Genomic DNA, 112,363 nt, shown 5'->3' with positions numbered 1-112,363 from the left:
CGTACCTCTCCGAGCTGGCGCACACGACCTCGTACTTCCTGCGGCCCAACCTGTTCGTCAACACGCCGGACATCCTGCACGAGTACCTGCAGCACGGCGGGGTTCCCGCGTTCAGGATCCGCGCGGTGCTGGCGGCTCTCGCCTCGCCGACATGGGGGGTGTATTCAGGCTACGAACTAGCGGAAAACGTCCCAGTACGTCCTGGAAGCGAGGAATACCTAGATAGCGAGAAATATGAGTACAGACCTCGCGATTGGGCAGCCTCGGAACGGGAGGGGCGCAGTCTGGCGCCCTTCATCACCCACCTGAATTTGTTCCGAAGAGCCCATCCAGCGCTGCAGGAATTGCGTAATCTACGGTTCCACCGAATCGACCATCCGGATATGGTCTGCTTCTCCAAGCGGCTCCCGGGCGCCTATGACACGGCCACACGACGGCACGGCATGGGCGACGTCGTTCTGGCGGTCGTCAATCTCGACCCGCACCACACCCACGAGGCGACGGTCGACCTCGACCTGCCCGCCCTCGGCCTCGACTGGAACGCCGAGTTCGTCGTGGACGACGAACTGAGCGGCGAGTCGTATCGATGGCGGCAGCGCAACTACGTCCGCCTCGACCCCCACATCCAGCCTGCCCACATCCTCACCGTAAGAGCCGCGCCACGATAGACCAGAATTCAGCGGGGAGTCTTCAACGTGTGTGAAAGCGCCTCCCTCATGAGCCACCCAAGGGAGGGCTCATGAGCTCCACACCCATTCCCAACCCGTTCGACGAGGAGAAGCCGCGCGATCCGTACTGGTACAAACGCGCCGTCTTCTACGAGGTCCTGATCAGGGGCTTCTCCGACTCCAACGGCGACGGCACCGGCGACATCCGTGGCCTGATCAGCAAGCTCGACTACCTCCAGTGGCTCGGTGTCGACTGCCTCTGGCTGCTTCCGTTGTACGAGTCGCCGCTGCGTGACGGCGGTTACGACATCGCGGACTTCATGAAGATCCTGCCCGAGTTCGGCGACCTGGGCGACTTCGTGAAGCTCGTCGACGAGGCTCACAAACGCGGCATGCGGGTCATCGCCGACCTCGTCATGAACCACACCAGCGACACGCACCCGTGGTTCCAGGCCTCCCGGCACGACCCTGAGGGGCCGTTCGGCGACTTCTACGTCTGGGCCGACAGCGACGAGGGCTACCCCGACGCCCGGATCATCTTCATCGACACCGAGACGTCCAACTGGACCTACGACCCGGTGCGCGGCCAGTACTACTGGCACCGCTTCTTCCACCACCAGCCGGACCTCAACTACGAGAACCCGGACGTCCAGGACGCCATGCTGGAAGTGCTGCGCTTCTGGCTCGACCTGGGCATCGACGGGTTCCGGCTGGACGCGGTGCCGTACCTGTTCGAGGAGGAGGGCACCAACTGCGAGAACCTGCCCCGCACGCACGAGTACCTGAAGCGGGTCAGGGCCGAGGTCGACCGGATCTACCCCGACAGGGTGCTGCTGGCCGAGGCCAACCAGTGGCCCTCGGACGTCGTGGAGTACTTCGGCGACCCGGTGGGCGGCGGCGACGAGTGCCACATGGCGTTCCACTTCCCGCTCATGCCGCGCATCTTCATGGCCGTACGCAGGGAGTCGCGCTACCCCATCTCCGAAATCCTGGCGCAGACCCCCAAGATTCCGGAGCACTGCCAGTGGGGCATCTTCCTCCGTAACCACGACGAGCTGACGCTCGAGATGGTCACGGACGAGGAACGCGACTACATGTACACCGAGTACGCCAAGGACCCCCGGATGCGGGCCAACGTCGGCATCCGGCGGCGGCTGGCCCCCCTGCTGGAGAACGACCGCAACCAGATCGAGCTGTTCACCGCGCTGCTCCTGTCGCTGCCCGGCTCCCCGGTGCTCTACTACGGCGACGAGATCGGCATGGGCGACAACATCTGGCTCGGCGACCGCGACGGAGTCCGCACCCCCATGCAGTGGGACCCCGACCGCAACGCGGGCTTCTCCGACTGCGACCCGGGGCGGCTCTACCTGCCGGTCATCATGGACCCGATCTACGGCTACCAGGGCCTCAACGTGGAGGCGCACCAGAAGAACGCCGGATCGCTGCTCCACTGGACCAAGCGCATGATCGAGATCCGCAAGCGCCACCCCGTGTTCGGGACGGGCGAGTTCGCCGAGCTGAACTCGTCGAACCCGAGCGTGCTCGCGTTCGTCCGCGAGCTGGGAGACGACCGGATGCTCTGCGTCAACAACCTGTCCCGCTTCCCGCAGCCGGTGGAGCTGGACCTGCGGAGATTCGTCGGCGTCTCACCTGTCGAGACGATGGGTGGGGTTCCATTCCCGGCAATTGGCGAACTTCCGTATCTTTTGACGCTTCCCGGGCATGGTTTCTACTGGTTCACTCTCCCGCCCGCCTTCACCCAGGAGGAGTAGGACGTGTTTCACGAGCTCCTTGCCGCATGGATCAATCGTCAACGATGGTTCGGCGGCAAGGGGCGCCCGATCGACAACGTGTCGATCGAGTCCGACGTGGAACTGTCGCCGGACCTCAGACATCTCGTCCTCACCGTGTCGCAGGAAGGCTCCGGCGACCGCTACCAGCTGCTGCTCGGCCAGCGCGACGAACTGCCCGACCGGCTCGCCCACGCCCTCATCGGCCGCGACCGCGACAAGTACGTCTACGACGCCGTCCACGACGCCGACCTCACCGGCTGGCTGCTCGACGGCATGGCTCACGGCGACACCCGCAACGGGCTGCGGATGCGCCACGCCCCCGACGTCACCATCGACACCACGCTGCGCAGCCTCGTACTGGGCGCCGAACAGTCGAACACCTCCCTCGTCTACGGCGACGCCTACATCTGCAAGCTGTTCCGCCGCCTCATCCCCGGCGTCAACCCCGAGCTGGAGATCATCACCGCCCTGGCCGAACGGGACGCCCCGCACATCGCGCGCCCGTACGGCTGGATCGAGAAGGACCTGGACGGCACCCCCACCACGCTCGCGATCATGCAGGAGTACCTCGCGACCGCCAACGACGGCTGGGACCTGGCGCTGGCGAGCGTCCGCGACCTCTACTGCTCGATGCCGCCCGTCACGGCCGCCGAGGCGGGCGGCGACTTCGAGGGCGAGTCCGCGCGGCTCGGCCTCGCCACCGCCCGCGTCCACAGCGAGCTGGCCGCCGCCTTCCCCACGGACGTCCTGGAGGCGCACGACATCAAACGGATGTCCGAGGAGTTCACCCGCAAGCTCGACCAGGCCGTCACCGAGGTGCCCGAACTACGCCCGCACGTCCCCGCGCTGGAGGCCGCGTACTTCCGCGTCCAGAAGCTGACCACCCAGGTCCCCTTGCAGCGGGTGCACGGCGACTACCACCTGGGGCAGGTCATGCGCACGCCCACCGACTGGATCGTGCTCGACTTCGAGGGCGAGCCCGGCCAGCCGCTGGCCGAGCGCAGGGCGCTGTCGTCGCCGCTGCGCGACGTGGCGGGGATGCTGCGCTCGTTCGACTACGCGGCCAGGCACCTGCTCGCCGACCGTCCCGACGCCGAAAGCCTGGCGCCGCTGGCGGACGAGTGGGCCGACCGGAACCGGGCGGCGTTCCTCACGGGGTACCGCGAGGGAGGCGGTGTGATCAACACCGGCGACGCGGCCCTGCTGCGCGCGTTCGAGCTGTCGAAGGCGGTGTACGAGGTGGTCTACGAGGTTCGCAACCGGCCGTCGTGGATCTCGATCCCGATGGCGGCGTTCCGCGAACGAGACACCTGACCACCCACTCCCACGCAGCCCTTACCCTCGACAGCCGGGGAGGGTCAAAGCTCCTCGATCAGCCCGGACAGTCCTTCCGCGCCGTGGCCGCGCGCCACCCGGTCGTCGATGATCTTCTTCATCGGCAGGAGCAGGTCGAGGCCGGCCCCCTGCTCGGCGAAGGCGCGGACCAGGTTGGCCATGCCGACCCTGTTGACCTCCAGGTTGGACACCTCGGTCGCGTGCTCCCCAGCCTCGATCGCCGCAGCCCAGGCAGGCTGCAACCCGGCCATCGCGGTCAACCACGGCACCAGCAGGGACGCGGTGAAGTCCGTCAGCGGCCGATTCTCCGAGCGGAGCAGGGCCATCGCGCTCAGCGCCCCGGCGATCTGGCCGTACATGCCGGTGAGCAGGGCCAGGTCGTACAGCGGGGCGAGCCCGGCGTCCGTGCCCAGGTAGTGCGGCCTGGCCAGCGGGCGCAGCGTCTCCTCGTACCGGTCGAAGGCGGTCTGGGAGCCGCTGTAGAGGATCAGCGCGCCCGGCCCGCCGACCATCTGGGGGACGGCCATGATCCCGCCGTCCACGTAGTCGCCGCCACGCTCGGCCACCCACCGAGCGGTCTCGCGGGCCTCGGCGGGGCGTCCGTTGGTGAGGTTCAGCACGACCTTGCCGGTCAGCGGGACGGGGTCGAGGATCTCGTGGACGGCCGCGTAGTCCAGCACGCAGACGATCACCAGCGGGCTCGCCTCCACGGCCTCGGCGGCGGTCGCCGCCCTGGTGGCGCCCTTGGCGACGAGATCGTCGGCCTTGGCGGCCGAGCGGTTCCACACGGTGACGCGGTGACCGGCGGCCAGCAGGGTCTCGGCCAGAGCGCGCCCCATGAGCCCAAGCCCAATGATCGACACAGATTCCGACATTTCGCTATTTCCTTCTGCTCAGTGGTTGATCTCTTCATCAGGCGGGCCGGGGTTGTGGGGATCCCCTTGTGCCCGGGATCCCATCGGCCTCCCAACTCGTGCCCGCCTGCCTTCACCTTGGCGGGGCGGGGTTATGGTCTGATGCGGAAAGGGTTATGGGGGGTAGATGCGATTCGGGGTGCTGGGCCCTCTCGTGGCTTGGACGGCCGGTGGCGAGCCCGTCCAGGTGCCCGAGGTCAAGGTCCGCGCGCTCCTCGCCAACCTGCTGGCGCACCGTGGCGCGCCTGTCTCCGCCGACCGGCTGATCGACGACCTGTGGGGCGACCGCCCGCCCGCCGACGCGCTGGCCGCGCTCCGGGTCAAGGTCTCGCAGCTGCGCCGCGTGCTCGGCGACCGTGACGCGATCGTCCATCGCGCACCCGGCTACCTACTGCGCGCCACCGACGACGACGTGGACGCCGACCTGTTCCAGTCCCTCCTGTCCCGCGCCCAGCGGACCGGCGACCTCCAGGCCCGGCGAGCCCTGCTCACCGAGGCGCTGGGCCTGTGGCGCGGCCCCGCCTACGCGGAGTTCGCCGACCACGACTTCGCCAGGCCCGTGACCGCCCGGCTGGAGGAACAGCGGCTGGTGGCGCTGGAGGAACTCGCCGAAACCCGGCTCGCGCTGGGCGAGCACGGGCTGATGGCGGCCGAGCTGACGGACCTGGTGGCCGCGCATCCCCTGCGGGAGCGGCTGCGTGCCGTGCACATCCGGGCCCTGTACCGGGCGGGCAGGCAGAGCGAGGCCCTGACCGGCTACGCGGACCTGCGCGAACGCCTGTCGTCCGAGCTGGGCCTGGACCCCGCGCCCGCGCTGACGGCACTGCACCAGGCGATCCTCGAACAGGACCCCGCCCTCGACGCCCCCGCCCAGCGCCGCACCAACCTGCCCGCGCCGCTCACTCCCCTGATCGGCAGGCGGGAGGCGGTCGCCGAGGTCCGCTCGCTGCTGCTCGAGCACCGGCTCGTCACCCTCACGGGGCCGGGCGGCGTGGGCAAGACCCGCCTGGCGCTGGAGAGCGCCGCCGACCCCGACCGCCCCTTCCCCGGCGGCACCTGGTTGATCGAACTCGCCTCAACCCCACCACCAGGAGAACCACAACACCCCACCGCGCAGCCACGGCACCCGGCCTCGGACGGCCTCGGAGGTGTGTCCACGCGCACCGACCCACCTGGCCGACCAGGGCACCCGGTCTCGGGCGGCTTCGGAGGCGTGTCTCCGTCGACCTCCGCGCAGGTGGCGGAGGTGGTGGCCGAGGTGCTGGGGGTGCGCGACGACGTCCCGGGAGACAGGGGGGAGCGGCTGGCGGCGGTGTTGCGCGCCGGTGAGACGCTGCTCGTCCTCGACAACTGCGAGCATGTGGTGGAGCAGGTCGCCGAGCTGGCCGGACGGCTGCTGCGGGCGGCCCCCGATCTGCGGATCCTGGCCACCAGCCAGGAGCCGCTGCGGGTGGCGGGCGAGGCCCTGTGGAGCGTGCCGCCGCTCGGGCGCGAGGCGGCCGTGGAGCTGTTCACCGCACGCGCGGGCGTCCCGCCGGACGACGCCGTCGAGGAGATCTGCGCGCGGCTCGACGGCATCCCGCTGGCCCTGGAGCTGGCCGCCACCAGGACGCGCCTGCTCACCCCGCGCCAGCTGGCCGACCGTCTCGACGACCGCTTCCGCCTGCTCGCCACCGGCCTGCGCGGCGTCCCGGCGAGGCAGCAGACGCTCCGCGCGATGATCGACTGGAGCTGGGAGCTGCTGACCGGGGCCGAGCGGGTCGTGCTGCGGCGGCTGGCCGTGCACGCCGACGGGTGCGCGCTGGAGGCCGCCGAGTCCGTCTGCGCGGAGCCGGGGCTGGACGTGCTGGACCTGCTGGGACGCCTGGTCGACCGCTCGCTGGTGGTGCGGGTGGCTGGCGGCAGGTACCGGCTGCTGGAGTCGGTCGCCGCGTACTGCCTGGAGCGCCTCGCGGAGGCGGGCGAGCTGGCCGCCGTCCGGATGCGGCACGTCCGCTACTACGCCGACCTCGCCGAGCGCGCGGAACCGCACCTGCGCGGCCCCGGCCAGCGCGCCTGGCTCGCCCTGCTCGACGCGGAGAGCGCCAACCTCCGCACCGCCACCGAAACGGCGGTGCGCCTGAGCACGGCCGGCGGCACGCTGAAGGAGGCGGGCACCGAGCCTGGCGAAGGGGCAGGTGCGCGGGACGCAGCGGGCACCGGGAGCGGCGCGGCGGACGAGGCGGTGCGGCTGGTCAACGCGCTGGGCTGGTACTGGGTGTTGCGCGGACGGCTGGGTGAGGGGCAGCGGGCGCTGGAGGCGGTCCTGTCGGTGTCCGGCGACGTGCGGGCCCAGGTCTGGCTGGCCGGGTTGCGGATGCTGGCCGGGCAGGGTCGGGCGCCCGACGTGCGGCTGTTCGAGGCGATCGGCGATCCGGCAGCCAGGGCCAGGGCGCAGTGGTTCCTGGGGTTCGCCCTGTTCGGCTACGACGACCTGGCCACCTGCGACGAGCTCGTCAACGGCGCCCTGGACGCGTTCACGGCCCTGGGCGACCGCTGGGGCACGGCCGCCGCGCTGAGCGTACGCGCCAGACTGGCGATGCTGCGCGGCGACCTCAAGGCGCTCCAGCGGGACGGCGAGCACGGGCTGGAGCTGTTCCGGGAGACCGGCGACCGCTGGGGGGAGATGCGGGCGGCGGAGAACCTCGGCACGCTGGCGGAGATCACCGGCGACTACGAGCGGGCCGCCGAGCTACGCCGTGACGGGCTGCGGATGGCCGAGGAGCTGGAGCTGTGGAGCTCCGTCCCGGACGCGCTGTCGAGGCTGGGCAGGATCGCGCTGCTGACCGGCGACCACGCCGGGGCTGAGGAGTTCCACGAGCGGGCCAGGCGGCTGGCGGTGGCGCAGTCGAACCGTCCCGCCGAGGAGTTCGCGGAGATCGGCCTGGCGCTCGGCGCCAGGCGGCAGGGCAGGCTGGACGAGGCCGAGCGGCGCCTGCGCGACTGGCTCGGCTGGGTGCGGGACGTGGCCGGCGAGCCGGGCGCCGCCCTCATCCTGGCGGAGCTGGGCTTCGTCGCCGAGCAACGCGGCGACGCCGTCGCGGCGCAGGACCTCCACCTGGAGAGCCTGGCGACGGCCCGCAGGGTCGGCGACCCGCGCGCGATCGCCCTCGCCCTGGAGGGGCTCGCCGGAGTGCGGGCGCTCCAGGACCGCCACGAGGAGGCCGCCCTCCTGCTCGGCAGGGCCGCCGCTCTGAGGGAGTCGGTGGGGGTCCCGCTCCCCCAGGCCGAACGCGGGGACGTCGACCGCGTCACCGTCGCCGTGCGATCGTCCCTCGGCGAAGCAGCCCTCGCCGCCGCGATCGAGGCGGGCGGCACCATCCCCCTGGACGACCTCGCGGGCGCCCCCTGAAAGCCACACGTATTCGCGTTCGGACGTCGGCGAGGCGGTTCGCCGCTACTCTACGTAAGCGATCGCCCACGATGAGTCCACCGGCCAAGGAGTGGTGCCGTGTTCCTCCGACTCGCCCTCGCGCTCTTCATCATCGTCGCCGGCCACGCGGGCCCGCCCACCGACGGCGACGCGTACCGGATCCGCCCCGCCGTCGCGCAGCAGGCCGACGCCCCCGCCCTGACCCCGTAAAGATTCGGCGAGGGCGAGCAGCCCGTCAGCATGGCCGCTCCGAGGACAGGGAAAAGTTCAGGTCTCTGACCTCGCACCCTGCCGTGATAAACCCGCGATTTCGCACTTTTGGTGATTGTCGCGGTGAAAGCGGGCAGTGCCTGGGTTGGACGGTCGTCGTAGGGCAATGTTGGGATATGCCGATGAGGACAGAGCTCGACCGCCTCGCGGGCGGGGCGCACCACGATCCGCACTCGATTCTCGGAGCGCACTCCGTCTCCGGCGGTGTGACGTTCCGAGCGCTGCGCCCGATGGCCGAACGGGTCCAGGTGGTGCTGGACGACGGCACCGCGCACGACATGAAACACGTGGCGCACGGGGTCTTCGAGGTGACGGCCCAGGGGCTCGACAAGGTCCCCGGCTACACGCTGAGCGTCCAGTACGCGGGCGCCGAGCCGTACACGACGGGCGACCCGTACCGCCACTGGCCCACGCTGGGCGAGATCGACCTGCACCTCATCGGCGAGGGCCGCCACGAGCGGCTGTGGGAGGCCCTCGGGGCGCGCGTGATGGAGCACCAGGATGTCCAGGGCACGGCGTTCGCCGTCTGGGCGCCCAACGCGCGCGGCATCAGGGTCGTCGGCGACTTCAACCACTGGGACGGCACCGCCTACCCGATGCGCTCGCTGGGCCGTTCGGGCGTCTGGGAGCTGTTCATCCCGGGTCTGGGCGCCGGGGAGCGGTACAAGTTCCAGGTCCTGGGTGCCGACGGGGTGTGGCGCGACAAGGCCGACCCGATGGCCAGGCGGACCGAGGTGCCGCCGCAGACCGCGTCCGTGATCGAGGACTCGTCCTACGCCTGGGGCGACGAGCCGTGGCTGGCCGCTCGCGGCGAGCGCGACCAGCAGCAGGGCCCGATGAGCGTCTACGAGGTCCACCTGGGCTCGTGGCGTCCCGGCCTGTCGTATCTGGAGCTGGCGGAGCAGCTCACCGAGTACGTCCTCGACATGGGGTTCACGCACGTGGAGCTGCTGCCGGTGGCCGAGCACCCGTTCGGCGGCTCGTGGGGGTACCAGGTGACCTCCTACTACGCCCCGACGGCCCGTTTCGGCTCGCCCGACGAGTTCCGTCACCTCGTCGACCGGCTGCACCAGAGCGGCGTGGGCGTCCTGCTCGACTGGGTGCCCGCGCACTTCCCGATGGACGACTGGGCGCTGGCGCGCTTCGACGGCACCCCGCTGTACGAGCACGCCGACCCTGCGCGGGGCGAGCACCCCGACTGGGGCACGTACGTGTTCGACTACGGCCGCAGGGAGGTGCGGAACTTCCTGGTCGCGAACGCGCTGTACTGGCTGAAGGAGTTCCACGTCGACGGCCTGCGGGTGGACGCGGTCGCCTCGATGCTCTACCTCGACTACTCGCGGCGCGAGGGCGAGTGGACGCCGAACGTGTACGGGGGCAGGGAGAACCTCGACGCGGTGGAGTTCCTCAAGGAGATGAACACGGTCAGCTACCGGGAGGCTCCCGGCATCTCGACCGTGGCCGAGGAGTCGACGGCGTGGCCGGGGGTGTCGCGTCCGGTGCACCTGGGCGGGCTGGGCTTCGGCTTCAAGTGGAACATGGGCTGGATGCACGACACGCTCGCCTACCTGCGGCACGAGCCGATCTTCCGCCAGTACCACCACCATCAGATGACGTTCTCGCTGCTGTACGCCTACTCGGAGAACTACGTCCTGCCGCTGTCGCACGACGAGGTGGTGCACGGCAAGGGCTCGCTGCTGGGCAAGATGCCGGGCGACGAGTGGCAGCGGTTCGCGCAGCTCAGGGCGTTGCTCGCGTTCATGTGGGCGCATCCGGGCAAGCAGTTGCTGTTCATGGGCGGCGAGTTCGGCCAGGGCTCGGAGTGGTCGGAGGAGCGCGGGCTCGACTGGTGGGTGCTGGAGTTCGACGGGCACAAGGGGGTCCAGCGGCTGGTCCGCGACCTGAACGCGCTCTACCGCGACACCCCGGCGCTGTGGGAGCAGGACGCCCGGCCCGAGGGTTTCCGCTGGATCGACGCCGACGACGCGCCGGGCAACACGTTCTCGTTCGTCCGGTACGCGACTGACGGGTCGGCGCTGGCGTGCGTGGTGAACTTCAGCGGCGCGCCGCACGAGGAGTACCGGCTCGGCCTCCCGTACGGCGGCCAGTGGACGGAAGTGATCAACACGGACGCCTACGACTACTGGGGCAGCGGCGTGGGCAACAGCGGCGCGGTCGAGGCGGTCGAGGAGCCCTGGCACGGGCTGCCGCACTCGACGACCATGCGGGTGCCGCCACTCGGCGCGGTGTGGCTCTACCAGCGCGGCTGAATATTCGGTGAGAAACCGGTCTGGGGCTCTGTGCGTGTCCGATAAATGACCATAAACTCCGAGATCATCACCTCGGAGGACGTGCGTGCGACTTCGCCCCCTGATCGTGTGCTCGATCGTGCTCGCTCTGCTGCCCGCGGCTCCGGCGTTCGCCGCCGAGCCGACCCCCTCGCCCAGCGCGTCCGCGACGGCCAAGCTGGAGGAGGGCCTGGCCGTCGACGACGGCGCCGTGCGGGCCATCGTCGAGCTGACCGGCCCCGCGCCGGACGCCCCCGCGGCCACCGGCGTGGACGTCCTGCTCCACCCGGAGAACCAGCCGTTCATGGTCGTGGAGGGCACGGCCGAGGAACTGGCCTCACTGGCGGAGAACCCCGCGGTCGCCTCGATCCACCGTGACCGCGCCTATCCCCCGACGCAGGTGTCCAACCTCCAGCTGATCGGCGCCGACCAGGCGCACGCGCAGGGGTTCACCGGCAGCGGCCAGGCGGTGGCCGTGCTCGACACCGGGATCGACCGCGACCACCCGTTCCTCGGCAACCGGATCGTGGCCGAGGCCTGCTTCTCCGCCGTGGACCAGGGCGTGCAGTCGCTCTGCCCGAACGGCCAGGCCACGCAGGTCGGCGCGGGCGCGGCCGACGCCACCACGCCCAAGTGCACGGCGGGCGGGGTCAACATGTGCGAGCACGGCACCCACGTCGCGGGCATCGCCGCGGGCACCGGCGGTGTCGCGCCGGGCGCCGGGATCATCGCGGTGCAGGTGTTCAGCCGGGTCGACGACGAGGACGTCTGCGGCGAGCCGTCCTGCGTGCTCGCGTTCGAGTCGTCGCTGCGGCTGGCCATGGATCACATCGCCGGGCTGGCCGGGACGCAGCCCATCGCCGCGGTGAACCTGAGCCTGGGCGGCATGCCGTCCGAGGGGTACTGCGACGACACCGAGGAGGGCCTGGCGTTCAAGCCGAAGATCGACGACTTACTGAGCAAGGGCGTCGCGACGGTGGTGGCCGCCGGCAACGAGTACGTCGACGGCGCCTCGTTCCCCGCGTGCGTCTCGTCGGCGGTGGCGGTGGGCGCGAACGACGGCGACGACCGCATCGCCGACTTCTCCAACCGCGGCGCGGTGCTGGACCTGTTCGCGCCGGGCGTGGACATCGACTCGTCGGTGCCCGACAACCAGATGGCCGTGCACAGCGGCACCTCGATGGCCGCGCCGCACGTGGCGGGCGCGCTGGCGCTGCTGAAGGCGCAGTCGCCGCAGACCCCGATGACCGAGCTGGTCGAGAAGCTGAAGACGTCCGGCAGGCCGTACGTCTACCAGGCCAACGGCGCCGCGGTGACGACCCCGCGGCTGGACGTGCTGGCCGCGCTGACGGGCGCCTCGCCGCAGCCGTCGATCTCCCAGAGCCCCTCCGGGCCCCCGGCGCCCGACCCGACCGGCAGCAGCGGCCCCTCGCCGTCGCCCGGCCCTTCTTCCGACGACGACGGCGACGACGACGGTGTCCAGGAGCCGGGCCCGACGCCGGTGCCGCTGCCGACGGTCACCGTGACGGTGACCGTCACCGCGAAGCCGGCCGCCCAGGTCTGCACGCGCGGCTCGGCGGGCAAGCGCCTGACGGCCAAGCAGTGGGCGGTGGAGATCCACCGCAGCAGCGGGACGATCCCGGACGCCACGCTGGTCTGCTACCTCCAGCTGGCGCAGAAGGGCAGCGGGGTCTTCCCCGAGCTGACCAAGGCGTCCAGCCTGGGCAGGGCGTACCGGGTGCTCAGGGCGTCCGGGACGGGCCGGGAGCAGCTCGACGGCGCGCTGCTCGTGGGGTGGCTGAACTGGGCGAACGGGGTGAACGGCACGTCCGCCCTGAAGGCCGCCGAGAAGGTGCGGCTCAGCTCCGCCTCGAAGAGCGCGGCGCTGAAGAAGGCGGCCCAAACCCTCGCTGCCAAGCGCTGACCCCTTTCGGTATGAGTTGCGAGCCCATGACCTACTTCCGCCGCTTAGGGTGACTTCTATGGACGCAGGCAAGGCGATCTTCGAAACCGTCGACAGGCTTCGCCAGCGGCGCACCGCCCCGCTGGTGCTGGAACTCGATCTGACCGAGGGGCTCACGGAGGGTCCGCCGGCCGACCCGCTCGCCGCCGTGCTGTCCATGCGCAGGACCCGCCTGTCGGACGTGCTGTCCGGGCTCAGGCGGGCGTGTCAGGACTCCAGGGTCAAGGCGCTGATCGTGAAGATCGGCGGCAACCCGCTCGGCCTGGCCATGGTGCAGGAGCTGCGCGAGGCCGTGAGCCGCTTCCGCGCCTCGGGCAAGCTGACGGTCGCCTTCGGCGAGACGTTCGGCGAGTTCGGCAGCGGCACCGTCCCGTACTACCTGGCCAGCGCGTTCGAGCGGGTCTACCTGCAGCCGAGCGGCGACGTGGGGCTGACGGGCGTGGCAGTGGAGCAGCGCTTCGTCAAGAACGCGCTGACCAAGCTGGGCGTCGGGTACGAGCTGGGCCAGCGGCACGAGTACAAGACCGCGGCCAACACCTTCACCCAGGACCACATGACCGAGGCGCACCGCGAGTCGACGGCCCGCATCGTCGAGTCGGTCACCGAGCAGCTCGTCGCGGGCATCGCCGAGGGGCGCAGGCTCGACCCCGCCAAGGTCCGCGAGCTGATCGACCGCGGGCCGTTCATCGGCGCGGAGGCGCTGGAGGCCGGGCTGGTCGACGGGCTCGCCTACCGCGACGAGGTGTACGACGAGGTCAAGCAGGCGGCGGGTGGCGAGGCGCAGCTGCTCTTCGTGTCGAAGTACGCCAGGGCGGCCGCGGTGCGCAAGCTGCCCAACCCGACGGCCGACGGCGTCGCGCTGATCCACGGCACGGGCCAGATCAGGACCGGCCGCAGCGGGCGCAGCCCTCTCGGCGGTGGCGGCGCGATGGGCTCCGACACGGTCAGCGCCGCCCTGCGCGCGGCCAGGCGCGACGAGCACGTCAAGGCGGTCGTCTTCCGGGTCGACAGCCCCGGCGGCTCGTACGTGGCCTCCGACACGGTCTGGCGCGAGGTCGTCCTGACGCGCAGGGTCAAGCCGGTGATCGTGTCGATGGGGGACGTGGCCGCGTCGGGCGGCTACTTCGTCTCGATGGCGGCGGACGTGATCGTCGCCCAGCCGGGCACGCTGACGGGCTCGATCGGCGTCTTCGGCGGCAAGCCGGTGCTGTCGGAGCTGCTGGAGCGGATCGGCATCACCTCCGAGCAGGTGGCCGAGGGCGCCAACGCGGGCATGTTCTCCACCACCCGTGCCTTCTCACCCGAGCAGTGGGAGCGGGTGAACGCCTGGCTCGACCGCATCTACGACGACTTCGTGGGCAAGGTGGCGCAGTGCCGCGAACTCACCCGCGACCGCGCCCACGAGCTGGCCCGAGGCCGGGTCTGGACCGGCGCCGACGCGCTGTCGGGCGGCCTGGTGGACGAGCTGGGCGGCCTGGACGACGCCCTGCGCCTGGCCAGGAAGCGAGCGGGCCTGACCGACGACGCGCCCGTCCGCTCCTACCCGCGGCTCAACCCGCTGGAGCGGCTGCGCGGCCCGGAGTCGAGCGAGGACAAGGCAGCGGCGCTGGCGAGGGTCAGGCTGGACGCCTGGGGCCCGCTGGCCCGCCTGTCGGCCGAACTCGGCCTGCCCGCCGGAGGTCCACTCTCCCTGCCCGGCTGGTACACCATCCGCTGAGGCTCAGGAGCCCATCGGCCGGTAGCGCCCGCGCAGCCGCACCAGGGGGTGCAGCGACGCGTTGACGTAGCAGACGTCCAGGACACGGGCGAGGAACAGGGTGTGGTCGCCCGCCGGGACGACCCGGGTGGTCTCCGCTTCGAGCGCGGCCACCCCGCCCTCGACCACCAGGGCGCCGGTGTGCGGGCCGCGCCGGTGCTCGACGCCCGCCACCAGATGACGGGCGCTGGGACGGCCCGCCGCGGCGAACCGGCTCGCGATGGCCGCCTGCCCGGACGACAGCAGCGAGGCCGCCCACCGGTCCTGCCTGAGGAGCACCTCGCAGAGGTAGCCGCTGCTGGTCAGGCTGACCAGCACCAGGGGCGGCTCCAGCGAGACGGACATCAGGGCCGACACCGTGGCCCCGAGGTCGTCGCGGCCGTCCTGCACGGTCACCACCGCCACGCCGGCGGCGAGCTGGGCCATCGCCTCGGTGAACTCGCTCACCGCGAGGGCTCCCAGGGGAGGGGAGCCCTCGCGGGGCGGGTCAGCCGAGGCCGTTCGAGGTCAGCCATTCCTTGGCCACCGTGGCGGGCTCGTCCTTGTTGACGGAGATCTTCTGCATCATGTCGAGCAGCGACTGCGTCGAGAGCTTGGCCGAGACCGCGTTCAGCGTCGTCCTGACCGTGTCGTTGGCGCCGGCCTTGTTGACCAGCGGCGTCACGTTCTGGGCGGGGAAGATGTTCTTCGGGTCCTGCAGGGCCACCAGGTTGTTGGCCGTCATCTTGGGGTCGGTGGTGAACACGTTGCCGACCTGGATCGTGCCGTCCTTGATGGCGTCGGCGGTGGTGGGCCCGGTGGGCTTCCACTGCTTGAACTCCAGGCCGTAGACCTCCTTGAAGCGGGCCTCCCAGCGCTTCTTGAACTCGGGGGGGCCGCCGACGGTCATCGTCTTCGACACCTTGGCCAGGTCTTCCATGGAGTTGAGCGAGCCCTTGGCCTGGGCGTCCTTGGTGATCGACAGGGAGTCCTTGTCCTCGGCGGGCGAGGAGTCGAGGACCTCCAGCTCGGCCGGCAGCTTCTCCTTCAGCGCGGTGTTGACCTCGTCGGTGGTCGCGGCCTTGTTCTGCAGGTCGACGAAGGCGAGCAGGTTGCCGTTGTACTCGGGCACCACCGTCAGGCCGCCGCTCTTGACCTGGTCGTAGACGACCTCGCGGCTGCCGATGCGGGGCTTCTCCTCGACCTGGACGCCCTTGGCCTCCAGCGCCTGCGCGTAGATCGAGCCGAGCAGCACGCTCTCGTCGAAGTCGAACGAGCCGATGAGGACCTTCCCCCCGCCCGCGGCGGAGGCCGAGCCGCTGGGCGCCGCGCTCGTGGTGTCGAGTGGGTTGCCGCCGCTGCTGCTTCCGCCACCGCATGCGGTCAAGGCCAGCGTCGCGGACAGGAGGACCGCCGCGGTGCCGAAGATGCGTTTCATCAAATTTCCCTTCTAAGCGGGGGGTAATACCGGAGATTATCGGACCTTGACTCGCCGACTCACCCCCGGAGAGATCGTCACCCGCTGGACCAGCGTGAACACGATCTGTACAACCAGCGCAAACAGCACAATCAATACCGAACCACCAACGACGCTCGCGTAATCCTTCGTCGCGAAACCGTCGATGACGTAGCGTCCGAGACCGCCCAGCCCGGTGTAGGCCGCGACGGTCGTGGTCGCGACCACCTGGATGGCCGACAGCCGCAGCCCGAGCAGGATCAGCGGCAGCGCCACGGGCACCAGCACCCGGCCGAGCACCTGCCCGCCGGTCAGGCCCATCCCGTACGCGGCGTCACGCAGTTCGGGATCGACGCCCCTGATCCCCTCGAACGTGTTCACCAGGATCGGCGGCACGGCCAGCAGCACCAGCGGGATGATCACCGGCAGGATCGAGGCGGTGCCGAGCAGCAGCACGAACAGCACCAGCAGGCCCAGCGTCGGCAGCGCCCTGGCCAGGTTGGCCGTGACGACCACGCCCAGCCCGCCCCTGCCGGTATGCCCGATCAGCAGCCCGAGCGGAACCGCGATCACCATGGCCACGGCCAGCGCCAGCGCCGAGAACTGCAGGTGCTCCAGCAGCCGGGCCGGGATGCCGTCGGGGCCCGACCAGTGCTCCGCGGTCCCGAAGAAGTCGATCAGCCAGGTCACGTCGCCCTCCTCGCCCGCACCCACGGCGTGAGCAGCCGCTGCGCCAGCACCAGCAGACCGTCGGCGAGCAACGCGAGCGCCACGATCAGCACGATGCCGACGACCACCGGCGGCAGGAACGGGTTCTGGTACGCCCTGGTGAACAGCATGCCGAGCCCGCCCTGGCCGATCAGCGCGCCGACGCTGACCAGGCTGATGCTCGACACCGCGACCACCCGCAGCCCGGCGAGCACGACCGGCGTCGCGATCGGCAGCTCGACCTGGACCAGGCGGCGCAGCGGCGTGAAGCCCATCGCGACCGCCGACTGGCGCACGTGGTCGGGCACCGAGCCGAGCCCGTCGACGACCGCGGGGATCAGCACGGCGATCGCGTAGAACGTCAGCGGGATGATCACGGTGATCTTCGACAGGCCGGTGACCGAGATCAGCAACATGAAGACGGGCAGCGAGGGCAGCGCGTAGATGATGTTGAACACGCCGGCCGTCGGCTGGTAGAGCCATCGCCAGCGGACGCTGGCCAGCCCCAGCGGCAGCGCCAGCACCAGCCCGACCGCGATCGGCACCAACGACATCACCAGGTGGTCGCCGAGCAGGTTCTTGATGCTGTCGACCCGCCCGGTGTCCCAGTTGCGCGCGATCCACTCCCAGAGTGTGGGAGGTCCGTCAGCCATCGGCCGCCTCCGCCAGCGCCTCGTCCAACGCCTCCCGGGTGGCGACCCCCACGACCTTGCCGTCGCCGTCGACCGCCACCGCGCACCCCGACGGCGACAGCAGCGCCGAGTCGAGCGCCGAACGCATGGAGTCCCGGCCGAGGACGAACGTCCCGTACGGCTCCCGCTCGTCGGGACGCTCCCTGGAGATCCAGCCGACCGGCCGGTCGTCGGGGGTGACGACCAGCAGCCACGGCTCGTCCGGGCTGCCCGTGGAGCCCTCGGGGACGGTCAGGTCGGTGCGCAGGCGCAGGCCGTCGGTGGAGACGAACTGCAGGCGGCGGATGCCCCTGTCGTGGCCGAGGAACTCGCGGACGAAGTCGTCGGCGGGCTCCGACAGCAGCGTCTTGGGGTCGGCCAGCTGCGCCAGCTTGCCGCCCACCCGCAGGACCGCCACGCGGTCGCCGAGCTTGATCGCCTCGTCGATGTCGTGGGTGACGAAGACGATGGTCTTGTTCAGCTCCGACTGGAGCCTGAGCAGCTCGTCCTGAAGGCTGGTGCGGACGATCGGGTCGACCGCGCTGAACGGCTCGTCCATGAGCAGCACCGGCGGGTCGGCCGCCAGCGCCCTGGCCACGCCGACGCGCTGCTGCTGGCCGCCGGAGAGCTGGAAGGGGTACCGCTCGGCGAACGCCGTGTCGAGCCCGACGCGTTCGAGCAGCTCCATGGCCCGGTCGCGGGCCTTCTTCTTGTCCCAGCCGAGCAGGTGGGGCACGGTGGCGACATTGTCGATGATCTTCCGGTGGGGGAACAGACCCGCCTGCTGGATGACGTACCCGATGCCGCGCCGCAGCGTCGGCGGATCGATGCCCTGGACGGGCTCGCCGTCGAGCAGGATTCGCCCCTCCGTGGCGTCGATCATCCGATTGATCATTCGCAGGGACGTCGTCTTCCCGCAGCCAGAAGGGCCGACGAACACGGTGATCTCACCCGTGGGCGCCTCGAGGCTGAGGTGGTCCACGGCGACCGTTCCGTCTGGATAGCGTTTGGTGACTGCGTCAAATGTGATCACGCGCGACCTCTCGCATCGTGGCAGGGCCGCAGCCCCCCTGCCACGACCGCCGCATGATCTATTTGGCCCACAAGACTACGGCGGTTCTGAGCTGCGTGTTCCCCCGCCCTGTCCTTAAGCGCTTCACCTGACCTGGATCATTCTCGGGAATTGCCCCGCAAATAGTGCGCCGGACCTGGGTGAGTTGGCATGATTGCTCCACGACCTTCCGTTGTCTTCCCCTTACCCCCCGCACCCGTTTTGACAGTCAGAGGAACCGGCCCGTGACCCATCCGCTCACCGGTCAGCGTCCGCGCGCCGAGCTGATCGCAGAGCTCTACGACCGTCACGCCGCCGGGCTGTTCGCGTACTGCGCCGACCAGCTCGGCGACCCAGGCTCCGCGGCCGACGTGCTGGTGGCCGTCCTCGCCGCCGTCCCCGCCGCGCCGCCGCCGCGCGCCGGGCTGTACGCGTACGCCCGCCGTGAGATCCTCCGCCGGGACGTCGTCTACGCGCCTCCCCGCGTCGATCCGCTCGTCGACCCCGCCTCCGCGCTGGTGGAACGGGCGCTGCGCGAGCTGCGCCCGCACCATCGCGAGGTGCTGCTGCTCGGCGAGGTGTGCGGGCTGGACAGGGCCGAGCTGGCCTGGGTGCTCGGCGTCGCGTCCGACACGGCCGAGGAGCTGGCGACCGGCGCCACGCGCCGCTACCGGCAGGTGCTCGACTCGTCGCTGGCGGCCGTCATCGGCGTCCGCATGGCCAAGCCGGTGGCCGACGTCTACGGCGCGCTGGGGGTGGCGCCGCTGCGGGACGTGCTCGGCCGCCTGTCGTGGCCCACGCCGCCCGCCACGCTGCGCGCCCGGTTCGCCGACCCGCGCCCCACCCAGGGACGCGTGGCGCCGATGTTCGTCAAGCCGCTGTGGCCGGGGCCGCCGACGTGGCCGCTGCCGCCGGTGGGCACCGACCCGGCGACCGCCACGGGCATCTTCCCGACGGACCTGCTGGCCCCGCCGGCACCGTCGCGGACCCCCGCGCACGAGGCGACCACCGCCCCGATGCCGAAACTCCCCAGCGCCCCCACCCCCAGCCTCTTCCGCCCCGCGACCCGCTCGGCGACGGACTCCGCGCCGTTCGGAGCCCCGGCCTCCCCGCCACAGACGCACTTCGCACCGTTCGGAGCCCCGGCCTCCCCTCCGGCGACGGACTTCGCACCGTTCGGAGCCCCGGCTTCACCTCCGCAGACGGACTTCGCACCGTGGGGAGCGCTGGCTGCCCCGGCCGGTGGCCCGACGCTGGCGGCCCCCCTCCCGGCGGACGTCCTCGACGACGAGCCCGTCACCCAGCCCCAGCCCGCGATCGGGGACGTGCTCGCGCCCCAGGCATCGCCGGGTGAGGCGAGCCTGTTCACGCCCCGGCCACGGCAGAGCGAGCCGGTCTACCGGATGCCGCTACCGGCCGAGGAACCCGAGCCCGAGCCCGAACTTGAGCCCGAGCCCGTCCTCGGCGCCGAGCTGCGGCCCGGCCCCAATCGGGCGCGCGTCGTCAGGAAGGGGCCGGCGAAGCGCTGGCGCGAGGAGCGGCACCACGACTGGGCGTGGGAGGTGGCCGGGTTCCTGGTGTGCGTGGCGATCGCGATGATCGTGTTCTTCACGGTCCCCATCCACTGATCGCCCGGAACCGTCAGCCCGCCGACAGGATCAGCCCGCTGGTCGGCACCCCCGTCCCCGCGGTGACCAGCACGTTGCGCACGCCCGCCACCTGGTTCGCGGACGTGCCCCTGATCTGCCGCACCGCCTCCGCGATGCCGTTCATGCCGTGGATGTACGCCTCGCCGAGCTGCCCGCCGTGCGGGTTCACGGGCAGCCTCCCGCCCAGCTCGATGCCGCCGTCACGGATGTAGCCGGCGGCCTCTCCCCGGCCGCAGAAGCCGAGCTCCTCCAGCTGGACCAGCACGAACGGGGTGAAGTGGTCGTAGAGGATCGCGGTCTGGACGTCCTCCGGAGCCAGCCCCGACATCTCCCACAACCGCCTGCCCACCACCGACATCTCCGGCAGGCCGGTCATGTCGTCGCGGTAGTAGCTGGTCATCATCATCTGCCCCGCCCCCGCCCCCTGCGCCGCGGCCGTGACGACCGCGGGCGACCGCCGCAGGTCGCGCGCCCGCTCCACGGAGGTCACGACCAGGGCCACGGCCCCGTCGCTCTCCTGGCAGCAGTCGAGCAGGTGCAGCGGCTCCACGATCCACCTGGACTCCTGGTGCTCCTCCAGCGTGATCGGCCGCTGGTAGAACCAGGCGGCCGGGTTCGTGGCCGCGTGCCGCCGCATCGCCACCGCGACCCGTCCGAAGTCCTCGGACGTCGCCCCGAAGGCGTGCAGGTACCGCTGGGCGAACATGGCCACCCACGCGGCCGGCGTCATCAGCCCGTACGGCACGTGCCAGCTCATCTCCAGCCCCTGGGACGTCGGCTCGCCCCCGAGCCGGGCGTTCGGCTGCCCGAACCTGCGCCCGGACCGCTCGTTGAACGCCCGGTAGCAGACCACGGTGGAAGCCATCCCGGTGGCGACGGCCATCGCGGCGTGCGCCACCGTGCCGCACGCCGCGCCGCCTCCGTACTCCACGCGGGAGAAGAAGGTGAGGTCGCCCGCGCCCACCTCCCTGGCGACGGCGATCTCCTGGTTGCTGTCCTGGGTGTAGGTGACCATCCCGTCGACGTCCGACGGTGACAGCCCGGCGTCGTCGAGCGCCGCGAACACCGCCTCGGCGGCCAGCCGCAGCTCCGACCGTCCGGACTGCTTGCTGAACTCGGTGGCCCCGATGCCCGCGATGGCGGCCTCGTTCTTCAACGCACAACTCCTTCAGGCGGTGGGGAGGGTGAAGACGACCTTGCCGGTGGCGTGGTCGCCGAGGCTGACCTTGCCGCGGACCTCGGCCGTGAACACGCCCGAGTCGTGCGAGACGATCGTGCCGTCGAAGCTCAGCCGGTCGCCCGCGTACGCCGGGACGCCCAGCTTGAGGTCGATCCGCTTGACGACCGCCTCGGGGCCGGTCCAGTCGGTGACGTAGCGCTGCACGAGGCCCATGGTGGTCAGGATGTTCAGGAAGATGTCCTTGGAGCCCTGCGCCCGGGCGCCTTCGACGTCGTGGTGCACCGGGGTGAAGTCCATCGTGGCGAGCGCGGTGGCGACCACCACGGTGGGCGTCAGCTCGATCGACAGCCCGGGCAGTGCCAGGCCGACCTCGACCTGGTCTTCTGTCAGCGTCCGCATCACGGCTCCCGTGGGGCCCACATGGGCAGGGTCAGTTCGTCGTCCATCGCGCGGTACGTCACGCGCAACGGCATTCCGATGGTGATCTCGTCCGTCGGGCAGTCCACGACGTTGCCCACGATCCGTACTCCTTCCGGCAGTTCCACCACGGCCACCGCGAACGGCGTCTCGCGTCCCGGCACCGGCGGGTGGTGGTGGACGACGTAGCTGTAGAGCGTCCCCTCCCCTGCCGCCACGACGTGGCTCCTGTTGGTCGAGCGGCACGCCGGGCAGACCGGGCCCGGCGGATGGCGCAGCTCGCCGCAGTCGGCGCAGCTCTGGATGCGCAGCTCACCCTGGCGGACGCCGTCCCAGAAGAACGCGGTGTCGGCGTTGACGGCGGGATGCAGCGGGTACGGCCGCCTCTTCTCCGGGGGCTGGAACTTCAGGACGCGGAACAGCATCTCGGCGACCGGCTCGTCCGCCTCGTCGTACCAGGTGACGTTCCAGGTGGCGAAGTAGCCGACGCCCAGCGCGGTCCGCTTGGGGCCCGCCAGGTCGGTGAACCTGGTGGCGGGGGTGAGCCGCTCGCCCAGCCGCACCTCGCGGTGGTAGGTCTGCTCGCAGTTGGTCGCCACCACGCCCGTGTAGCCGTGGCCGTTGAGCGCCGCCAGCAGGTCGTCCACCGGGGAGCCGTCCTTGGCGCCCGGGTGGAGCCCCTGCATCGTCCACACCTGGATCATCGCGGGCGGGGCGACGCCCCGGTCCAGGTAGGACGGGTTGGCGTCGCCCATCGCGTCCAGCCAATGCCTGATCATGGGCGCGTTCACCGGATCGACGGCCGCGGACCCGCGCACCTCGCCGAGCGCGGCCTGCTTCGCCGCCAGCTCGCGCAGCTCCCTCTCGCTCATCGGGGCGGCCTCGGCAGGCTCAGGCCGAGCATCGCGATCAGCTCGCGCTGCACCTCGTTGACGCCGCCGCCGAACGTCAGCACCACCGCGCCCTTGGCGGCGTGGTCGGTGCGCTCGATGAGCTCGGCCGTGGCCGGGTCGGACGGGTCGCCGTAGCGGGCCAGGACGTCCCCGACGATCCTGCCGATCTCCTGCATGCGCTCGGAACCGTAGATCTTGGTGGCGGACGCGTCGGGCGCGCCCAGCCAGCCGAGGTCCATGTTCGCGGCGACCTGCCAGTTCAGCAGCTCGTTCGTACGGAAGAAGGCCCGCACCCTGCCCAGCGCGCGCCGCACGTCCGGCTCGTCCGCCAGCCCGGCGCGGCGGGCCCAGGCCAGGAAGCGGTCGTAGGTCTGGCCCAGGTTGCCGGCAGGGCCGAGCGTGACGCGCTCGTGGTTGAGCTGGTTGACGATCAGGTCCCAGCCCCTGTCCACCTCGCCGACCACCATGTTCACCGGCACCCTGACGTCGGTGTAGTAGGTGGCGTTGGTGTGGTGCCGGCCGTCCATGGTGACGATCGGCGTCCAGGAGAAGCCGGGATCGTCCGTGGAGGCGATCATCATGGTGATGCCCTTGTGCTTCTTCGCCGCCGGGTTGGTGCGCGCGGCCAGCCAGATGTACTGGGCGTAGTGCGCGCCGCTGGTGAAGATCTTCTGGCCGTTGACGACGTAGTGGTCGCCGTCGAGCACCGCGGACGTCCTGAGCGAGGCCAGGTCGGTGCCGGCCTCCGGCTCGCTGTAGCCGATCGCGAAGTGGCACTCGCCCGCCAGGATGCGGGGCAGGAACAGGTCCTTCTGCTCCTGCGTGCCGTACTGCATCAGGGTGGGGCCGACGGTCTGCACCGTGATGATCGGGTACGGCACCCCGGCCCTGGCGATCTCGTTGGCGAAGATCTGCTGCTCCAGCGGGCCGTAACCGCTGCCGCCGTACTCCTCGGGCCAGCCGAGCCCGAGCTTGCCGTCGCGGCCGAGCCTGCGGCAGTGCTCCATGTACGCCTCGCCGAACGGGTCCTCGGCGATCTTCGCGCGGTCCTCGTCCGTGAGGCACAGCTTGAAGTACTCGCGCAGCTCGTCGCGGAGCCTGCGCTGGTCGGGGGTGAGGTCGATGAGCATCAGACGAGCGCTCCGATCAGGTCGAGCTGGGCGTCGGCGCCGCCGAGCAGGTGGTTCAGGTGCTTGGCGTGGGCGAAGTAGCGGTGCAGGGGGTAGCTCACGTCCAGGCCGAGCCCGCCGTGCAGGTGCTGGCAGGTGTACAGCGCCTTGACGGCCTCTCCGACGTGGAAGGCGGCCACGGCGAGGTCCTCCTCGGCGGGGAGGCCGGCGGCCAGCCGCCAGGCGCCGGACCACATGGCCACGTCCAGTGCCCGGCCCGCGATGTAGACGTCGGCGATCTGCATGGTCACCGCCTGGAACTCGGCGAGCGCCCGGTCGAACTGCCTCCTGGTCCTGATGTACTCGGTGGTCAGCTTGAGCGCTCCGGCCAGCACGCCGCTCGCCTGCGCCGCCACACCCGCCGTGTACAACTGCCGGAGCCGGTCCACCCCCTCCGGGCCCGCCACCCGCTCGGCCGGGGTCGCCTCGAACACCAGCGTGGCGGCGGGCTCGCCGGTCGAGGTGAACTCCGCCACTTCCTGGGGGGCGGTGACCGCGAACACGCCCTGGTCGGCCGTCACCAGCACCTCGGCCTCCCGCGCGTAGGCGACGCCGCTCTTGCGGCCGGTCAGCGTCCAGCCGCCGCCGGCCCGCTCGGCCGTGGTGGCGGGCGGATCGGCCGAACCCCTGCCCGGCTCCCTGATCGCCACCGCCCCGATGTCCGCCTGCCGTGGCGTGGCGAGCGTGCTCACCAGGGTGCCCAGGGCCGGGACGGGCGCGGCGTGCGCGCCGACCTCGCGCAGCACGACCGCCATCTCCACCGGCCCCAGGCCCGCCCCGCCCGACTCCTCGGGCAGGCACACGCTCATCAGGCCCGCCTGCCTGAGCGCCTGCCACAGCTTCGGGTCGAACGGCAGGCCGCTCCTCTCGTGCGCCTCCAGCCGTTCGGGAGCCGCCTCCTTGGCGAGCAGGTCCGCGGCCAGGGTTCGCAGATCTTGCTGGGTTTCGTCCAGGTTGAAGTCCATTCAGCTCTCCAAGAGGTGTTGCCTGCCGTGCTTGACGAACTCGTCCTCGATGGCTTCGACGGCCGCGCGGTCCAGCCGCTGGAACTCCGCCGCCGCTGGACGCCACCAGGTGGGGTCGGGGCTGCGCCAGGCTTCCCTGGCGAGGAGGCGCTTGATGACCTTGTGGGAGGGGGTCTGCGGAAGGTCCGACGAGATACGGATAAATCGGGGTATGGCCTTGGGGCCGAGGTCCGTGCGGGATGTCAGGAAGGCGGCGAAGGACGCGGGGTCGAAGGGGGTGTCCAGGACGAGGGCGGCCATGACCTGGTCGCCCGCGGCGGCGTCCGGGACGGGGTAGACGGCGGCCTCCACCACGCCGGGGAACTCGCGCAGCGCCGACTCGATGGGAGCCACCGCGAGGTTCTCGCCGTCCACGCGGAGGCGTTCCGTGCCCCTGCCTGCGAAGAAGACGTAGCCGTCCGCGTCCGCGTAGGCCAGGTCGCCCGACCAGAAGGCGCCGTACCTGATCCGCTCGGCGTCCGCGTCCGGGTCGTTGTAGTAGCCGTCGAACAGGCCCAGCCCGGCCACGTTGACCAGCTCGCCGATCGCCTCGTCCGGGTTGACCAGGCGGCCCTGCTCGACGACCGCCGGAGGGCACCGGCCGCCCGTGACCGGGTCGCGGATCTCGACGCCGTCCGGAAGCCTGCCCAGCGAGCCCGGCGGGGCCGCCGGGTCCGGGGTGATCGAGACGGCCGTCTCGGTGGAGCCGAACGCGTCGACCACGCGGCAGCCGAACCGCTCGCCGAAGCGCCTGATCGCCGTGCTGCTGCCCTCGTTGCCGAAGGCGATCCTGAGCGGGTTGCGCGCGTCGTCCGGGCGTTGGGGGGTGGCCAGGACGTACGACAGGGCCTTGCCGACGTAGTGCAGGTACGTGCAGCCGTACCGCCTGAGGTCGGGCAGCAGGCCGGACGCCGAGAACCTCCTGCGCAGCACCAGCGCGGCCCCGGAAGCGACGGCTGGGGCGTAGGCCGCCATGATCGCGCCCGAGTGGAAGAGCGGCATCGTGCAGTAGACGACGTCCTCGTGCGTGAGCAGCGCCGACAGGCTCTGGCCGGGGAGCGCGATCTTGCGTTGCGTGACGCGTACCGCCCGTGGGCGTCCCGAGGTGCCGGACGTGAAGATCAGCATGACCAGCTCACCCGGGTCTCGACCGTCGCCCGGAACGCCTCTCGGCGGCCCTGGCGACGGTGCGGCGTGTCCGGTGCCAGACGCTCCCGACCCGCTGCCGCGCGCGCCCCCTTCAGCCCCGGACACGCCCGGTTCGAGGGCGGGAAGCGGCCCGGCGTCGACCTCCAGCGCCGCCGCGATCCGGCGGGCCGTCGCGCCGTAGGGGTCGGCCCAGAGGAGCAGGTCCACGTCCGTGGCGCGCGCGTCGCGGGTCAGCTCGTCGGGCGACCGGGTGGGGTTCAGGGCCACCAGCACGTGCCCGCTCAGCGCGGCGCCGCCGAGCAGAAACACCATCTCCGGGACGTTGTCGCACAACACCCCCACATGCAGCCGCCCTCCACCCTCATCCGCGCGAGCCTCTGCGCCCGCTCCCTCCGCCTCGAAGCGCGCCACGCCGGGTGCGGCGAGGACGCGCTCGCGCTCCAGCGCACGGGCGCGCGCGTCGAGCCAGGTGGCGGCGGTGCGGCAGGTCGCGACGTACTCGCGCCAGGACCACGTGAGGTCCTCGAAGAGCAGCCCGGGACGGTCGTCGTCGGCCCGGGCCGCCAGCAGGGCGGCGAGTGTGTCCACGGTCATCGCGCCTCCAGCAAGCGCTCGGTCAACCGATCCGCAAACTAGAACAGATTCTAATATGTGTCCAGCACCCACACACGGCAACAAGTCTCGATATACGGCGTTAACGCATCAGACATGGGTCTATGCAGCTCCTTTGTGACCCGCGAGTAACAAGCCGAGTTTTCGAGAAATCAGATAACGTGTTCTCATGCGCACCCCGCAGGCGACGATCGCCGCGCCCCCCAGCGACACCGAGGGGACCATGGAGAACCACCCAACGTCCGGCGGTCACAGCGTCCGCACGCGCAGCCAGCACCAGCGGCGCAAGCGCATCGTCCAGGCCGCGGCGGCCCTCGCCTCGCGAGGCGGCGTCGAGGCGATGCAGATGCGCACGGTGGCCGAGCGGGCAGGCGTCGCGCTCGGCACCCTCTACCGGTACTTCCCGTCGAAGATGGACCTCGTCGTGGCCGTCGTCGGCGAAGAGATCGACCTCCTCGAAAGCAGCATCGAACGCCGCCCGCCCGGCGCGTCCACCCCGGCGGGGCGCGCGGTGGACGTCCTGATGCGCGCCACCCGCGGCCTGATGCGCGAACCCGAACTGGCCGACGCACTCATCCGCTCGCTCATCATGGCCGAGGTCGACACCCCGTTCGGCGACCGCATGACCGGCCTGCTGCTCCGCGTCGCCGCCGACGGCCTGACCAGCGACCAGGCGACCGACGAACAACTGGCCCTGGCGGGCTCCTTGTCGAGCGTGTGGGTCCAGGAGCTCCTGGAGATGCTCCGCGGCCGCCGCACCTACGACCAGATCCAACGCCGCATCGAAATAGCCGCCGACCGCCTCATCGCCGACCTCTAGTAGCCCTGATCGGCGCGCTCCAGGAGCCTCCGGGTCTCGCCGTTCAGCACGGTCGATCGTGGACGGAGTCTTCGGCCCGCGCTCAGAGCCGTTCGGGCAACAGGGTGAACGTGTCTGTATGCCGAGGTCGTACAACGGTGAAATGGCGGCGATCGAGTGTGGCCACCTCGGTCAGTCCAAGCCTCTCAGCCACTGCGATCACAGAGGCATCGACAGCGCCCAGCGGAAGATCGGCTTACGCCTCCACGAGCTGGCTCATCCGGTCCAGATCGTCGTTGGTGACGTCGACCAGAACGAGTCCGGTCCGGAAGGAGCTGAGAAACGCCGCTTCCGCTTTGCTTCCCTGGCGCTTTTCGATGAGCTGGCAGACCTCCGTGACGACCGTCGCGGGGACGAGAAGCGGACCCGGATGGCCCCGCAGAAGCCTGGCGCAGGATTCGTGGTGCCGATCTCGGATGTTGACCGCTGCGACCAAGGGCCCTGAATCGATGACGATCACGAAGAGTGATTGTCCTCCGAGCGCAAGATCTCTTCAGAGCGTTCCGCGAAATCCGGTTCAGCATCCAACATCCCGATGAACGGCAGATCACGAACGACAGGCTGCTCATCGAGCTGGTCACGCACGAGGCGAAGCAGGGGTGCCACCTTCTCCTCAGGGAGGCGATCCACCAGGTGGTGAAGTTCCTCGCGCATCACGCTCATGCATCGAGTGTAACCGGGCATCGCTCAGCGCACACGGCGGCGCCGCAATGCGGTGGCACCCGTGGGACGGTCCGCAAGACAGGTCGCGGTCGTCGCCGCTTCAGCGTGCGCGCATGCGCCTCACACCGCCGGTAGCCCACGCCACTGCTCGAAGGAGCTGTCCGCCTCATATGCCGAGCTGGGCACTTCCAGTTAGCTCGTGAGCAGAGCTAATACTTCAGGTATGGGCACAGTGGACCTCCCTGACGCCCTTGTGGGCGTCCTGACCGGCATCCAGCGGCTCGTGCGGCGCAGGCTGCGGCAGGGGCCGACCGGGCCGCGGTTGCGCGGCGCCCAGGTCGAGTTGCTGCGGCTGGTCGCCGCCAACCCCGGCATCGGCGTCTCGGCGGCGGCCAAGGAGCTCTTCCTGGCGGGGAACTCGGTGTCCACGCTGGTCAACCAGCTCACCGCCGCGGGGCTGCTGCGCCGCGAGACCTGCCATGACGACCGCCGCTCCGCCCGGCTGCTGGCCACCCCGGAGGCCGAGGCGCGGCTGCGGGCGTGGGAGGAGCGGCGCGCCGCGCTCGTCCGCGAGCAGGTGGAGCGGCTCAGCGAGGACGACCGGGCCGCGCTGACCGCCGCGCTCCCGGCGCTGCGCAGGCTGGCCGAGGGCCTGCACGAGGAGGTGGGGACGGCATGAGGGACGACACGCCGACGACGGGTGCCGCGGTCACCTGCACCGGCCTGCGCTACTCCTTCGGCCAGACCAGGGCCGTCGACGGGCTCGATCTGACGGTCGCCTCCGGCGAGGTGTTCGGCCTGCTCGGCCCCAACGGGGCGGGCAAGACCACGGCTATCCGCTGCGTGACCACGCTGCTGCCCGTCCCGTCTGGGATGGTGCGGGTTTTCGGGCACGACGCGGCCACCGAGCGGATGGCGGTGCGCCGCCTGCTCGGCTACGTGCCCCAGCAGCTCTCGGCGGACGCGAGCCTGACGGGACGCGAGAACGTCTCCCTGTTCGCCCGCGTCTTCGACGTCCCCAGGCGGGAGCGCGCGGCCCGGGTCGGCCAGGCGCTGGAGGCGGTCGGGCTCGCCGACGCCGCCGACCGGATGGCCGGCACCTACTCCGGCGGCATGGTCCGCCGCCTCGAACTCGCCCAGGCGCTGGTCAGCGCGCCGCGCCTGCTCATGCTGGACGAGCCGACGATCGGCCTCGACCCCATCGCCCGCACCAGCGTGTGGCAGCACATCATGGCGGTGCGCGCCACCACCGGGATGACCGTCCTGGTCACCACGCACTACATGGACGAGGCCGACCAGTACTGCGACCGGGTCGCGCTCATGCACCAGGGACGCGTCCGGGCGCTCGGCACCCCGGAGCGGCTCACCGCGGACCTGCGCGACCGCCGCGCCGACGGCTCGTCCCCGACGCTGGAGGAGGTCTTCCGCGACGTCGCCGGCAGCGGCCTCGACGAAGGAGGAGGGGAGTTCCGCGATGTCCGCCGTACCCGCGACACCGCCTCACGCGTCGGCTGACGGGACCGGCGCCGGCAACCTCGGCCTGCTGCTCGTTCCGCCGCGTGCCCGCACGGGGTGGCGCGTGCTGCCCGCCAGGGTCACCGCGATGTGCGTCGTGGAGCTGCAGAAGCTGCGCCACGACCGCACCGAGCTGTACACCCGCGCGGTCCAGCCGGCCCTGTGGCTGCTGATCTTCGGCGAGACGTTCACCCGCATCAAGGTGATCCCGTCCGGCGGCATCCCGTACCTGGACTATCTGGCCCCCGGGATCATCGCCCAGTCCACCATGTTCATCGCCATCTTCTACGGCATCCAGATCATCTGGGAGCGCGACTCGGGGGTCCTGACCAAGCTCCTGGTCACGCCGACCCCGCGAGCCGCGCTGGTCACCGGCAAGGCGTTCGCCGCCGGGGTGAAGGCGATGATCCAGGCGGTGGTCGTGGTGCTCATCGCCGCGCCGTCGCGGCCACGGCGATCGGCATCACGGCGGCGTCCGGGCTGCTGGGACGGCTGGCGCGGTGACCCGCCCGGGTCGGGCGGGTTCGCGTTTCCGGAGCCCTGCGGCTCAGGTGAAGAAGGCGCGCAGTTCCCGGGCCACCCGCTCCGGATCTCCGCCTCTGGCGGCGTTCCACGGGCCCGCGTGGCCGAGCCCCGGTAACTCCACGCGGCGGGCGTGCGGCAGGACCTTCTCCAGCGCGTCCACCGCGGCCTTCTGGAAGGCCGGGCTCTTCGCGCCGTTGAGCAGGAGCACCTCGGTTTCCAGGTCGCGGAAGCTGTCCAGCCTGCCGTTCATCTCCTTCAGCAGCTCGCCGTCGTAGTGCAAGGTGGGCGCGAGCTCACGCAGCGGGACGTAGCCGCCCGCGCCCTTGCGCTCCTCGCTGCGCATCAACCGGTCGGTGAGGCGTTCGAGGAGGCGGCGGGGCATGTACCTGAGCAACCGCGGGCCCATCTCGTTCTCCAGCATGGCGGTGACGAGCGCCGCCGACGTCCTGCCCTGGGCAAGCTCGCGGTCGAGGCGCGCCACCCAGGCGGTCGGCGCGGTCGACAGGGCCGGCTCGTAGATGGCCGCCTTGCGGATCCCCGGCCGGGTGCGCGTGGCTTCGAGCGCGATGAGGCCGCCGGTGCTCAGGCCGAACAGGTAGGGGGCGCCGGTCGCCGAGATGACGGCGGCCAGGTCCTCGACGTCGTCGCGGATGGAGTGGCCGTCGCGGTACGGGCCGCTCAGGCCGCGTCCGCGGCGGTCGGGCAGGTACACGGTGAAGGCGTCGGCCAGCGCCCTGGCCTGCTCGACGTGGTTGTAGCCGGACCCCATGCCGCCGTGGGCGATCACCAGGCCGGGGCCCTGGCCCAGGCGGAGGTAGCCGATGGTCGTGCCGTCGGCTGAGGTCACCGAGGTCGTCGTGGTCATGGATCTCCCCAAGAGTTCATGCCGAGCCGGGGGTGGCTCGGCAGGTGGACGCGGCCCGTGGGGGGATGCCCGGCTATTCTTCGGTTGCCGCCTTGCGGCCGGGTCCCCTCGCGGTTCGCGGTTGGAAGGTGAAGGCTCCGGCAGGGTGTTCCCGCACCCGGCCGGAGCCCGTTCTCAGTCGGTGTCGCCGCCCCTTTCCGCTATCTCGGAGATCTCCGGCGGCACGTGGCCCGTCTCGTGGTAGTCCCGCCACAGCCCGAGGCCCGGGAACGTCCCCGACGTCAGCTCCTCCAGGAGCGAGCGGACCCAGGCCGCCTCCGCCTCGCGCATGGCCACCTCGTACTCGTCCTCGATCAGGAACAGGCGCGGAACCTCCCGCAGATAGCCCGCCAGCGCCTCGCGCTGGTCGGCGAGCCGGGCCTCCATCACTTCCAGCCGCCGCTGGAGCAGCGTGACGACCTCGTCGGGCGCCAGCACGCTGATCACCGACAGCGCGGCCTTGAACCTCGGCAGCTCCTGCTCGGGGGTGACGATGAGCTCCCGCTCCCAGTCGGCCAGCTCCTGCCGCCCGGCCTCGGTGAGCCGGTAGATCGTCCGCTCGGGACGGCCGCCCTGCCGGCTGCTCTCGGCGACCTCCACGAGGCCGTGCTTGGCCAGGCTGTGCACGACCGAGTAGAGCGAGCCCCACTTGATCTTCATGTCCGTGCCCTTGCCGTGGGCGCGGAGCAGCGAGGCCATCTCGTACGGGTGCATCGGCCGCTGGACGAGCGCGGCCAGCACCGCGAGCGCCATCAGGTTGCCCACTCTCCGCCGCTTCGCCACACCCGCTCCTCGAATCCGAATACTCGATTTCGAATATACGCCAGATCCGTCGGGTGCGCGCGCTCAGGCACCGCAGAGGTTGAGAGCGGCGCGGACGAGCGCCTCCATCGCCCGCACGCCCGCGCAGGACGTGGCGAGCATGCGGTAAAGCAACCAGATCAGCAGCCTCGGCCGGTCACCGACCACGAGCCGGGGCTGTGGTGTATCGCGGGCAGCGTGGCTCGGTCAGCGCCCGGCACCAGGAGGGCGTGGCCGCCTCCGGGCGCGCGAACCAGACGTCGGCACGACGGCGAGCCCTGCCCTCCCACGAGACGGCCTGCCACCGCCCGACTCAGAACTGCAGTTCAGACCAGTCGATCACGATGGGGATCGGGTTGGCGACGTTGGGAGCGTCGCCGGATTCGTCCTTCATGAAGGTGCCTGTGTGCTTGTAGAGCATTGATGCCCGATCCAACCGGTAGCGTTCGACGATCGACACGCCGGTACGGTCGAGGCGGACGATCCAGTAGTGCGGAACACCGGCCTTGGCGTACTCACCGAGCTTGTCGGTCGTGTCCTGGGTCTCCGATCTGGGACACGATCTCCACGACAAGCAGGGCGTGTTCGGCTCTGAGCCGTTCGTCCCGCTCGCGGTTCAGGCACCGGTAGAGCACGACGTCCGGACGCCGGTTGAGCAGCGGCACGTCTCTCAGCCGGAGGTCCACGTCGCTGTTCACGGTGAGGCACTCGTGGCCCTGGCCCATCGCGGTACGGGCATGGCGCTCCAGCATGTTGGCCAGCCGTCGCCCTGCCGTCTGATGGTCGGGGGTGGGAGTCGCGCAGTACGCCACATAGCCATCGACGATCTCGATGGCTTTCGCGATCTCCTCAGGAAGGGCGTCGTACTCCTCCGCGGTGACACGCGCAGGCTGTGGACGGATGCTGAGGAGCCAACTGTCGTCGGGCAAGCCTGTCATGCGGCTTCTCCTCGGCATCGTCACTCAATGAGCCAAGACTACGGTCTGCCGTGGCGTCGTCATGAGTATCGCTGAGCTGAGGTGTGAGGCCCGCGCGCGGCTGAAACCACCCGGCGTCCAAGCGTGCGGAGGGCGTGGGGTGAGACGCCCAGGGCGGTGTGGAGGTGCTGGCGCAGGGACGCGGCCGCGCCGAAGCCGGAGTGCTCCAGAGGCGTTCGCCTCCGCCGGCCCGGCGGCGAGGATGTTCCGGGCCGCGTTGACGTCCCGCTCGACCAACTGCGCCACGCACACGAGCTACTACACTCAGTAAAGCTGAAGGAGTTTCGATGAAGATGCGCGCGATCAGCCAGGACGCCCTGGGCGGCCCTGAGGTGCTGAAGCTGGTGGAGGTGGACAGGCCGCAGCCGGGCCCCACCGAGGTGCTGGTGCGGGTGCTCGCGGCGGGGGTGAACCCGACCGACTGGAAGACCCGGGCGAGCGGCGGGCTGCTCCGCACTCCCCCGCCGTTCACGCTCGGCTGGGACGTCTCGGGCGTCGTGGAGGCCGTCGGTCTCGGGACGACCCTGTACAAGCCGGGCGACGAGGTCTTCGGCATGCTCCGCTACCCGCAGGGCAACGGCGCCTACGCCGAGTACGTGTCGGCTCCGGCCAGGCACTTCGCCCGCAAGCCCGCCGGCCTCGACCACGTCCACGCGGGCGCCGTACCGCTCGCCGCCCTCACCGCCTGGCAGGCGCTGGTGGACACGGCGGGGGTGCGCGCGGGCAGCCGGGTGCTGGTCCACGCCGCGGCGGGCGGGGTCGGCCACTTCGCCGTCCAGATCGCCAAGGCCCGCGGCGCGCACGTCATCGGCACGGCCAGCGCCGCCAAGCACGACCTCCTCCGTGACCTGGGCGCGGACGAGCTCATCGACTACCGGACCGAGGACTTCACCGAGCGCGTCCGGGACGTGGACGCGGTGCTCGACACGATCGGCGGCGACTACGGCCCGCGCTCGCTGCGCACGCTGCGCGAGGGCGGCACGCTCGTCTCGCTCGCCCTCTCGCTGCTGGCGCCGGAGCTGGACCGGCAGGCGGCCGAGCAGGGTGTCCGGTCGGAGTCGATGCTGGTCGAGCCGGACCACGCCGCGATGCGCGCCCTCGCCGCCCTGACCGAGGCGGACAGGCTCCGCGTCGAGGTGGCCGCCGTCATGCCGCTGTCGGACGCGGCGAAGGCGCACGAGCTGGGCGAGTCGGGCCACACCACCGGCAAGATCGTCCTCACGGTTCCGGAGTGAGGCGCGCTCACCGCTGAAGCCTCCCGTGACCCGTCTCCTGGAACGGCCCGAACAGGATTGTCGGAGGCAGCGGCTATACAGGGGGCATGAGCGACAGGCCGTCGAACGAGGAGTTCCTGCAGCTCGCCGACCCACTGAGGCGCGAGCTGCTGGCGCACTGCTACCGCATGCTGGGCTCGGCGCACGACGCCGAGGATCTCGTCCAGGAGACCTACCTGCGCGCGTGGCGCTCGTACGAGGGGTTCGAGGGGCGTTCGTCCCTGCGTACCTGGCTCTACAGCATCGCCACCCGCGCCTGCCTGACCGCGCTCGACAGCCGGAGCAGGCGTCCGCTGCCGACGGGCCTCGGCGCGCCGGAGGCGGAGGCCACCGCGCCCGTCGTCGAGCAGCCCGAGGTGTCGTGGCTGGAGCCGGTCCCCGACGGGCTGGTGGGCGCGGGCCCGGGCGATCCGGCGTCGATCGTGACCTCGCGTGAGAGCATCAGGCTGGCGCTGGTCGCCGCCCTGCAGCACCTGCCGCCCAGGCAGCGCGCGGTCCTGATCCTGCGTGAGGTGCTGAGCTGGCGGGCCGCCGAGGTGGCCGCCGCGCTCGACATCACGACCCCCGCCGTCAACAGCATGCTGCAACGGGCCCGCGCCCGCCTGAACGAGGTGTCACCGACGCTCGACGACCGGGTCGAGCCCCTGACTCCCGACCGGCAGGCCCTGCTCGACCGCTACATGACGGCGTTCGAGAACTACGACGTCGACGCGATCGTCGAGCTGTTCACCAAGGACGCGATCTGGGAGATGCCGCCCTACCCCGGCTGGTATCAGGGTCCGGTGAACATCGGCCGGCTCATCACGACGAACTGCCCCGCCGAGAAGCCCGGCGATATGCGCCTGGTGCCTGTCGCGGCCAACGGGCAGCCGGCGTTCGCGGTGTACCTGCGCGCGGGCGCGGAGTATCACGCGTTCGCGTTGCAGGTGCTGACGCTGACGGGCGCGCGGGTCGGCCATGTCGTGATGTTCTTCGACGTCTCCCTGTTCGACGTGTTCGGCCTGCCGCGCGGCTTGCCCGCCGGGGAGGGTTCCCCAGCAAAGTAGAACGCGTTACAGTTTGCTCCGGAGCATCATTCTGGAGGCGACTGTGGGCACACCGGTGATCGTCGAAGCCGTCCGCACCCCCATCGGCAAGCGGAACGGCTGGCTGGCCGGGCTCAAGCCCCAGCAGGTGCTGGCCACCGCGCTGAACGGCCTCGTCGAGCGCGCCGGCATCGACCCGGCCATCGTCGGCCAGGTCTTCACCGGCTGCGTCACCCAGGCCGGCGAGCAGGGCGGGCACATCGGCCGGTACGCGTGGCTGTACGCGGGCCTGCCCTACCAGACGGGGGTCACCACGGTCGACGCGCAGTGCGGCTCGTCCCAGCAGGCCGTGCATCTGGCGGCGGCGATGATCAGGGCGGGCGTGATCGAGGTGGGCATCGGGTGCGGGATCGAGGTGATGAGCAGGGCGCAGCTCGGCAGCAACGTGCTGCCCGCCAGCCCGCGTCCCGATGACTGGAGCATCGACCTGCCCAGCCAGTTCACCGCCGCCGAGCGCATCGCGCAGCGGCGCGGGCTGACCCGCGAGCGGCTCGACTGGTTCGGCGCGCGCTCCCAGCGGCTCGCCGCCAAGGCGTGGGCCGACGGCCGGTTCGAGCGCGAGATCGTCCCCGTCGGCGAGGTCACCCGCGACCAGGGGCTGCGCGAGACCACCGCCGAAGGGCTGGCCGGGCTCAAACCGGTGCTCGACGACGGCCTGCACACCGCGGGCACGTCCTCGCAGATCTCGGACGGCGCCGCCGCGGTCCTGCTGATGAGCGAGGAGGCCGCCGCCCGGTACGGCCTGCGCCCCCGAGCCAGGATCGTGGCCCAGGCCCTGGTGGGCGCGGAGCCGTACTACCACCTCGACGGCCCGGTCGACGCGACGGCCAAGGTGCTCGGCTCGTCCGGGATGACCGTCGGCGACCTCGACCGGTTCGAGGTGAACGAGGCGTTCGCGTCGGTCGTGCTGTCGTGGGCGAGCGTGCACGAGCCGGACTTCGACCGGGTCAACGTCAACGGCGGCGCGATCGCGCTCGGCCACCCGGTGGGGGCCACCGGCGCGCGGCTGATCACGTCCGCGCTGCACGAGCTGGAACGCTCGGACTCGACGACCGCGCTGGTCACGATGTGCGCGGGCGGCGCGCTGGCCACGGCGACGATCCTCGAGCGGGCCGCGTGAAGCGGCCATGACGAAGACCCGGCGCAGGCCGTACGCGCAACAGCGCCCGCAGGACCTCGGCGGGGGCGTGTGGAGCGTGCCCGTGCCGATTCCGGGAAACCCCCTGGGCTACACGCTCGTCTACGCCGTCGACTCTCCCAGGGGGCCCGTCCTGGTCGACGCAGGGTGGAACCATCCCGACGCCTGGCAGGCCCTGGAGACCGGCCTGGCCGCCCTCGGCCTGGACGTGAGCGCGGTCAGCGGCGTGGTCGTCACCCACTTCCATCCCGACCACGCGGGGCTGGCGGGCCGGGTCAGGGAGGTGTCCGGCGCCTGGATCGCCATGCACGAGGCCGACGCCGCTCTGGTCAGGCTCATGCACGGGCTGGCCGAGGGCGAGCACCGGAGCTTCCAGGAGGACATGCTCAGGCGCGCGGGCGCCGATGAGGGCGACGTGGAGGCCGTCGGCGCGGGGCGTCCGCACGCGCCGGCGCCGCCCGACCGGGAACTGCGCGACGGCGACCTGGTGGACCTGCCCGGACGCAAGCTGCGCGCCGTCCACACGCCCGGGCACACGCCCGGCCACATCTGCCTGCACCTGGAGGACGCCGACCGGCTGTTCACCGGCGACCACGTCCTGCCCGACATCACCCCGCACATCGGCATCTACCCCTACGACAGGGACGATGTGGATCCCCTGGGTGACTTCCTGGACTCCCTGGACCGGGTGACCGAGCTGGGCCCCCTCGACGCACTCCCCGCCCATGAGTGGATATTTCCAGATGTGGCCGCACGGGCGGCCGAGATCCGCCACCATCACGAGGAGAAGCTCACCCGGCTCGCGGCCCTGCTGACGCGACCGCTGACCATCTGGGAGACCGCCTCGATGATGACCTGGAACAGGCCCTGGGACGAGCTGGCCCCGGTGCTGCGCGGCATGGCCGCCGGCGAGGCCGCCGCGCACCTGCGCACCCTGGAGGCGCGCGGCGAGATCGACCGCGTCCCCGGAGTCCACCCGGTGCGCTTCAAGGCCATAGACTCCTAGACATCCGATGTCTAGGGAGAAGAGCGTGGCGGTCACCGACGCGGCCATCGACAAGATCAAGCAGATGATCCTCTCGGGCGAGCTGACCCCGGGTGACAGGCTGCCCAAGGAGGCCGACCTGGCCGAACGGCTCGGCCTGTCACGCAACTCGCTGCGCGAGGCCGTACGGGCGCTGGCGCTGATCAACGTCCTCGACGTGCGGCAGGGCGACGGCACCTACGTCACCAGCCTGGAGCCGCACCTGCTGCTCGACACCATGTCGTTCGTGCTGGACCTGCACCGCGACGACACCGTCCTGCAGTTCTTCGAGGTGCGCCGCATCCTCGAACCCGCGGCCACCGCGATGGCCACCAAGCTGATGACCGACGAGGAGATCGAGGAACTTCGGGCCATCCTGGAGTCGCTGCCCGAGGAGCCCACGGTCGAGGAACTGGTCGCCAACGACCTGGACTTCCACCAGCGCATCGCCCAGGGGTCCGGCAACAGCGTGCTCTGCTCGTTCATCGAGAGCCTGTCGGGGCCCACCACCAGGGCCCGCATCTGGCGCGGCCTCACCCAGGAGGGCGCGATGGACAAGACCCGCGAGCAGCACACCGCGATCTACGAGGCCATCGCCGCCCGGCAGGCGGACGTGGCGCGCTCGTGGGCCACGGTGCACGTGGCAGGCGTGGAGTCCTGGCTGCGCAAGGCCCTCGAGTAGGGGTAGGAACCCCGGCGTGGCCGACAGACTCGAGCAGTATCGGAGCAAACGCGACGCCAGCCGCACCCCTGAGCCCGTCCCCGCCGAACCGCCCGCACCCGGCGACGGCACCGCGTTCGTGATCCAGGAGCACCACGCCCGGTCCCTGCACTGGGACCTGCGCCTGGAACGCGACGGCGTGCTGGTGTCGTGGGCGGTCCCCAAGGGCCTCCCCCAGGATCCCCGCACCAACCACCTCGCCGTCCGCACCGAGGACCACCCGATGGAGTACCTGGACTTCCACGGCGAGATCCCCAAGGGCGAGTACGGCGGCGGCACCATGACGATCTGGGACCGCGGCACGTACGAGACCGAGAAGTGGTCGGAGCGCGAGGTCAAGGTCGTCCTGCGCGGCGAGCGGGCGGCGGGCCGGTTCGTGCTCTTCCAGACGAACGGCAAGAACTGGATGATCCACCGGATGGACCCGCCGGTCGCCGACCCCTTCCCGCCTCTGGAGCCCATGCTCCCGGTCGAACGCCGGTCCCTCCCCCGCGACGTGCGCGCGCACGCCTTCGAGTTCGCCTGGGGCGGGCGCCGCCTGATGGTCCCCATCGAGGGCGGGCGCACGGACGCGGCCACGGAGCACCCCTGGCTGCGCGCGCTGGCCACGTCCTTCGGCAGCCGCACGGCGCTGCTGGACGGCGAGGTGGTCACCCTGGCGGGCGCCGAGGTACTGGTCTGCTACGACCTCCTGTACGACGACGGCCGCTCCCTGGTGGACCAGCCGTACACCGTCCGCCGGGAGGCGCTGGAGTCGCTCGGCCTGTCGTCCGCCCGCTGGCAGACCGCCCCGTCCTGGCCGGGTGAGGCCGCGCCGGTCCGGCAGGCGGCCCGCGAACAGTCACTCCCGGGCGTCATCGCCAAACGCCTCGACTCCCGCTACGAACCGGGCAGCTCGAAGGCCTGGCAGTTCATCCCCGCCTGACACGACAGCGACCAGTTCACCAGGATGTGGGTCATGCCTCCATGCCGCGTAGCAGGTTGGTGAGGCCGCCGTGGAACTCCTCGTCGGCGTCGACCAGGTGCGCGTACGCGGCGGTGGCGGCCATGTGGGGGAACTCGGTGCGCGAAAGGTCGGCGATGGCCTGCGTGCCGGCCCCCACCAGCGGCCCGAGGTGTTCGAGCTGGATCGCCCCGATGACGTAGGCGAGCAGGCAGCGCAGGGCGATGACGCGCTTGCGGCCGTCGAGGCCGGCTTCGGCGAGGATGCCGGCCACCGTCTCCGACCAGCGCAGCACGCTGATGGACCGATGCCGGTGCGCGATGACCAACGGCACGACCCACGGGTGGGCGCCCACGATGCCGCGGAGGCGGTCCACCATGATCTCGATCCGGTCGGGCCAGGAGCCGCCGGTGGCGGGGGGCGTCGTGTCGACCGTGCCGAGGACCTGCTCGACGACGAGCCGTTCGAGCTCTCCCCGATCGTCGATGTACCGGTAGAGCGCCATGGTGCTCATGCCGACCTGCTGGGCGACCGCGCGCATCGACAGCCCGGCGAGCCCGTCGCGGTCGATGACGGTGAGGGCGGCGGACGCCAACTGGTCGGGAGTGAGCGAGCGCGGACGTGGCATGACGGTTGACAGTGTACGCCATACGCCTATCATCGTAAGCGTATGCCGTACGCCTACGAGAGAGGTGTCCGATGGGTGTGTCCCGATCGGCGATCGAACCCGGGTTCCTGCTCACCCCCCGCGAGCTGACCCAGCTCTCCGGCCCTCCGGTCGCCATCCCCGACGGCGACCGGCTGATCCACCTGCAGTTCCGGCGGTTCGCCGGATGCCCGGTCTGCAACCTGCACCTGCGCTCCGTGGTGCGGCGGCACGCGGAGATCGAGGCGGCGGGCGTCCGAGAGGTCGTGGTCTTCCACTCGCACGCGGAAGAGCTGGCCGAGCACACCGCCGACCTGCCGTTCGCGGTGATCGCCGACCCGCGCAAGCGGTTGTACGCCGAGTTCGGCGTCGAGTCGGCGGCCCGCTCGCTGCTCAGCCCGCGCGCGTGGGGGCCGCTCGTCCGCGCGGTCGCGGTCAGCATGTGGAGGCTCCTGCGCGGCCAGGGGCGCGCGCCGGCGGCCGTCCCGCACGGCGGCCGGCTGGGTCTGCCCGCCGACTTCCTGATCGGGCGCGACGGCCGCGTGCTCGCCGTCAAGCACGGCGAGCACGTCTACGACCAGTGGTCGGTGGACGAGCTGCTCGACCTGGTGTCACGCGCGCCGGAACCCACGCCGGCGACCGACGACCGCGGATCCGACGCACGCTGACCCGCACGGTGTGGGCGATACTCGTCAGATGCGCATCGCCGAAATCTCCCCTGAAGATGGTGCCCTCGGGCAGGAACTGCTCGGCCTGCAGCACGCCGCGTACGCCGTCGAAGCCGAGATCATCGGCGACGACCGGATCCCGCCGCTGCACGAGACGCTGACCGAGTTGCTGGCCGAGCCCCTGCTCTGGCTGGGCGCGGTCGACGACGACAACCGGTTGGTAGGAGCCGTGGCCTGGGAGGAGACCCCGGGCGAGGTGGACGTCAACCGCCTCGTGGTGCACCCGGGCGCGCACCGGCGCGGCATCGGCCGGGCCCTGGTCAAGGAGGTCATGGCCCGGGCGGGCGGGCGCGGGGTCGTGGTGTCCACGGGTCGCGCCAACGGTCCCGCCCGGACGCTGTACGAGCGGCTGGGGTTCACGCTGCGAGGCGAGGTCGAGGTGATCCCCGGATTGTGGATCGTGAACTACGCGTTCCCCGGCTGAGGCAGCAGCCCCTCCGACTCCAGCTCGGCCCAGAGCGCGTCGGGCACCGGACGTCCCCAGAGTTCGGCGTTGGCCCTGACCTCCTCAGGTGACCGGGCGCCCAGGACGATCGAGGCGACCGCCGGGTGCCGCAACGGGAAGGCCATCGCCGCCTGCGGCAGGACGACGCCGTGCGCCTCGCAGATCTTCGCCATCCGCCTGGCCCGGTCGAGGACGGCCTCGGGCGCGGGCAGGTAGTCGTACGTCCCCGACGGCTGGGGCGTGGCCAGCAGGCCACTGTTGAAGACACCCGCCGCGAGGACCTGCACCCCCCGCGCCTCGCAGGCGTCCAGCAGCGGCAGCCCCGACTGGTCGAGCAGGGTGTACCGCCCGGCGAGCATGACCACGTCGAGGTCGGTCTCCTGGACGAACCGCAGCGGCGCCTGCCACTGGTTCATCCCGACGCCGACGGCCTTGACCACGCCCTGCGAGCGCAGCTCCGCCAGCGCCGGGTACGCCTCGGTCAGCGCCTGGTCGAGGTGGTCGTCGGGGTCGTGGATGAGGACGATGTCCACGTGCGGCAGACCGAGCCGCGTCAGGGACTCCTCCAGGGACCTCAGGACTCCGTCGCGGGAGAAGTCCCACACCCGCTCCAGCGAGGCGGGCACGTCGAAGCCCTGGTCGTCGCGGCCTGACCGGGCCGAGGGGACGAGCAGGCGGCCGACCTTGGTCGACAGGACGTAACCCGAGCGCCCGGCGAGCGCCGCGCCCAGGCGGCGCTCCGACAGCCCGACGCCGTAGTGCGGCGCGGTGTCGAACAGCCGGATGCCGCTCGACCAGGCGGCGTCGACCGTCGCGCGGGCCTGCTCGTCGCTGACCTCCTGGTACAGCCCGGCGATCGGCGCGGCGCCGAAACCGTGTTGGGGAAGCGCGAGCCGTGCCATCAGTCCTGTGCCTTTCCGCCGGCGATGCGGCTGATCATGAGGGCGATCAGGATGATTCCGCCGTAGACGACCGGCTGCCAGAAGCCCGACACGCCCTTGAGCGTGAGCAGGTTCTGCACCAGGCCGATCACCAGCACACCGGTGAGCGCGCCGAGGATCGTGCCCTTGCCGCCGTCCATGCTGACGCCGCCGATGACGGCGGCGGCGAACACCATGAAGATCCAGCCCACGCCCTGGTTCGAGCCGATCGCGCCGAGACGTCCGGTCTCCAGGATGCCGGCGAGCGCCGCCAGCGTGCCGCCCAGGATGAACACGCCCCACAGCACCCGGTCCACCCGGATGCCGGCGGCGCGGGCCGCGTCGGCGTTGCCGCCGATCGCGTAGAGCGAGCGGCCGACCCTGAAGTAGGCCAGGCCGACGATGCCCGCCATGAACAGCAGGCCCGCGATCCAGATGGCCGCGGGCAGGCCCAGCCAGGTGGCGCTGCCGAGGTAGAGGATCGAGTCGGGGAGCTGGAAGAGCGTCTTGCCCTCGGTCGGGCCGAGCTGGAGGCCGTGCACGATGATCAGCATCGCCAGCGTGACGATGAACGCCGAGAGCTGGAACTTGATGATCAGGAATCCGTTGAAGGCCCCGATCGCCGCCCCGACGAGCAGGCAGAGCGGGATCACCAGGGCGCCGGGCAGGCCCAGGCCGAAGCCGCCCGCCGAGGCCGGGATCACCAGCATCACGGCGATCGCCGGGGCCATGCCGACCGTCGACTCCAGCGACAGGTCGAACTTGCCGGAGATCAGGATCAGCGACTCGGCCAGCACCAGCAGCGAGATCGACGCCTGCTGTTGCAGCACGTTCGTCAGGTTGCCGGGGGTCAGGAAGACGGGGTCCAGGAACGCGCCCACGATGAGCAGGAGCACGATGACCGGGACCAGCGTGAGGTCCCGGAACCTGGCGAGCCGCACCCGATGGGTGGGTGGCGCAGTCAGAGTGGTCAATCTTCTATGCCTTCCATCACGGCCACGAGCTCGTGGTCGGTCCAGCCACGGGGCACGTCCCTGACGACCCGGCCGTGGAACATCACCAGCACCCGGTCGCAGATGCGCAGGTCGTCCAGCTCGTCGGAGACCAGGACGGCGCCCGCGCCCCGCTCGACGGCGTCCTCGACGGCGCCGAGGAGCGCCTGCTTGGCCTTGACGTCCACACCCGCGGTCGGGTTGATCACCACCAGCGCGGACGGGTCGTCGACCAGCGCCCGCGCGAACACCACCTTCTGGGCGTTGCCGCCCGACAGGTCGGCGACGGGCTGGTCGGGCCCTTCCGTCTTGATGTCCAGGCTGCCGATCATCTGGACGGCCTTCGCCCGCCGCCGGGCCGGTGAGACCACGCCGAAGCGGCCGAGCTTGCCCGCGATCGGCAGCGTGGCGTTCTCGCCGACCGACAGCAGGGGGACGAAGCCCTCGTGGTGCCGGTCCTCCGGGACGAACCCGAGGCCGGCCTTGAGCGCGGCGGGCACACTGCCCGGCTTCACCTGGACGCCGTCGACGGTGACCGTGCCCGAGTCGGCCCTGCGGAGGCCGACCAGGGTTTCGGCGAGGCCGACCTTGCCGCTGCTGCCGGATCCGGCCAGGCCCACGATCTCGCCGGATCTGACGGCGAGGTCCACGTCCTGGTAGCGGCCGGCCAGGGAGAGCCCGGCCGACGACAGCACGACCCTGTCGGCCGCCGTCCTGAGCCTGGCCTGGTAGGCCACGGTGGCCTCGCCCGTCATCGCCGCGACCAGCTGGTCGTGCGGCAGCTCGGCCACCGGCCTGGTCACCACGTGCCGCGCGTCGCGGTAGACCGTGACGCTCTGGCAGATCTCGTACACCTCGTCCAGGTGGTGCGAGATGTAGAGCATCGTCACGCCCTGCTCGCGCAGCGCCCGCATGCGGGTGAAGAGCCGCTCGATGGCCTGGCCGTCGAGGCGGGCGGTCGGCTCGTCCAGGATGATGAAGCGGGCGCCGAACGACAGCGCGCGGGCGATCTCCACCAGCTGGCGCTGCTCGACGCCCAGGTCGCCGGCGAGCGCGGCGGCGTCGACGTCCACCTCGTAGGTGTCGAGCAGCTCGCGGGCGCGCGCCCGGAGCGCCCGCCAGTTGATCGGCCCGCCGGTCGTCTGGCGGTTCAGGAACAGGTTCTCGGCGACCGTCAGCGCCGGGATGATCGTCGACTTCTGGTAGACGCAGGCGACGCGCTGCCGCCACGCGTCGCGGTCCGCGAGGGCGGGCGCCGCCTCTCCGGAGAACAGCACCTCGCCCTCGTCCGGACGCTGGAGCCCGGTGAGGATCGACACCAGGGTGGACTTGCCCGCGCCGTTCCTGCCGACGAGCGCGTGGGTCTCCCCTTCGGCGATCCCGATGCCCGCGCGGTTCAGCGCCGTGGTCGGGCCAAAGCGCTTCACCACATCGCGGGCTTCAACGTGAAATTTCATTATTTGACCTGGTTGCCCCAGAGATTCTTGTCATCCACGTTGTCTTTGGTGATGAGCGGGGCGGGCAGCTGGTCCTCCAGACCGTTCGGGAGCTGGATGATGGTGCTGTCGTGGTCCGTCGGGCCGGGTTTGAAGGTCTTGCCGTCGACCGCCGCCTTGGCGTAGAAGAGCGCGTACTTCGCGTACAGGTCGGCGGGCTGCGAGACCGTCGCGTCGATGTCGCCCTTGCGGATCGCCTCGAACTCCTGCGGGATGCCGTCGTTCGAGACCACGAAGATGTGCTTGGGGTCCGCCGGCGGGACGAGCAGCCCCTTCTGCTTCAGCACCTGCAACGTCGGCGCCAGGTGCACGCCACCCGCGTGCATGTAGATCCCCTTGATGTCGGGGTTCTGCTCCAGGCGGGTCTGCAGCATGGACGCCGCCTTGCTGCCCTCCCACTCCGTCGGCTCCTCGAAGACCGTGATGCCGGGGAACTTGGTCTTCATGCAGTCGCGGAACGCCTCGGCCCTGTCGCGGCCGTTGATCGAGCTGAGCGAGCCCATCAGCTGGACGACCTTGCCCTTGCCGCCGAGCTTCGCGCCGAGGAACTCGCACGCCTTGGTCCCGTAGGCCCGGTTGTCGGCACGCACCACCATGTAGACCTTGCCCTTGTCGGGCCGGGTGTCGACGGTGACGACGGGGATCTTCTTGTTCTCCAGCATCTGCAGGGTCGAGGCGATCGCCCCGGTGTCCTGCGGCGCCATCACGATCGCCTTCGCGCCCTGGCCGACCAGCGCCTGGACGTTGTTGACCAGTTTGGTGACGTCGTTCTGCGAGTTGGTCGCGGGCATCAGGTCGACCTTCAGCTCGCTCGCCATCTGCGGGACGTACTTGATATAGGAGTTCCAGAAGTCGGAGTCGTTGCGCGGGTGGTCGATGCCGACCTTCCCGCCGACGCCTCCTGTGGTGGGGGTGCTGGAGCCGCAGGCGGTGATGACCGCCAGCAGGGCCGCGCCTGCGACAACCGGGCCGAACTTCATCGTGGGTCGTTACCCTTCCTCAGTTGGTTGGCCGGAGCCGTAGCCCCTGCATACCACCGTCGACCGCGAGCGCGGTTCCGGTGGTCGCCCCGGCCTCGGGGCCTGCGAGGTAGGCGATCGCCGCGGCGACCTCCTCAGCGCTGACCAGGCGGCCCATGGGCTGCCTGGCGTTCAGCGCCTGTCTCTCCGCCTCAGGGTCGTCGGCCTGGTCAAGCAGCCTGCCGACCCAGGGGGTGTCTGCGGTGCCGGGATTGACGCAGTTGACCCGGATTCCTTCGCGGACGTGGTCGGCGGCCATCGCCAGCGTCAGCGACAGCACCGCGCCCTTGGTCGCGCTGTAGAGCGCCCGGCTCGGCAGCCCCGCGGTGGCCGCGATCGAGCAGGTGTTGACGATCGACGCGTGCTCCGACCTGCGCAGGTACGGCAGCGCTGCCCGCGACACCCGGACCATGCCGAACACGTTGACGTCGAACACCCTCTGCCACTCGCTGTCGGGATTGTCCTCGATCGTGCCCTGAGCGCCGATGCCCGCGTTGTTGACCAGGATGTCGATGCCTCCGAGCCGCTCGGCCGCCTCGGCGACGGCCGCCCGCACCCCGGCGTCGTCGGTGACGTCCACCTTGATCCCGACGAACGGGTCGCCCGGGGGGGTCACGTCGAGGCAGGCGACCTTCATGCCGCGCTCAAGCAGCAGGCTCGCGGTCGCGAGCCCGATGCCGGAGCCACCGCCCGTCACGATCGCTCTGAGGCTCATGCGTCTCTCCAGACTTCGCCGTTGGGGTAGCTGTGGGCGGCGATCGACTCCGCGTGCATCTCCGCGCTGTATCCCGGCACGCTCGGGGCGACGTAGCGGCCGTTGTCGATGACGACGGGGTCGACGAAGTGCTCGTGCAGGTGGTCCACGTACTCGATCACGCGGTCGTCCATGGTGCCGGTGACCGCCACGAAGTCGAACATCGACAGGTGCTGCACCAGCTCGCACAGCCCGACGCCGCCGGCGTGCGGGCAGACGGGGATGCCGAACCTGGCCGCGAGCAGCAGGATCGCGATGTTTTCGTTAACACCGCCGACGCGCGCCGAGTCGATCTGCAGGTAGGAGATCGCGCCGGCCTGCAGGAGCTGCTTGAACACGATCCGGTTCTGGACGTGCTCGCCGGTCGCCACCGAGATGGGCTTGATGCCCTCGGCGATGGCGGCGTGGCCGAGGATGTCGTCGGGGCTGGTGGGCTCCTCGACCCAGTGCGGGTGGAAGGGCTGGAGCTCGTTGACCCAGGCGATGGCGGAGGCGACGTCCCAGCGCTGGTTGGCGTCGATCGCGATCGGGTAGTCGGGGCCGCAGACCTCGCGGGCCACCCTGAAGCGCCGGATGTCGTCGTCCAGGTCGGCGCCGACCTTGAGCTTGATCTGCCGGAAGCCCTGGTCGAGAGCCTCCTTGCAGAGCCGGCGCAGCTTGTCGTCGTCGTAGCCGAGCCAGCCGGGGGAGGTCGTGTAGGCGGGGTACCCCTCGGCCTTGAGGAGGTCGATCCGCTGCTTCCTGGTCGGTTCGGCCTCCTTGAGGATCTGGAGTGCCTGCTCCGGAGTGAGGGCGTCGCTCAGGTAGCGGAAGTCGATCAGGTCGACGATCTGCTCCGGCGTCATCTCCGACAGCAGCAGCCAGAGCGGCTTGCCCGCCCGCTTGGCCTTCAGGTCCCACAGGGCGTTGACCACGGCGGAGATCGCCATGTGCATGACGCCCTTCTCCGGCCCCAGCCAGCGCAGCTGCGAGTCGTTGACCATCTCCTTGTAGAGCGCGCCGAGGTCCTCGACGTCCCTGCCGACCACGTACGGCTCCAGCGCGCTGATCGCCGCGGTCTGGACGTCGTTGCCGCGTCCGATCGTGAACGCGAAGCCGTGCCCGGAAAACCCGTCGTCGGTCGTGAGGACGACGTAGGCGGCGGAGTAGTCGGGGTCGGGGTTCATCGCGTCGGAACCGTCGAGCTCGCGTGACGTGGGGAAGCGGATGTCGTGCGTCTCCATCCCCACGATCCGGTACGTCATGCCTGCCCCACCGTCTGGCGCTGGCGGCCCAGTCCGTCGATCTCCAGCTCCATGACGTCGCCCGCGCGCAGGTAGGGCTGGCCCGGGATGCCCATCGCCACCCCGGCCGGGGTGCCGGTGTTGATCAGGTCACCGGGTTCGAGCACCATGAACTGGCTCAGGTAGCGGACGATCTCGGCCACGTCGAAGATCATGTTCTTGGTGTCACCGTCCTGGCGCTGCTCGCCGTTGACCCACAGCCGCATCGCGAGGTTCTGCGGGTCGCCGATCTCGTCGGCGGTCACCAGCCACGGGCCCAGCGGGTTGAACGTCTCGCAGGACTTCCCCTTGTCCCACTGGCCACCGCGTTCGAGCTGGAACTCGCGCTCGGAGACGTCGTTGGCCACCGCGTATCCGGCGATGACGTCGAGCGCCTCCTCCTTGGAGGCCAGGTAGCGCGCCCGCTTGCCGATGACGACGGCGAGCTCCACTTCCCAGTCGGTTTTCACGCTACCCCGCGGCACCAGCACCTCGTCGTACGGACCGACGAGGGTGTTGGACGCCTTCATGAACACGACGGGCTCGGACGGCACCTCGGCTCCGGACTCGGCGGCGTGGTCGCTGTAGTTCAGGCCGATACACACGATCTTGCCCGGACGCGCGATGGGGGCGCCGACACGCAACCCCTCCGCGGCGACGACGGGCAACGCGTCACGCTCGAGCGCGTCCCGGACGCGCGCCACTCCCCCGGAAGCGAGGAAAGCCCCGTCGATCTCGGGCTCTCCGATGTCGCGCAGGTTACCGGCGCCGTCCATCACCACCGGTCGCTCCTGGCCGACAGGTCCTACTCGCAGCAGCTTCACACCGCATCCCTCGGTTATTCATCGGATGTCTCTCGTTCCGATGCTGGTAGGCACACCCTCAGGCTGTCAAGCCTTCGGAGGCCGATACCTCCGATCCATGGCGGGTGAGGACGCCGAGGTCGCGTCGCAATCGGTTGCATACATCAGGGAGAACTCCGATCGGGGCCCGCGAAGCGCTCGGACCCGCCGCCCCAAAGAGCCGATCTTTCATAGTCGCACCTCAGAGACGCCACGGGCGGTCCCATCGGATGTCTGTCGAGATCGAGCCGCATCCGGCGCTCGGCACTCCCGCCGTCAAGGCCGCCACCCCTCCCCATCGGGACGCCGGGACGCACTCCGGTGATCCAATACCCCAGAAAGACCCGATGAATCAGGCAATAACGCGTTTTAATCGGCTGGGCGCAGGCGCGCGCCGACCGGCGGCCATGGACAACGGATCAACGCGAAGCCCTGCCCGACAGGGCTTTCACCGACACGTCAGGGCGGGCGACGGGTTGACGGAGACGCCAGGGCGTAATAGAACACGTTTCAATAAGGTGCGCAACCAAGCGCTTGATCAACAGCCGCTGGGGTGAGGGCCGTGCAGATCGATCTCATTGACCAGGACCGGTACGCCACCTCAGGACCACCGCACGAGCAGCTCCGCTGGCTGCGGTCCAACGCGCCAGTCTACCGGCACCCCGGCGAGCCCGCCTTCTGGGCCGTCACCCGCTACGAGGACGTCGTGCACATCTCCCGGCACTCCGAGCTGTTCTCCTCGTCCCGGCGGCTCGCCCTGTTCGAGGAGATGCCCGAGGAGCAGCGCGCCCTCCAACGGATGATGATGCTCAACCAGGACCCGCCCGAGCACTCCCGCCGCCGCTCGCTCGTCAACCGCGGCTTCACCCCCCGCACCATCGGCGCCCTCGAACAGCACATCCGCGACATCTGCGACGACCTGCTCGACAAGTGCTCCGACGACGCGGACTTCGTCACCGAGGTCGCCGCACCCCTGCCGCTCTACGTCATCTGCGAGCTGCTCGGCGCCCCCGTCTCCGACCGCGACAAGCTGTTCACCTGGTCGAACCGGATGATCGGCGCGCAGGACCCCGACTACGCCGACTCCCCCGAGCAGGGCAGCGCGGCGGCCGGCGAGGTCTACGCCTACGCCAACCAGCTCGCCGCGCAGCGCCGGGCGGCCCCGCGCGACGACATCGTCACCAGGCTCCTCCAACCGGACCCCGACGGCGAGACCCTGGACGAGAACGAGTTCGATCTGTTCGTCCTCCTGCTCGTCGTCGCGGGCAACGAGACGACCAGGAACGCGGCCTCCGGCGGCATGCTCGCCCTCTTCGAACACCCCGAGCAGTGGGAGCGGCTGGTCGCCGATCCCACGCTCGCCGGCACCGCCGCCGACGAAATCGTCCGATGGGTCTCGCCCGTGAACCTGTTCCGCCGCACCGCGACGGCGGACCTGGAGTTGGGCGGCCAGCAGGTGAAGGCGGACGACAAGGTCGTCGTCTTCTACGCGTCCGCCAACCGGGACACCTCGGTCTTCCCTGACGCCGACACCTTCGACATCGGCCGCAGCCCCAACCCGCACATCGGCTTCGGTGGCGGCGGCGCGCACTTCTGCCTCGGCAACCACCTGGCCAAGCTGGAGCTCCGCATCCTGTTCGAGCAGCTCGCCCGCCGCTACCCCGGCATCCGCCAGACGGGACCCGCCCGGCGGCTGCGCTCCCTCTTCATCAACGGGATCAAGGAGCTTCCCGTCAGGATGGGATGACGCCGGAACCCGCCGCGTCGCGGTAGGCGCCGGGTGTCAGGCCGAAGTAGCGGTTGAACCAGCGGGTGAGATGGCTCTGGTCGGCGAAGCCCGTACGGGCCGCGACCTCGCCGAGCGGCAGGCCGCTCGCGATCAGCCGCCTGGCCGAGCCGAGCCGCAGCTGGCGCTGGTAGTCGCTGGGAGACAGGCCGTACGTGGCGCGGAAGGCACGGTAGACGCCGAAGCGGCTGGCGCCGGTGGCCTCCGCCAGGTCGGCGCTCGTCACGTCCTCCAGGTGGCGCTCCCGTAGGAGCTGCCTGGCCTGGTGGGCGACGCGCGCGGCGCCGGTCGGCGGCTCGGGCGGCGCCACCCGCCTGGTGGCCGCGCGGCCCACCGCCGTGGCGATCGCGCGCGCCAGCAGCTCGTCGCGGCGCAGGGACGTGCCGTCCGACAGCAGCGCCTGATGCAGGGCGTGCAGCGCGGACGCGAGCGCCGAGTCGTCGACCACCGGCGCGGCGAACAGCGGCAGGCCCGATCGGCGGCCCGTCACGTCCGCCAGGGTGTCGGCCACCAGTTCCTGGCCGATGTGCACGATCCGGTAGGTGAAGCCCAGGGCGTCGGTCGCGTGGCCGTCGTGCGGGTCGTCCGGGTTGAAGGCCATCACCATGCCCGCCGCGCTGGTGTGGGCGGAGCCCCGGCAGGTGAACGACTGGGCGCCGGTCTCGGTGATGCCGAAGGAGTAGGTGTCGTGGCTGTGCCGGTGGTAGACGTGCCGTTCGAAGTGGGCGTGCATGGCTTCGATCGGGCGGTCGGGCGAACGCCAGTACCGGGACCAGTCCTGCACGTCTCCCATTGTGCGTGCTCCTGGTGCGTGCTCCGCACCAGCGTTCAAGACAGGACGGCGGCCGGGGCGGCAGGCTGCCGTCCATGCGTTTCGACACGAAGATCGGCATCGTGGTCCGCGCGGACCTGGCCGTCTGGCAGAAGCTGAACGTCACCGCCTTCATGGCCAGCGCCGTGGCCGGGGACGCGACGGAGACGCTCGGCGAGCGGTACGAGGACGGGTCGGGCAACGGGTACCTGGCGATGTTCCGCCAGCCGGTGCTCGTCTACGCCGGCGAGGCCGCGGACCTGTCGCGCGTCAGGGAGAAGGCGACGTCGCGCGGCATGGACGTGGCCGTCTACATCGACGAGATGTTCAAGACCGGCCACGACGCCGACAACCGGGCCGCGGTGCGCGCCGTGGAAGCAGACGACATGACGCTCGCCGGGGTGGCGGTGTACGGGCCGAAGAACGCCGTGGACAAGGTCCTCAAGGGCCTCGCCCTGCACCCCTGAGCCTTCACACCTCCGAGCTTTCACACCTCCGAGCCTTCACTCTTCCGAGACCTCACTCTTCCGGGACCTCACTCTTCCGGGACCTCACTCTTCGCCGAGGTGGGCCAGGACGGTCTCCGCGACCGCGCCCAGGACCTCGAGCTGCTCCTTCGACAGCAGGTCGATGAAGTGCCTGCGCACCGACTCGACGTGATCGGGCGCGGCCTCCTGGATCGCCCGCAGGCCGCCCTCGGTCAGCACGACCACGGCGCCGCGGGCGTCGGACTCGCACTCCTCGCGCGTGACCAGGCCGCGCTGCTCCATCCGGGAGATGTGCCGTGACAACCGGCTCTTGGACCACAGCATCCGCTCGGCCAGCTTGGTGAGCCGCCAGCGATGGCCCTCGGTCTCGGACAGCGTCGACAGCACGTCGTAGTCGGGAGCCGACAGCCCCGAGTCGCGTAGGAGGTCGCGGGTCACCTGGGCGTCGAGCAGCAGCCGCATCCGGCGGTAGCCGATCCAGGCCCGGAACTCGTCGTCGTCCAGCCAGCGCGCGTCCATGCCCCGAGCATAGTTGACGTGTAACCAACCTCGGTCTTAGGTTACATGTAAACATCGCGGGAAGGGCGGCATCATGGCACTGTTCGGGCTCGGTATCAGCACCTCGGCCGCTCCAGGGGCCGACCCGGTGGGCGACGCCAGGGCCGCGGAGGAGCTCGGGTTCGACTTCGTGTCGGCGTCCGACCACCCGTGCGGCACCGAGCCGACGTACGAGCTGTGGACGATGCTGACCTGGGTCGCCGCCGCCACGTCCCACATCCGCGTTGCCAGCCGCGTCCTCGGCGTCCCGTACCGGCCGCCGGCGATGGTCGCCAAGATGGCCGAGACCCTGCACAGGCTCTCCGGCGGGCGGCTGATCCTCGGCCTCGGAGGCGGCTACTCCGACGAGGAGTTCCGCGCCTTCGGCCTCGGCGTCCCGACACCGCGGGAGAAGGTCGACGGCATGATCGAGGCCATCGGCGTCATCCGCGGCCTCTGGTCCCAGCGGAACTTCACCTACCAGGGCACGCGCTACACCACGGACGCCGCCAACCTGGAGCCCAAGCCCGACACCCCGATCCCCATCTGGCTGGGCACGTACGGCAACCGCGCCCTGAAGGCGACGGGTGAACTGGCCGACGGCTGGATTCCCTCGCTCGGCTTCGCCCCGCCGGACCAGGCCGTCCAGCTGCGCCAGCGCGTCCTGACCGCGGCGGCGCGAACGGGCAGGCGGGTCACCTGCGTCTACAACGTCCCCGTCGACATCGGCGGGCGGGCGGGCGACCCCTCGGTGGTGGCGGGGTCCCCGGCGGAGGTGACCGACCGCCTGATCGGCTTCACCCGCCTGGGCTTCACGTCCTTCAACTTCATCCCCGCGGGCCCGAACGCCCCCGACCAGCCCCACCGCCTGGCAGCAGAGATCCTCCCGACCCTGCGCACCCTCCCCTGATAACCACCCACAAAGGCACTAGAACCCTCAACGCCCAGCCCCACCCCTGCGCCTGGCACGGCGAACTGCTGCCTGTGGATGGCGGGAGAGTCATCCACAGAACCCGATTCGGCCCGGACCGTCGCTCGGCGTCCGCCCATCCTGGACGACGTGAACGAGCCCCTCCCCCTGATCGAACGCGCCCGGCGCGTCACCCGGTCGGTCCCCAGAGCCGTGGTCTGCCGTCAGACGGCGGCGCACGTCTGGGGTCTGAACGCCCTGGGCTTCGGCGCGTCCGAGGACGACTGGCCGGTCGAACTGATCGCCCCCGGCCACGTCACGCTCCCCGGCTGCGTGACCAACGTGACGCCCCTGCCCGCCGACGACATCACGCACCACAGGGGCGTCCGCCTGACCACCCCGGAACGCACGGCACTCGACTGCGCCCGCTGGCTCCCCCGCGTGGAAGCGGTGGCGGCGCTCGACCAGTTCGCCCGCCGCGGCGTCGACCTCGACGCCCTGTGGCGGCTCCCCACGATCCCCTGGCCGGTCCGCGACACCCTCGGCATGGCCGACCGCGGCGCCGCCTCCCCCAGGGAGAGCTGGCTACGCGTCGTCCTGGTCGACGGCGGCCTGCCCAGGCCCACCACGCAGATCCGCGTCCCCCTGGCACCCGCCGGAACCGCCTACCTCGACCTGGGCTGGGAGCTCTACAAGCTGGCGGTCGAGTACGACGGCCAGGGCCACCACTCCTCCCCCACGGCCCAGCGCCACGACGACCTCCGCCGCCGACAGCTACGTGACCAGGGCTGGCGCGTAATGGCCGTCCGCAAGGACGTCATCCCAGGCCAGACCGCCAACCTCCTGGAGCACGTCGCCAACTCCCTCATCGAACGCGGCTGGCAACCGAGCCCCGGCACCACGACCCGCATCCTCTCCCGCATCCGCGCCGCCCGCCGCAAACCCCGGTGACCGGCCCCACGCCGCCACAGCCGATCACGCGGCCGGCCCGCCACGGAGCTCTGGGCCGCGCCCAGCGAACCTCAAGACTGCCAGCGGCAGTGTGGGGCTCTGGGTGGCGGTGTAGGGCACGGACGGCAACCCTGAGCAGCGCGCCGGGTAGCCGGGCCGTGGACGTCGGGCGCGGTGACGGGAAGGGGCTAGGGCCAGGAGCTGTCCTGGTCGGGGTCGCCGCCGTCCGACAGGAGGCGGATGTCCGCGTCGACCATCATCGAGACCAGGTCGTCGAACGACACCGTGGGCTCCCAGCCGAGCTGGACCCTGGCCTTCTTGGGGTCGGCGCAGAGCAGGTCCACTTCCGCCGGGCGGTGGAGGGACTGGTCGCAGACGACGTACTGCTCCCAGTCCAGCCCGGCGGCCGTGAAGGCCGCCGCGACGAGTTCGCGGACCGACTTCATATGGCCGGTGCCGATCACGTAGTCCTCAGGTGTGGACGACTGGAGCATCAGATGCATGGCCCGGACGTAGTCGCCCGCGAAGCCCCAGTCGCGCCTGGCCTCCAGGTTCCCCAGGCGGAGCTCGGTGGCCAGGCCGAGCTTGATGCGGGCCACCCCGAGCGAGACCTTGCGGGTGACGAACTCGGCGCCCCTGCGCGGCGACTCGTGGTTGAACAGGATGCCCGACACCGCGAACATGCCGTACGACTCGCGGTAGTTCTGGGTGAGGAAGTGCCCGTACGCCTTGGCCACGCCGTACGGCGAGCGGGGGTGGAAGGAGGTGCTCTCCGTCTGCGGGGTCTCGCTGACCTGGCCGAACATCTCGGACGAGGACGCCTGGTAGAAGCGGATCCCTCCGGAGCCGCCGCTCGTCCCGCCTCGCGACAGCCCGGAGCACACCCGGATCGCCTCCAGCATGCGCAGCACGCCCATCCCGGTGACCTCGGCGGTGAGTTCCGCCTGCTCCCACGACATGGGGACGAACGAGATCGCGCCCAGGTTGTAGACCTCGTCAGGCTGAACGCGTTCCACGGCCGAGATCAGCGACCCCTGGTCGAGCAGGTCGCCCCTGACCACCTGGACGTCCGAGAGCAGTTTGCGCATGCGCGAGACGCGCGGGTTGGCCTGGCCGCGTGCCAGCCCCCAGACCTCGTATCCCTGGCCGAGCAGGTGCTCCGCCAGGTAGGAACCGTCCTGGCCGGTGATGCCGGTAATCAGAGCGCGCCTGGCCAACGGGTCCTCCAACTATCGCTACGGCGTCCGCTGGGACGGGAATGTACAGCCAGGCGCCCAGGCTGAGCACCCAGGGCCCTAGAACACGTTCCACCGAACCACGCTCGGTCACGCCAACGTCGCAGTTCGCATGGCATATGCCTGTTATTAGGAACAATTCTCATGGAGCTACCGAATGGTAGCCTTTTCGGACTAAGGTCATCTTTCACGGTACACGCCCGCATCTGGGGGCCTACCGGCGGAGAAAGGGGTGTCCGTGAGCGACTCGCTGCGGATCGCGCTGCTGTCCTACCGCAGCAAGCCGACCTGTGGTGGACAGGGCGTCTACCTCCGCCACCTGAGCCGCGAGCTGATCGCACTGGGCCACCACGTCGAGGTGTTCTCCGGCCAGCCGTACCCCGAACTGGACGAGGGCGTCGTCCTGCGGGAGGTGCCCAGCCTCGACCTGTACCGCGACGAGGACCCGTTCCGCACGCCGAAGCTGGACGAGTACCGCGACTGGATCGACTGGCTGGAGGTCGGCACCATGTGGACGGCCGGCTTCCCCGAGCCGCTGACGTTCACCCTGCGCGCCCACCGCGAGCTGAAGAAGCGGCGCGGCGACTTCGACGTGGTCCAGGACAACCAGACCCTCGGGTACGGCCTGCTCGGCATCCAGCGGATGTTCCCCGTGGTCGGCACCATCCACCACCCGATCAGCGTCGACCGGCGCATCGAGCTGGAGGCCGCCACGGGCGCCAAGAGGCTCACCATGCGCAGGTGGTACGCGTTCGTGAAGATGCAGGCGCGGGTCGCGCCCCGGTTGAGCCCGATCCTGACGGTCAGCGAGTCGTCGCTGGCGGACATCCACCGCGACTTCAACGTCCCGCAGGCGAACATGCGGCTGATCCCGCTCGGCGTCGACACCCGCTACTTCCACCCGCGCCCGCACCTCGAGAAGCGCAAGGGCTCGATCGTCGCGGTCGCCAGCGCCGACTCGCCGATGAAGGGCGTCGCCACCCTGCTCAGGGCGGTGGCCAAGCTGGCCACCGAGCGCGACGTGAACCTCACCGTGGTCAGCAGGCCGACCCCGGGCGGGCCGACCGAGCAGCTCGTGCAGGAGCTGTCGTTGCAGGACCGGGTCAGGTTCGTGCACGGCATCTCCGACGACGAGCTGGGCGACCTCATCGCCACCTCGGAGATCTCGGTCGTGCCGTCGCTGTACGAGGGGTTCTCGCTGCCCGCGGTCGAGCACATGGCCTGCGCCACCCCGCTGATCGCCAGCCGCACCGGGGCTCTGCCGGAGGTCGTGGGCGACGCGGCGGTCCAGGTGGCGCCCGGCGACCCCGAGGAGCTGGCGGCGGCGCTGCTCAGGCTGCACGACTCGCCGGAGGAGCGCGAACGGGTGGGGAAGGCCGGATACGACCGGGTCATGGAGCGCTACACCTGGCACGTCGTCGCCAAGAGGACCGTCGAGGCGTACCGCGAGGCCATGGCCGCCCACCGGAAGAGGTGACCGTTCCCGGGACCCCGCCGACCTACTGCCCCCCGCCGTACTGACTGATCACAAGGAGACCGGTAAGTGCTGACCGTGGACTTCGCCCGGCTGCCCGTCGGGCCTGGCGTGCGCGTGCTCGATCTCGGCTGCGGCGGCGGCCGGCACGCCTTCGAGGTGCTGCGCCGAGGGGCGGACGTGGTCGCGTTCGACATGGACCAGTCGGAGCTCGACAACGTGGCGGCCATGTTCGTGGCGATGGACAAGGCGGGCGAGGTCCCGCTGGGCGCCACGGGCGAGACCGTCCAGGGCACGGCGCTGGACATGCCGTTCGACGACGACAGCTTCGACCGGGTGATCGCGGCCGAGGTCCTGGAGCACATCCCCGACGACATGGCGGCGATGCGGGAGCTCTTCCGGGTGCTGAAGCCGGGTGGCACCGCGGCGATCACCGTCCCGAGCTTCCTGCCCGAGCGGATCTGCTGGGCGCTGGACGAGGACTACCACACCGCGCCCGGCGGCCACGTCCGCATCTACACGCTGGCCGAGCTGTCGGCCAAGCTGAAGGCGACCGGCTTCGACATCGGCCCGCACCACCACGCGCACGGCCTGCACGCGCCGTACTGGTGGATCAAGTGCGCGGTCGGCGTCAACAACGACGACCACCCGCTGGCCAAGGCGTACCACGAGCTGCTGGTCTGGGACATCATGAAGCGCCCGCCGCTCACCCGGCTGGCGGAGACGGTGCTGAACCCGATCATCGGCAAGAGCGTGGTGCTCTACGTCAGGAAGCCCGTCGCGTGATCTCCCGCGACGAGGTGGCCCGGACGGCCCTGAGCATCGCGGCGATCCAGCAGGACGACGGCGGCGTGCCGTGGCCGGAGGGGCACGTCGACGCGTGGAACCACGTGGAGTGCCTGATGGCGATGGCCGTCGCCGGGTTATCCGAACCGGTCGCGAAGGGGTACGACTGGCTGGCCGGGCACCAGCGTGACGACGGGTCCTGGCCGATGAAGCTGGTCGGCGGCGCGGCCACCGAGCTGGGCGGCGAGTCCAACCACGCGGCCTACGTCGCGGCGGGCGTCTGGCACCACCAGCTCGTCACCGGCGACGAGGGGTTCACCGAGCGCAGGTGGCCGATGGTCAAGGCGGCCCTCGACTACGTGGTGGGCCTGCAGGCCGAGCGCGGCGAGGTCGTCTGGGAGCGCGACGCGCACGGCGTGGCCTCGTCGGTCGCGCTGCTCACCGGCTGCTCGTCGATCCACCAGGGGCTGCGCTGCGGGGTGCTGCTCGCCGATCACCTGGGCGACCCGCAGCCGCACTGGGAGCTGGCCGCCGACCGTCTCGCGCACGCGCTGGCGGCCCATCCCGAGGCGTTCGCCGACAAGAGCCGCTTCTCGATGGACTGGTACTACCCGGTGCTGGGCGGGGCCGTGCGTGGGCCACGGGCGTTCGAGCTGCTGGATCGCGAGTGGTCCACGTTCGTGGTGCCGGGGCTGGGCATCCGGTGCGTCTCGGACCAGCCGTGGGTGACGGGCGCGGAGACGTGCGAGCTGGTGCTGACGCTGGACGCGCTGGGCGACCGCGAGCGCGCGGCACGGCTCTTCACCGACGTGCAGCACCTGCGCCACGACGACGGCTCGTACTGGACGGGCTGGCAGTTCGCCAACGGCAAGCACTTCCCACACGAGCGCTCCGCGTACACGGCGGCGGCCGTGGTGCTCGCCGCCGACGCGCTGCTGGGGCTCTCCGCCGGCTCCTCCCTCTTCCGGGACGTCGCCGCGGACTCCATCTCCCCTGCCGACCCTCACCCCTGCGGCTGCGCCCCCGCCGTCTTCTGATCTCGTACGACGCAAGCGCTTTTGCGGGTTCTTTGCCGGGAAATCCGGAGCGGCGTCGCCGAAGGCCGCAATGGGGTTACTAGCTTCGGGAGTGGCCGTACGAGGCGTCTTCGGGGGAAGCGTGGGCGACACGGGCACAACCTTGCTCTTTGACCAGGTCGGGACCCAGGCGACACCGCCCCCGGTCCGTGGCCTGCGGCGGTTTCTGGTGATGGACGAGCACGCGTCCGATCTGGGCAGGCGGCGGTTCAGGCAGGGCGCTTCACGCCACGTCCTGGAAGAGGCCGAAAAGACCTACGTCTTCGGCTTCAACGCCGTTCTCTCCAGGGACGTCCCGAAGATCGATGACATCTCTCTGGAGCGGCGAGGCTTCGCCTACGAAGGCGCGGCGGCCGCGTGCGCCGCCCTCGACCTGCTCACCCTGGCCCGGGGCCGACGCCTTCGCGCGCTCCTGGACGGCCCCGCCCTGCATTTCCAGCAGGCCGCCCACCTCGGCGCGGGCCGCGGCTACGCGCTGCTGCGCGTGCGTCCGCTGCGGGGCGTGAGGGGCGGGCACCCGCTGTTGCGCTGGCTGGCCATGGACGGGTTCGGGTTCCAGCTCGGGCTGACGCAGACCGACCGGCTGGTGGGCGAGAGGTCCCTGCCCGACCTGCCCACCAGGGCCCACTGCGCGCTGTTCGACCAGGGTCTGGGACGTCTGCTCTGGTACCACGACTGCGCCTCACCCGACGACCTGGCGATCACGGTCGCCGGCTACCCGGCGAGCAGGCGGGGCGACCTGTGGATCGGCCTCGGGTTCGCGGCGACGTACGTCGGCGGCGCGGGGGCGGACTGGCTGTGGCGGCTCGCCGAGCATGCGGGGGCCGACGGGTTCCGGCCGCACCTGGCGCAGGGGTGCGCGTTCGCGGCCGCGTCCATGACGCTGGGCGAGAGGCTGCCGGAACACGTGGAGCTGGCCGTCCCGATCCTGGCGGGGACGGCGGCGGAGGACGCGGGCGCGTGGGTGGCCGGAGCGCTGAGCGTCCTCGACAGCGACCCGTACACCCATGACGAGTTCCTGGCCTGGCAGGCGCACACCCGCCGGGCCTGGAAGCGCCGCCACCCGGACTGACCGTCTCTCAGATGCCCGGAGCCACCCGCTCCAGCACGCGCAGCGAGCCCTCGGCCGAGACCTCGGCGAACGCGCCCGACTCCAGGGCGCGCAGGTAGACGCGGTAGGGCGCCTGGCCGCCGTCGGCCGGGTCGGGGTAGATGTCGTGGAAGACCAGCGCGCCGCCCGGCATGACGTGCGGCGCCCAGCCCTCGTAGTCGCGGGTCACCGGCTCCTGGGAGTGGCCGCCGTCGATGAACAGCATGGCCAGCGGGCTGCGCCAGAGCCTGGCCACCTGCTCGGACCTGCCGACGACGGCGATCACCTCGTCCTCCAGCCCGGCGGCGGCGATCGTGCAGCGGAACGTCGGCAGCGAGTCCATCTTGCCGAAGCGGGGATCGACCAGCGTCGGATCGTGGTGGGCCCAGCCCGGCTGGATCTCCTCGGAGCCGCGGTGGTGGTCGACGGTGACGACCACGGATCCGGCCTGCCTCGCCGCCGCGCCGAGATAGACGGCGGACTTGCCGCAGTAGGTGCCGATCTCGCAGATCGGGCCGAGCTTGCCGTACTGGCAGGCGGCCTCGAACAGGGCCAGCCCCTCCTTCGTCGGCATGAATCCCTTGGCGTGCTCCGCTGCGTACAGCAGCTCGGGCGGCATCGTCATAGCGCAGCACCCTAGTCGAACCGAACAACATTCCGGCGACCTCTTGCCGGGCATTCTGTAACCTGTTCTACTTGGCAGCGTGAATCAGCGCGCTCGCATCGCGATGTCCGACGACGACGTCACCGCCTTCCTCGAGGCGGCGCGCAAACTCCAGCTCGCCACCATCAACCCCGACGGCACACCGCACCTGGTGACCATGTTCTACGGGCTCGACGAGGGGCGTATCGCCTTCTGGACCTACGGCAAGGCGCAGAAGACGCGAAACCTGGAGCGCGATCCACGGGTGAGCTGCCTGGTCGAGGCCGGAGAGGAGTACGCCGAGCTGCGCGGCGTCCTGCTGTACGGCAAGGCCGAGCGGGTCGACGACCCCGAGCACGTCCTGGCCATCGGCATGGAGGTCGCCCGCAGGACCACCCCCGGCGTGGCCGACGAGCTGCTGCGTCCCTACGTCGAACACACCGGGCGGAAGCGGGTCGCGTACGTCGTCGAGCGCACCAAAGTGGTCTCATGGGATCACAGGAGGCTCACATGAGGATCAAAGTCGATGAAATGGTGTGCGAGGCCAACGCCGTGTGCATGGGGCTCGCACCCGAGGTGTTCGATGTGGACGACGACGACCAGCTCCACATCCTGCTGCCGGAACCGCCGCCGGAGCTGATGGACCGCGTGCGCCACGCCGTCAGGTCCTGCCCCAAAGCCGCCCTCTCCCTCGAAGAACCGTCGTAGGAGGAACCCCCCATGCGCGCCGCGCTTCTGCACGCCGTAGGCGATGACAAGCTCGACATCCGCGACGACGTCACCCTGGCCCCCGTCGGGCCCACCGACGTCCGGGTGCGGATCAGGGCCACGGGCGTCTGCCACTCGGACCTGTCGGCCATGTCCGGTGTGCTGCCGCAACCCGTGCCGCTCGTCCCGGGCCACGAGGGCGCGGGCGAGGTGGTCGAGGTGGGCGAGCACGTCACCTCGGTCAAGCCGGGCGACCATGTGGTGATCAGCTGGCGTCCGTCCTGCCAGGAGTGCGACCTGTGCCTCGGCGGGCAGCCGTTCCTGTGCATGAAGTACGTCATCGAGGCGTTCACCAAGGGGAACTTCCGCTACGGCGGCGACAACACGGCGTTCGGCATGGCCGGCTGCGGCACCTGGGCCGAGGAGATCATCGTCCCCTGGCAGGGCGCGATCAGGATCGACCCGGACGTGCCGTGGGAGGCCGCCGCGCTGATCGGCTGCGGCATCACGACCGGCGTCGGCGCGGCGATCAACACCGCCCGCGTCCGTCCCGGGTCGACGGTCGCGGTGATCGGCTGCGGCGGCGTGGGGCTCTCCGTCATCCAGGGCGCGCGCGTCTCCGGCGCCAGGACGATCCTCGCGATCGACCCGCTGGAGTCCAAGCACGACCTGGCCAGGAAGGTCGGCGCGACCCACGCCGTCACCCCCGAGCAGGTCCCGGACGCGCTCAACGAGCTCACCGGCGGCCAGGGCTTCGACTACGGCTTCGAAGTGGTCGGCAAGGCCGCCACCATCCAGAGCGCCTGGCAGATCACCCGCGCGGGCGGCGACGTGGTCGTGGTGGGCGCGGGCGCCGTGGACGACATGGTCTCGATCTCGGCGTTCAATCTGCTGTTCGAGGGCAAGAACCTGCTCTCCAGCCTGTACGGGGAAGCGGACGTGCGGCACGACTTCCCGTACTTCGCCAACCTCTACAAGGCGGGCAAGCTGGACCTGGAGTCGTTGATCAGCGCCAGAATCAGGCTGGCCGACCTCAACGACGCGGTGGCGGCTCTCAAGGGCGGCGAGGTCCTCCGCCAGATCGTCCTCATGGACTAGGACCTCACCTGCTCGGACGCCGTGGCGACGTGCCGGGCGGCCAGGGGCGTCGCGGCGGCCGCGAGCGCGAAGAGCGCGGCGAGCACCGCCCAGGCCAGCCCGCCCGCGCTCTGCAGCAGCGCGGTGACCAGGACCGGGCCGAGCACGTAACGTCCGAACGAGCGGCCCATGCCGAACGCGGCGAGGTACTCGGCGCGGCGGTCGTCCGGAGCGATGGCGTACGACAACGTCCAGGCCGCCGGCACGGTGAGAAGCTCGCCGAGCGCCAGCAGGACGACGGCGAGCGTGAACAGGGCCACGGCCGCTTGCGCGGCGTACGGCGCGGCCCAGAACACCAGGCAGGACACTGACAGCAGGACGCCGCCCGCCACCTGGCCGCGGCGGGCGGCGGCCACCGTGCCGACGAGCCTGGCGGCGGGCAGTTGCAGGAGCACGCAGAGGACGGTGTCCACCGCGTACAGCGGCCCGATCCAGGCTCGGGGGATGTGCCCGCCGCCGGCGAGCCAGAGCGGGAAGCCCAGATTCAGCACCGGCAGCCACAGTTGTAAGACGGTGTCGAGCGAGGCCAGCGCCAGCAGTCGGCGGTCCCGGACCGCCGCGGTGCCGCGTGCCGCGCGCTCCCGTCTCACCGGTGGCTGGGGGATGGTCGCGAGCACGAGCGCGACCAGGACGTACGCACCCGCGTTGGCCAGCAGCACGAGCTGGAACGCGCCGTCCTGCGCCGTGATCAGCCCACCCAGCGGGCCGCCGACGCTGATCCCCAGGTTGGCGATCGTCCGGTAGGCGGCCAGCACTTTGCCGCGCCGCTCGCCGTCGGCCAGCTCCGCGACGAACGCCTGGGTGAGCGCGGCGATCGCCTGGTCGGCCACGGTGACGGCTGTCACGGCGGCCAGGAACCCCCACCACTCCCCCACCATCACGTAGGACGCGGTGCCGACCGCCCTGACCAGGTGCAGCACGACCAGCGTCCGGCGGACGCCGACCCTGTCGGCCACCCTGCCCAGCGGCGTGGCGAGCACCAGAGCCAGGCATCCGGCCACGCCGAGCCCGAGGCCGACCTGCCCCGCCGTCAGCCCCACGGACTGGGTGAAGTAGACGGCCGAGAACGCCAGGAACAGCCCCGCCCCCAGATAGTCGACGAATCCGGCGGCGAGCAGCCTGAGTACACTATATTGCGTCACAAACCTAATATTCTGCCTCCAAGGGAGGACGTGGGCAATGACCGATCCAGCCGAGGCCGTGGGCGAGACGCTCGCCGCCAACCTGCGTGCCGCCCGCCAGGAGAGGGGCTGGCGACTGGAGGACCTGGCGTCCAGGTCGGGCGTCAGCAGGGGGATGCTCCAGCAGATCGAGACGGGCCGGACCAACCCGAGCATCGCGACCCTGGCCAGGATCTGCGCCACCCTCGGCATCCCGATCGGCCGGCTCGTCGAACCCCCGGAGGAGCTCGGACGGGTCGCGCGCGCCGCCCAGTCGCCGATCCGCCGTGCGGGTCAGGCCGGCCAGGCGCGACTTCTGATCAACGACGGCCAGGCGCCCTTCGTCGAGCTGTGGGACTTCCTGGTCGCCCCAGGCGACGAGATCCGCTCCGCGGGCCACCCGCAGGGCACCCGCGAACTGCTGCACCTGAGGGAGGGGGTCCTCACGGTCACGGTCGGCGGTGCCGCCTTCGACCTGGGGCCCGGCGACGCGCTCAGGATGCGTGGCGACCGTCCCCACGCCTACCGCAACCCCGGCGACACACCCGCCCTCCTCACCATGACCGTCGTCTACTCCGGGAACCAGGACCCGCGCTTCTCCCCCCAGCCGGAGTAGCAGTGTAGTGTTCCTTCATTATGAAGGACGTACATAAATTCGACTCCGACCCCGACGGCCACCTCTTCGACCCCCACGTGCGGAGCGCCATGACGGCGTTCCTCGGCGACGGCGACACCCTCGCCCTGGAGGTGGCGGCGGCCGTCCGGACCGCCTTCCACGCCGTCGAGCGGATGCGCTCGCACGGCAGCGAGGGGCGCGGCCTCAGTTCGGGCGCGCTCGACATCCTGATCCGTCTCAGCGCCGCCCCCGAGGACGGCGTCAGCATCGGCGACCTGGCCCAAGCGGCCGGGGTCAGCTCGCGGAACGTGACCGGCCTGGTCGACACGCTCGAACGCGACGGGCTGGTGCGCCGCGTCCCCGACCGGCACGACCGCCGCTCCGTGCTCGCCCAGATCACCCCCGACGGACGGACCTGGCTGGAGTCCTTCCGGCGGCCGACGCAGCTGGCCATGGCCGCGATGTTCCGCGGGTTCACGCCGTCCGAGCTGACGCGGTTCAGGCACCTGTGCCTGCGCCTCGCCGACAACCAGCAGCAGCTTGCCCAGCACCTCCAAGGAGAAGGCCGATGACCACCCGAGAGACCGTCCGCGCGTACCACGAGGCGCGCTTCCGCGGAGACGTGGCCGCCGCCGCCCAGCAGTTGGCGGAGCCGTTCAGCTTCCGGAGCCCGTTCATCACCTCGACCGATCCCGCCGGACACCTCGCGGGCCTGCCGGGGTTCGTCCAGGTGGTCACCGGGGTGGACCTGATCAGCGAGCTGTACGGCGACTCCGAGGCCACCCTCGTCTACGACGTCCACACCGCCACGCCCGCGGGCACCCAGCGCACCGCCGAGCACTTCCGCCTGGAGGGCGGCAAGATCACCTCGATCCTGCTCATCTTCGACGCCGCCCCCTGGCTGCCCATGTCCGGCGAGATCCGCTGACCCGCACCTGCGTGAGTGACCATGGAGCTGGCTAGGCTCGAACGGTGCGCGAAACGATCATCACCGTCCATGACCTCTCGGTCGAGCTGGGCGGCAATCCCGTACTGAGGGGGCTGGAGCTCAGCGTGGCTCCGTCCGAGCTGGTGGCTGTGGTGGGGCCCAACGGGTCCGGCAAGTCGACGTTGCTCCGCTGCCTGGCGGGGTTGCAGCCGCCCACGAGCGGCACCGTCAGTGTGTTCGGCGCCGCCCCAGCCGACGACGCCGCGTTCTGGCGGCGCGTCGCGCTGCTCGGCGACGAGCCCGCCTGGTATCCCGGGCTGACCGCCGGCGAGCACCTGGAGCTGATGCGGGCCGTGCACGGCGAGCCGCGCATGACCGTCGAGGCGGCGCTCGACCTGTTCGCGCTGCGGGAACGCGCCGACGCGCCTCCGCTGAACCTGTCCACGGGGCAGCGCCAGCGGTTGTCGCTCGCCGCCGCGCTCCTCAGGCCCAGCCGCCTGCTGCTTCTGGACGAGCCCGAGCGCGGCCTGGACGCCGGGTTCCGCGAGCGCCTGGGAACGCTGCTCACCGCGTACACGGACGAGGGCGGCACCGTGGTCATGGCCACCCACGACCCGGACCTGGCCGGCCGCGCACGCCAGGTATCACCGACGGACGGGCGGGTCGCCGCGTGATTCCGCAAGGAGTGGGGTCGGTGCGGGCGTTCGTGCGGGCTCGTGGGCGTGCGCCCGTGAGCCTGCTCGACCGGTACGTCGTCCTGTTCGCGCTGGCGATGGCCGCGGTGGTCGCGGGGCATCCGATCTCGTCGGCGCTGGCGGGGCTGGCCGGGCGGGTCGAGATCGCGCAGGTGGGGCCGGGGGTGGCGTTGGTGGTGCTGGCGTACGCGGGGTTCGTCGCCGCCGCCCGCGCCGCCGGGCCGGTCGTGGTGACGGCCGCCGACGCCGCCTGGCTGGTCCTGTCGCCGCTGGACCGGCGGGGCGTCCTGGGGCGTACGGGACGGGTCCTGCTGCTGGTCTCCGTCGTGGCGGGTGTGGGCCTCGGGCTCGGCCTGCTGGCGGTGCTGGGCGCTCCCGACCAGCTGGTCTGGCGGCTGGTGGCGGCGCTGGTGCTCGGCGTGTCGGCGTCCGCCGGCGGGATGGCGCTGGCGGTGCTCGGGCAGGCGTCGCAGTCCTGGCACGCCTGGGTGACCGCCGGGCTGGTCGCGCTGCTTGTGGTGGCCGTGGTCGCCGCCAGCGGCCAGGCGCGCGGCGTGCTCGCCGCCGTCGCCGCCGCGCCCCTTCCCGCCGTGGCGGCCGCCGCTTCGGCCGCCGCGCTGACGTCCACCCTGCTGATCCGGCGGGCGTGGACGGCGCTCGCCCGCATCCCGTCCCGGACGATCCTGGCGGCCTCGACCCGCGCCGGGCACGTCGCGACCGCCACCGTCACCCTGGACCCCGGCGCCCTCACCTGGATCGCCGAGGACAACCACTGGCGAGCCAGGAGCCTGCGCTCCAGGCCGTGGCCGGCACTGCTCCGCGTCCACCACACCCACCTGACCGCCCCGCCCGCACCGGCCTGGCAGCGCGTCACGCGGCTGGCCACGCCGTTCGCGCCGGCCTGGCAGGACTGGCTGCGTGCCGGCCGGCGGCCCGGGCGGCTGGCTGCGATGCTCGCCACCGCCGCGTTGCCCGCCGTGCTGGCCGGGGCGGGTGGGTCGCCGGTGGCGGTGGGAGCGTCCGTGCTGGCAGGCGCGCTGGCGATCGCGGCGGGTGCCACGTCCGGCGCCAGGCGGGACTCCGACAACCCGAGCCTGGCGCGGCTCACCGGTGTCGGCCACCGTCAGGCGCTGGCGGCTCGCGCCCTCCTGCCCGCGCTGCTCAGCGGCGTCTGGACGACGACCGCGCTGGCCGGGCTGTCACTGGCGGGCTGGCTCCCCGCCGGGACGTGGTGGCTGTTCGGCCCGCTGACGGCCCCGGCCATCGCCGCGGCGGCGCTGCGGATGGCTCGGCGCGGGCCTGTCGACCATTCGATGCCCGTCATCGACACGCCAGGCGGCGCCGTCCCGACGGGCCCGCTCATCTGGGCTCTCATCGGCGTGGATCTCGCCGTCCTGGGGTGCGTTCCGGTGATCGCGGCGCTGGTGGGCAGTCCGGGCTCGCTCGGCGGCTTCCTCGCGGCCCAGGCCGCCCTGGGGATGGCCGTCCTCGCGGGCTACGTTCTCCGCAGCCGAGCGGGCCGGTCAGCCTAGCCCGCGGTCTCCTCCTCACAACGGAGTGAGCACGCGGCCGGTTTCAGTAACGTCATGGTCATGCGATGGCGAGGAGCGTGGCTGGACATCCTGCTCGGCGCGTGCGGGATCGGGCTCGACCTGCTCCTGTCCGGCAAATCCGGCGGCCCTTCCTCACCCGTCTGGGTGGTGATGACGTTCTCGGTGCTGGTCGGCGCGCCCATGGCGTTCGTCAGGCGCTTCCCCGTGCCCGTCACGCTGTACCTGGCCGCCTTCCTCGTCTACACCGACCAGATCAGCGCCTTCACCTCCAACACCGCCCAGATGCTCCTGTGCGTGGGGATCGGCCTGGTGGCCTACCTGTCACGCTGGCAGTTCACCCCCCTGGCGGTGCTGGTGGGCGTCGCGGCGACGGCGATCAACCTGGCCGACCCGGGCGTCACGATGACCCGGAACGCCTGGTTCTACTCGGTGCTCGTATCGGTGTTGCCCGCCGTCCTGGGCGCCTACCTGCGAGGCCCCGCCGGACGCCTCCAGGAACGCGACGTCACCCCCGACGTGCTGCTGGGCGGCGTGGGCGTGGCGCTGTCCGTGCTCGGCACCTGGACGTCCTGGCACACGGGCACCCAGCCGGTCTGGGCCAACGGCCTGGTGGTGGTCGTGGCGGGCCTGGCGCTGGGCGTGGCGCGCCGTCTGCCCGGCATGGTCTTCCTGTTCGAGGGCGTCATCCTGCTGGCGGCCGACCAGTACCTGCCGAGGGCCACCAACACGGCGATGGTGCTGGCGTTGATCAGCGTGGCGGTCTTCGCGATGCGGGTCGCGTCCTGGACCTGGAATCTGGTGGTCTACCTGGCCGCGTGCGGGCTGGCCGCGATCGCGATCGTCACGAGCACAGCCGACATCACCCCGTTCAGGGCCTTCATCCTGATGCTCCTCGTGATCACGCCGGTCGCCATCGGCCGCTACCTGGGCGCACGCCAGGCCGCCACCGAGTCGGAGCGGCTGCGTGTCCGCCAGTCGGAACGGCTGGTGATCGCCCAGATCCGCGCCGACCGGCTGGCCGAGCGGGAGCGCATCGCCCGCGAGGTGCACGACATCGTCGCCCACCACGTCGGCGCGATGGTGCTGCGCGCGAGCGCCGCCCGTTACGCCACCTCCGAGGGCCCGGCGGCCGAGGCGCTCACCGACATCCGCGACACCGGGCACCAGGTGCTGGAGGACCTGCGCAGCCTCCTCGACGTCCTGCGGGACCCGGAGAAGGAGCCCGACCTGCTGGCCGACCCCGGGGACGTGGTCCGGGAGGCCGCGGAGCGGATGACCGGCGCCGGGCTCCTGGTGGACCTCGACCTCGATCCGGCGGTGGACCACGCCCCGCTGGTGGCCCGCGCCTCGGCGGCGCGGATCGTCCAGGAGGGGCTCACCAACGTGCTGAAACACGCGGGGCCGGGCACCCGGGTGCGGGTCAGGGTGTCGGAGAGCGGCGACGGAATGGCCGTCGAGATCACCAACGCCTGCCCGCCCACCGTGCGGGAGCGGCTGCCGTCCTCGGGGCACGGGCTGGCGGGCATGCGCGAGCGCGCCAAGGCTCTGGGGGGCGCCCTCTCGGCGGGTCCTGACGGCGAAGGGGGTTGGCGGCTCGCCGCGACGCTGCCCTATCCGGCTACGAGAAGCACCGCCTGACCGGGATGCGGCTGGACGACGCCGTCCGGGAGGATTTCTCCACTCTGGGAGGTCAAGCCGCGTCCAAGAGTTGGGCCAGGCTGAGTGGTTCGGGGTGAACGCCGTCGCCAGGGTCAGTAGACCCGAGGGCATGAACAAGGGAACTCTCATGCTCGCTCGGGTCATCGGCGCGGCCGTCGTCGCCTCCGGCGCCGTCCCGGCGCTCGGGCTCGCCGACGCCGCCTTCGCCCAGGCTCAGACCCAGACCGCCGCCTGCCCGTTCGCGGCGGCCGCCCACTCCGCCCCCCAGGTGGAGTCGGACCCCGACCCGAAGAAGGTGGCCCGCTGGAAGGCCGCCGAGGACTCCTGCGTGGAGGCCTTCCAGAACGACACGACCGCGAGGGGCGAGGAGTGCCGCGCCCGGTACGACAAGTACTTCGCGCCTCCCGCCCCGAAGGTCGTGAAGGAGAACGCCTCGGCCTGGCGGAAGATGTCGGACGAGAAGAAGGACGAGGCAAGGCGCCAGATGAAGCGGGCTGCCACGCAGTTCCACTCGAAGTGCTGCCCGAAGGTGAAGTTCCAGGGCATGTGACCGTCTGACACGTCCACTGGACGCCCCCGGCTCCGAAACCGAGCCGGGGGCGTTCGCGTCAGGTGGTGGAGAAGGCCGCGTCGAAGGAGGCGGTGGGCGGGGTGATGGCGTTCAGGCGGCGGATGTAGGTGAGGGCCTCCTCCGCGCCGTCCAGCCGGTCCATGCCCGCGTCCTCCCACTCGATCGAGATCGGGCCCGTGTAGCCGATCGAGTTCAGCGCCCTGAAGCAGTCCTCCCAGGGGACGTCGCCGCGGCCCGTGGAGACGAAGTCCCAGCCTCTGCGCAGGTCCGCCCACGGCAGGTGCGAGGACAGGCGGCCTCTGCGGCCGTCGCCCACGCGGACACGGGTGTCCTTGCAGTCGACGTGGTAGATCCGGTCGGCGAAGTCCAGGATGAAGGCCACCGGGTCCAGGTCCTGCCAGACCATGTGCGACGGGTCCCAGTTCAGGCCGAACGCGGGCCGGTGACCGATCGCCTCGAGGGTCCTGACCGTGGTGTGGTAGTCGTAGGCGATCTCACTGGGGTGGATCTCCAGCGCGAAGCGGACGCCCACCTCGTCGAAGACGTCCAGGATGGGGTTCCACCGGTCGGCGAAGTCCTGGTAGCCCGCCTCGACCATGGACGCGGGCACCGGCGGGAACATGGCGACGGTGTGCCAGATCGACGAGCCGGTGAAGCCGACCACGGTGTCGACGCCGAGCAGCGCCGCCGCCCTGGCGGTGTTCTTGAGCTCTTCCGCCGCCGCCTGCCGCACCGACTCCGGGTCGCCGGAGCCCCAGATGCGGGCGGGCAGGATGGCCTTGTGCCGCTCGTCGATGGGGTGGTCGCAGACGGCCTGGCCGACGAGGTGGTTGGAGATGGTCCAGACCTTCAGGCCGTGCTTGTCGAGCTGTGCGTGCTTCTGTTCCACGTACGACGGGTCGGCCATGGCCTGCGCCACGTCGAAGTGGTCACCCGAGCAGGCGATCTCGAGGCCGTCGTAGCCCCATCCGGCCGCGAGCTCGCACACCTCCTCGAACGGCAGGTCGGCCCACTGCCCTGTGAACAACGTGACGGGTCTCATGCGTCCTCCACGTTCGTGTAGCGGCTGCCGTCAGCCGCGCTGCGCTCGACCGCCGCCAGCACCCGCTGCACCCGCAGGCCGTCGGCGAACGACGGCACGGGGTCGGTGTCCTGGGCGATCGCCTCCAGGAAGTCCTTGATCTCGTGGGTGAAGGTGTGCTCGTAACCGAGCCCGTGACCCGGCGGCCACCAGGCGCCGACGTACGGGTGGTCGGGCTCGGTGACGAGGATGCGTTCGAAGCCGCCGCCACCCTCGGAGAACCAGAGCTCGTTCATGGCCTCGAAGTCGAAGGCCAGGCTGCCGAGCGAGCCGTTGATCTCGATGCGCATCGCGTTCTTGCGTCCGGTGGCGAAGCGGGTGGCCTCGAAGGACGCGAGCGCGCCGCCGGACAGGCGGCCGATGAACAGCGCGGCGTCGTCCACGGTGACGGGGCCGGTGGAGCCGGCGCTGCTCGCGCCCAGCCCCGCCGACTCCGCGGCCAGGGGGCGTTCCTTGACGAACGTCTCCGTCAGCGCGGAGACGCCGACGACGTGCTGGCCGGTGACGTACTGGGCGGCGTCGACGATGTGCGCGCCGATGTCGCCGAGCGCGCCCGAGCCCGCCTTGTCCTTCTGCAGCCGCCAGACCAGCGGGAACTCGGGGTCGACGATCCAGTCCTGCAGGTAGGCGGCGCGGACGTGCCTGATCTCGCCGACCCTGCCCTCCTCCACGAACCGGCGGGCCAGCGCGAGCGCGGGCACCCGCCGGTAGTTGAAGGCGACCATGCTCTTGCCGGGCGCGCCGGCCGCCGCCCTGGCCATCGCCTCGGCTTCGGCGACGGTGTTGGCCAGCGGTTTCTCGCAGAGCACGTGCTTGCCGGCTTCGAGGGCCGCGATGGCGATCTCGGCGTGCGAGTCGCCGGGCGTGCAGATGTCGACGATCTGCACGTCCTCCCGCCGTACCAGCTCTCTCCAGTCGGTCTCGACGTCCGCCCAGCCGAGCTGGGCGGCCGCGGCGGCGGTACGGTCCTTCGACCTGCCCGCCAGGACCGCCATCCGCGGTGCCAGCGGCAGGTCGAAGAAGGCCCCCACGCTCCGCCACGCCTGGGAGTGGACGCGGCCCATGAACGCGTAACCGACCATGCCCACGCCGACCGTGGTCTTGTCTGACATGCAACCCCCGATCAGGATTCGAAGCCGAGTGGCAGGTATTTCTCGACGTTCTCCTTGGTAATGGTCTCCGACGCCAGCGTGATGGACTGTGGAACTTGGTTCTCCACGAGGTCACTCATGCCCTTTCCCTGGGCGATCAGCCTCGCGAGCTTGACGGCCGAGGACGCCATCGTCGGGCTGTACGTGACGGTGGCCTCCAGCACGGAGCCGCCCGACTGGATCTCCTTCATGGCGTTGAGCGAGCCGGCGCCGCCGACCATGAAGAACTCGGTGCGGTTGGCCTCCTTGATGGCGGCGAGCACGCCGACACCCTGGTCGTCGTCGTGGTTCCAGAGCGCGTCGATCTTCTTGTGGGCCTGGAGGAGGCTGGCGGCGACCTGGTTGCCCGTCTCGACGGTGAACTTGGCGTCCTGCTTGGCCGTGACGCTGAACCCGTACGTCTTCAGCGCGTCGGCGAAGCCCTTGCTGCGGTCCTGGGTGAGGGGGAGCGTGGCGATGCCCTGGATCTCCACGATGACCGGGTTGGAGACGCCCTTGTCCTTGAGCTTCTTGCCGATGTACTGGCCCGCCGCGACGCCCATGCCGTAGTTGTCGCCGCCGATCCAGGTGCGGTAGGCGAGCTTGTCGGGGAAGACCCGGTCGAGGTTGATGACGGGGATGCCGGCCTGCGTCGCCTGTAGCGCGACCTGGTTCAGCTGCTGGCCGTCGTTGGGGAGGATGACCAGCGCGTTCACCTTGGCCGCGATCAGCGACTCGACGGCGGAGATCTGCTGGTTGATGTCGTTGGTGGGCTCGACGGGCTTGAAGTCGATGTCGCTGTACTGCTTGGCGGCGCTCTCGGCGTTCTTGGCGATGGCGGCGATCCAGCCGTGGTCGGCCGCGGGCGCGGAGAAGCCGATGACCACCTTGGTGCCCGGCTGGTCGTTGCCGCTGGCCGCCGGGGCGGGCGCGGGCGCCGCGCTGGAGGGCGCCGCCGCGGGCTCGTTGCTGGTGCAGCCGGCCGCTAACAGTACGGCTCCGCCGACGAGGAATCCCCTGCGCGCGACGTTCTGGCTCATGGTGCTCTCTCCTTCAGGTTCCGCCGCTGGAGAAGGACGGCGACGACGATGATCAGGCCCTTCGCGATCAGCTGGTCGCTGGTGTTGAGCCCGTTGAGGATGAACAGGTTGGTGATGAGCGTGAAGATCAGCAGGCCGAGGATCGAGCCCGTGATCGTGCCGCGGCCGCCGGTGAGGAGGGTGCCGCCGATGATGACGGCGGCGATGGCGTCGAGTTCGTACAGGTCGCCGTGGGTGGACGAGCCGGTCGTGGTGCGGGCCATGATGAGGATCGCGGCGACGCCGCAGCACAGCCCCGACAGGGCGTACAGCAGCATGGTGTGCCTGCGCACGTTGATGCCGGCGAGCCTGGCCGCCTCGGGGTTGCCGCCGACGGCGTAGGTGCGGCGGCCGAACGTGGTGCGGTAGAGCAGGATCGCGCCGAGCACCACCACCAGCGCGAAGATGTAGACGAGGAGCGGGATTCCGGCCACCCGTGTGGTCGACAGGTCCACGATGGCGGTGTTGCCCGGCTGGATGAGCTGGGTCTTGCGGTCGGACATGCGCTGCGCCAGCCCGCGCGCCGCCACCAGCATGGCCAGCGTGGCGATGAACGGCACCAGCCGCCCGTACGCGATGAGCAGCCCGTTCACCAGCCCGGCCCCGGTGCCGACGAGGATCGCGCACAGCGCCATCACGAACGGCCCGTACGACTGCGTCGCCAGGGTCGTCGCCCAGACCGAGGCCAGCGCCATGACGGCGCCCACCGACAGGTCGATGCCGCCGCCGATGATGACGAACGTCGCGCCCACGGTGATGACGCCGATCGTGGCCGCCAGCGACAGGATGCTGACCAGGTTCGCGGTGGTGGCGAAGTTGTCGGGCCTGGTCACCAGGCCGACGATCACGAGCAGCCCGAGCGCCGCGAACAGGCCCAGGTGCGGCACGTCGCCGAGCCGGGCCAGCGCTCCGCCGCCCGGTCTTCTGGCGTCGCCTGTCATCAGGCCGCCCTCCCATCCATGATCATGTCGAGCACGCGGTGCTCGTCGAGCTCCCCGGCGTCCGCCTCGTGGATGACCGTCCCCTCGCGCAGCACGAGGACGCGGTCGGCCAGGCCGAGCACCTCCGGCACCTCGCTGGACACGAGCAGCACGCCGATGCCCTGGTCGGCCAGCCCCCGGATGACCGCGTACAGCTCGGCCCTGGCCCCGACGTCCACCCCTCGGGTCGGCTCGTCGAGCAGGAGCAGCCTGCGCCCGCCGAGCAGCCAGCGGGCCAGCACGGCCTTCTGCTGGTTGCCGCCCGACAGCGTCTTGATCGGACGTTCCGGGTCGGGTGGCCGGATGTCGAGCGCCTCCACCAGCCGCCGGGCCTCGGCCCGTTCGCGCCCCCGGTCCATCCAGCCGAACCTGGCGAAACCGGGCAGGCTGCCGAGGGTGATGTTGGCGGTGACGCTCTGGTCGAGCAGCAGGGCCTGGGCCTTGCGCTCCTCGGGGGCCAGCCCCATGCCGCGCCGCACCATCTGGACGACGTCGCCGCGGCGCACCGGCTCGCCGCCGAGCAGGAGCCGCCCGGTGGCCGGGCGCGCCCCGTACACCGCCTCCAGGATCTCCGACCGGCCGGAGCCGACGAGCCCGGCCAGCCCGACGATCTCGCCCGCGCGCACCGAGAACGACACGTCCGCGAACGCGCCCCGCGCGGTCAGGTGCTCGACCCGCAGCACCTCGTCGCCCGGCGGGCCCGCGGCGCGCGGCGGGAAGACGTACTCGACGTTCCTGCCGGTCATCAGCGAGACGACCTGGGACGTCGGGGTGTCGCGGGCGGGCAGGCCGACGGCGACCGTGCGGCCGTCCTTCAGCACGGTGACCCGGTCGCCGATCTCGCGGATCTCCTCCAGCCGGTGCGAGATGTAGACGACGGCGACGCCCTGCGCGGTCAGCTCGCGGATGATCCGGAACAGGTTCGCCACCTCGTCGTGGGCGAGCGCGGCGGACGGCTCGTCCATGATGATCAGGCGGGCGTCGTGGGAGAGGGCCCGTGCCATCGACACGACCTGCTTGGCGGCCGGTGAGAGCCGTCCGACCTCGGTGGACGGGCGGATCTCCGGATGCCCGAGCCTGGACAGCACGTCGCGGGCGGCCCGGTTGGCGGCGCCCCTGTTGACGAAGCCGAGCCGGGCGTGTTCGTGGCCGAGGAAGATGTTCTCGGCCACGCTGAGCCCGTCGACCAGGTCCAGTTCCTGGTAGATGGTGGCGAAACCGAGCTTGATCGCGTCGATCGGGCTCGACGGGCGGACGTCCCGGCCGTTGAACCTGATCGTGCCCTCGTCGGGCTGGTGGACGCCGGCCAGCACCTTGATCAGCGTCGACTTGCCCGCGCCGTTCTGGCCGAGCAGGCAGTGCACCTCGCCTGCCTCGACGTCCAGGTCGACCCCGTCGAGCGCGCGCACGCCGGGGAACTGCTTGACGATGCCCCTCATGACCAGCATCGGGGGCTCCCTTTCAGGCGTTGACGATGCGGTTGATGTTGTCGGGTGACAGGTAGTGCTCGATCGCCAGGGAGCCGGCGCCCAGCGCGGCGGCGTTGATCCCGGTGCGGCTCGGCACGATCGACAGGTGATGGGTGGCCAGCGGCAGCGACCTGCGGTAGACGGTCTCCCTGACGCCCGCGAGCAGGTGCTCGTGGACTCGCGACAGGACGCCGCCGATGACGATGACCTCGGGGTTGAAGAAGTTGACCAGGCCGGCCAGCACCTCGCCGATGAGCCTGCCCGCCTCCCTGACCAATCGCAGCGCCTGCGTGTTGCCGCCCTGGACGAGCGCGACCACGTCCGCGCCCGTCTCGGCGGGCACGCCCAGCTCGGTCAGCCGGCGCGCGAGCGCCGCGCCTCCCGCCACGGCCTCCAGGCAGGCGCTGTTGCCGCAGCGGCAGCCCGCGTCCTCGTGGCCGGAGACCCGGATGTGGCCGATGTCGCCCGCCGACCCCTGCGCGCCCCTGTGCAGCCTGCCCTCGGCCACGATGCCGCAGCCGATGCCGGTGCCGACCTTGACGAACAGCAGGTGGCGGATGCCGGGGAAGGCGTTGCGGTGCTCGCCGAGCGCCATCGCGTTGACGTCGTTGTCGACCAGGACCTCGCAGCCCGCGAAGAACTCGGGGATCGGGTACTCGTTCCAGCCCGGCATGATCGGCGGGTTGTTCGGCCTGCCCGTGGCGAACTCCACGGGGCCGGGCACGCCGATGCCGATCGCCCTGAGCGCGGACCTCGGCCGGCCCGCCTGGCCGAGCAGCAGGTCGAGCCGCTGGTCCACGTGGGCCAGGACGGTCTCGGGACCATCCACGACCTGGACGGGGTCCTCACACTCGGCCAGCACCTCGCCGGACATGTCCATCAGCGCGACACGGCAGTGGGTCGCGCCCAGGTCCACACCCGCGAAGGCGTGCACCTCGGTGCGCAGGCGGAGTTGGCGTGGCGGGCGCCCGCCCGTGGACTCGCCGCTCTCGGTCTCCTCGACGAGGCCGCTCTCGATCAGCGCGTCGACCCGCTGGGAGATCGTGGACCTGGCCAGGCCGGTGAGCCGGGCGAGGTCGGATCGGGTGGTCGCGGAGCCGGCGCTGATGAGCGAGAGGACGTCACCGGGCGAACCCGGTTGGGGGGTCATGCGGCGACAATAAGATCACACATCTGGCAAATCAAGAGTATGAACCGACCAAACTCTGGCGACTTCCGCCGATAGACGAACAAAGTCGCCTTGTGCGTAGATTTTGCCGATACAGCAGGACATCTCTCACAGGAACGCGCGGCGACCGGCCGCGTCCACCGCTTCACCGCCGCGCGCACCAGTTGGCCGAATCCGGGTTGGACTTTGTCCATAAATGGGCGGTTTGCTGCGATTGTTCGGGCATGGGGCTTCGGAGAGGGTGACGTCTGCCCAAGCCGGGTGAGCTCCTCCCCGCCGGACCGGCGCGCCCGCCAGATCGAGCACCTGGCCCGGTCTGCCGCCAATCGGGAGGCGATCATGCAAGCAGTCGTCTACAACGGCACGCGCGACGTGGTGGTGCAGGACGTGCCCGACGCCCGCATCGAACGGCCGACAGACGTCCTCGTCCACGTCACCACCACCAACATCTGCGGTTCGGACCTGCACATGTACGAAGGCCGGACCGACCTGGAACCGGGCCGGGTCCTCGGCCACGAGAACCTCGGCGAAGTCGTCGACATCGGTTCCGCCGTCGACCGGGTCAAGGTGGGCGACATGGTCTGCATGCCGTTCAACATCTCCTGCGGGCACTGCAAGAACTGCGAGGACGGGCTGACGGCCTTCTGCCTCACCCTCAACCCCGGAACCGCCGGCGCCGCCTACGGCTTCGCCGGGATGGGCCCCTTCGGGGGCGGCCAGGCCGAGTTCCTGCGCGTGCCGTACGGCGACTTCAACTGCCTCAGGCTGCCACCGGACGCCAAGGAGAAGGAGAAGGACTACGTGATGCTGTCGGACATCTTCCCGACCGGCTGGCACTGCACCGAACTGGCGGGCCTGCGGCCGGGCGAGTCCGTCGTCGTCTACGGCGCGGGGCCGGTCGGCCTGATGGCCGCCTACTCCGCGATGATCAGGGGCGCGAGCAGGGTCATGGTCGTCGACCGGCACCTCGACCGGCTTCGGCTGGCCGAGCAGATCGGCGCGATCGCGATCAACGACGCCGTCGCCTCGCCGGTCGAGCAGGTGCTGGATCTGACCGGCGGCGAAGGCGCCGACCGGGGATGCGAGTGCGTCGGCTACCAGGCCCACGACCCGCAGGGCGTCGAACACCCCAACATGACGCTGAACAACCTGGTCAAGTCGGTACGGCCGACCGGCGGCATCGGCGTGGTCGGGCTCTTCCTGCCCCATGATCCCGGCGCGCCCGACGAGCTGGCCAAGCAGGGTGAGATCCCCTTCGACATGGGGATGTTCTGGTTCAAGGGCCAGAAGATGGGCACCGGCCAGGCCAACGTCAAGGCCTACAACCGGCAGCTGCGCAACCTCATCCACACCAACAGGGCCAAGCCGTCGTTCGTCGTCTCCCACGAACTGCCGCTGGAGCAGGCCCCCGAGGCCTACCGGCACTTCGACACGCGGGACGACGGCTGGACCAAGGTGGTCCTGCACCCCAACGGCCGCCGGCGCTGAAACGGTGGGGAGCACGCCGAACGGCGTGCTCCCCACCTCCTGCTGCTAGAGCATCGCCTTCATCGAGTCCGTCGCCGTCAGGACGTACGGCTGCTCGGCCATGACCGACTCCCAGTTGTCGGCGAGCGCCTCCGGCGTGATGTCGCCGGACTTCCAGCCCGGCCCCTCGGCCACGAAGACCCGCGCCACCCGGCCGCCGCCGACGCTGAACACCTCGCCGCTGACCTCGCACGAGTCGTGGACGAGGTAGGCGACGAGCGCGCTGACCCGTTCGGGCGTGAACGTGGCCTCGAACTCGGCGGGGAGCAGCGACTCGGTCATCCTGGTCCAGGCGACGGGCGCGATCGCGTTGGCCCTGATGCCGTTGCGCGCCCCCTCGATCGCGATGGTCTTGGTCAGGCCGACCAGGCCCATCTTCGCGGTGGAGTAGTTGGCCTGCCCGAAGTTGCCGAACAGGCCCGCCGGGCTGGACGTGTTGACGACGCGCCCGTAGCCGGCCTCCTTCATGTACGGGTAGGCGGCCTGGCTGACCAGGTAGGAGCCGCGGACGTGGACGGCCAGCACCGCGTCGAACTCCTCGACCGTCATCTTCCCGAACGACCTGTCGCGCAGGATGCCCGCGTTGTTGACGACGATGTCGATCTTCCCGAACGTGTCGACGGCCGTCTGGACGATCGCCCTGGCACCCTCCTGCGTGGCGACGTTGTCGGCGCTGGCGACGGCCTGCCCGCCGTTCTTCGTGATCAGCTCGACCACCTCGGCGGCCGGTCCCGTGGAGGCGCCGGTGCCGTCGAGCGCGCCACCGAGGTCGTTGACGACGACCTTGGCGCCCCGCTCGGCCAGCAGGAGCGCGTGGGACCTGCCGAGGCCGTGTCCGGCCCCCGTGACGATCGCGACCCTGTCATCGAACCGCAGCATCGAACCCTCCAGCGCAGGAGAACAAACTTCTAGTAGAAGCACCATAACCCGCGCCGCCGTGCCTGTTCGAGAGCGTTCAGCGCCCGCTGTCCGGTGTCGTGGTCAGTGCGCCCACGGCGTCGGCGTAGTAGGTCGATCCGTCCAGGTGGGCGGCGAGCTGGCGGAAGGTCCAGCCGTTGCCGGGCGAGCGGTCGAGCTGGTCGGGCGAGAGCGCGTTCAGCCGGTCCGCCCAGATCCGGGCGAGCCGGGTCAGGCGGCTGCGGGCCTCGTCCAGGTCCTGCTCGGTGAAGGGGGCGAGGTCGGCGGGGGTGGTGCTCGCCGAGGCGTGCCAGTGATCGGGGACGGGCTCGTGCCCGGCCAGCCGCGCCTCCATCTCGGCCAGGTGGTCCACGAGGTGGTCGGCCACCCGCCGGATCGCCTTGTGCGGGGCGTAGACCCGCCCGTCGACCGCCAGCGGACGGCCGTCCCAAGCGGTCCACGTGGCCGCCAGACGCAGGACGTGCTCGGTCATCGCGGTCACCACCTGCGCCGGCTCGCGACCGTCGGGGATCGGGGATTCATCGCTCATCATCGGCCTCCAGCACGCTGCATCTCGGCCGAAGGACGGGAGGACCCCGTGGCCGACGTCCCGAACCTAGGTTCCGAACACTTCACCGACGAACGAAACGTGAGCGACCTGCCGTCCCCTTCGGCGGCTTGATGACGAAGGGCCTCGACCGGGGACTCCGACTACGGAGGCTACGGAAGCCACGATAGCCAGACAAAGATATGAGCCAGAGGTTATATTTTCGAGGTGGCGCGGGAAATTGTCCTGCTGGAACCGGTGGAGTCCTGGTTCCTCAAACTCTGCGAGTCTGATTCGCACTCAGCAAGCCTTGTCGAGAAGGCGATCGACCGACTCGCCGAGGTCGGCCCTGCCCTTGGCCGTCCTTTGGTGGACACGTTGGAGGACGACGACCTGAACAACCTCAAGGAACTCCGCCCAGGCTCGCGAGGCCGGTCTGAGATTAGAATCATCTTCATCTTCGATCCCGACAGAGAAGCGGTCTTCCTCGTCGCCGGAGACAAGGCAGGCAAGTGGTCACGCTGGTATGACGAGGCGATCTCGCTGGCCAAGTCCCGGTACGCCGAGTACCGCGCAGAGAAGGCCGAAAGGATCAGGGAGGACAGGCGATGAGCCCTGCACGCCGCTGGCAGGAGGTCAAGGCTGAGGCCCACCGGCTCCATCCTGAGATGGCCAGCCCGGAGCGGCAGGCCGCCGCCGAAGCCGATCTGGATGCCTACGTGGCCGGCTACCACCTGAAGGAGTTGCGAAAGTCGCTGGGCAAAACCCAGGCCGAGATCGCCGCCACCCTGGGCGTCTCCCAGTCGCGGATCTCCCAGATCGAGAACGGCGACCTTGACGCCATGGAGTTGGAGACTCTCCGGGCCTACGCGGCCGCGTTGGGCGGACACGTCGACGTGACGATCAGCGTCGGCCCGCACTCCGTCAAGGTCGCCTGAGACGGGCACGGCGGCGGCCCTCCCGGTGGGCCGGGAGGGCCTGGGGCCGCCCCTCGGGCTCCTGCGTGACGAGCGCCTTTGCGCGTCCGGCAGGAGGTCCGGCGGGCCGGTCAGTGGGGGAGGAAGCGGCCGTACCGGCCCCGGTGGTAGAGCAGGGGGCGGGCGGGAGAGGTGGCGGCGGCGGTGACGAGGCCGACCACCAGGGTGTGGTCGCCGATCGCGATCGTGCTGTGCGGGACGCAGATCAGGTGGGCCGAGACGTCCTCCAGCAAGGGGGTCCCGTGGGGGCCCGGGTGCCAGCGGGTGGGGGCGGCGAAGCGGTCCAGGCCCCTGCGGGCGAACCGGGTGGCCAGGTCGTGCTGGTCTCCGGCCAGGACGTTCACCGCGAAGTGGTCCGCCAGGCGGAGCCAGGGCCAGGTGGTGGAGGCCTGGTCGACGTAGAACGACACCAGCGGCGGGTCGAGGCTGACCGAGGAGAAGGAGGTCGCGGTCAGCCCGACCGGGGTGCCCTCCGCGTGCGCCGTCACGATCACGACCCCGGTGGCGTGCTGGGCCAGTGCGGTGCGGAAGGGGCCCGCGTCCACCGGTACGTCGGTCACTGTCATCGCACCTCTCCTTCCGCCACGCCCGTCTTGCCGGCCGCCGACGTCATCGCAACGCGCCTTCCGTGGCCAGGATCTGGGGGGCGATCTGGTCGGCCCAGCGGGCCAGCGGCTCGTCCGCCGGGAGCTCGGACTCCAGCAGCGCCAGCCCCGGTGTCGGGACGAACGCACCCAGTTCCACCAGCAGCGGCCGGAAGTGGACCTCCACCGCGAGCGCGTGCCTCGGATGCCCCATGACCAGCAGGGGCAGGGCCGTCTTGCCCGCCAGCGCGTTCGATGGGAGCCGGTCGAGGAACGCCTTGAGCAGCCCGGTGTACGTCGCCTTGTAGGTCGGGCTGGCCAGGATCGCCACCGACGCGCCCGCCAGCAGCTCGACCGCGATCTCGACGTTGGCGTGCGCCCCGGGGGCCAGGATGACCGGCGCGAGGGCCGACAGGTCGATGACGTCCCGGGTACCGGTGTGCCCGAGCCGCTCGGCGACGGCGTCGGTGGCCGCGACCGCCGCCGCGTACGTCCTCGACCCGGGCCTCGGGTTGCCCACCACGGTGACGATGCTCATGCGACCACCGCCTGCGCGGGACGGGCCAGCCCGTAGTGATCGCGCAGCGTGCGGCCCTCGTAGTCCTTGCGGAACAGGCCGCGGATCTGCAGTTCCGGGACGACGTGGTCGACGAAGTCCGCCAGGCCCCCGGGCAGGTGCGGCGGCATGATGTTGAAGCCGTCCGCCGCGCCGTTCTCGTACCATTCCTGCAGCTCGTCGGCGATCTGCTCCGGCGTGCCCGCGACGACCCGGTGGCCGCGCCCGCCGGCCAGCTTGCTGATCACCTCGCGGATCGTCAGGTTGCCCCTGCCGGCCAGGTCCCTGATGAGCTGGACGCGGCTCTGCTGGCCGTCCGGGTTGGGCGGGGTGTCGGGGAGCGGGCCGTCCAGGGGGTAGGCGGCGAGGTCCACGCCGAGGATGTTGGACAGTTGCTGCACCCCGTACGCGGGGACGATCAACTCTTCCAGCTCCTTCTCCAGCCGGAGCGCCTCGCGTTCGGTGGACCCGATGATGGGCGAGATGCCGGGAAGGATCTTGACCTGGTGCGGTTGGCGGCCGTACGCGGGGAGCCTGCCCTTGAGGTCGGCGTAGAACTCCTGGGCGTCCTCCAGTGTTTGCTGCGCGGTGAAGACGGCCTCGGCGTGCCTGGCGGCGAACTCCTTGCCGTCCTCGGACGATCCGGCCTGGACGAGGAGGGGGTGCCCCTGGGGCGGGCGCTGGATGTTGAGCGGCCCCTTGACCCGGAAGTGCGTCCCCTCATGATTGATCGGTCTGACACGCGAAATATCGGCATAAATCCCCGATTGGCGGTCGCCGAGCACCGCGTCGTCCGCCCAGCTGTCCCACAGCGCCGTCGCGACCTGTAGGAACTCCTCCGCCCGCCGGTAGCGCTCGCCGTGCGCCGGACGTTCGAGGCCGAAGTTGCCCGCCTCCGCCTCACCCGCCGAGGTGACGATGTTCCAACCGGCGCGCCCGCCGCTGATGTGGTCCAGCGAGGCGAACTTGCGCGCCACGTGGAACGGCTCGTTGTACGTCGTGGACACGGTGGCGATCAGTCCGACGTGCTCGGTGACGGCCGCCAGGGCCGCCAGCAGGGTCAGCGGCTCCAGCCCGCCCAGCGCGTTGTGCCGGACGTTCCCCGCCAGCGCCAGCCCGTCGGCGAGGAACAACGAGTCGAGCTTGCCACGTTCGGCGATCCTGGCCAGCTCCTGGAAGTGACGCAGGTCGGTGATACGGCGCGGCTCCGTCAGCGGATGCCGCCACGCGGCCTCGTGGTGGCCGACACCCATGAGGAAGGCGTTCAGGTGCATACTCACGTGGTCCTCCAGGTGGACAGGGGCTGCGGATGTCGGCTGGGAGGTGGGGCGGGGGCGGTGGTCGTCGAGGGCCGAGGACGAGAGGCCCGCGGAGGAGGGTTCAGGCAACGGGGATCGCCTCCTCGCGCAGGAGGGTCCAGATGGCGTGCCGGTACTCCCCGAACCGGGGGTCGGCGCGCGGGTCGCCCTCCCGCGAGTCGAAGTCGATGGCGATGATCTCGCGGATGCGGCCGGGGCTCGGCGTCATGACGGCGACGCGCTGCCCGAGGTAGACGGCCTCGTCGATGCCGTGGGTGAGGAAGACGACGGTCTTGCCGGTCTTGGCCCAGATCTGCAGCAGTTCCTCCTGCAGGGACTCCCGGGTCTGGGCGTCCAGGGCGGCGAAGGGTTCGTCCATCAGCAGCACGGCGGGGTCGTAGGCGAGGCTGCGGGCGATGGCGACGCGCTGCCGCATGCCGTCTGACAGCTCGTGCGGGTGGCGGTCGTCGAAGCCGCGCAGCCCGACCAGGTCGAGGTAGTGCCTGGCGAGGTCCCGCCGCTCCTGCCTGGGGACGGCCTTGGCCTCCAGGCCGAACTCCACGTTGGCGACCGCGGTGCGCCACGGGAACAGCGCGTACTGCTGGAAGACGATGCCGCGGTCGAGGCCCGGCCCCTCCACCGGCGCGCCGTCGACGCGGATCTCGCCGCGGGTCGGCGCGGTCAGGCCGGTGAGCAGGTCCAGGAGCGTGGACTTGCCGCAGCCGCTGGGGCCCACCAGCGTGAGGAACTCGCCTTCCCCGACGGTGAGGGAGATGTCCGACAGCGCGGTGAAGCTGGCGCCCCGGACGGCGAACTCCTTGGAGACGTGCATGAACTCGATCTTCATCGGGCCCCTCCCGAGCGGGTTTCCGTGGCCCCCTGGGCGGTGCCGCAGGCGGTGACGACGAGGGGAGTGAGTACGGGAACGACACGTTTGATCACGAAATGTCCTCTTGATGTGGGGGACGGGGGACTATGTCGTGATCAGTGACACTGTGCGCTGACGACGCGGCAGTAGTCGACATGCGCGCGCCGGGTCAGGTCCGGGCTCATGAGTTCGACGCTACGCAGGCCCGGACCATAAGTCAACTTTCCCTACTTGATTTACAGGGAATTTGCCTCCGGAAACCACAGGTCCGGCTCCCCCGGCACCCGCCGTACCCGCTTCTTCGCCTCCAGCCAGGTCAGATGCGCGAGCGTCTCGTTGTTGGCCGCGCGCCGCATGAACGGCGGGATCGTCTCCCACGGACGCGACCAGGTCAGCCTGGTCGCGACCGCCCAGCAGCTCACCCCGTCACCGGCCGCCGCGACCACCCGCTCGATCTCGGCCAGCCGCTCGTCGTGGTGCGCCATCACGTAGTCGACCCGCTCCGCGAGCTCCAGGAAGCGGTACTCGTGCGCGGGCAGCACCTCCTCGACGTCCAGCGTGCGCACGGCGGCCAGCGAGTCGAGGTAGTCGGCCAGCGGGTTCGGCCCCGACTGCGGGTGCACGGCCACGATCGGCGTGATCTTCGCGAGCACGTGGTCGCCGGAGAACAGCACCTTCCTGGACGGCGACACGAAGCACAGGTGGCCGGGCGAGTGACCGGGGGTCCAGATCGCCCGCAGGTCCCATCCGGGCAGGTCGAGCCGCTCCCCGTCCTCGACGAGCCGGTCGGGCTTGGCCATCGACACCATGTGCCTGATCATCATGGACGCGCCCGCCAACTCGTCCAGCGTCAGCTCCGGCACCCCGGACCGGACCAGCACCGCCCGCTCCCTGGCGACCAGCGCGTCGATGGCGCCCTCGTCGTAGCGGTCGTGCACGAGGGCGGCGTCGGCCGGGTGCAGGGCGATCCAGGCGCCCGAGGCCTCGCGGATCCGTCCCGCCAGCCCGTAGTGGTCGGGATGAAGGTGGGTGACCAGGACGCCTTTGACGTCCGTCATGTCGTACCCGGCGACGCGCAGCCCGGCGGCCAGCGCCGCGTAGGCCTCGTCGGTGTTCCACCCCGCGTCGACGATCGCGACGCCGTCTGGCAGCTCCAGCACATAGACCAGGACGTACCGCAGCGGATTGATCGGGATCGGCACCGGAACCGACCACAGTCCGGGACGGACCCGCTCAACCTCCGGAATCGTGCCGCCGAGCCACGCATCGCGCTGCGCCTCGCTGGATGGGGTCACCACGAACTTCGCCATGGCCCCGATTGTGCCCCTATTGCCCGAATCATGTTCTACTGGGTTGATGAAGCTGGCACGCGAGATCGCCGACGACGGGCGCTTCGTCCGGCAGTCGAACCGGTTCACCGACCGGCTGCCCAGCGGCCCGCCCGAGCCCGGCCGCTACCGCCTCTACGCCTCCTACGCCTGCCCGTGGGCGCAACGGGTGCTGATCGTGCGCGAGCTGCTCGGCCTGCGAGACCTGCTGGACGTGACGATCGTGGACCCGATCAGGGACGAGAAGGGCTGGCGGGTTCCCGGCGGCGACCCGGAGTACCTGTCGGAGCTCTACCTGGCGACCGACCCCGACTACACGGGCCGCTACACCGTCCCCTGCGTCTGGGACAACCGCGACCAGCGCATCGTCACCAACGACTTCCCGCAGATCACCCTCGATCTCGAAATGTCGTGGGGAACCACTCCGGACCTCTATCCCGAGGCCCTCAGGCCCGAGATCGACGCGCTCAACGAGCGCCTCTACCACGGCCTCAACAACGCCGTCTACGAGGCCGGTTTCGCCCGCTCCCAGGAGGCGTACGAGGAGGCGGTGACCCGCGTCTTCGCCACCCTCGACCACCTGGAGGAGCGCCTGACCGGGCGGGAGTTCCTGTTCGACGCGCTGACCGACAGCGACGTCCGCCTCTACACCACGCTGGCCCGCTTCGACGCGGTCTACTACGGCCACTTCAAGTGCTCGGTCCGGCGGCTGACGGACTACCCGGCGCTCTGGGCGTACGCCCGCAGGCTGTACGCCATCCCGGCGTTCCGCGACACGACGGACTTCGACCAGATCAAGCGGCACTACTACGTCACCCAGACCAACATCAACCCCAGCCGCATCGTCCCGGTCGGCCCGGAGCTCGACTGGTCCGCGTGAACCGCACGGACGCCTCGCCGAGTACGAGCTGTCCAGCGGCACCGTGCGCAACCACCTGGCGGCGATCGTCGCCAAGCTGGGCGCGTCAGGCAGAGCGGACGCGTTCCGGATCGCTCGCGAGCACGGCCGGCTGTAGCACCGGCATCCGGACGAACAGCAGGGCGCAGGCCAGCACCACGACGGCAGCCAGCACCCAGGCCGTGGCGGTCGAGGACTGGCCGGCCAGCGCCCCGAAGGCCAGGTTCGACAGCATCGCACCCGCCTGGAGCGACAGCGAGCTGGTCGAGGTGATGGTGGAGCGCTGCGCGGCGGTGACTGACCTGTGCGTCAGCTCCAGGCAGAGCATGCTCGCCACCGACAGCCCGGCGAACATGACCACGTACGCCAGCCCGGCGGTGACGAGCCCCGGCAGGCCGTCGAGACCGGCCGTCGCGGCGAGGCAGCCGACGGACAGCGCGGTCAGCACCGTGCCCGCGGCCGCGCCCCGCGCCGAGCCGCCGCCCAGCCGCGCCACGCGGGGAGCCAGGGCGCTGCCCAGCGCGCTGCCGGAGAACCCGAGCGCGGCCGTGACGGCGTAGGCGGCGCTGCCCTCCTCGGCCGTGCCCGCCAGCTGGGCCAGGCGCCCCGGCGTGAGCAGCTCGACGGCGGCCAGCGCCACGCCGGAACCGGCCGCGGCCAGCATGAGGCGGCGCAGCAGCGGGTGGCCCAGCGAGAGCCTGACCCCGCCGGCGACCGTCGCGGGCACCTCGCGCAGCACGTCCGCCAGCGACCGGCGCGCGTGCGACGGTTCGGGCAGCGCGAACACCACGACGACGAGTAGCACGGCCGCCGCGACCACGCCCAGCAGGGGCGGCGCCGCCAGCGGCAGCAGCAGCTCGCGCGGCACCACGAGGGGCGTGGCCCCGCCCGCGAGCACGCCCAGGCAGAGCGCCACCGACTCCATCGCGCCGCCGCGCGCCAGCCCCGGTTTGAGGTCGGCGTCGCGGCCTTCGAGGTCGTGCAGCGTGTCGACGTACCAGGACGTGGCGGGCCCGCTGGACAGGGCCCTGGCGACGCCCTTGAGCACGCTGCTGGCCAGGAACATCCAGAAGGTGGTCGACACCGCCATGAGGGCGAGCGCGGCGACCGTGAACGCGGCCGACGCGGCCAGCACCACGCGCCGCCCGACGACGTCGGCCAGCCCGCCCGTGGGCAGTTCGAGGGTGATCGTGACGATCGAGAACACCGAGGTGAGCAGCCCGATCTCGACCAGGCTGAGCCCTCTGGCGGTCATCAGCAGGACGCTCGCGGCCGCCATCAGGCCCGTGGGCAGCCAGGTCAGGAAGCTGACCAGCATGTAGCGCCGCAGCGCGGAGCGGGGGGTCACATGTCCTCCTTGGGGGGTCGCTCACGCTCTTCTCGGGGTGATCCGGACGGACGGGAACCGCCTACGGCTCGGACTGACGAGGGCCGCTCGCGTCCTCCCCGGCCTGGCCGGAGGCGCTCGCGTCCGGCTTGCGGGGGAAGCCCGCCATGAACAGGCGGACCTGCTGGACGCCGGGACCGTCGCCGTACCGCTCCTGGATCTCGTGGCGCAGTTCCTCCACCCGCCGGAAGAACTCGTCCAGGCCCTCGGGCGTGAGGGTGACGAAGTGGTCGCTCATCCCGGACGCCTCGACCCACTCGCTCGGCCAGTCGCTCTCGACGAACTGCTCCGACGCCCTGCCCAGGGCCTCCACCTGCCGCAGCCGCATGATCCTGACGGCTTCCTCGCCCTCGGGGGTGGCGGACATCTGCTGGGAGTCCCACGAGGTGTAGCGGTGACGGGCCCGCCAGCGGCGCTCCCTGCCGTCGCGCTGCTCCGGGTCCTCCTCGATGAAGCCGTGCCTGGCCAGCTCGCGCAGGTGGTAGCTGGTCAGCCCGGAGCTCTCGCCCACCTTGCGGCCCAGCCCGCTGGCCGTGTCGGGGCCGTCGGCGCGCAGCAGCCCGAGCAGCCGCACCCGCAGCGGGTGTGCCACCACCTTGAGGACCCGCGGGTCGCTGATCCGGAAGACCTCGTCCATGCGCTCACCGTAAAACCGCAAAGGCAATTTTGCAAACACAATTTTGCGATCTTCCGCCGTGCGGGCTGCCCGGCGCGGTGAGATGACGCGGTGAGGCGGCCCGGCGGAGCGGCGCGGCGGAGTGGCGCGGCGGAGTGGCGCGGCGGAGTGGCGGGCGCGGCGGCCCGGGAAGGCTCCAGGCCGCCTACGTGCTCATAAACTGAGCCGCATGCTCGACGACATCTGGGTGGACGAGTCCGTCTTCGCGCTCCGTCCCGACTTCGCGGTGCTGGTCGTGACGGCGCACGGCCTCCGCAACGGCCCCACCGACGACCGCTCCCGCGCCTGGCTGGCCGACGCCTCGGCGCAGGAGCCGCAGCCCGGCAAGATCGACGCGTGGAAGGACGCCTACCGCGCGTTCGGCGCCAAGCCCCAGCGCACCAGGCCGTCGGTCGACGCGCTCACCCGCCGCCTGCCGCTGCCGGAGATCAACCAGGTCGTCGACGCGTACAACTCGATCAGCGTCAAGCACGCGCTGCCGATCGGCGGCGAGGACCTCGACTGTTACGTGGGCCCCGCGCGGCTGGTCAGGGCCGACGGCGAGGAGAAGTCCGAGGAGGCGCTGGGGCAGCCGGAGCCCGGCGAGGTGATCTGGCGCGACGACGTGGGCGTCACCTGCCGAAGGTGGAACTGGCGCCAGGTGGCGCGCACCCGGCTGACCGAGCAGACCACCAACGCGATCTTCCTGCTGGAGCGCCTGGAGCCGATGTCGCTGGAGGAGCTGAAGGAGGCAGGCGAGGAGCTGGCCGACCTGCTGTCCGAACTGTCCCCAGAGGTGCGCATCGCGACCCGATTGGTGTCTGGACGGAAATAAACCTATCGTCGAGCTGTTGAGACCAAAAAGTAATAATCACAGCACCACCCGGCTTGACTAGGGGGGCGTGACCTCTTTTGACTCTCCTGAGAGGATCGGGCGTGGCGGCATCGCCTCCCGGGCGCGCGCTGCTGGTCAGGGCGAGTAGCCTTGGACAGGTTCTCTAACATCAACGCCGATCTGCGGAAGAGGGCGATTTCCGCCGTGTCGTCTGAGTCGTCGCGGACAAACCCGCTGGCAAGCTTCGGTCAGAACGAGTGGCTTGTCGACGAGCTGTATCAGAAGTACCTCCAGGACCCCGAGTCGGTTGACAAGGCCTGGTGGAACTTCTTCGCTGACTACAACCCTGACTACGGACCGGGTCGAACCCCGGCAAGGGAGGCGGCGAACGGCACTGTGACCGCCCCCGCTCCCACCAAGGCGCCGCCCGCGGCGCCACCGACCGTACCCACGGCACCGGCCGCCGCGCCGGCGCCGGCGATCGCGGCCGAGAAGCCGAAGCAGCCCACCACCCCGGTGCCCAAGGGCGCCGAGGAGGTCAAGCTGCGCGGCGCCGCGGCCCGTACCGCCGCCAACATGGACGCGTCGCTGGCCATCCCCAGCGCCACCAGCGTCCGGGCCATCCCGGCCAAGCTGCTCATCGACAACCGCATCGTGATCAACAATCACCTCATGCGGGGCCGCGGCGGCAAGGTCTCCTTCACGCACCTGATCGGCTACGCCGTGGTCAAGGCGCTGAAGGCGATGCCGGAGATGAACTACTCCTACACCGAGGTCGAGGGCAAGCCGACCCTGGTCAAGCCGCAGCACGTCGGCCTCGGCCTGGCGATCGACGTGCAGAAGAGCAACGGCGAGCGCCAGCTCATGGTGCCCTCGATCAAGGGCGCCGAGGAGATGGACTTCCGGCAGTTCTGGATGGCGTACGAGGAGATCGTCCGCAAGGCGCGCGCGGGCAAGCTCGGGGTCGACGACTTCACCGCCACCACGATCTCGCTGACCAACCCCGGCACGATCGGCACCGTCCACTCGGTGCCGCGCCTCATGACCGGTCAGGGCACGATCATCGGCGTCGGCGCGATGGAGTACCCGGCCGAGTACCAGGGCGCCTCGCCCGACACGCTCTCGCGCCTGGCCGTCTCCAAGGTCATGACGCTGACCAGCACCTACGACCACCGGATCATCCAGGGCGCCCAGTCGGGCGACTTCCTGCGCCAGATCCACCGGCTGCTGCTCGGCGAGGACGGCTTCTACGACGAGATCTTCGAGGCGCTGCGGATCCCGTACGAGCCGGTCCGCTGGGTCCGCGACATCTCGGCCTCCCACGACGACGACGTGGCCAAGTCCGCCCGCGTGATCGAGCTGATCCACGCGTACCGGGTGCGCGGCCACCTGATGGCCGAGACCGACCCGCTGGAGTACAAGCAGCGCAAGCACCCCGACCTCGACATCCAGTCCCACGGCCTGACCCTGTGGGACCTCGAGCGCGAGTTCGCCACCGGCGGTTTCGGCGGGCGTCCGCTGATGAAGCTGCGCGAGATCCTGGGTGTGCTGCGCGACTCGTACTGCCGCACGGTCGGCATCGAGTACATGCACATCCAGAACCCCGAGGAGCGGGCCTGGATCCAGGCGCGGGTGGAGAAGCCGCACGCCTCCCCCGCCCGCGACGAGCAGCTCAACATCCTGAGCAGGCTCAACACCGCCGAGGCCTTCGAGACGTTCCTGCAGACGAAGTACGTCGGCCAGAAGCGCTTCTCGCTGGAGGGCGGCGAGTCGCTGATCCCGCTGCTCGACTCGGTGATCAGCGACGCGGCCGAGGAGGGCCTCGACGAGGTCGTCATGGGCATGGCGCACCGCGGCAGGCTCAACGTGCTGGCCAACATCGTCGGCAAGTCGTACGGGCAGATCTTCGGCGAGTTCGAGGGCAACATCGACCCGCGCACGGCGCACGGCTCCGGTGACGTGAAGTACCACCTGGGCGCGTCGGGCACGTTCACCGCGCCGTCCGGCAAGACGATCACCGCGTCCGTGGTCGCGAACCCGTCCCACCTGGAGGCGGTCGACCCGGTGCTGGAGGGCGTCGTCCGCGCCAAGCAGGACCTCCTGGAGCGCGGCGAGGAGGGCTTCACGGTCCTCCCGGTCCTCATCCACGGCGACGCGGCCTTCGCGGGCCAGGGCGTGGTGGCCGAGACCCTGAACCTGTCGCAGCTGCGCGGCTACCGCACCGGCGGCACCGTGCACGTGGTGGTCAACAACCAGGTCGGCTTCACGACGTCGCCGGCGTCGTCCCGCTCGTCGGTGTACGCCACCGACGTCGCCCGGATGATCCAGGCGCCGATCTTCCACGTGAACGGCGACGACCCGGAGGCCGTGGTCCGCGTGGGCGAGCTGGCCTACGAGTACCGCCAGGCGTTCCGCAAGGACGTCGTCATCGACCTGATCTGCTACCGCCGCCGCGGCCACAACGAGGGTGACAACCCCGCCTTCACCCAGCCGCTGATGTACGACCTGATCGACGCCAAGCGCTCGACCCGCAAGCTCTACACCGAGGCGCTGATCGGCCGGGGCGACATCACGGTCGAGGAGGCCGAGCAGGCGCTGCGCGACTACCAGGCCAAGCTGGAGCAGGCGTTCACCGAGACCCGCGAGGCGGCCAAGAAGCCGCTGGAGGCGGGCGCGATGCGGGTGCCGCCCACCGAGGTCGTCAAGTGGTCACACGCCGACACCGCGACGGCGATCAGCGACGAGACGCTCAAGCGCATCGTCGACACCCAGCTCAACCTGCCCGAGGGCTTCACGCCGCACCCGCGCCTCGCGCCGGTGCTGCAGCGCCGCGGCCTGATGGTCGAGCAGGACTCCATCGACTGGAGCATGGGCGAGACCCTCGCGTTCGGGTCGCTGCTCATCGACGGTCACCCGGTCAGGCTGGTCGGCCAGGACTCCCGGCGCGGCACGTTCACGCAGCGCCACGCCGTGCTGGTCGACCGGATGACCGGCGCCGAGCACACCCCGCTCAAGACCTTCAACCAGGGCACCACGAAGCTCTACATCTACGACTCGCTGCTCAGCGAGTTCGCGGCGCTCGGCTTCGAGTACGGCTACAGCGTGGTGCGTCCCGACGCCCTGGTCGCCTGGGAGGCGCAGTTCGGCGACTTCGTCAACGGCGCCCAGACGATCATCGACGAGTTCATCTCGTCCGGTGAGCAGAAGTGGGGCCAGAAGTCGGGTGTCGTGCTGCTGCTGCCGCACGGCTTCGAGGGCCAGGGCCCTGACCACTCCTCGGCCCGCATCGAGCGGTTCCTCCAGGTCTGCGCGCTCGACAACATGACGGTCGCGCAGCCGACGACGCCCGCCAACTACTTCCACCTGCTGCGCTGGCAGGTCGAGTCCGGCAGGCACAAGCCGATGGTCGTCTTCACGCCCAAGGTGCTGCTGCGGCACAAGAAGGCCACGTCGAAGGCGTCCGACTTCACCTCGGGCACCTTCCAGCCGATCCTGGGCGACCCCACGGTCGACCCGGCGAAGGTCACCAAGGTCGTGATCAGCTGCGGCAAGATCTACTACGACCTGCTCGACGGCCGCGAGAAGTCGGGGCGCGACGACGTCGCACTCGTCCGCCTGGAGCGGCTCTACCCGTTCCCGACCGAGGAGCTCACGGCCGAGCTGGCGCGCTACGGGGCGCAGGCCGAGCTGGTCTTCGTCCAGGACGAGCCGGTCAACATGGGCCCGTGGCCGTACCTCACGCTGAAGCTGGCGGAAGACCCGCAGCTCCTCGGCGGCCGCGGCCTCCACCGCATCTCGCGCGCGCCCAACAGCTCTCCCGCGGCCGGCTCCCACGCCGCCCACGACAACGAGCTGGAGGAGATCGTGAGCAAGGTGTTCGCCTAGCACGTCGGCGCCTCTGGGAACCCCTGCCGGGCCGTCCGGCGGGGGTTCCCGCTTTTCGACGGTGAACGCTTTTCGACAGTGAACAGAGTGACGGAACGGAGAACGATGTACTTCACGGATCGGGGGATCGAGGAACTCGTCGAGCGCCGGGGCGAGGAGGAGGTCAGCCTGCTCTGGCTCGGGGAGCGGCTGCGCGAGTTCGTCGACCTCAACCCGGAGTTCGAGACCCCGGTGGAGCGGTTGGCCACCTGGCTGGCCAGGCTCGACGACGAGGACGAGTAGCGAACCGCCGGCTAGTCGGCCAGCCGCTCGAACCCGTCGAGCATGGCCCGCAGGCCGACGCCGAAGTGCGCGTCGATGTCGGCCGCGTCGGCGCTCCGCGCGAGGAGGTTGTAGTCGGGCGCGCCCGGCTCCGGCTTCCTGCTGCGCAGCCCCGCGCCCAGCCGCACGGCGGCCACGGACTGCGCGTGGCCGATCGTGAACTCGCGCAGGCAGCGGGTGAGCTGGAGTGCCAGCGCCGGGGTGAACCCCGCCTCGCACAGCACGCCGATCGCGCGCTCGCCGCTCTCGATCGCCGCCCGGCTGCGGACCGGCCGGGTCGCGAAGATCGAGACGGCGTGCGGGTGGGCGAGGAGCGTGTCGCGCAGCCGGGTGAAGAACTCCTCGCACAGCTCGCGCCAGGACGACTCCCACCGGACGGCGTCCGCGTCGAGTTCGTCGAAGAGCGCCTCGGCGACGCCGTCGAAGAGCGACTCCTGGTCGCGGTAGTAGTAGTAGACGGCCATCGGGTCGACGCCCAGCTCGGCGCCGAGCTTGCGCATCGAGAACTTGCCCAGCCCCACCCGGTCGATGAGCGCGAGCGCGACGGAGGCGATGTACGCGTGGTTGAGCGTCGGCTTGGTGGGCCGCACCGGGCTCCCTCCTGCGTCCGCGCGTTGCATCCGTCCAGATTAGCGGTCGGACTCCTCCCCGAAACGCGATACATCTTGAGTTTTCGATAGACGCGACATATCGTGTCTGGTACAGCCGACATGTTCGCCAGAGAGGGCGGGGATCATGCAGCACTGGATGATAGACGGGCCCGACCATCGGGTCTTCGGCCCGGTGAGCTCGCTCGACGTCCGGATCGTCGCCGGACGGCTGGCCGTCCTGGCCAGCGACGGCCCCCCGTCCCTGGAAGTCGCCGAGTTCGACTCGGCGTCACCGCTGATCGTCGCCTACGACGAGGAGCACCAGGAGCTGAGCGTCGCCTTCAAGGACCTCACCTGGGACGGCCTGCTCGGCTGGCTGCGCCGCGACCGCCGCAGGACGGTCGTGACGATCACCGTCCCGAAGGGGTGCACGGTCAACGCCGGGGTCGTCTCCGCCTCCGCCGTGGTCGCCGGGTTCGAGCGGACCACGCAGGTCAGGAGCGTGTCCGGGGCCATCGTCCTCGACGGCGTGAGCGGCGACGTCAGCGCCACGACCGTCTCCGGCCCCGTCGAGAGCCGCGCCATGGACGGCGACCTGGCCTTCAAGACCGTCTCAGGCGAGCTGACCGTCGCCGACGGCACCCCGAGGCGGCTGCGCGCGAACACCGTGTCCGGCCGCATCACCGCCGATCTCCGGCTCAGACCGACCGGTCACGTGACCTTCAACAGCGTTTCCGGTGACATCCTGGTCAGGCTTCCGGAGAACGTGGAAACGGACGTGAGCCTGCGCTCCACCTCCGGGCGGCTGGTCAGCGCGTTCGACAACCTGTCTAACACGAACGGCCCCGGCACGAAGTCGATGTCGGGACGACTGGGCGGCGGCATGGCCTCGCTGTCGGCGATCTCGGTCTCCGGCGAGGTCACGCTGCTCAAGGGGGAGAAGGAATGAGTCCTGTCTTCGGTCACGGCCGGCTTCGGCTGTACCTGCTCAAGCTGCTGGACGAGAGCCCCCGTCACGGCTACGAGGTCATCCGCCTGCTGCAGGACCGATTCCTCGGCGTCTACTCGCCCTCCCCTGGCACGATCTACCCCCGCCTGGCCCGCCTGGAGGAGGAGGGGCTGGTGACGCACGAGGTGGTCGAGGGCAAGAAGGTGTTCTCGATCACCGACAAGGGCCGCGCGGAGCTGAACGCCCGGCTCGACGAGCTCGACGACCTGGAGCAGGAGATCTCCGCCTCGGTGCGCGACATCGCCCGCGAGGTGAAGGAGGACGTCCGCGACACGGTCAAGTCGCTGCGCGACGAGCTGACCCGGATGGCCAAGGACGTCCGCACCGGGGCCCACGAGGACGCCAGGCGGCTGCGCGACCAGCAGAAGGCCGACCTCAAACGGATCAAGGAGCAGCAGAAGCGCCAGTGGATGGAGCACGCCACACACTGGCAGGACGAAGGCGAGCGCTTCAGCAGGGAGTGGCGCAGGATCTGGTCGGAGGTGTGGGCCACGCTCGGCGGCCCTCCGGGGAATCGGGCCGAGCTCGACGCCGAGCTGGGCGAGCTGCTCGCGGACTTCGTCGCCCAGGTGCGCCAGGAGGCGTCCAACTCCCGGCTGACCCGCGAGACCGTCGAGCAGGTCCGCGGCGCGCTCGACGAGGCGTCCGGCCGCATCCGCGACACGCTCCGCTGAGCGGGCACTGAGCGGGCACTGAGCGGGCGGGGCGGTCAGGCCGACCGTAGTGACCGCTGCGGACCTCGCAGGCCGCGAGCGGTCTTCCTGGCGGCCCTGCGGGCGTGGTAAGCGATCGGCAGGTAGCGCAGCCGTTCGGGCAGGCGCGGCGTGAGCGCCGCCACCGCCCGTCCGAGGTGCCGCAGGCGGCGCTCGTCCCGCGCCGTCCACCGCAGGCCGAGCTTCTCCCGGACGGCGGGCGGCAGCGTCCCTACGGCGACGAAATAGTTGAACTCCCCGGCCCCCGCTCCCACCGGGGCCCACAGCCTGCGCAGCGGCCGGGGCAGGCCGGGCGGCGTGGGGGTGCCGCGCAGCACGCCGAGGACGTCGAGCGCGGTCTGGTGCGGTTCGAGCCGGTCGGCCACCATGTCGTCGAAGTACCGCCAGAACGCGGGGAGATCCGGTGGCACCTCCCGGTCCGGAACCCGGAGGATCCTGCCGAGCTGCCGCGACTCCTCGTAGAGCACTCGTTCCTGCTCGGACGTGTACGGAGTGCCGAAGCAGCGGTTGAGTGCGATGAACCGCTCGAACAGCGACAGGTGCACCCAGGCCCACGCCTCCCCGTTCAGCGCGTGGTAGGACCGGCCCTGCTCGTCGACACCGCTGATGGGCCGGTGCAGATCACGTAGCCGGTGCCCCTCTTCCAGCCCGCCCGTCCCGTCGTACACCCATTTCTGCACGGACGTGAGCGTGCGGGTGAGCCGCCCCCACGGGTCGTCGCGGTAGGTGGAGTGCTCGGCGACGGCCGCGCCGACCGCCGGGTGCATGGTCTGCAGGACCAGCGCGCTCCCCGCGACGAGCAGGTTGCGGTACTCCCCCGCGGTCTCCCAGTGCATCGAGCCTGGACCGAAGGGCTCAACATCCATGACGGCGCCTCCCGGGTGATACACCCTCACTTTCGTTGTATCACCCGGAACGACCGGGAAGTAACCCCTTACTTATGCCGCTCGGTTCAGGCGGTGAAGACCACCTTGCCGAAGACGTCGCCCTGCTCCAGCGCGGCGAACCCGTCGCGGGCCTGGGCCAGCGGCATCGTCCTGTCGATGATCGGCCGCACCCCGGTCTGCTCCAGGAACACGGCCAGGCGCTGGAGCTGGTCGCGGGTGCCCATGGTGGAGCCGACCACGGACAGCTGCAGGAAGAAGACCCGGTTGAGATCGGCGGGCGGCACCGCGCCGCTGGTGGCGCCCGAGACGACGATCCGCCCGCCGGGCTTGAGCGACTTCAGCGAGTGGTCCCAGGTGGCCTGGCCCACGGTCTCCATGACGGCGTCGACCCGCTCGGGCAGCCGCGCCCCCGGCTCGAAGACCTGGTCGGCGCCGAGCTGCCGGGCACGCTCGCGCTTCTCCTCCGACCGGCTGGTCGCCCAGACCCGGTAGCCGCCCGCCCGTCCCAGCGCGATGACGGCGGTCGCCACGCCGCCGCCCGCGCCCTGCACCAGCACCGTCGAGCCCGGCTGCAGCCCGGCCTTGTCGAACAGCATGCGGTACGCGGTCAGCCAGGCCGTGGGCAGGCAGGCGGCCTCCTCGAAGCTGAGCGCGGCCGGCTTGGGCACCAGGTTGCGGCGCGGCACCGCGACCCGCTCGGCGAAGGTCCCGTCGTGGAACTCCGACAGCAGGGTCCGCTTGGGGTCGAGCGTCTCGTCGGCGCCGGTGCCGATCACCGAGTGGACGATGACCTCGTTGCCGTCCTCGTCGACGCCGGCCGCGTCGCAGCCGAGCACGATCGGCAGCCGGTCCTGCCTGATGCCGACGCCCTTGAGTGTCCACAGGTCGTGGTGGTTGAGCGCGGCGGCCCGCACCGAGACCGTCGTCCAGCCGTCGGGCGTCTTCGGCTCCGGATGCTCGCCGAGCGTCAGCCCGGCGAGTGGATTGTCGGGATCTGTCTGTGTGGCGGTTACGGCGAACATGGCCGCACCCTACTTCAGCGTGATCCGGATGCCCTGGAGCGCCTGCTTCACGAACCGGTCCGGCCCCGACGCGACGACCCCCACGCCACCCCTGCACACGGCCTTGGCGGGACGCCCGGGCCTGCCGGGCGCCGCCGACATCACGGCCGCGGGCCGGCAGTGCGGCGTCGGGATGAGCATCAGCGTCTCCCCCGCGCCCCCACCGAACCAGAGCTGCGGCCCGACGGGGACGCCCTGCACCGTCTCGCCGGGCGCGGCGAGCCTGGCCCCGCCCTTGGCCGACAGCACCACGTACCCGTCGCCGACCACCTTCCCGCGCAGCCCTTCCGCCACCGCCAGCCGCTGCTCGAACGTCAGCTCCCCCGGCTGGTCGTACATCGCCAGCCGCCAGCGTCCGAACGCGAACAGCAGCACCTGCGCGTTCGGGCCGCTGCCCGGCAGGCCCGACCACAGCGTGACGTTCGGCGTCAGCGACCTGATCGGCTGCCCGCCCCTGGTGATCTCGAACTCGCCCGCGTACGGCGCGACCAGGAAGCGATACTGGCCGCCCACCCACACCCCCTGGAAGGGCCGCGCGCCCAGCTCGTCGAGCGCCAGCGCGGCCGGGTAGCGCACCTCGGCCCGCACCCCGTGCGGGAAGACGACCTCGATCACCTCGTCGCCGCCCTTGCCCCTGGGCTTCGCGTGCAGCACGTTCGGCGGGTTGGCGACGGTGGTCAACGACGGGACGGGCGTGGGTGTGGGACGCGGCGCCGGCAACGCCTGCGGCTCGCGGCTGACGAGGATCCCGACGACGGGCACCGCCACCAGGGCGACCAGCACGGCGATCCCGGCCCACCGGCGCCGCCCGGACGTGCCGCTCTCGATGACGTCGAACTGATCACCCACGACGACCCCCGCCGGTCAGTACGGTTTGCGCCCTCGGGAGACAGTTCAGTTGAGCGGCGACCGCAAGCGCAACCCCTCGAACCTGGCGAAGTCCTTGTCGCAGGTCACGAATTCACAACCGTGCTCGATGACGAGCGCCGCGAGGTAGGCGTCGGGCACGAGGTTTCCGGCGACCCCGGCCTGCTCGCACAGCCGGGTGAAGATCTCCCAGTGCCTGTCTCCCCCGCTGACCACCACCGCGTGCGGCTGGTTCCGGTAGATGTCCGCGAACTTCAGGGCACGGTCGAGCGGATCGGGATCGACGTAGACCCGCCGGTTGGTCACGGTGCGGACGAAACCGTTGACGACGAAGTCGCTCACGGCGTAGCTCGAATCCCCTCGCACCATCTCCGTGACGAAGGCGTGGCATCGCTCGCGGTCAGGAGCTTCCGGCCGGAACGCGTTGATGAGGACGTTGATGTCAGCGAGGAGCATCGCGCCACACCCCCACCATCTCCTCGGTGTCGAGGTCGTAGACGATGTGCTCCAGCTTCACGCCGGCGTCGAGCAGTGCCTGCACCCGGGGCTGGCAGCCAGGCCTGGCGCTGGATGTCGGTAGCTCCACCAGGGGCCGGTCGGCCGCCTCCGTGGAGCGGTTGAGCAGTTGCCGCAAGGCATCCTCCATCACAGAAGTGAGACTGCGTCCGTTTCTCGCGGCGTACGCCTTGGCCTCGTTGAGGAGCGCTTCGTCGATCCGCACCGTGGTTCGTCGCATGACCCCAGCGTCAGCCGCTGACATAAAAATGTCAACAGCAGACTGTAGTCGATCGGTCACAATCTTTGCACGCTCTTTGCCGATCACCAACTCGCCACGTTCACCCTGCCGTCCGTGGCCAGCCGCACCTCCTGCCCCACCAGCTCCCGCGACTCCGCGTCGGCCATCAGGTCGTCCCGCAGGACGTGCGCGTGGGCCCGGCCGCCCTCCGGCAGGTCCACGACGAGGATGCCCTTCTCGGCGGCTCCGTCGCGGCCGTGGGCGACCGTGTAGCCGGCCACGACGGCGGGCCCCTCGTACGCCGCGACGATCGGCACCGGCTTCGCCGTGAACACCGGAGACGCGTCCCCCAGGGCGCCGCCCGGCTCCGTGGACCAGACGGCGTAGGTGTGCTTGGTCAGGTGCATGCCGACCCCCGTCACCAGCCCGTGGCCCGTCCGCGCGCGGAGCAGCCCCGCCATCGTCGCCGTCGAGTGGAGGACGTAGCCGCTGGCCGGTCCGCCCGCGTACGGCAGCCCGCCGGTGACCGTCAGGCCGCGCGGATCGAGCGGGTCGAGCGCGACGGCGTCGCAGGCCTGGCGGAGGGCGATGGCGAAGCAGCTGTAGACGTCCAGGGCGTGCATGTCGTCCAGGGCCAGCCAGGAGCGGGCGAACGCCGACTCGGCGGCCCTGGCGATGGCCCGCGAGGAGCCGAGCGCCGGACGGGCCGCCACCTCCCACGTGTCCTCCGCGTACGCCCAGCCGCGCAGGTAGACGCGCCGCTCCGCCGGGACGCCGAGCCGGTCGGCCAGCCCCGCGCTCACCAGGACCACGGCCGCCGCCTGGTCGACCTCCATCACGGCCACGGTGTTCCTGGTGTACGGCCAGCCGACGAACCGGTTGCCCGCCACCAGCTCCTCGGGCGTGCGCGGGGTGCGCCGCCAGGCGTGCGGGTTCGCGGCGGCCACCTCGGTCATCGGCGACATGATCCGCCCCCGGTCGGCCATCTCCTCGGCGATCGACATGCCGAGCGCCGCCCGCCGCGCCGTCTCCATGATCGCGTACGTGTGCACGGGGAGGAACAGCTCGTGCGCCAGCTCGGACGGGTGCGGCGGGCGGTCCCATCCGTACGGCGGCTTCGGGTCGGCCGGGTGGCTCCACGGCGCGTGCTCGCCTGCGTGGCGGTAGAACCGGCGCGTGGCCAGCGCCTCGGCCCCGGCGACGAGGGCGGAGTCGAGTTCCCCCGCCGCGATCCTGGCCGCGGCCTCGCCGATGAGGAGCTGCGGCGCCGTCCCGCCGACCCTGGAGTAGGCGCGGTGGCCGGGCGCGGCGCCGAGCCGGTCGGCGAGCCGCTCGACCGGGGCGTCGTACTGCCAGGAGTCGCTGTAGACGAGCTGGATCGAGTCGAGCCGTTCCACGGGCAACCGCGCGTCGCGAGCGGCCTCGCGGGCCACCCGCTCCCACAGGTCGAGGGGTTCCGGGCCGGGCTGGTCGCGCACGGTGAGCTGGGACGCCCCGACGAGGCAGGGGGTGCGTGGATCCATGCCACCAGTCAACCAGAACAACATTCGGTTGATAAGCGGAGGCGTCCGATAATTACTGTCACCAGTGTTGCCGAAGACATATTAGAACCGCTTCTACCTGCGGAAATGGCTATTCGACATACATGTGAATTTGCTATTTCTGTAACGGAATGGAACCGGGCCATGCTTTTTCACGTCGGCTCCTGGCCGGCCGGTTGCGCCATTCATTAGCGTTCCGATCGTTTTCCTGGCCCACCGGGGCGCCGTACCCCGCTCTGGGCCGCCGAGAACTGAGAGGAGCTCCATGTACTCCCGAGCAAGGCGCATCGCGATCCCCCTCGCCGGGCTCGTGGCCGTCGGCCTGGCGACCAGCACGGCCACCAGCACCGCCGCCAACGCGTCCGCACCCCCCGACGTCGTGTCGAAGGACGCGGCGACCCCCGCGCAGGAGGCCGTCCAGTTCTGGACGCCCGACCGCATCAAGCTGGCCACCGACCACGACACCGACGTCGCCGTCCGGTCCAGGGGCATCAAGGGAGTCGACTCCGCGCCCGACGGACCGCCCGGATCCGTCCCCCCGATCGGCGAGGAGAAGACCAAGGCCGTCAAGAGCAAGCAGGTCAACCTGCCCAACACGGTCGGGCGCGTGTTCTTCACGCTGCCAGGGGCCGACCCCCGCGACTCCAGGAGCTGGAGGTACTGCTCCGCCACCTCCGTGCAGGGCAGGTACCGCAACCTGGTGGCCACCACGGCCCACTGCGTCTACGACGTGAAGACCAACAGGTTCTACGACCACTGGATCTTCATCCCGTCGTACTGGGACGGCAACAACGTGTGGGAGGGCAAGGCCCCGTACGGCATCTACGCCGCCAGGACGTTCAACGCGCACGACGACTTCGCGGTCAAGGAGGACTACGACTACGACTACGCGTTCGTCAACGTCTACAACGGCATCAAGGTGCAGTGGGAGAAAGTCGGCGGCACGTGGAAGTTGACCAGGAAGAACGTCGGCCGGTTGGGTGACAACGTCGGCGGACAGGGCTTCACCTGGAACCGCAGCACCAAGGTGAACGTGTTCTCGTTCGGTTACCCGGCGGGCGAGCACCCCGACGGCGACAGGCCGTACACGGGCCGCACGATGAAATGGTGCTACGGCAGGACTGCGCCGATGCCCGAGGCGCCGAAGTACAACCTGCAGGAGCACTTCGGCGTCAAGTGCGGCTTCACCGCCGGCGCGAGCGGCGGCCCGTTCCTCTACAACTACAAGAGCGCGTCGCGCACCGGCTACCTGATCGGCGTCAACAGCGTCGCCTGGGACACCGACGGCAACGACCGCTACGACCACATCTCGTCGCCGTACTTCAACACCGACACCTACAAGGTCTACAAGACCGCCGCGAACCGGTGGACCGGCAACATGCCGTGACCCGTCCGTCCGTCAGGCCCCGGTCCCGCGGGATCGGGGCCTGCGCCGTTCTTCTGCCGTCACGGGACGAAGACCGGGCCCCCGAACGAGACGAGCTCGCAGGCGTTGGGGAAGGTCCGGTCGAAGCGGTGGTACGTGCCGTCCCAGAAGCCCGTGGCGGTCGCGCGGACGGGCGCGTACTCCATCGTGCAGGAGGCGTCCTCCTGACGAACGAGGTTCGCTGGATCGCCGCCCACCCGCTCGAGTTCGACGCACGCGGGTTCCTGCGAAGTGCGGGGGCAGGTCAGCATCGACTGCTTGTCCCCGACAGTGATCAAGAAAAATCTATGGCCCTTGTCCGCCTCCTGGAGACCCGGCGGCGGAGGCGTTCCCGCCTCGGCCGGAGAGGACGCGAAAGCCGTACAGGAAAGCACGGCGAGACAGAGAATTCGCTGCATGCGGGCAGCTTCTCTCGCCCTCTGACCTGCGACAACGACCGACACGACGCATCAGTGCCAAGTATCTGGACGGACCCCTTGACGACCCCCTTATGAGACACACTGCACTCTTGATCAGATAACGAATCTCCATCCGAGCTGCAATACAGTGAGTCAATCTGGAAAAATCCCCCCTTACGAGCCCAAAGAAAGGCATTTCATGATCCCCCCGGTCAGGCACCTGGTGGCGGCTGCCCTCAGCAGCGCGCTGCTGATGCTGCCTGCCTTCACCGGGGACGCGAACGCCACGACGACGAGCAGGGTCTACGCGGTCACCCTGGCCAAGTCCGCGGCCGACATGAAGAAGGTCGCCGAGTTCTGGAAGCCCGACCGGCTCAAGAAGGCCGACAGCTACACGCCGGCCACGCCCGGCTCCCAGGCCACCCCCACGTCCACGGCCGCCACATCCGCCACCACCGGACTGAACCAGATCGTCACGGTGAAGCGCCCGGCCGCCACGCCGAGCGTGGAACCCGCCCTGCCGCAGAAGAACACGGTCGCCAGGACCACCGGCAAGGTCTTCTTCCGCTTCGGCGACACGGAGTACTGGTGCTCGGCCAGCTCGGTCGCCGCCAGGAACCGCAGCGTCGTCGCCACCGCCGGGCACTGCGCCTTCGACCCGCGCCAGACCAAGGCGGCCGATTCCTGGATCTTCGTCCCTAACCCCGGACCCAACGGCGAGACGCCTGACGGCATCTACGTGGGCGCCTCGATCAGCATGCACGAGGACTGGCCCGGCAAGGGCGACTATGACTACGACTACGCCTTCGTGACCGTCCACCGCGGTTTCAAGTGGGTCGAAAAGGGCGGCCAGCTCGTCATGCAGGACGTCGGCAGGCTCCAGGACAACGTCGGCGGCCAGGGGCTGGCGCTCAACAAGAAGACCGGGAACCGGATCGCCGCCTTCGGCTATCCGGTGGGCCCCCAGCCCGACGGCACCCGTCCGTTCGACGGACGCACGCTCATGACCTGCTCGGGCAGCACCAGCCGCACCGTCGCCCCCGCCCGCGACCTGCAGTACGGCGTGCTGTTGCGGCCCTGCGACTTCAGCTCCGGAGCCAGCGGCGGCCCGTGGCTGATCGACTATCAGCCGGTGCAGCGCCTCGGGGACCTGAACGGGATCAACAGCCTGACCTGGAACATGGACGCCAAGGACCGCTACGACGGCGTGTCCTCGCCGTACTTCAACGCCGCCACCGGCGACGTCTACCGACACGCCGCGACACGGCCGACACCGGAAAATGTGACGTAACTAACACGAAACGCGACGGCCGTGCCCGTGATCAGGTCGAATGTCGATCTCGGTACGGTTACAGCCGGTGTATGGAACGTTGACACACTGATCCGAAAATTCCCATGACCAAAGTCAGCCCGATAGCGTCCAGAGCTGTCCATTGCTGAGTCCTGGGGTGCACGAGGCGCCCCGCGTCAGCGCAGGGAAGTCCTGGAGTTACCTTGAAGCGAATCCTTCTCCCCGCCGGCGGAGCCGTACTCGCGACCGGCCTGCTGGCTGCCGGCCTCGTCGGCTCCGCACAGGCCGCAGGCGACGTCGCCACCGACCCGATGGCCCGCAACACGCGTGACGCCGCGTCCGTCGCGTCCTTCTGGCTCGCCTCGAACGGCGCGGCCCTCCGCTCCGCCTCCGCCTACACGTGGGACTCCAACGAGGTGCGCAAGGTCGTCTCCAAGGGCGGCTACAGCCCCGACGGCCGTCCCGGCTCCACCGCCCCGACCGGCGAGGAGAAGGCCCCCTCGGGCAAGGTCCAGAACGTCAACCTGCCCAAGACCATCGGCAAGGTCTTCTTCGTCGACGGCAGCGGCAAGTTCCGCTGGTGCTCCGCCACCTCCATCCAGTCGAACTACCGCAACCTGGTCGCCACCGCCGGCCACTGCGTGTACGACACCGACAGCAACAAGGCGCTCCTGGACAACTGGGTGTTCGTGCCCGGCTACTACCAGGGCAGGGCTCCTTGGGGCATCTACGTGGGCAAGCAGGCCTTCACCCACTACGACTTCGACACCTACGAGGACTACGACCGCGACTACGCGTTCGTCACCGTCTACAACGGCATCGCCTTCAACGGCGTCAAGAAGGTCACCAAGAGCGAGTTCGACGGCTTCAGCGGCCCCAAGCGGGGCTGGGGTGGCAACTACTACATCCTGCAGTCCAAGGACGCGGGCCGTCTCGGCGACAACGTCGGCGGCCAGGGCTTCGCCTGGAACCAGCCCACCGGCAAGGCCGTCCGGGCCTTCGGTTACCCGGCCGCGCCCCACCCCGACGGCAACAAGCCGTACAGCGGCGTCACGCCGAAGAACTGCTACGGCACCACCACCGCGAAGGCCGTGGGCGCGCCCTGGCTCAAGATCGAGGAGCACATCGGCCTCAAGTGCGCCGTCACGCCCGGCTTCGACGGCGGCCCGTGGCTGAGCCAGTACAGCAACGGCAAGCGTCTCGGCTACGTGAGCGGTGTCACCAGCACCTTCGCGGACCAGGACGGCAACGACCGCATCGACTACATCACCTCGCCTTACTTCGACGGTGAGACGGCGGCGGTGTACAACGCGGCCAAGAACGTGTGGTCCGGCAAGATCGTCGGCCCGAACGGCGAGCTCTACAAGTAGCTACACCCGCGCATCAAGTAGCCACAGCTACACACAAGGGGCCCAGAACACACCACTGGGCCCCTTTCGCATGCACACCCTCCCCAGCCCTCTCCAGGGATGCCCCTTGCCCAGGAGAGCGCCCCGGAAAGGCATGGTCCTCGCCAGGGGGCGCTTCGCGCCTATCGAGCTCGGGCCGCGCTCATTGGGGCTCCGCCCCAAACCCCCAAGCGAGGGGCTCCCCGCCCCGGCCGATCGCAGTACACACAAGTTGCGCGTAGCCACTGCCGGGCTCTGCTTCGGGTACATCATGGGCTTGCCCCAGCCTGGTTCCTCCGGATGGGCGTGACCAAAGGACGCGTCTCTCAGATCGAACAAGGCAAGATCTCTGGCCAGGAAGTCCTGATCCGCTATGCGACAGCGCTCGGCGGTCGCCTGCACCAATCGATCTACTTCGACGATGGCAACATAGCTGTGATCGCCTGACCTCAGTAGCACACTCCCAGATGCAGATCGTCAACGCGGTCCAGTTGACGCGAACTAGGACTGTGACAGGACGTCCCACCTTCAACCTGACGGTGCCCAGAGCGGGCACGCCCCCGACCATGCGCTAGTCAGGGACGGCGGCCGATGAAGCACAAGAAGGCGGTCTGTGCGTCGGCGTCCTGTGGAGCCGGGACGCTCGGGTCGAACGCGCCGGTTGCCAGCAGTGCGGCGTGGTGTGGGAGAAGAGCGTGATGGGTGCGGGCGACCGCCTCCGGGTCCAGCGTCTCGTCGCCGCCGGTGGCGCGGGCCAGGTCCCAGGTGTGTCCAAGGAGTTCCAGGGCACCGATCACGTCGACGGCCTGTTCCACTGGCACGGGACCGAGCGGTCCGCCAGGCAGCGGGCGGGCGGCCAGGGCGGGGTTGCGCAGCATCGCGATCATGTCGTCGCGGCAGGCGGTGAACGCGGCTGCGAGGTCCGCGTCCGGATCCACGGCGGGGGCATCGCCCATAGGCGAGACGGCGACGCCGTGCGCGGCAGCAGGTCGGGCGCCGTGAACGGCTGCGAGGATGCCGCGATGCCCATTGATGACGTGCGCCACCACATCACGGGCCGTCCAGCCCTGGCAGGGGCTCGGCGCGTCCCAGTGCTCGTCGGTGGTCGCGTGGATCCGGGCCAGGAAGGCGTCAGCGAGTTGGGCGTAGCGGTCTGCGATTTCGGACATGAAGGGCTCCTGTCGTAAGGACCTGGCCGCTGCGGTCGGCACCGGCTTTGGCGAGATCGTCTTGCGTTATGGCTCGTCGTCGTCCAGGGCGTCGAGCAGGTCGTTCAGGCCGCGCAGGTTCTCCCGCCAGAACGACTCGTACGGATGGAGCCACTCCTGGACCTCGTACAACCCGGCCCCTTCCAGCCGGTACAACCGCTGCCGTCCCGCTTTGGTCTCGCTGACCATTCCGGCCTCGCGCAGTACCCGCAGGTGCTCCGAAAAGCTCGGACGGGCCATGGCGAAGTGCGAGGCCAGTTCGTTGACCGGCTGCGGGCCGGCCTCCCGCAGCAGACGCAGCACCTCACGGCGCACGGGGCTTGCCAGCGCCGCGAAAGCCTTGTCGGCATCTGTCTCGACTGCCTTCATCGGGTCAGCCGCCTATCGGGGCGAACACCGATGCGCGGAGACCCTTCGTCCAGCCCCTTCGTGAGGCGGACCGGCTAGGGATCTTGACGTGTTCGATGGCCACACCGAGCACTATACGTAGGAAATAACCTACCTGTCATATCGGCCAGATCATGGGTGCAGGTGGATTCGAGAACGATCCGCTCATCGGCTGAATCTCGGCCACCGAGGGGGACGCTGGTTCAGCGCATGGGCGCGTGCAGACGACGCCCGAAGCCGACCGATGTCGCGCAGTACTCCCTCGGACGCGGCTATCCGATCGAATCAGCACCGGGCCTAAAGCGGCGAAACAGAGCACATGGTGCAGGAGACGAGCCCTCCAGACGCGGCACGTCCCCGTTCCCGATGTCCAACAGGTCTGCTCGCTCAGCACCTGGGGCGACAGAGTGCCCGCGCACCACCTGCCGGGCGAGTTGCCGGCAGCCGACGTCGGGGACGACGCTTCTCCGTCCTCGCCCTCTGCGCGCTACCCGTCGTCCAGAGCGTGTAGCCGTACTCCTCGCATCCGTGCCTCGGAGGGGGCAAAGGCGATCACGTTCTGCCTGACGCAGGAGTAGTCCACGCCGACCACGCTTCCAGGGCGCCCGCCCGTCCCGGACAAAGACGACCAGCCACGTCGCCCACATGACCGCGAACAGTCCAGCCGCGGCTCCATGAACACGCGCCAATATCAGAGGTGCTCCTCTACATGACTAGACGCGATCACAGCGCCAACGGTGACGGCGATGGTTTGCGTGCGACGGCAGGCCCGAGATCGGTCGAGGAGATCACCTACCGGTTCTCCTGCATAGAGCGAGGCCAGCCGTACACGGTGCACTGCTTGACCGGTGCCGACGCAGGAATGACAGCGTGTCCCGAGACCTCGTCTCCAGCAGCGAGATCGACATCGAAGGCCCCACCGGGACGGGCGCGACTGTGGCCGGGGCCGCCACCGCCCCCCTTCCACCTTGACCACGCGTTGCGTAGCGCCGCCGCCACCAACCATGCACGGCACCGCCATCGACCCCGAAAGGTCAGCGACCCGACGAAGCGGTCAACGCATTCGCGGCCTCCGGCGTGGACTCCCATCGGGCACTGGAGCTCCCCGCAACGATGCCTATCTATAGGAGGGCCGGGAGGTCTCAACAAGAAGGGTCAGGAGCCCGCGACCTTGCGTGGCACAGCCGACCATCGATAGCGAGGGCCGGAGTGAGATCAACCGCGCCGGGCTGCCGATGATGTGGGCCACCTTCCGTCCGGACGACAACTCCTGCGCAAACGAGGCGAACACCACGTACTTCACCGACGGCCAAGCCAATGACGAAGCTCAATTCACGACCGCGGCACCGCTGTCGAAGCTGTGTTGCGGCACCGTCGCCCCCTTACGGCGAGGCCATGGCCCGACGCGCCTGCTGCCCGACCTACCGCTGGACCGCGTCGAACGCCAAGGCGGCTACTCGCCACCTTCTTCAAGAAGCTGTAGAAGAAGGTGGGCCCAAGGGGCATCCAGGTGAACATGGTCAGCTCAGGTCTGGACGCGACGGCGCTGTGGATAGGGGAGACGACGGCGTGGCCTGCGTGGCGGACAGGACGGCCGAAGGCGTAAACCTCGACGGCCGCGACGACCGAGGGCGTCGCCAACAAGGCCGCGCCCGACATACCGGCAGACCGCTTCTCCCAGCCCAGGAATGGGTGTTACTGCTGGTCAGCGACCGCCCGGCCAACGTCACCGACACCGACGGCGCCATGACCCCGACCCGTTGAGGCGCAGGACCGACGGCAAACAGTGCCCTCCAGGCACGGAATCGCACCCACAGATCCGAGCAGTGCTCAGGAACGAGAGCACCTAGAGAGGCCTTGGGACGGCCGGGAGAGCCTCCGCGAGGCCGGAAATCTGGGCGGATTACACCGAACCTGAAGATCACCTGTGAGGATTTGGCCAACTTAGACGGAGCAAGCCCCGATCTGGTTCCTGTGATCTGAATCACATTCAGCCAACCACTCTCCGCACATGCCCGCTAACGCCGCTTTCGTCCCATCCGCAACATCTTCGCCATACCCTGCGAAAACGTGGCCAAATGATCACAGCGCGCGATTGTCTCTGACTGGTAACAGAAGGGTCACACCGGTAGGGCGGACTACCAGATGGGGCAAGACGGCTTTTACCTGCGAAGATCGCCGCGCTATGTTCCTTGCTATCCCTTTACTGACGCATGGGACGCAAGTTGCGTCCCACGACAGACCAAGGAGCAGTTCCCTTGAAGCGCATCCTCATCCCCGCCGGTGGCGCCATCCTGGCTACCGGCCTTCTGGCTGCCGGCCTGGCCGGTACCGCCTCGGCCGCCAGCGACATCGCCACCGACCCGATGGCGAAGAGCGCGGCCGACGCCAAGGCGATCGCCGAGTTCTGGGCGGACACCAACGGCGCAGCCCTCAAGGCCGCCACCGAGTCGAACGTCTGGGACAAGTCGGACGTCACCAAGCTGCAGAGCAAGGGCGGCTACAGCGCCGACACCAAGCCCGGTAGCACTGCGCCGATCGGCGAGGAGAAGAAGACCTCCGCCAAGGTGCAGAACGTGAACCTGCCGAAGACCATCGGCAAGGTCTTCTTCGTCAACAGCAAGGGCGAGAAGAAGTGGTGCTCCGCCACTTCGATCCAGTCGAAGTACCACAACCTGGTCGCCACGGCCGGTCACTGTGTCTACGACACCGCCACCAACTCGGACACCATGTCCAAGTGGGTCTTCGTCCCGGGTTACTACCAGGGCCGGACCCCGTGGGGCATCTACGTGGGCAAGCAGGCCTTCACCCACTACGACTTCGACGTGTACGAGGACTACGACCGCGACTACGCGTTCGTGACCGTGTACAACGGCATCCAGCTCGGCGGTGGCTCCGCCAAGCAGGTCTCGAAGGCCGAGTGGGACAAGTTCCAGGGCATCAAGGACGCCAAGGACGTGGCGATCACTGAGGCCGAGTACCAGAAGTGCAAGGACCTCAACGGCGGCGAGACGCCGGACTGCTGGGCCAAGACCGACACCAAGATCGACAACGTCGGTCCGGACTACCCCGGTGCTGTCAAGGCCCTCACCGAGGTGAGCAAGGAGCAGTACGACAAGGCGCCGACCGGCAAGGTCAACGGCAGCCAGGCCCCCAAGGCCACTGTCACGGAGAACGTCACCGAGTCGCAGTACAAGGCCTACACCGGCCCTGGCTACCGCAAGATCGATGACAAGGGCAACTTCACGATCACCCACTACTTCATCAAGAACTGGGTGAAGAAGACCGACGTCAAGGGCTACTTCAAGACGGTCTTCACCATCGTCGAAGGTGCCGCCAAGGACGCCGGTCGCCTCGGCGACAACGTCGGCGGTCAGGGCTTCGCCTGGAACCAGCCCACCGGCAAGTACGTCCGCGTGTTCGGCTACCCGGCCGCGCCGCACCCCGACGGCCACAAGAACTACACCGGCATCACGCCGAAGTGGTGCTACGGCAAGACCACGAAGAAGCTGGTTGGTTCGGCCGCCAAGAAGATCGAGGAGCACGTTGCGCTCAAGTGCGCGATGACCGAGGGCGCCGACGGTGGCCCTTGGCTCCTCAAGTACAGCAACTCCAAGCGTCTCGGTTACGTGAACGGTGTCACGAGCACCTTCAACGACCAGGACGGCAACAGCCGCGTTGACTACATCTCCTCCCCGTACTTCGACGGTGAGACCAACACGGTGTACAAGGCCGCTGCGAACGTGTGGTCTGGCAAGATCCTCTAAGCAGTAGCTGTCGGCGACCGGCTCAACGCTGATCGTCACCCTGTTCGACCCGAAGGGCCCGGCATCGCCGGGCCCTTCGGCGTTCCCGGCCCGAATCTGAAGGCGTTTTGACGCACGGGACGCACAGACGGTGCCATCAAGGCGATGTGATCTGCGTCACACCAGCCGAGCGGCCTCAACTTGATCGACACTCGCGGCTCGACTGTCCCACTGACAACACGCTTATGTTGATCTGCAAAGACGCCGCCATGGCCGACCTCACCGGCATTCCGCGCTTCGCTTCCCTAAACATCACAGAACGATCACGCCCGGCTTATCGCATCTTTTCCCGCCAAAGCAGCTACCCGAGCTCAAGATCGACACTGTATGTTCTGGCTATCCCTTTACTGACGCATGGGACGCAAGAAGCGTTCCACGACAGCGCAAGGAGTTACCTTGAAGCGCATCCTCCTCCCCGCCGGTGGCGCCGTTCTGGCCACCGGTCTCCTGGCCGCCGGCCTCGCCGGTGCCGCCCAGGCCACCGACGACGTCAAGGACGCCGCTCTGGCGAAGAGCCAGGCCGACGCCGCTGCGATCGTCGACTTCTGGACCAAGTCCGACAACGCCGCCCTGAAGCAGGCCACGGCCTACTACTGGGACGACAAGGCTGTTGACAAGGTCGTCTCCAAGGGCGGCTACGTCGCGGACGGCAAGCCCGGTCAGTCCGAGCCCATCGGCGCTGAGAAGAAGGTCACGGTCAAGTCGCAGAACGTGAACCTGCCGAAGACCATCGGCAAGGTGTTCTTCGAGGACCGCTCCGGCAACCTGCGTTGGTGCTCGGGCACGTCGATCCAGTCGAAGTACCACAACCTGGTCGCCACGGCCGGTCACTGTGTCTACGACATCGACAAGAACCAGGAAATGGTCTCCCGCTGGGTGTTCGTCCCGGGTTACTACCAGGGCAACGCTCCTTGGGGCATCTACGTGGGTAAGCAGGCCTTCACCCACTACGACTTCAGCGTGTACGAGGACTTCGACCGCGACTACGCCTTCGTTACCGTTTACAACGGCATCGGCGGCCAGGCCAACGCGACGAAGAAGGTCTCCAAGACGGAGTACGACGCCTACGCGGGCAACAAGGACGCGAAGGACATCGAGATCTCCCAGGCGGAGTACCAGAAGTGCCGTGACCTCAACGGTGGCGACACCTCGGAGTGCTGGGCCGCCAAGCCTGGCAAGCTGGAGGAGCTCGTTGGTCCGGACTGGAAGGGCCCGAACGGCGAGAAGCCTGTCCGGGTGAAGCAGGAAGTCTCCCAGGCGCAGTACAACAACGCTCACTCCAACCAGGGTGACGAGACCAAGGGTAACGGCTCCCGCTTCGGCCTTCCCGTCGAGGAGCAGGTCACCAAGGCTCAGTACGACGCCTACCAGGGCCCGGGCTACAAGAAGATCGACGACAAGGGCAACTTCACCATCACCCACTACTTCCTGGGTTACTGGGTGAAGCAGACCGACGTCCAGAAGTACTTCCGTACGGAGTACTTCATCTACGGGCACGACCTGAAGAACGTCGGTCCGCTGGGTGACAACGTCGGCGGTCAGGGCTTCGCGTACAACCAGCCGACCGGCAAGTACGTCCGGACCTTCGGCTACCCCTACGCCAAGCACCCCGACGGCAGCAAGCCCTACTCCGGCGTTACGCCGAAGTGGTGCTACGGCAAGACCGGCTCCAAGGCCACCAAGGTCGCTGCCCTGAAGATCGAGGAGCACATCTCGCTGAAGTGCGCCGTCACCGGCGGCTACAACGGCGCCCCGTGGCTCCTCAAGTACAGCAACGCCAAGCGCCTCGGCTACGTCAACGGCGTGACCAGCGTTCTGTACGACACGGACAGCAACGACCGTTGGGACTACATGTCCTCGCCGTACTTCGACGGTGAGACCAACTCGGTCTACACCGCCGCGGCGAACGTGTGGTCGGGCAACATCACCCCGCTTCCCAGCAAGTAAGTCGGAGTGATTCCTGAGCCGGGGGTCCAAACCTCAGCTCAAAACTAGCTTCACCTGAAGGGCTCGGCATCCGCCGAGCCCTTCAGTATTTTCCAGGGAAATTTGAAAATTTCTGTTACCAGAGTGGCCAAAGGGTCGATAGGGTCTTTACACCCTTTTGTTAACGTTGTGGAGCCTTCCGTGAAGCGCCTGCTCATCCCCCTCGCCGCCGCCAGCCTGAGTGCAGCCGCCCTGACCCTGCCCGCCAACGCCGCCCCCAGCTGGGTGACCGACCCTCTCGCCCCCAAGCCCGCCGAGGCGTACAGCAACGCCTACTTCTGGCTCGACGCCAACGGAGCCGCACTCCGCAAGGCCACCCAGTACCACTGGGACGCCAAGCAGGTCTCCAAGATCGTCTCAACGGGGAGCAAGACCCCTGACGACGGCAAGCCCGGCATGACCGCCCCCACCACCGTCGCCGCCGCTCCCAAGTCCGGCAACGTCAACCTGCCGAAGACGATCGGCAAGGTCTTCTTCCTCGACAGCGCGGGCAACTACCGCTGGTGCTCGGCCACCTCGATCCAGTCCCGGCACCGCAACCTGGTCGCCACCGCGGGCCACTGTGTCTACGAGAACGGCAAGGACGTCTTCTCCAAGTGGGTCTTCGTGCCCGGCTACTACCAGGGCAGGGCCCCCTGGGGTGTCTACGCGGGCGCGTACGCGTTCACCACCTACGACCTCGACACCTACGACGACTACGACGGCGACTTCGCCTTCGTCGCGGTGCACAACGGCTTCACGCTCTCCCCTGAGAAGGCGGTCCCGAAGGCTGACTTCGACAAGTGGGCCGGCGACAAGTGGGCCAAGGACGTCCCCATCGACGCCGACGAGTACAAGAAGTGCGTGGACCTCCACGGTGGCGAGACCGCCGACTGCTGGGCCAAGCTCTCGACGATCACGGACGTCGTCGGCCCC

At 70.2% G+C, this 112,363-nt stretch carries 112 protein-coding genes (2 of these 112 only partly in view); 55 read left to right on the top strand and 57 right to left on the bottom strand.

What is annotated here, in order from left to right:
* From ABT294_RS23465 to ABT294_RS23455, 3 genes are all read left to right on the top strand, one after another.
* Positions 1-668 carry the 3' end of an alpha-1,4-glucan--maltose-1-phosphate maltosyltransferase gene (locus tag ABT294_RS23465; RefSeq protein WP_350808369.1) on the top strand. 1,432 nt of this gene lie to the left of the window's left edge, so the window shows 668 of its 2,100 coding nt (coding positions 1,433-2,100); its start codon lies off the left edge, out of view; the stop codon is at positions 666-668.
* Between the two features lie 71 nt (positions 669-739).
* Positions 740-2,440 (top strand): maltose alpha-D-glucosyltransferase, encoded by a 1,701-nt coding sequence (gene treS, locus ABT294_RS23460; protein WP_350808368.1) that lies wholly within the window; start codon positions 740-742, stop codon positions 2,438-2,440.
* A gap of 3 nt (positions 2,441-2,443) precedes the next feature.
* A complete protein-coding gene (locus ABT294_RS23455; RefSeq protein ID WP_350808367.1) occupies positions 2,444-3,775 on the top strand; it encodes a maltokinase N-terminal cap-like domain-containing protein in 1,332 nt (443 codons plus the stop codon).
* A 44-nt stretch (positions 3,776-3,819) separates the two neighbouring features.
* On the opposite strand, the gene ABT294_RS23450 is transcribed toward ABT294_RS23455, so the two are convergent.
* The gene (locus tag ABT294_RS23450) at positions 3,820-4,671 is read right to left on the bottom strand and encodes an NAD(P)-dependent oxidoreductase (RefSeq protein ID WP_350808366.1); all 852 of its coding nucleotides are present in this window, start codon (positions 4,669-4,671) and stop codon (positions 3,820-3,822) included.
* Positions 4,672-4,837: 166 nt separating this feature from the next.
* Between ABT294_RS23450 and ABT294_RS23445 the strand changes: the two genes are divergently transcribed.
* The 5 genes from ABT294_RS23445 (at position 4,838) to sppA (ending at position 14,360) form a co-directional block, all read left to right on the top strand.
* Positions 4,838-8,101: an ATP-binding protein gene (locus tag ABT294_RS23445; RefSeq protein WP_350808365.1), complete on the top strand. Its 3,264-nt coding sequence runs from the start codon at positions 4,838-4,840 to the stop codon at positions 8,099-8,101.
* Positions 8,102-8,200: 99 nt separating this feature from the next.
* The gene (locus ABT294_RS23440) at positions 8,201-8,332 is read left to right on the top strand and encodes a hypothetical protein (protein ID WP_350808364.1); all 132 of its coding nucleotides are present in this window, start codon (positions 8,201-8,203) and stop codon (positions 8,330-8,332) included.
* Between the two features lie 182 nt (positions 8,333-8,514).
* Positions 8,515-10,662, top strand: a complete 2,148-nt coding sequence (gene glgB, locus ABT294_RS23435; RefSeq protein WP_350808363.1) for a 1,4-alpha-glucan branching protein GlgB — start codon at positions 8,515-8,517, stop codon at positions 10,660-10,662.
* Positions 10,663-10,747: 85 nt separating this feature from the next.
* Positions 10,748-12,604, top strand: coding sequence for a S8 family peptidase (locus tag ABT294_RS23430; protein WP_350808362.1), 1,857 nt, complete (start codon positions 10,748-10,750; stop codon positions 12,602-12,604).
* A 58-nt stretch (positions 12,605-12,662) separates the two neighbouring features.
* Entirely contained in the window at positions 12,663-14,360 is a 1,698-nt protein-coding gene (sppA, locus tag ABT294_RS23425; protein ID WP_350808361.1) for a signal peptide peptidase SppA, read from the top strand.
* 3 nt (positions 14,361-14,363) lie between these two features.
* Here sppA and ABT294_RS23420 read toward each other — a convergent pair whose 3' ends face one another.
* The 5 genes from ABT294_RS23420 to ABT294_RS23400 are packed head-to-tail and all read right to left on the bottom strand — an operon-like array spanning position 14,364 to position 18,246.
* Complete coding sequence (locus tag ABT294_RS23420) at positions 14,364-14,846, bottom strand: flavin reductase family protein (protein ID WP_350808360.1); 483 nt, start codon at positions 14,844-14,846, stop codon at positions 14,364-14,366.
* Positions 14,847-14,886: 40 nt separating this feature from the next.
* Positions 14,887-15,816, bottom strand: a complete 930-nt coding sequence (locus ABT294_RS23415; RefSeq protein ID WP_350808359.1) for an ABC transporter substrate-binding protein — start codon at positions 15,814-15,816, stop codon at positions 14,887-14,889.
* Positions 15,817-15,852: 36 nt separating this feature from the next.
* Positions 15,853-16,524, bottom strand: a complete 672-nt coding sequence (locus ABT294_RS23410) for an ABC transporter permease (protein ID WP_350808358.1) — start codon at positions 16,522-16,524, stop codon at positions 15,853-15,855.
* On the bottom strand, positions 16,521-17,195 hold the full coding sequence (locus ABT294_RS23405) for an ABC transporter permease (protein WP_350808357.1): 675 nt from the start codon (positions 17,193-17,195) through the stop codon (positions 16,521-16,523). The genes ABT294_RS23410 and ABT294_RS23405 overlap by 4 nt, the downstream gene beginning before the upstream one ends.
* Positions 17,188-18,246: an ABC transporter ATP-binding protein gene (locus ABT294_RS23400; protein ID WP_350808356.1), complete on the bottom strand. Its 1,059-nt coding sequence runs from the start codon at positions 18,244-18,246 to the stop codon at positions 17,188-17,190. The genes ABT294_RS23405 and ABT294_RS23400 overlap by 8 nt, the downstream gene beginning before the upstream one ends.
* Positions 18,247-18,509: 263 nt before the next feature.
* Between ABT294_RS23400 and ABT294_RS23395 the strand changes: the two genes are divergently transcribed.
* Entirely contained in the window at positions 18,510-19,892 is a 1,383-nt protein-coding gene (locus ABT294_RS23395) for a hypothetical protein (protein ID WP_350808355.1), read from the top strand.
* A 13-nt stretch (positions 19,893-19,905) separates the two neighbouring features.
* On the opposite strand, the gene ABT294_RS23390 is transcribed toward ABT294_RS23395, so the two are convergent.
* The 6 genes from ABT294_RS23390 to ABT294_RS23365 are packed head-to-tail and all read right to left on the bottom strand — an operon-like array spanning position 19,906 to position 26,319.
* The gene (locus tag ABT294_RS23390) at positions 19,906-21,069 is read right to left on the bottom strand and encodes a lipid-transfer protein (protein WP_350808354.1); all 1,164 of its coding nucleotides are present in this window, start codon (positions 21,067-21,069) and stop codon (positions 19,906-19,908) included.
* A gap of 12 nt (positions 21,070-21,081) precedes the next feature.
* Positions 21,082-21,492 carry a MaoC/PaaZ C-terminal domain-containing protein gene (locus tag ABT294_RS23385; RefSeq protein ID WP_350808353.1) on the bottom strand — a complete coding sequence of 137 codons (411 nt, stop codon included), beginning with the start codon at positions 21,490-21,492 and terminating at the stop codon, positions 21,082-21,084.
* Entirely contained in the window at positions 21,492-22,382 is an 891-nt protein-coding gene (locus tag ABT294_RS23380) for a bifunctional MaoC family dehydratase N-terminal/OB-fold nucleic acid binding domain-containing protein (RefSeq protein WP_350808352.1), read from the bottom strand. Before ABT294_RS23380 ends, ABT294_RS23385 begins: the two co-directional genes overlap by 1 nt.
* Complete coding sequence (locus tag ABT294_RS23375) at positions 22,379-23,533, bottom strand: acyl-CoA dehydrogenase family protein (protein ID WP_350808351.1); 1,155 nt, start codon at positions 23,531-23,533, stop codon at positions 22,379-22,381. The genes ABT294_RS23380 and ABT294_RS23375 overlap by 4 nt, the downstream gene beginning before the upstream one ends.
* Positions 23,533-24,537 carry an acyl-CoA dehydrogenase family protein gene (locus tag ABT294_RS23370; RefSeq protein WP_350808350.1) on the bottom strand — a complete coding sequence of 335 codons (1,005 nt, stop codon included), beginning with the start codon at positions 24,535-24,537 and terminating at the stop codon, positions 23,533-23,535. The genes ABT294_RS23375 and ABT294_RS23370 overlap by 1 nt, the downstream gene beginning before the upstream one ends.
* Positions 24,538-26,319, bottom strand: a complete 1,782-nt coding sequence (locus ABT294_RS23365; protein ID WP_350808349.1) for an AMP-binding protein — start codon at positions 26,317-26,319, stop codon at positions 24,538-24,540.
* 187 nt (positions 26,320-26,506) lie between these two features.
* On the opposite strand from ABT294_RS23365, the gene ABT294_RS23360 reads away from it, so the two are divergent.
* Positions 26,507-27,157 (top strand): TetR family transcriptional regulator, encoded by a 651-nt coding sequence (locus tag ABT294_RS23360; protein ID WP_502912106.1) that lies wholly within the window; start codon positions 26,507-26,509, stop codon positions 27,155-27,157.
* Positions 27,158-27,392: 235 nt separating this feature from the next.
* Here ABT294_RS23360 and ABT294_RS23355 read toward each other — a convergent pair whose 3' ends face one another.
* Together ABT294_RS23355 and ABT294_RS23350 are read right to left on the bottom strand one after the other, a co-directional pair.
* Positions 27,393-27,656 (bottom strand): type II toxin-antitoxin system VapC family toxin, encoded by a 264-nt coding sequence (locus tag ABT294_RS23355; RefSeq protein ID WP_350808348.1) that lies wholly within the window; start codon positions 27,654-27,656, stop codon positions 27,393-27,395.
* Positions 27,653-27,859, bottom strand: coding sequence for a hypothetical protein (locus ABT294_RS23350; protein WP_350808347.1), 207 nt, complete (start codon positions 27,857-27,859; stop codon positions 27,653-27,655). Before ABT294_RS23350 ends, ABT294_RS23355 begins: the two co-directional genes overlap by 4 nt.
* A gap of 223 nt (positions 27,860-28,082) precedes the next feature.
* On the opposite strand from ABT294_RS23350, the gene ABT294_RS23345 reads away from it, so the two are divergent.
* From ABT294_RS23345 to ABT294_RS23335, 3 genes are read left to right on the top strand one after another with little or no spacing between them, the layout of a single operon-like run.
* The gene (locus ABT294_RS23345) at positions 28,083-28,538 is read left to right on the top strand and encodes a MarR family winged helix-turn-helix transcriptional regulator (protein WP_350808346.1); all 456 of its coding nucleotides are present in this window, start codon (positions 28,083-28,085) and stop codon (positions 28,536-28,538) included.
* Positions 28,535-29,374, top strand: coding sequence for an ABC transporter ATP-binding protein (locus tag ABT294_RS23340; protein WP_350808345.1), 840 nt, complete (start codon positions 28,535-28,537; stop codon positions 29,372-29,374). The genes ABT294_RS23345 and ABT294_RS23340 overlap by 4 nt, the downstream gene beginning before the upstream one ends.
* Positions 29,334-30,014 (top strand): ABC transporter permease, encoded by a 681-nt coding sequence (locus tag ABT294_RS23335; RefSeq protein WP_350808344.1) that lies wholly within the window; start codon positions 29,334-29,336, stop codon positions 30,012-30,014. The genes ABT294_RS23340 and ABT294_RS23335 overlap by 41 nt, the downstream gene beginning before the upstream one ends.
* Here the strand turns inward: ABT294_RS23335 and ABT294_RS23330 are convergent.
* The 5 genes from ABT294_RS23330 to ABT294_RS23310 form a co-directional block, all read right to left on the bottom strand.
* On the bottom strand, positions 29,922-30,764 hold the full coding sequence (locus ABT294_RS23330; protein WP_350808343.1) for an alpha/beta fold hydrolase: 843 nt from the start codon (positions 30,762-30,764) through the stop codon (positions 29,922-29,924). The genes ABT294_RS23335 and ABT294_RS23330 overlap by 93 nt on opposite strands.
* Positions 30,765-30,938: 174 nt before the next feature.
* Positions 30,939-31,586 (bottom strand): PadR family transcriptional regulator, encoded by a 648-nt coding sequence (locus ABT294_RS23325; protein WP_350808342.1) that lies wholly within the window; start codon positions 31,584-31,586, stop codon positions 30,939-30,941.
* 63 nt (positions 31,587-31,649) lie between these two features.
* Positions 31,650-31,772: a hypothetical protein gene (locus ABT294_RS23320; RefSeq protein WP_350808341.1), complete on the bottom strand. Its 123-nt coding sequence runs from the start codon at positions 31,770-31,772 to the stop codon at positions 31,650-31,652.
* 145 nt (positions 31,773-31,917) lie between these two features.
* Positions 31,918-32,064 (bottom strand): hypothetical protein, encoded by a 147-nt coding sequence (locus tag ABT294_RS23315; RefSeq protein ID WP_350808340.1) that lies wholly within the window; start codon positions 32,062-32,064, stop codon positions 31,918-31,920.
* A 55-nt stretch (positions 32,065-32,119) separates the two neighbouring features.
* Complete coding sequence (locus tag ABT294_RS23310; RefSeq protein ID WP_350808339.1) at positions 32,120-32,542, bottom strand: Uma2 family endonuclease; 423 nt, start codon at positions 32,540-32,542, stop codon at positions 32,120-32,122.
* A 332-nt stretch (positions 32,543-32,874) separates the two neighbouring features.
* On the opposite strand from ABT294_RS23310, the gene ABT294_RS23305 reads away from it, so the two are divergent.
* The 6 genes from ABT294_RS23305 to ABT294_RS23280 all read left to right on the top strand — a co-directional run bounded on the left by ABT294_RS23305 (position 32,875) and on the right by ABT294_RS23280 (position 38,748).
* A complete protein-coding gene (locus ABT294_RS23305; protein ID WP_350808478.1) occupies positions 32,875-33,816 on the top strand; it encodes an NADP-dependent oxidoreductase in 942 nt (313 codons plus the stop codon).
* A gap of 86 nt (positions 33,817-33,902) precedes the next feature.
* Positions 33,903-34,901 carry a sigma-70 family RNA polymerase sigma factor gene (locus tag ABT294_RS23300; protein WP_350808338.1) on the top strand — a complete coding sequence of 333 codons (999 nt, stop codon included), beginning with the start codon at positions 33,903-33,905 and terminating at the stop codon, positions 34,899-34,901.
* Between the two features lie 43 nt (positions 34,902-34,944).
* A complete protein-coding gene (locus ABT294_RS23295) occupies positions 34,945-36,060 on the top strand; it encodes a steroid 3-ketoacyl-CoA thiolase (protein WP_350808337.1) in 1,116 nt (371 codons plus the stop codon).
* A 7-nt stretch (positions 36,061-36,067) separates the two neighbouring features.
* Positions 36,068-37,084 (top strand): MBL fold metallo-hydrolase, encoded by a 1,017-nt coding sequence (locus ABT294_RS23290; RefSeq protein WP_350808336.1) that lies wholly within the window; start codon positions 36,068-36,070, stop codon positions 37,082-37,084.
* Between the two features lie 25 nt (positions 37,085-37,109).
* Positions 37,110-37,784: a FadR/GntR family transcriptional regulator gene (locus ABT294_RS23285; RefSeq protein WP_350808335.1), complete on the top strand. Its 675-nt coding sequence runs from the start codon at positions 37,110-37,112 to the stop codon at positions 37,782-37,784.
* Positions 37,785-37,800: 16 nt separating this feature from the next.
* Positions 37,801-38,748, top strand: a complete 948-nt coding sequence (locus ABT294_RS23280) for a DNA polymerase ligase N-terminal domain-containing protein (RefSeq protein ID WP_350808334.1) — start codon at positions 37,801-37,803, stop codon at positions 38,746-38,748.
* 31 nt (positions 38,749-38,779) lie between these two features.
* Here ABT294_RS23280 and ABT294_RS23275 read toward each other — a convergent pair whose 3' ends face one another.
* Positions 38,780-39,394, bottom strand: coding sequence for a TetR/AcrR family transcriptional regulator (locus ABT294_RS23275; protein WP_350808333.1), 615 nt, complete (start codon positions 39,392-39,394; stop codon positions 38,780-38,782).
* Between the two features lie 71 nt (positions 39,395-39,465).
* On the opposite strand from ABT294_RS23275, the gene ABT294_RS23270 reads away from it, so the two are divergent.
* Both ABT294_RS23270 and ABT294_RS23265 read left to right on the top strand, forming a co-directional pair.
* On the top strand, positions 39,466-40,080 hold the full coding sequence (locus ABT294_RS23270) for a peroxiredoxin-like family protein (protein ID WP_350808332.1): 615 nt from the start codon (positions 39,466-39,468) through the stop codon (positions 40,078-40,080).
* 28 nt (positions 40,081-40,108) lie between these two features.
* Positions 40,109-40,564 carry a GNAT family N-acetyltransferase gene (locus tag ABT294_RS23265; RefSeq protein WP_350808331.1) on the top strand — a complete coding sequence of 152 codons (456 nt, stop codon included), beginning with the start codon at positions 40,109-40,111 and terminating at the stop codon, positions 40,562-40,564.
* On the opposite strand, the gene ABT294_RS23260 is transcribed toward ABT294_RS23265, so the two are convergent.
* From ABT294_RS23260 to ABT294_RS23230, 7 genes are read right to left on the bottom strand one after another with little or no spacing between them, the layout of a single operon-like run.
* Entirely contained in the window at positions 40,546-41,487 is a 942-nt protein-coding gene (locus tag ABT294_RS23260; protein ID WP_350808330.1) for an aldo/keto reductase, read from the bottom strand. The genes ABT294_RS23265 and ABT294_RS23260 overlap by 19 nt on opposite strands.
* On the bottom strand, positions 41,487-42,479 hold the full coding sequence (locus tag ABT294_RS23255; RefSeq protein ID WP_350808329.1) for an ABC transporter permease: 993 nt from the start codon (positions 42,477-42,479) through the stop codon (positions 41,487-41,489). The genes ABT294_RS23260 and ABT294_RS23255 overlap by 1 nt, the downstream gene beginning before the upstream one ends.
* Entirely contained in the window at positions 42,476-43,927 is a 1,452-nt protein-coding gene (locus ABT294_RS23250) for a sugar ABC transporter ATP-binding protein (RefSeq protein ID WP_350808328.1), read from the bottom strand. Before ABT294_RS23250 ends, ABT294_RS23255 begins: the two co-directional genes overlap by 4 nt.
* A gap of 26 nt (positions 43,928-43,953) precedes the next feature.
* Positions 43,954-44,973: a sugar ABC transporter substrate-binding protein gene (locus tag ABT294_RS23245; RefSeq protein WP_350808327.1), complete on the bottom strand. Its 1,020-nt coding sequence runs from the start codon at positions 44,971-44,973 to the stop codon at positions 43,954-43,956.
* Positions 44,974-44,992: 19 nt separating this feature from the next.
* Positions 44,993-45,727, bottom strand: a complete 735-nt coding sequence (locus tag ABT294_RS23240; protein WP_350808326.1) for an SDR family NAD(P)-dependent oxidoreductase — start codon at positions 45,725-45,727, stop codon at positions 44,993-44,995.
* Positions 45,724-47,010, bottom strand: a complete 1,287-nt coding sequence (locus tag ABT294_RS23235; RefSeq protein ID WP_350808325.1) for an L-fuconate dehydratase — start codon at positions 47,008-47,010, stop codon at positions 45,724-45,726. Before ABT294_RS23235 ends, ABT294_RS23240 begins: the two co-directional genes overlap by 4 nt.
* Positions 47,007-47,852, bottom strand: a complete 846-nt coding sequence (locus ABT294_RS23230; RefSeq protein WP_350808324.1) for a fumarylacetoacetate hydrolase family protein — start codon at positions 47,850-47,852, stop codon at positions 47,007-47,009. Before ABT294_RS23230 ends, ABT294_RS23235 begins: the two co-directional genes overlap by 4 nt.
* 580 nt (positions 47,853-48,432) lie before the next feature.
* Between ABT294_RS23230 and ABT294_RS23225 the strand changes: the two genes are divergently transcribed.
* Positions 48,433-49,617 (top strand): cytochrome P450, encoded by a 1,185-nt coding sequence (locus tag ABT294_RS23225; protein WP_350808323.1) that lies wholly within the window; start codon positions 48,433-48,435, stop codon positions 49,615-49,617.
* Here ABT294_RS23225 and ABT294_RS23220 read toward each other — a convergent pair.
* On the bottom strand, positions 49,604-50,440 hold the full coding sequence (locus tag ABT294_RS23220) for an AraC family transcriptional regulator (RefSeq protein ID WP_350808322.1): 837 nt from the start codon (positions 50,438-50,440) through the stop codon (positions 49,604-49,606). The genes ABT294_RS23225 and ABT294_RS23220 overlap by 14 nt on opposite strands.
* 83 nt (positions 50,441-50,523) lie before the next feature.
* Here ABT294_RS23220 and ABT294_RS23215 point away from each other — a divergent pair, with 83 nt between their 5' ends.
* Complete coding sequence (locus tag ABT294_RS23215) at positions 50,524-50,934, top strand: DUF2000 family protein (protein ID WP_350808321.1); 411 nt, start codon at positions 50,524-50,526, stop codon at positions 50,932-50,934.
* Positions 50,935-51,018: 84 nt separating this feature from the next.
* Here ABT294_RS23215 and ABT294_RS23210 read toward each other — a convergent pair whose 3' ends face one another.
* A complete protein-coding gene (locus tag ABT294_RS23210; RefSeq protein WP_350808320.1) occupies positions 51,019-51,474 on the bottom strand; it encodes a MarR family winged helix-turn-helix transcriptional regulator in 456 nt (151 codons plus the stop codon).
* A 73-nt stretch (positions 51,475-51,547) separates the two neighbouring features.
* Here ABT294_RS23210 and ABT294_RS23205 point away from each other — a divergent pair, with 73 nt between their 5' ends.
* Together ABT294_RS23205 and ABT294_RS23200 are read left to right on the top strand one after the other, a co-directional pair.
* A complete protein-coding gene (locus ABT294_RS23205) occupies positions 51,548-52,402 on the top strand; it encodes an LLM class flavin-dependent oxidoreductase (protein WP_350808319.1) in 855 nt (284 codons plus the stop codon).
* Positions 52,403-52,552: 150 nt separating this feature from the next.
* Complete coding sequence (locus tag ABT294_RS23200; RefSeq protein WP_350808318.1) at positions 52,553-53,353, top strand: type IV toxin-antitoxin system AbiEi family antitoxin; 801 nt, start codon at positions 52,553-52,555, stop codon at positions 53,351-53,353.
* A gap of 188 nt (positions 53,354-53,541) precedes the next feature.
* Here ABT294_RS23200 and ABT294_RS23195 read toward each other — a convergent pair whose 3' ends face one another.
* Positions 53,542-54,570: a GDP-mannose 4,6-dehydratase gene (locus tag ABT294_RS23195; RefSeq protein WP_350808317.1), complete on the bottom strand. Its 1,029-nt coding sequence runs from the start codon at positions 54,568-54,570 to the stop codon at positions 53,542-53,544.
* Between the two features lie 250 nt (positions 54,571-54,820).
* Here ABT294_RS23195 and ABT294_RS23190 point away from each other — a divergent pair, with 250 nt between their 5' ends.
* The 4 genes from ABT294_RS23190 (at position 54,821) to ABT294_RS23175 (ending at position 58,996) form a co-directional block, all read left to right on the top strand.
* Positions 54,821-56,065: a glycosyltransferase family 4 protein gene (locus tag ABT294_RS23190; protein ID WP_350808316.1), complete on the top strand. Its 1,245-nt coding sequence runs from the start codon at positions 54,821-54,823 to the stop codon at positions 56,063-56,065.
* A 66-nt stretch (positions 56,066-56,131) separates the two neighbouring features.
* Entirely contained in the window at positions 56,132-56,848 is a 717-nt protein-coding gene (locus ABT294_RS23185; protein WP_350808315.1) for a class I SAM-dependent methyltransferase, read from the top strand.
* The gene (locus ABT294_RS23180; protein WP_350808314.1) at positions 56,845-57,885 is read left to right on the top strand and encodes a prenyltransferase; all 1,041 of its coding nucleotides are present in this window, start codon (positions 56,845-56,847) and stop codon (positions 57,883-57,885) included. The genes ABT294_RS23185 and ABT294_RS23180 overlap by 4 nt, the downstream gene beginning before the upstream one ends.
* Positions 57,886-57,955: 70 nt before the next feature.
* Positions 57,956-58,996, top strand: a complete 1,041-nt coding sequence (locus ABT294_RS23175) for a DUF1702 family protein (RefSeq protein WP_350808313.1) — start codon at positions 57,956-57,958, stop codon at positions 58,994-58,996.
* Positions 58,997-59,003: 7 nt separating this feature from the next.
* Here ABT294_RS23175 and ABT294_RS23170 read toward each other — a convergent pair whose 3' ends face one another.
* Positions 59,004-59,633 carry a class I SAM-dependent methyltransferase gene (locus ABT294_RS23170; RefSeq protein ID WP_350808477.1) on the bottom strand — a complete coding sequence of 210 codons (630 nt, stop codon included), beginning with the start codon at positions 59,631-59,633 and terminating at the stop codon, positions 59,004-59,006.
* Positions 59,634-59,718: 85 nt separating this feature from the next.
* Between ABT294_RS23170 and ABT294_RS23165 the strand changes: the two genes are divergently transcribed.
* From ABT294_RS23165 to ABT294_RS23155, 3 genes are read left to right on the top strand one after another with little or no spacing between them, the layout of a single operon-like run.
* Entirely contained in the window at positions 59,719-60,171 is a 453-nt protein-coding gene (locus ABT294_RS23165; RefSeq protein WP_350808312.1) for a pyridoxamine 5'-phosphate oxidase family protein, read from the top strand.
* Positions 60,168-60,365 (top strand): ferredoxin, encoded by a 198-nt coding sequence (locus ABT294_RS23160; RefSeq protein WP_350808311.1) that lies wholly within the window; start codon positions 60,168-60,170, stop codon positions 60,363-60,365. The genes ABT294_RS23165 and ABT294_RS23160 overlap by 4 nt, the downstream gene beginning before the upstream one ends.
* A 12-nt stretch (positions 60,366-60,377) precedes the next feature.
* The gene (locus tag ABT294_RS23155; RefSeq protein ID WP_350808310.1) at positions 60,378-61,463 is read left to right on the top strand and encodes a Zn-dependent alcohol dehydrogenase; all 1,086 of its coding nucleotides are present in this window, start codon (positions 60,378-60,380) and stop codon (positions 61,461-61,463) included.
* Here the strand turns inward: ABT294_RS23155 and ABT294_RS23150 are convergent.
* Positions 61,460-62,644, bottom strand: a complete 1,185-nt coding sequence (locus ABT294_RS23150; RefSeq protein ID WP_350808309.1) for an MFS transporter — start codon at positions 62,642-62,644, stop codon at positions 61,460-61,462. The two genes, ABT294_RS23155 and ABT294_RS23150, sit on opposite strands and share 4 nt — an antisense overlap.
* Positions 62,645-62,681: 37 nt before the next feature.
* On the opposite strand from ABT294_RS23150, the gene ABT294_RS23145 reads away from it, so the two are divergent.
* The 7 genes from ABT294_RS23145 to ABT294_RS23115 all read left to right on the top strand — a co-directional run bounded on the left by ABT294_RS23145 (position 62,682) and on the right by ABT294_RS23115 (position 68,663).
* Positions 62,682-63,278: a helix-turn-helix domain-containing protein gene (locus ABT294_RS23145; protein WP_350808308.1), complete on the top strand. Its 597-nt coding sequence runs from the start codon at positions 62,682-62,684 to the stop codon at positions 63,276-63,278.
* A gap of 20 nt (positions 63,279-63,298) precedes the next feature.
* Positions 63,299-63,850: a MarR family winged helix-turn-helix transcriptional regulator gene (locus ABT294_RS23140; protein WP_350808307.1), complete on the top strand. Its 552-nt coding sequence runs from the start codon at positions 63,299-63,301 to the stop codon at positions 63,848-63,850.
* Complete coding sequence (locus tag ABT294_RS23135) at positions 63,847-64,206, top strand: nuclear transport factor 2 family protein (RefSeq protein WP_350808306.1); 360 nt, start codon at positions 63,847-63,849, stop codon at positions 64,204-64,206. The genes ABT294_RS23140 and ABT294_RS23135 overlap by 4 nt, the downstream gene beginning before the upstream one ends.
* A gap of 44 nt (positions 64,207-64,250) precedes the next feature.
* Positions 64,251-64,880, top strand: a complete 630-nt coding sequence (ccmA, locus tag ABT294_RS23130) for a heme ABC exporter ATP-binding protein CcmA (RefSeq protein WP_350808305.1) — start codon at positions 64,251-64,253, stop codon at positions 64,878-64,880.
* Between the two features lie 20 nt (positions 64,881-64,900).
* Positions 64,901-66,433 carry a DUF6297 family protein gene (locus ABT294_RS23125; RefSeq protein WP_350808304.1) on the top strand — a complete coding sequence of 511 codons (1,533 nt, stop codon included), beginning with the start codon at positions 64,901-64,903 and terminating at the stop codon, positions 66,431-66,433.
* Between the two features lie 60 nt (positions 66,434-66,493).
* Positions 66,494-68,092 carry a sensor histidine kinase gene (locus ABT294_RS23120; protein WP_350808303.1) on the top strand — a complete coding sequence of 533 codons (1,599 nt, stop codon included), beginning with the start codon at positions 66,494-66,496 and terminating at the stop codon, positions 68,090-68,092.
* Positions 68,093-68,222: 130 nt separating this feature from the next.
* Positions 68,223-68,663 (top strand): hypothetical protein, encoded by a 441-nt coding sequence (locus ABT294_RS23115; protein ID WP_350808302.1) that lies wholly within the window; start codon positions 68,223-68,225, stop codon positions 68,661-68,663.
* A 58-nt stretch (positions 68,664-68,721) separates the two neighbouring features.
* Here the strand turns inward: ABT294_RS23115 and ABT294_RS23110 are convergent, their stop codons facing one another.
* The 6 genes from ABT294_RS23110 to ABT294_RS23085 are packed head-to-tail and all read right to left on the bottom strand — an operon-like array spanning position 68,722 to position 75,573.
* A complete protein-coding gene (locus ABT294_RS23110) occupies positions 68,722-69,726 on the bottom strand; it encodes a sugar phosphate isomerase/epimerase family protein (RefSeq protein ID WP_350808301.1) in 1,005 nt (334 codons plus the stop codon).
* Positions 69,723-70,877, bottom strand: coding sequence for a Gfo/Idh/MocA family protein (locus ABT294_RS23105; protein ID WP_350808300.1), 1,155 nt, complete (start codon positions 70,875-70,877; stop codon positions 69,723-69,725). The genes ABT294_RS23110 and ABT294_RS23105 overlap by 4 nt, the downstream gene beginning before the upstream one ends.
* Before the next feature lie 11 nt (positions 70,878-70,888).
* The gene (locus ABT294_RS23100) at positions 70,889-71,935 is read right to left on the bottom strand and encodes an ABC transporter substrate-binding protein (RefSeq protein ID WP_350808299.1); all 1,047 of its coding nucleotides are present in this window, start codon (positions 71,933-71,935) and stop codon (positions 70,889-70,891) included.
* Positions 71,932-72,915, bottom strand: a complete 984-nt coding sequence (locus ABT294_RS23095; RefSeq protein ID WP_350808298.1) for an ABC transporter permease — start codon at positions 72,913-72,915, stop codon at positions 71,932-71,934. Before ABT294_RS23095 ends, ABT294_RS23100 begins: the two co-directional genes overlap by 4 nt.
* On the bottom strand, positions 72,915-74,402 hold the full coding sequence (locus tag ABT294_RS23090; protein ID WP_350808297.1) for a sugar ABC transporter ATP-binding protein: 1,488 nt from the start codon (positions 74,400-74,402) through the stop codon (positions 72,915-72,917). Before ABT294_RS23090 ends, ABT294_RS23095 begins: the two co-directional genes overlap by 1 nt.
* A 13-nt stretch (positions 74,403-74,415) precedes the next feature.
* Entirely contained in the window at positions 74,416-75,573 is a 1,158-nt protein-coding gene (locus ABT294_RS23085) for an ROK family transcriptional regulator (protein ID WP_350808296.1), read from the bottom strand.
* Positions 75,574-75,930: 357 nt separating this feature from the next.
* On the opposite strand from ABT294_RS23085, the gene ABT294_RS23080 reads away from it, so the two are divergent.
* Complete coding sequence (locus tag ABT294_RS23080) at positions 75,931-77,079, top strand: glutathione-independent formaldehyde dehydrogenase (protein ID WP_350808295.1); 1,149 nt, start codon at positions 75,931-75,933, stop codon at positions 77,077-77,079.
* A gap of 45 nt (positions 77,080-77,124) precedes the next feature.
* On the opposite strand, the gene ABT294_RS23075 is transcribed toward ABT294_RS23080, so the two are convergent.
* A complete protein-coding gene (locus ABT294_RS23075; RefSeq protein ID WP_350808294.1) occupies positions 77,125-77,997 on the bottom strand; it encodes an SDR family oxidoreductase in 873 nt (290 codons plus the stop codon).
* 76 nt (positions 77,998-78,073) lie between these two features.
* Complete coding sequence (locus tag ABT294_RS23070; protein WP_350808293.1) at positions 78,074-78,565, bottom strand: hypothetical protein; 492 nt, start codon at positions 78,563-78,565, stop codon at positions 78,074-78,076.
* Positions 78,566-78,790: 225 nt separating this feature from the next.
* Between ABT294_RS23070 and ABT294_RS23065 the strand changes: the two genes are divergently transcribed.
* Positions 78,791-79,174: a type II toxin-antitoxin system RelE/ParE family toxin gene (locus ABT294_RS23065; protein WP_350808292.1), complete on the top strand. Its 384-nt coding sequence runs from the start codon at positions 78,791-78,793 to the stop codon at positions 79,172-79,174.
* Entirely contained in the window at positions 79,171-79,500 is a 330-nt protein-coding gene (locus ABT294_RS23060; protein ID WP_350808291.1) for a helix-turn-helix domain-containing protein, read from the top strand. The genes ABT294_RS23065 and ABT294_RS23060 overlap by 4 nt, the downstream gene beginning before the upstream one ends.
* A gap of 110 nt (positions 79,501-79,610) precedes the next feature.
* Here ABT294_RS23060 and ABT294_RS23055 read toward each other — a convergent pair whose 3' ends face one another.
* From ABT294_RS23055 to ABT294_RS23035, 5 genes are all read right to left on the bottom strand, one after another.
* Positions 79,611-80,105 (bottom strand): flavin reductase family protein, encoded by a 495-nt coding sequence (locus tag ABT294_RS23055; RefSeq protein ID WP_350808290.1) that lies wholly within the window; start codon positions 80,103-80,105, stop codon positions 79,611-79,613.
* A gap of 43 nt (positions 80,106-80,148) precedes the next feature.
* A complete protein-coding gene (locus tag ABT294_RS23050; RefSeq protein WP_350808289.1) occupies positions 80,149-80,661 on the bottom strand; it encodes an NADPH-dependent FMN reductase in 513 nt (170 codons plus the stop codon).
* Positions 80,658-81,953 (bottom strand): LLM class flavin-dependent oxidoreductase, encoded by a 1,296-nt coding sequence (locus tag ABT294_RS23045; RefSeq protein ID WP_350808476.1) that lies wholly within the window; start codon positions 81,951-81,953, stop codon positions 80,658-80,660. Before ABT294_RS23045 ends, ABT294_RS23050 begins: the two co-directional genes overlap by 4 nt.
* 106 nt (positions 81,954-82,059) lie before the next feature.
* Complete coding sequence (locus ABT294_RS23040; RefSeq protein WP_350808288.1) at positions 82,060-82,824, bottom strand: ABC transporter ATP-binding protein; 765 nt, start codon at positions 82,822-82,824, stop codon at positions 82,060-82,062.
* 257 nt (positions 82,825-83,081) lie between these two features.
* Positions 83,082-84,155 carry an MBL fold metallo-hydrolase gene (locus ABT294_RS23035; protein WP_350808287.1) on the bottom strand — a complete coding sequence of 358 codons (1,074 nt, stop codon included), beginning with the start codon at positions 84,153-84,155 and terminating at the stop codon, positions 83,082-83,084.
* A 46-nt stretch (positions 84,156-84,201) separates the two neighbouring features.
* Between ABT294_RS23035 and ABT294_RS23030 the strand changes: the two genes are divergently transcribed.
* On the top strand, positions 84,202-85,053 hold the full coding sequence (locus ABT294_RS23030; RefSeq protein WP_350808286.1) for a glutathione S-transferase family protein: 852 nt from the start codon (positions 84,202-84,204) through the stop codon (positions 85,051-85,053).
* Positions 85,054-85,138: 85 nt separating this feature from the next.
* On the opposite strand, the gene ABT294_RS23025 is transcribed toward ABT294_RS23030, so the two are convergent.
* Together ABT294_RS23025 and ABT294_RS23020 are read right to left on the bottom strand one after the other, a co-directional pair.
* Positions 85,139-86,419, bottom strand: coding sequence for an MFS transporter (locus tag ABT294_RS23025; protein WP_350808285.1), 1,281 nt, complete (start codon positions 86,417-86,419; stop codon positions 85,139-85,141).
* Between the two features lie 61 nt (positions 86,420-86,480).
* Positions 86,481-87,095 carry a winged helix-turn-helix domain-containing protein gene (locus ABT294_RS23020; RefSeq protein WP_350808284.1) on the bottom strand — a complete coding sequence of 205 codons (615 nt, stop codon included), beginning with the start codon at positions 87,093-87,095 and terminating at the stop codon, positions 86,481-86,483.
* A 208-nt stretch (positions 87,096-87,303) separates the two neighbouring features.
* On the opposite strand from ABT294_RS23020, the gene ABT294_RS23015 reads away from it, so the two are divergent.
* The 3 genes from ABT294_RS23015 to ABT294_RS23005 all read left to right on the top strand — a co-directional run bounded on the left by ABT294_RS23015 (position 87,304) and on the right by ABT294_RS23005 (position 92,115).
* Positions 87,304-87,948: a B3/B4 domain-containing protein gene (locus tag ABT294_RS23015; protein WP_350808283.1), complete on the top strand. Its 645-nt coding sequence runs from the start codon at positions 87,304-87,306 to the stop codon at positions 87,946-87,948.
* A gap of 204 nt (positions 87,949-88,152) precedes the next feature.
* Positions 88,153-91,833 carry a multifunctional oxoglutarate decarboxylase/oxoglutarate dehydrogenase thiamine pyrophosphate-binding subunit/dihydrolipoyllysine-residue succinyltransferase subunit gene (locus ABT294_RS23010; protein ID WP_350808282.1) on the top strand — a complete coding sequence of 1,227 codons (3,681 nt, stop codon included), beginning with the start codon at positions 88,153-88,155 and terminating at the stop codon, positions 91,831-91,833.
* A gap of 105 nt (positions 91,834-91,938) precedes the next feature.
* Entirely contained in the window at positions 91,939-92,115 is a 177-nt protein-coding gene (locus ABT294_RS23005; protein WP_091104129.1) for a DUF6104 family protein, read from the top strand.
* An 11-nt stretch (positions 92,116-92,126) separates the two neighbouring features.
* On the opposite strand, the gene ABT294_RS23000 is transcribed toward ABT294_RS23005, so the two are convergent.
* Complete coding sequence (locus ABT294_RS23000) at positions 92,127-92,744, bottom strand: TetR/AcrR family transcriptional regulator C-terminal domain-containing protein (RefSeq protein ID WP_350808281.1); 618 nt, start codon at positions 92,742-92,744, stop codon at positions 92,127-92,129.
* A 145-nt stretch (positions 92,745-92,889) separates the two neighbouring features.
* Here ABT294_RS23000 and ABT294_RS22995 point away from each other — a divergent pair, with 145 nt between their 5' ends.
* Both ABT294_RS22995 and ABT294_RS22990 read left to right on the top strand, forming a co-directional pair.
* Entirely contained in the window at positions 92,890-93,693 is an 804-nt protein-coding gene (locus ABT294_RS22995) for a DUF4097 family beta strand repeat-containing protein (RefSeq protein WP_350808280.1), read from the top strand.
* Positions 93,690-94,427, top strand: a complete 738-nt coding sequence (locus ABT294_RS22990) for a PadR family transcriptional regulator (protein ID WP_350808279.1) — start codon at positions 93,690-93,692, stop codon at positions 94,425-94,427. Before ABT294_RS22995 ends, ABT294_RS22990 begins: the two co-directional genes overlap by 4 nt.
* A gap of 35 nt (positions 94,428-94,462) precedes the next feature.
* On the opposite strand, the gene ABT294_RS22985 is transcribed toward ABT294_RS22990, so the two are convergent.
* The 6 genes from ABT294_RS22985 to ABT294_RS22960 form a co-directional block, all read right to left on the bottom strand.
* Positions 94,463-95,332, bottom strand: coding sequence for an oxygenase MpaB family protein (locus tag ABT294_RS22985; protein ID WP_350808278.1), 870 nt, complete (start codon positions 95,330-95,332; stop codon positions 94,463-94,465).
* 86 nt (positions 95,333-95,418) lie between these two features.
* Entirely contained in the window at positions 95,419-96,375 is a 957-nt protein-coding gene (locus tag ABT294_RS22980) for a zinc-binding dehydrogenase (protein WP_350808277.1), read from the bottom strand.
* Positions 96,376-96,384: 9 nt separating this feature from the next.
* A complete protein-coding gene (locus ABT294_RS22975) occupies positions 96,385-97,263 on the bottom strand; it encodes a hypothetical protein (protein WP_350808276.1) in 879 nt (292 codons plus the stop codon).
* Between the two features lie 45 nt (positions 97,264-97,308).
* Positions 97,309-97,737 (bottom strand): type II toxin-antitoxin system VapC family toxin, encoded by a 429-nt coding sequence (locus ABT294_RS22970; protein ID WP_350808275.1) that lies wholly within the window; start codon positions 97,735-97,737, stop codon positions 97,309-97,311.
* On the bottom strand, positions 97,724-98,017 hold the full coding sequence (locus ABT294_RS22965) for a DUF6364 family protein (protein ID WP_350808274.1): 294 nt from the start codon (positions 98,015-98,017) through the stop codon (positions 97,724-97,726). Before ABT294_RS22965 ends, ABT294_RS22970 begins: the two co-directional genes overlap by 14 nt.
* 83 nt (positions 98,018-98,100) lie before the next feature.
* Positions 98,101-99,540 (bottom strand): TLP1 C-terminal extension domain-containing protein, encoded by a 1,440-nt coding sequence (locus tag ABT294_RS22960; RefSeq protein ID WP_350808273.1) that lies wholly within the window; start codon positions 99,538-99,540, stop codon positions 98,101-98,103.
* A 283-nt stretch (positions 99,541-99,823) separates the two neighbouring features.
* Between ABT294_RS22960 and ABT294_RS22955 the strand changes: the two genes are divergently transcribed.
* A complete protein-coding gene (locus ABT294_RS22955; RefSeq protein ID WP_350808272.1) occupies positions 99,824-100,945 on the top strand; it encodes a trypsin-like serine peptidase in 1,122 nt (373 codons plus the stop codon).
* Between the two features lie 59 nt (positions 100,946-101,004).
* Here the strand turns inward: ABT294_RS22955 and ABT294_RS22950 are convergent, their stop codons facing one another.
* Positions 101,005-101,262 carry an SSI family serine proteinase inhibitor gene (locus ABT294_RS22950; RefSeq protein ID WP_350808271.1) on the bottom strand — a complete coding sequence of 86 codons (258 nt, stop codon included), beginning with the start codon at positions 101,260-101,262 and terminating at the stop codon, positions 101,005-101,007.
* A 319-nt stretch (positions 101,263-101,581) separates the two neighbouring features.
* Here ABT294_RS22950 and ABT294_RS22945 point away from each other — a divergent pair, with 319 nt between their 5' ends.
* From ABT294_RS22945 to ABT294_RS22935, 3 genes are all read left to right on the top strand, one after another.
* Positions 101,582-102,673 carry a trypsin-like serine peptidase gene (locus ABT294_RS22945; RefSeq protein ID WP_350808270.1) on the top strand — a complete coding sequence of 364 codons (1,092 nt, stop codon included), beginning with the start codon at positions 101,582-101,584 and terminating at the stop codon, positions 102,671-102,673.
* 203 nt (positions 102,674-102,876) lie between these two features.
* Positions 102,877-104,043, top strand: a complete 1,167-nt coding sequence (locus ABT294_RS22940; RefSeq protein WP_350808269.1) for a trypsin-like serine peptidase — start codon at positions 102,877-102,879, stop codon at positions 104,041-104,043.
* A 318-nt stretch (positions 104,044-104,361) separates the two neighbouring features.
* Positions 104,362-104,508, top strand: coding sequence for a hypothetical protein (locus tag ABT294_RS22935; RefSeq protein ID WP_350808268.1), 147 nt, complete (start codon positions 104,362-104,364; stop codon positions 104,506-104,508).
* Between the two features lie 128 nt (positions 104,509-104,636).
* On the opposite strand, the gene ABT294_RS22930 is transcribed toward ABT294_RS22935, so the two are convergent.
* Together ABT294_RS22930 and ABT294_RS22925 are read right to left on the bottom strand one after the other, a co-directional pair.
* A complete protein-coding gene (locus ABT294_RS22930; protein ID WP_350808267.1) occupies positions 104,637-105,230 on the bottom strand; it encodes a TIGR03086 family metal-binding protein in 594 nt (197 codons plus the stop codon).
* A gap of 66 nt (positions 105,231-105,296) precedes the next feature.
* Entirely contained in the window at positions 105,297-105,638 is a 342-nt protein-coding gene (locus ABT294_RS22925; protein WP_350808266.1) for an ArsR/SmtB family transcription factor, read from the bottom strand.
* 2,276 nt (positions 105,639-107,914) lie between these two features.
* Between ABT294_RS22925 and ABT294_RS22920 the strand changes: the two genes are divergently transcribed.
* From ABT294_RS22920 to ABT294_RS22910, 3 genes are all read left to right on the top strand, one after another.
* Complete coding sequence (locus tag ABT294_RS22920) at positions 107,915-109,423, top strand: trypsin-like serine peptidase (RefSeq protein WP_350808265.1); 1,509 nt, start codon at positions 107,915-107,917, stop codon at positions 109,421-109,423.
* A 435-nt stretch (positions 109,424-109,858) separates the two neighbouring features.
* The gene (locus tag ABT294_RS22915) at positions 109,859-111,409 is read left to right on the top strand and encodes a trypsin-like serine peptidase (protein WP_350808264.1); all 1,551 of its coding nucleotides are present in this window, start codon (positions 109,859-109,861) and stop codon (positions 111,407-111,409) included.
* Between the two features lie 180 nt (positions 111,410-111,589).
* A protein-coding gene (locus ABT294_RS22910; RefSeq protein ID WP_350808263.1) for a trypsin-like serine peptidase crosses the window boundary here: on the top strand, positions 111,590-112,363 show its 5' portion. The gene runs 726 nt beyond the window's last position; only the first 774 of its 1,500 coding nucleotides appear in the window; the start codon lies at positions 111,590-111,592; the stop codon falls past the right edge of the window.

Source organism: Nonomuraea sp. NPDC000554 (genome assembly GCF_040300065.1).
In the GTDB taxonomy this organism is placed as follows: domain Bacteria; phylum Actinomycetota; class Actinomycetes; order Streptosporangiales; family Streptosporangiaceae; genus Nonomuraea.
This window is presented reverse-complemented; position numbering and strand designations above follow the sequence as displayed.

Coding starts and splice junctions, on each gene's coding strand:
- treS (WP_350808368.1), top strand. CDS start 740: ATGAGCTCCACACCCATTCCCAACCCGTTCGACGAGGAGAAGCCGCGC.
- ABT294_RS23450 (WP_350808366.1), bottom strand. CDS start 4,671: ATGTCGGAATCTGTGTCGATCATTGGGCTTGGGCTCATGGGGCGCGCT.
- ABT294_RS23445 (WP_350808365.1), top strand. CDS start 4,838: ATGCGATTCGGGGTGCTGGGCCCTCTCGTGGCTTGGACGGCCGGTGGC.
- glgB (WP_350808363.1), top strand. CDS start 8,515: ATGAGGACAGAGCTCGACCGCCTCGCGGGCGGGGCGCACCACGATCCG.
- sppA (WP_350808361.1), top strand. CDS start 12,663: ATGGACGCAGGCAAGGCGATCTTCGAAACCGTCGACAGGCTTCGCCAG.
- ABT294_RS23415 (WP_350808359.1), bottom strand. CDS start 15,816: ATGAAACGCATCTTCGGCACCGCGGCGGTCCTCCTGTCCGCGACGCTG.
- ABT294_RS23405 (WP_350808357.1), bottom strand. CDS start 17,195: ATGGCTGACGGACCTCCCACACTCTGGGAGTGGATCGCGCGCAACTGG.
- ABT294_RS23385 (WP_350808353.1), bottom strand. CDS start 21,492: ATGCGGACGCTGACAGAAGACCAGGTCGAGGTCGGCCTGGCACTGCCC.
- ABT294_RS23380 (WP_350808352.1), bottom strand. CDS start 22,382: ATGAGCGAGAGGGAGCTGCGCGAGCTGGCGGCGAAGCAGGCCGCGCTC.
- ABT294_RS23375 (WP_350808351.1), bottom strand. CDS start 23,533: ATGCTCATCGACCTCACCCCCGACCAGCGCAGGCTCCGCGACGAGCTG.
- ABT294_RS23370 (WP_350808350.1), bottom strand. CDS start 24,537: ATGGACTTCAACCTGGACGAAACCCAGCAAGATCTGCGAACCCTGGCC.
- ABT294_RS23365 (WP_350808349.1), bottom strand. CDS start 26,319: ATGACCGTGGACACACTCGCCGCCCTGCTGGCGGCCCGGGCCGACGAC.
- ABT294_RS23360 (WP_502912106.1), top strand. CDS start 26,507: ATGCGCACCCCGCAGGCGACGATCGCCGCGCCCCCCAGCGACACCGAG.
- ABT294_RS23350 (WP_350808347.1), bottom strand. CDS start 27,859: ATGAGCGTGATGCGCGAGGAACTTCACCACCTGGTGGATCGCCTCCCT.
- ABT294_RS23345 (WP_350808346.1), top strand. CDS start 28,083: ATGGGCACAGTGGACCTCCCTGACGCCCTTGTGGGCGTCCTGACCGGC.
- ABT294_RS23340 (WP_350808345.1), top strand. CDS start 28,535: ATGAGGGACGACACGCCGACGACGGGTGCCGCGGTCACCTGCACCGGC.
- ABT294_RS23335 (WP_350808344.1), top strand. CDS start 29,334: ATGTCCGCCGTACCCGCGACACCGCCTCACGCGTCGGCTGACGGGACC.
- ABT294_RS23330 (WP_350808343.1), bottom strand. CDS start 30,764: ATGACCACGACGACCTCGGTGACCTCAGCCGACGGCACGACCATCGGC.
- ABT294_RS23310 (WP_350808339.1), bottom strand. CDS start 32,542: ATGACAGGCTTGCCCGACGACAGTTGGCTCCTCAGCATCCGTCCACAG.
- ABT294_RS23305 (WP_350808478.1), top strand. CDS start 32,875: ATGCGCGCGATCAGCCAGGACGCCCTGGGCGGCCCTGAGGTGCTGAAG.
- ABT294_RS23300 (WP_350808338.1), top strand. CDS start 33,903: ATGAGCGACAGGCCGTCGAACGAGGAGTTCCTGCAGCTCGCCGACCCA.
- ABT294_RS23290 (WP_350808336.1), top strand. CDS start 36,068: ATGACGAAGACCCGGCGCAGGCCGTACGCGCAACAGCGCCCGCAGGAC.
- ABT294_RS23275 (WP_350808333.1), bottom strand. CDS start 39,394: ATGCCACGTCCGCGCTCGCTCACTCCCGACCAGTTGGCGTCCGCCGCC.
- ABT294_RS23270 (WP_350808332.1), top strand. CDS start 39,466: ATGGGTGTGTCCCGATCGGCGATCGAACCCGGGTTCCTGCTCACCCCC.
- ABT294_RS23265 (WP_350808331.1), top strand. CDS start 40,109: ATGCGCATCGCCGAAATCTCCCCTGAAGATGGTGCCCTCGGGCAGGAA.
- ABT294_RS23260 (WP_350808330.1), bottom strand. CDS start 41,487: ATGGCACGGCTCGCGCTTCCCCAACACGGTTTCGGCGCCGCGCCGATC.
- ABT294_RS23245 (WP_350808327.1), bottom strand. CDS start 44,973: ATGAAGTTCGGCCCGGTTGTCGCAGGCGCGGCCCTGCTGGCGGTCATC.
- ABT294_RS23240 (WP_350808326.1), bottom strand. CDS start 45,727: ATGAGCCTCAGAGCGATCGTGACGGGCGGTGGCTCCGGCATCGGGCTC.
- ABT294_RS23235 (WP_350808325.1), bottom strand. CDS start 47,010: ATGACGTACCGGATCGTGGGGATGGAGACGCACGACATCCGCTTCCCC.
- ABT294_RS23215 (WP_350808321.1), top strand. CDS start 50,524: ATGCGTTTCGACACGAAGATCGGCATCGTGGTCCGCGCGGACCTGGCC.
- ABT294_RS23210 (WP_350808320.1), bottom strand. CDS start 51,474: ATGGACGCGCGCTGGCTGGACGACGACGAGTTCCGGGCCTGGATCGGC.
- ABT294_RS23205 (WP_350808319.1), top strand. CDS start 51,548: ATGGCACTGTTCGGGCTCGGTATCAGCACCTCGGCCGCTCCAGGGGCC.
- ABT294_RS23175 (WP_350808313.1), top strand. CDS start 57,956: ATGGGGTTACTAGCTTCGGGAGTGGCCGTACGAGGCGTCTTCGGGGGA.
- ABT294_RS23170 (WP_350808477.1), bottom strand. CDS start 59,633: ATGCCGCCCGAGCTGCTGTACGCAGCGGAGCACGCCAAGGGATTCATG.
- ABT294_RS23160 (WP_350808311.1), top strand. CDS start 60,168: ATGAGGATCAAAGTCGATGAAATGGTGTGCGAGGCCAACGCCGTGTGC.
- ABT294_RS23155 (WP_350808310.1), top strand. CDS start 60,378: ATGCGCGCCGCGCTTCTGCACGCCGTAGGCGATGACAAGCTCGACATC.
- ABT294_RS23145 (WP_350808308.1), top strand. CDS start 62,682: ATGACCGATCCAGCCGAGGCCGTGGGCGAGACGCTCGCCGCCAACCTG.
- ABT294_RS23140 (WP_350808307.1), top strand. CDS start 63,299: ATGAAGGACGTACATAAATTCGACTCCGACCCCGACGGCCACCTCTTC.
- ABT294_RS23135 (WP_350808306.1), top strand. CDS start 63,847: ATGACCACCCGAGAGACCGTCCGCGCGTACCACGAGGCGCGCTTCCGC.
- ABT294_RS23120 (WP_350808303.1), top strand. CDS start 66,494: ATGCGATGGCGAGGAGCGTGGCTGGACATCCTGCTCGGCGCGTGCGGG.
- ABT294_RS23115 (WP_350808302.1), top strand. CDS start 68,223: ATGAACAAGGGAACTCTCATGCTCGCTCGGGTCATCGGCGCGGCCGTC.
- ABT294_RS23110 (WP_350808301.1), bottom strand. CDS start 69,726: ATGAGACCCGTCACGTTGTTCACAGGGCAGTGGGCCGACCTGCCGTTC.
- ABT294_RS23105 (WP_350808300.1), bottom strand. CDS start 70,877: ATGTCAGACAAGACCACGGTCGGCGTGGGCATGGTCGGTTACGCGTTC.
- ABT294_RS23100 (WP_350808299.1), bottom strand. CDS start 71,935: ATGAGCCAGAACGTCGCGCGCAGGGGATTCCTCGTCGGCGGAGCCGTA.
- ABT294_RS23095 (WP_350808298.1), bottom strand. CDS start 72,915: ATGACAGGCGACGCCAGAAGACCGGGCGGCGGAGCGCTGGCCCGGCTC.
- ABT294_RS23090 (WP_350808297.1), bottom strand. CDS start 74,402: ATGCTGGTCATGAGGGGCATCGTCAAGCAGTTCCCCGGCGTGCGCGCG.
- ABT294_RS23085 (WP_350808296.1), bottom strand. CDS start 75,573: ATGACCCCCCAACCGGGTTCGCCCGGTGACGTCCTCTCGCTCATCAGC.
- ABT294_RS23080 (WP_350808295.1), top strand. CDS start 75,931: ATGCAAGCAGTCGTCTACAACGGCACGCGCGACGTGGTGGTGCAGGAC.
- ABT294_RS23075 (WP_350808294.1), bottom strand. CDS start 77,997: ATGCTGCGGTTCGATGACAGGGTCGCGATCGTCACGGGGGCCGGACAC.
- ABT294_RS23070 (WP_350808293.1), bottom strand. CDS start 78,565: ATGAGCGATGAATCCCCGATCCCCGACGGTCGCGAGCCGGCGCAGGTG.
- ABT294_RS23060 (WP_350808291.1), top strand. CDS start 79,171: ATGAGCCCTGCACGCCGCTGGCAGGAGGTCAAGGCTGAGGCCCACCGG.
- ABT294_RS23055 (WP_350808290.1), bottom strand. CDS start 80,105: ATGACAGTGACCGACGTACCGGTGGACGCGGGCCCCTTCCGCACCGCA.
- ABT294_RS23050 (WP_350808289.1), bottom strand. CDS start 80,661: ATGAGCATCGTCACCGTGGTGGGCAACCCGAGGCCCGGGTCGAGGACG.
- ABT294_RS23045 (WP_350808476.1), bottom strand. CDS start 81,953: ATGCACCTGAACGCCTTCCTCATGGGTGTCGGCCACCACGAGGCCGCG.
- ABT294_RS23040 (WP_350808288.1), bottom strand. CDS start 82,824: ATGAAGATCGAGTTCATGCACGTCTCCAAGGAGTTCGCCGTCCGGGGC.
- ABT294_RS23035 (WP_350808287.1), bottom strand. CDS start 84,155: ATGGCGAAGTTCGTGGTGACCCCATCCAGCGAGGCGCAGCGCGATGCG.
- ABT294_RS23030 (WP_350808286.1), top strand. CDS start 84,202: ATGAAGCTGGCACGCGAGATCGCCGACGACGGGCGCTTCGTCCGGCAG.
- ABT294_RS23020 (WP_350808284.1), bottom strand. CDS start 87,095: ATGGACGAGGTCTTCCGGATCAGCGACCCGCGGGTCCTCAAGGTGGTG.
- ABT294_RS23015 (WP_350808283.1), top strand. CDS start 87,304: ATGCTCGACGACATCTGGGTGGACGAGTCCGTCTTCGCGCTCCGTCCC.
- ABT294_RS23005 (WP_091104129.1), top strand. CDS start 91,939: ATGTACTTCACGGATCGGGGGATCGAGGAACTCGTCGAGCGCCGGGGC.
- ABT294_RS22995 (WP_350808280.1), top strand. CDS start 92,890: ATGCAGCACTGGATGATAGACGGGCCCGACCATCGGGTCTTCGGCCCG.
- ABT294_RS22990 (WP_350808279.1), top strand. CDS start 93,690: ATGAGTCCTGTCTTCGGTCACGGCCGGCTTCGGCTGTACCTGCTCAAG.
- ABT294_RS22985 (WP_350808278.1), bottom strand. CDS start 95,332: ATGGATGTTGAGCCCTTCGGTCCAGGCTCGATGCACTGGGAGACCGCG.
- ABT294_RS22980 (WP_350808277.1), bottom strand. CDS start 96,375: ATGTTCGCCGTAACCGCCACACAGACAGATCCCGACAATCCACTCGCC.
- ABT294_RS22970 (WP_350808275.1), bottom strand. CDS start 97,737: ATGCTCCTCGCTGACATCAACGTCCTCATCAACGCGTTCCGGCCGGAA.
- ABT294_RS22965 (WP_350808274.1), bottom strand. CDS start 98,017: ATGCGACGAACCACGGTGCGGATCGACGAAGCGCTCCTCAACGAGGCC.
- ABT294_RS22960 (WP_350808273.1), bottom strand. CDS start 99,540: ATGGATCCACGCACCCCCTGCCTCGTCGGGGCGTCCCAGCTCACCGTG.
- ABT294_RS22955 (WP_350808272.1), top strand. CDS start 99,824: ATGTACTCCCGAGCAAGGCGCATCGCGATCCCCCTCGCCGGGCTCGTG.
- ABT294_RS22945 (WP_350808270.1), top strand. CDS start 101,582: ATGATCCCCCCGGTCAGGCACCTGGTGGCGGCTGCCCTCAGCAGCGCG.
- ABT294_RS22935 (WP_350808268.1), top strand. CDS start 104,362: ATGGGCGTGACCAAAGGACGCGTCTCTCAGATCGAACAAGGCAAGATC.
- ABT294_RS22930 (WP_350808267.1), bottom strand. CDS start 105,230: ATGTCCGAAATCGCAGACCGCTACGCCCAACTCGCTGACGCCTTCCTG.
- ABT294_RS22925 (WP_350808266.1), bottom strand. CDS start 105,638: ATGAAGGCAGTCGAGACAGATGCCGACAAGGCTTTCGCGGCGCTGGCA.